The 110577-nt window shown below is 46.7% G+C and carries 129 protein-coding genes and 1 tRNA gene (2 of these 130 cut by a window edge); 87 read left to right on the top strand and 43 right to left on the bottom strand.

Annotation, left to right across the window (positions count from 1 at the left end; genetic code table 11):
- The 7 genes from BUB43_RS11415 to BUB43_RS01985 all read left to right on the top strand — a co-directional run.
- Positions 1 to 309: the 3' portion of an HNH/ENDO VII family nuclease gene (locus tag BUB43_RS11415; RefSeq protein ID WP_260200448.1), read on the top strand. Its footprint begins 99 nt before the window's first position; only the last 309 of its 408 coding nucleotides appear in the window; its start codon lies beyond the left edge, outside the window; its stop codon occupies positions 307 to 309.
- Between the two features lie 17 nt (positions 310 to 326).
- Positions 327 to 752 (top strand): SMI1/KNR4 family protein, encoded by a 426-nt coding sequence (locus BUB43_RS02010; protein WP_073177805.1) that lies wholly within the window; start codon positions 327 to 329, stop codon positions 750 to 752.
- A 31-nt stretch (positions 753 to 783) separates the two neighbouring features.
- A complete protein-coding gene (locus BUB43_RS02005) occupies positions 784 to 1527 on the top strand; it encodes an RHS repeat domain-containing protein (protein WP_317615152.1) in 744 nt (247 codons plus the stop codon).
- 79 nt (positions 1528 to 1606) lie between these two features.
- A complete protein-coding gene (locus BUB43_RS02000; protein ID WP_073177799.1) occupies positions 1607 to 2431 on the top strand; it encodes a hypothetical protein in 825 nt (274 codons plus the stop codon).
- A gap of 201 nt (positions 2432 to 2632) precedes the next feature.
- On the top strand, positions 2633 to 3067 hold the full coding sequence (locus BUB43_RS01995; RefSeq protein ID WP_073177797.1) for a hypothetical protein: 435 nt from the start codon (positions 2633 to 2635) through the stop codon (positions 3065 to 3067).
- 300 nt (positions 3068 to 3367) lie between these two features.
- Positions 3368 to 4174: a M48 family metallopeptidase gene (locus BUB43_RS01990; protein ID WP_073177795.1), complete on the top strand. Its 807-nt coding sequence runs from the start codon at positions 3368 to 3370 to the stop codon at positions 4172 to 4174.
- A gap of 58 nt (positions 4175 to 4232) precedes the next feature.
- Positions 4233 to 4571: a DUF1049 domain-containing protein gene (locus BUB43_RS01985; protein WP_073177793.1), complete on the top strand. Its 339-nt coding sequence runs from the start codon at positions 4233 to 4235 to the stop codon at positions 4569 to 4571.
- A gap of 6 nt (positions 4572 to 4577) precedes the next feature.
- Here the strand turns inward: BUB43_RS01985 and BUB43_RS01980 are convergent, their stop codons facing one another.
- The 11 genes from BUB43_RS01980 to lon form a co-directional block, all read right to left on the bottom strand.
- Positions 4578 to 5228: an outer membrane beta-barrel protein gene (locus BUB43_RS01980; RefSeq protein ID WP_073177791.1), complete on the bottom strand. Its 651-nt coding sequence runs from the start codon at positions 5226 to 5228 to the stop codon at positions 4578 to 4580.
- On the bottom strand, positions 5212 to 6030 hold the full coding sequence (locus tag BUB43_RS01975; protein WP_073177790.1) for an ABC transporter ATP-binding protein: 819 nt from the start codon (positions 6028 to 6030) through the stop codon (positions 5212 to 5214). The genes BUB43_RS01980 and BUB43_RS01975 overlap by 17 nt, the downstream gene beginning before the upstream one ends.
- A complete protein-coding gene (locus BUB43_RS01970) occupies positions 6030 to 6782 on the bottom strand; it encodes an MlaE family ABC transporter permease (protein WP_073177788.1) in 753 nt (250 codons plus the stop codon). The genes BUB43_RS01975 and BUB43_RS01970 overlap by 1 nt, the downstream gene beginning before the upstream one ends.
- Before the next feature lie 68 nt (positions 6783 to 6850).
- Complete coding sequence (locus tag BUB43_RS01965; RefSeq protein ID WP_073177787.1) at positions 6851 to 7474, bottom strand: 7-carboxy-7-deazaguanine synthase QueE; 624 nt, start codon at positions 7472 to 7474, stop codon at positions 6851 to 6853.
- 62 nt (positions 7475 to 7536) lie between these two features.
- Positions 7537 to 8778, bottom strand: coding sequence for an MFS transporter (locus tag BUB43_RS01960; RefSeq protein WP_073177785.1), 1242 nt, complete (start codon positions 8776 to 8778; stop codon positions 7537 to 7539).
- 2 nt (positions 8779 to 8780) lie between these two features.
- On the bottom strand, positions 8781 to 9659 hold the full coding sequence (gene folD, locus BUB43_RS01955) for a bifunctional methylenetetrahydrofolate dehydrogenase/methenyltetrahydrofolate cyclohydrolase FolD (protein ID WP_073177783.1): 879 nt from the start codon (positions 9657 to 9659) through the stop codon (positions 8781 to 8783).
- 13 nt (positions 9660 to 9672) lie between these two features.
- Positions 9673 to 9975: a putative quinol monooxygenase gene (locus tag BUB43_RS01950; protein WP_073177781.1), complete on the bottom strand. Its 303-nt coding sequence runs from the start codon at positions 9973 to 9975 to the stop codon at positions 9673 to 9675.
- Positions 9972 to 10313 carry a HepT-like ribonuclease domain-containing protein gene (locus BUB43_RS01945; protein WP_073177779.1) on the bottom strand — a complete coding sequence of 114 codons (342 nt, stop codon included), beginning with the start codon at positions 10311 to 10313 and terminating at the stop codon, positions 9972 to 9974. The genes BUB43_RS01950 and BUB43_RS01945 overlap by 4 nt, the downstream gene beginning before the upstream one ends.
- The gene (locus BUB43_RS01940; RefSeq protein ID WP_073178004.1) at positions 10303 to 10590 is read right to left on the bottom strand and encodes a nucleotidyltransferase family protein; all 288 of its coding nucleotides are present in this window, start codon (positions 10588 to 10590) and stop codon (positions 10303 to 10305) included. Before BUB43_RS01940 ends, BUB43_RS01945 begins: the two co-directional genes overlap by 11 nt.
- A gap of 18 nt (positions 10591 to 10608) precedes the next feature.
- Entirely contained in the window at positions 10609 to 12249 is a 1641-nt protein-coding gene (gene pgi / locus BUB43_RS01935) for a glucose-6-phosphate isomerase (protein ID WP_073178002.1), read from the bottom strand.
- Between the two features lie 95 nt (positions 12250 to 12344).
- A complete protein-coding gene (lon, locus tag BUB43_RS01930) occupies positions 12345 to 14756 on the bottom strand; it encodes an endopeptidase La (RefSeq protein WP_073177777.1) in 2412 nt (803 codons plus the stop codon).
- Between the two features lie 442 nt (positions 14757 to 15198).
- On the opposite strand from lon, the gene BUB43_RS01925 reads away from it, so the two are divergent.
- From BUB43_RS01925 to BUB43_RS01900, 7 genes are all read left to right on the top strand, one after another.
- The gene (locus BUB43_RS01925) at positions 15199 to 17328 is read left to right on the top strand and encodes a peptidylprolyl isomerase (RefSeq protein ID WP_073177775.1); all 2130 of its coding nucleotides are present in this window, start codon (positions 15199 to 15201) and stop codon (positions 17326 to 17328) included.
- A gap of 111 nt (positions 17329 to 17439) precedes the next feature.
- Positions 17440 to 18387 (top strand): MlaD family protein, encoded by a 948-nt coding sequence (locus tag BUB43_RS01920; RefSeq protein WP_073177774.1) that lies wholly within the window; start codon positions 17440 to 17442, stop codon positions 18385 to 18387.
- A gap of 7 nt (positions 18388 to 18394) precedes the next feature.
- Positions 18395 to 19729, top strand: a complete 1335-nt coding sequence (locus tag BUB43_RS01915) for a 4Fe-4S dicluster domain-containing protein (protein ID WP_073177772.1) — start codon at positions 18395 to 18397, stop codon at positions 19727 to 19729.
- Positions 19730 to 19741: 12 nt separating this feature from the next.
- Positions 19742 to 20527: a (Fe-S)-binding protein gene (locus BUB43_RS01910; RefSeq protein WP_073177771.1), complete on the top strand. Its 786-nt coding sequence runs from the start codon at positions 19742 to 19744 to the stop codon at positions 20525 to 20527.
- Positions 20528 to 20545: 18 nt separating this feature from the next.
- Positions 20546 to 20719 (top strand): hypothetical protein, encoded by a 174-nt coding sequence (locus tag BUB43_RS11340; RefSeq protein ID WP_185113755.1) that lies wholly within the window; start codon positions 20546 to 20548, stop codon positions 20717 to 20719.
- The gene (locus BUB43_RS01905) at positions 20719 to 20997 is read left to right on the top strand and encodes a virulence protein (protein WP_073177769.1); all 279 of its coding nucleotides are present in this window, start codon (positions 20719 to 20721) and stop codon (positions 20995 to 20997) included. Before BUB43_RS11340 ends, BUB43_RS01905 begins: the two co-directional genes overlap by 1 nt.
- A 12-nt stretch (positions 20998 to 21009) precedes the next feature.
- Entirely contained in the window at positions 21010 to 21501 is a 492-nt protein-coding gene (locus BUB43_RS01900; RefSeq protein ID WP_073177768.1) for a hypothetical protein, read from the top strand.
- On the opposite strand, the gene BUB43_RS01895 is transcribed toward BUB43_RS01900, so the two are convergent.
- On the bottom strand, positions 21498 to 22313 hold the full coding sequence (locus tag BUB43_RS01895) for a class I SAM-dependent methyltransferase (protein ID WP_073177766.1): 816 nt from the start codon (positions 22311 to 22313) through the stop codon (positions 21498 to 21500). The two genes, BUB43_RS01900 and BUB43_RS01895, sit on opposite strands and share 4 nt — an antisense overlap.
- 39 nt (positions 22314 to 22352) lie before the next feature.
- Between BUB43_RS01895 and BUB43_RS01890 the strand changes: the two genes are divergently transcribed.
- From BUB43_RS01890 to serS, 4 genes are read left to right on the top strand one after another with little or no spacing between them, the layout of a single operon-like run.
- On the top strand, positions 22353 to 23468 hold the full coding sequence (locus BUB43_RS01890; RefSeq protein WP_073177764.1) for a glycosyltransferase: 1116 nt from the start codon (positions 22353 to 22355) through the stop codon (positions 23466 to 23468).
- Positions 23465 to 24730 (top strand): oligosaccharide flippase family protein, encoded by a 1266-nt coding sequence (locus BUB43_RS01885; RefSeq protein WP_073177763.1) that lies wholly within the window; start codon positions 23465 to 23467, stop codon positions 24728 to 24730. The genes BUB43_RS01890 and BUB43_RS01885 overlap by 4 nt, the downstream gene beginning before the upstream one ends.
- On the top strand, positions 24727 to 25227 hold the full coding sequence (locus BUB43_RS01880) for a hypothetical protein (protein WP_073177761.1): 501 nt from the start codon (positions 24727 to 24729) through the stop codon (positions 25225 to 25227). Before BUB43_RS01885 ends, BUB43_RS01880 begins: the two co-directional genes overlap by 4 nt.
- A 24-nt stretch (positions 25228 to 25251) precedes the next feature.
- Positions 25252 to 26520: a serine--tRNA ligase gene (gene serS / locus BUB43_RS01875; protein ID WP_073177759.1), complete on the top strand. Its 1269-nt coding sequence runs from the start codon at positions 25252 to 25254 to the stop codon at positions 26518 to 26520.
- Between the two features lie 39 nt (positions 26521 to 26559).
- Here serS and BUB43_RS01870 read toward each other — a convergent pair whose 3' ends face one another.
- From BUB43_RS01870 to BUB43_RS01860, 3 genes are all read right to left on the bottom strand, one after another.
- Positions 26560 to 27330, bottom strand: a complete 771-nt coding sequence (locus tag BUB43_RS01870; RefSeq protein WP_073177757.1) for a hypothetical protein — start codon at positions 27328 to 27330, stop codon at positions 26560 to 26562.
- A 65-nt stretch (positions 27331 to 27395) separates the two neighbouring features.
- Positions 27396 to 29525, bottom strand: a complete 2130-nt coding sequence (locus BUB43_RS01865; RefSeq protein ID WP_073177755.1) for a TonB-dependent receptor — start codon at positions 29523 to 29525, stop codon at positions 27396 to 27398.
- Positions 29526 to 29801: 276 nt separating this feature from the next.
- The gene (locus tag BUB43_RS01860) at positions 29802 to 30581 is read right to left on the bottom strand and encodes a WG repeat-containing protein (protein ID WP_073177753.1); all 780 of its coding nucleotides are present in this window, start codon (positions 30579 to 30581) and stop codon (positions 29802 to 29804) included.
- Positions 30582 to 30744: 163 nt separating this feature from the next.
- Between BUB43_RS01860 and BUB43_RS01855 the strand changes: the two genes are divergently transcribed.
- A complete protein-coding gene (locus BUB43_RS01855) occupies positions 30745 to 33024 on the top strand; it encodes an aconitate hydratase (RefSeq protein ID WP_073177751.1) in 2280 nt (759 codons plus the stop codon).
- A gap of 51 nt (positions 33025 to 33075) precedes the next feature.
- On the opposite strand, the gene BUB43_RS01850 is transcribed toward BUB43_RS01855, so the two are convergent.
- Genes BUB43_RS01850 through BUB43_RS01840 form a run of 3 tightly spaced genes read right to left on the bottom strand, consistent with a single transcriptional unit; the run spans position 33076 to position 35338 of the window.
- Positions 33076 to 33762 (bottom strand): RluA family pseudouridine synthase, encoded by a 687-nt coding sequence (locus BUB43_RS01850; RefSeq protein WP_073177750.1) that lies wholly within the window; start codon positions 33760 to 33762, stop codon positions 33076 to 33078.
- A 12-nt stretch (positions 33763 to 33774) separates the two neighbouring features.
- Complete coding sequence (gene panB / locus BUB43_RS01845; RefSeq protein ID WP_073177748.1) at positions 33775 to 34590, bottom strand: 3-methyl-2-oxobutanoate hydroxymethyltransferase; 816 nt, start codon at positions 34588 to 34590, stop codon at positions 33775 to 33777.
- A gap of 37 nt (positions 34591 to 34627) precedes the next feature.
- Positions 34628 to 35338: a Crp/Fnr family transcriptional regulator gene (locus tag BUB43_RS01840; protein WP_073177746.1), complete on the bottom strand. Its 711-nt coding sequence runs from the start codon at positions 35336 to 35338 to the stop codon at positions 34628 to 34630.
- Between the two features lie 75 nt (positions 35339 to 35413).
- Between BUB43_RS01840 and BUB43_RS01835 the strand changes: the two genes are divergently transcribed.
- The 14 genes from BUB43_RS01835 (at position 35414) to BUB43_RS01770 (ending at position 49746) form a co-directional block, all read left to right on the top strand.
- Entirely contained in the window at positions 35414 to 37807 is a 2394-nt protein-coding gene (locus tag BUB43_RS01835; protein ID WP_073177744.1) for a heavy metal translocating P-type ATPase, read from the top strand.
- Between the two features lie 85 nt (positions 37808 to 37892).
- Positions 37893 to 38117: a cbb3-type cytochrome oxidase assembly protein CcoS gene (gene ccoS / locus BUB43_RS01830; protein ID WP_073177742.1), complete on the top strand. Its 225-nt coding sequence runs from the start codon at positions 37893 to 37895 to the stop codon at positions 38115 to 38117.
- Entirely contained in the window at positions 38098 to 40377 is a 2280-nt protein-coding gene (gene ccoN / locus BUB43_RS01825) for a cytochrome-c oxidase, cbb3-type subunit I (protein WP_073177740.1), read from the top strand. The genes ccoS and ccoN overlap by 20 nt, the downstream gene beginning before the upstream one ends.
- A gap of 45 nt (positions 40378 to 40422) precedes the next feature.
- A complete protein-coding gene (locus BUB43_RS01820; RefSeq protein WP_392437316.1) occupies positions 40423 to 40581 on the top strand; it encodes a cbb3-type cytochrome oxidase subunit 3 in 159 nt (52 codons plus the stop codon).
- The gene (locus BUB43_RS01815; protein WP_073177736.1) at positions 40578 to 41462 is read left to right on the top strand and encodes a cbb3-type cytochrome c oxidase N-terminal domain-containing protein; all 885 of its coding nucleotides are present in this window, start codon (positions 40578 to 40580) and stop codon (positions 41460 to 41462) included. Before BUB43_RS01820 ends, BUB43_RS01815 begins: the two co-directional genes overlap by 4 nt.
- A 78-nt stretch (positions 41463 to 41540) precedes the next feature.
- On the top strand, positions 41541 to 42995 hold the full coding sequence (gene ccoG / locus BUB43_RS01810) for a cytochrome c oxidase accessory protein CcoG (RefSeq protein WP_073177735.1): 1455 nt from the start codon (positions 41541 to 41543) through the stop codon (positions 42993 to 42995).
- Positions 42996 to 42997: 2 nt separating this feature from the next.
- Positions 42998 to 43459, top strand: a complete 462-nt coding sequence (locus BUB43_RS01805) for a FixH family protein (protein WP_073177733.1) — start codon at positions 42998 to 43000, stop codon at positions 43457 to 43459.
- Entirely contained in the window at positions 43444 to 44184 is a 741-nt protein-coding gene (locus BUB43_RS01800; RefSeq protein WP_073177731.1) for a sulfite exporter TauE/SafE family protein, read from the top strand. Before BUB43_RS01805 ends, BUB43_RS01800 begins: the two co-directional genes overlap by 16 nt.
- Before the next feature lie 45 nt (positions 44185 to 44229).
- Positions 44230 to 44784, top strand: a complete 555-nt coding sequence (locus tag BUB43_RS01795; RefSeq protein WP_073177730.1) for a hypothetical protein — start codon at positions 44230 to 44232, stop codon at positions 44782 to 44784.
- Between the two features lie 15 nt (positions 44785 to 44799).
- Positions 44800 to 45309 (top strand): acyl-CoA thioesterase, encoded by a 510-nt coding sequence (locus BUB43_RS01790; protein WP_073177728.1) that lies wholly within the window; start codon positions 44800 to 44802, stop codon positions 45307 to 45309.
- A gap of 44 nt (positions 45310 to 45353) precedes the next feature.
- The gene (locus tag BUB43_RS01785; RefSeq protein WP_073177726.1) at positions 45354 to 46310 is read left to right on the top strand and encodes a 2-hydroxyacid dehydrogenase; all 957 of its coding nucleotides are present in this window, start codon (positions 45354 to 45356) and stop codon (positions 46308 to 46310) included.
- Positions 46311 to 46385: 75 nt separating this feature from the next.
- On the top strand, positions 46386 to 47645 hold the full coding sequence (locus tag BUB43_RS01780; protein ID WP_073177724.1) for a serine hydrolase domain-containing protein: 1260 nt from the start codon (positions 46386 to 46388) through the stop codon (positions 47643 to 47645).
- A gap of 24 nt (positions 47646 to 47669) precedes the next feature.
- On the top strand, positions 47670 to 49304 hold the full coding sequence (locus tag BUB43_RS01775; RefSeq protein ID WP_073177723.1) for an Ig-like domain-containing domain: 1635 nt from the start codon (positions 47670 to 47672) through the stop codon (positions 49302 to 49304).
- The gene (locus BUB43_RS01770; protein WP_317615151.1) at positions 49285 to 49746 is read left to right on the top strand and encodes a heme-binding domain-containing protein; all 462 of its coding nucleotides are present in this window, start codon (positions 49285 to 49287) and stop codon (positions 49744 to 49746) included. The genes BUB43_RS01775 and BUB43_RS01770 overlap by 20 nt, the downstream gene beginning before the upstream one ends.
- Here BUB43_RS01770 and BUB43_RS01765 read toward each other — a convergent pair.
- From BUB43_RS01765 to BUB43_RS01745, 5 genes are all read right to left on the bottom strand, one after another.
- Entirely contained in the window at positions 49740 to 50243 is a 504-nt protein-coding gene (locus BUB43_RS01765) for an NUDIX hydrolase (RefSeq protein WP_317615150.1), read from the bottom strand. The genes BUB43_RS01770 and BUB43_RS01765 overlap by 7 nt on opposite strands.
- Positions 50244 to 50248: 5 nt before the next feature.
- Entirely contained in the window at positions 50249 to 51145 is an 897-nt protein-coding gene (gene xerD / locus BUB43_RS01760) for a site-specific tyrosine recombinase XerD (protein WP_073177719.1), read from the bottom strand.
- Entirely contained in the window at positions 51142 to 51573 is a 432-nt protein-coding gene (locus BUB43_RS01755) for a deoxycytidylate deaminase (RefSeq protein ID WP_073177999.1), read from the bottom strand. Before BUB43_RS01755 ends, xerD begins: the two co-directional genes overlap by 4 nt.
- Before the next feature lie 89 nt (positions 51574 to 51662).
- Positions 51663 to 52430, bottom strand: a complete 768-nt coding sequence (locus tag BUB43_RS01750) for an enoyl-CoA hydratase/isomerase family protein (protein ID WP_073177717.1) — start codon at positions 52428 to 52430, stop codon at positions 51663 to 51665.
- Positions 52431 to 52463: 33 nt separating this feature from the next.
- Complete coding sequence (locus BUB43_RS01745) at positions 52464 to 53768, bottom strand: catalase (protein WP_073177716.1); 1305 nt, start codon at positions 53766 to 53768, stop codon at positions 52464 to 52466.
- 386 nt (positions 53769 to 54154) lie between these two features.
- Between BUB43_RS01745 and metK the strand changes: the two genes are divergently transcribed.
- From metK to BUB43_RS01720, 5 genes are all read left to right on the top strand, one after another.
- Positions 54155 to 55432 (top strand): methionine adenosyltransferase, encoded by a 1278-nt coding sequence (gene metK / locus BUB43_RS01735; RefSeq protein ID WP_073177712.1) that lies wholly within the window; start codon positions 54155 to 54157, stop codon positions 55430 to 55432.
- A gap of 98 nt (positions 55433 to 55530) precedes the next feature.
- On the top strand, positions 55531 to 56028 hold the full coding sequence (locus BUB43_RS01730) for a hypothetical protein (protein WP_073177711.1): 498 nt from the start codon (positions 55531 to 55533) through the stop codon (positions 56026 to 56028).
- A 154-nt stretch (positions 56029 to 56182) separates the two neighbouring features.
- A complete protein-coding gene (locus BUB43_RS01725; protein WP_073177709.1) occupies positions 56183 to 56773 on the top strand; it encodes a sigma-70 family RNA polymerase sigma factor in 591 nt (196 codons plus the stop codon).
- A 48-nt stretch (positions 56774 to 56821) separates the two neighbouring features.
- Positions 56822 to 56956 carry a hypothetical protein gene (locus tag BUB43_RS11410; RefSeq protein WP_260200445.1) on the top strand — a complete coding sequence of 45 codons (135 nt, stop codon included), beginning with the start codon at positions 56822 to 56824 and terminating at the stop codon, positions 56954 to 56956.
- Between the two features lie 32 nt (positions 56957 to 56988).
- A complete protein-coding gene (locus BUB43_RS01720; protein ID WP_073177997.1) occupies positions 56989 to 57681 on the top strand; it encodes a YjjG family noncanonical pyrimidine nucleotidase in 693 nt (230 codons plus the stop codon).
- Here BUB43_RS01720 and trpS read toward each other — a convergent pair.
- The 12 genes from trpS to BUB43_RS01660 form a co-directional block, all read right to left on the bottom strand.
- Entirely contained in the window at positions 57678 to 58646 is a 969-nt protein-coding gene (trpS, locus tag BUB43_RS01715; protein WP_073177707.1) for a tryptophan--tRNA ligase, read from the bottom strand. The genes BUB43_RS01720 and trpS overlap by 4 nt on opposite strands.
- A gap of 4 nt (positions 58647 to 58650) precedes the next feature.
- The gene (locus tag BUB43_RS01710; RefSeq protein ID WP_073177705.1) at positions 58651 to 59001 is read right to left on the bottom strand and encodes a HepT-like ribonuclease domain-containing protein; all 351 of its coding nucleotides are present in this window, start codon (positions 58999 to 59001) and stop codon (positions 58651 to 58653) included.
- The gene (locus BUB43_RS01705) at positions 58994 to 59293 is read right to left on the bottom strand and encodes a nucleotidyltransferase family protein (RefSeq protein ID WP_073177704.1); all 300 of its coding nucleotides are present in this window, start codon (positions 59291 to 59293) and stop codon (positions 58994 to 58996) included. Before BUB43_RS01705 ends, BUB43_RS01710 begins: the two co-directional genes overlap by 8 nt.
- 20 nt (positions 59294 to 59313) lie before the next feature.
- A complete protein-coding gene (locus BUB43_RS01700; RefSeq protein WP_073177702.1) occupies positions 59314 to 59934 on the bottom strand; it encodes a lipoprotein signal peptidase in 621 nt (206 codons plus the stop codon).
- 68 nt (positions 59935 to 60002) lie between these two features.
- Entirely contained in the window at positions 60003 to 60383 is a 381-nt protein-coding gene (locus tag BUB43_RS01695; RefSeq protein WP_073177700.1) for a TraR/DksA family transcriptional regulator, read from the bottom strand.
- Between the two features lie 12 nt (positions 60384 to 60395).
- On the bottom strand, positions 60396 to 63905 hold the full coding sequence (gene ileS, locus BUB43_RS01690; RefSeq protein WP_073177698.1) for an isoleucine--tRNA ligase: 3510 nt from the start codon (positions 63903 to 63905) through the stop codon (positions 60396 to 60398).
- Between the two features lie 146 nt (positions 63906 to 64051).
- Positions 64052 to 65449, bottom strand: coding sequence for an aspartate ammonia-lyase (aspA, locus tag BUB43_RS01685; protein WP_073177696.1), 1398 nt, complete (start codon positions 65447 to 65449; stop codon positions 64052 to 64054).
- A gap of 83 nt (positions 65450 to 65532) precedes the next feature.
- The gene (gene ansB / locus BUB43_RS01680) at positions 65533 to 66579 is read right to left on the bottom strand and encodes an L-asparaginase 2 (RefSeq protein WP_073177694.1); all 1047 of its coding nucleotides are present in this window, start codon (positions 66577 to 66579) and stop codon (positions 65533 to 65535) included.
- 9 nt (positions 66580 to 66588) lie between these two features.
- A complete protein-coding gene (locus tag BUB43_RS01675) occupies positions 66589 to 67359 on the bottom strand; it encodes a TrmH family RNA methyltransferase (protein WP_073177693.1) in 771 nt (256 codons plus the stop codon).
- Entirely contained in the window at positions 67356 to 68855 is a 1500-nt protein-coding gene (rmuC, locus tag BUB43_RS01670) for a DNA recombination protein RmuC (RefSeq protein WP_073177691.1), read from the bottom strand. Before rmuC ends, BUB43_RS01675 begins: the two co-directional genes overlap by 4 nt.
- A 29-nt stretch (positions 68856 to 68884) precedes the next feature.
- Entirely contained in the window at positions 68885 to 70057 is a 1173-nt protein-coding gene (gene pncB / locus BUB43_RS01665) for a nicotinate phosphoribosyltransferase (RefSeq protein WP_073177689.1), read from the bottom strand.
- Between the two features lie 41 nt (positions 70058 to 70098).
- A complete protein-coding gene (locus tag BUB43_RS01660) occupies positions 70099 to 71697 on the bottom strand; it encodes a leucine-rich repeat domain-containing protein (RefSeq protein WP_073177688.1) in 1599 nt (532 codons plus the stop codon).
- A gap of 284 nt (positions 71698 to 71981) precedes the next feature.
- Between BUB43_RS01660 and rpsL the strand changes: the two genes are divergently transcribed.
- The 7 genes from rpsL to BUB43_RS01625 all read left to right on the top strand — a co-directional run bounded on the left by rpsL (position 71982) and on the right by BUB43_RS01625 (position 77729).
- The gene (rpsL, locus tag BUB43_RS01655; protein WP_073177686.1) at positions 71982 to 72392 is read left to right on the top strand and encodes a 30S ribosomal protein S12; all 411 of its coding nucleotides are present in this window, start codon (positions 71982 to 71984) and stop codon (positions 72390 to 72392) included.
- 23 nt (positions 72393 to 72415) lie between these two features.
- On the top strand, positions 72416 to 72892 hold the full coding sequence (gene rpsG, locus BUB43_RS01650; protein WP_073177684.1) for a 30S ribosomal protein S7: 477 nt from the start codon (positions 72416 to 72418) through the stop codon (positions 72890 to 72892).
- A gap of 6 nt (positions 72893 to 72898) precedes the next feature.
- Positions 72899 to 75016, top strand: a complete 2118-nt coding sequence (gene fusA / locus BUB43_RS01645) for an elongation factor G (RefSeq protein ID WP_073177683.1) — start codon at positions 72899 to 72901, stop codon at positions 75014 to 75016.
- Positions 75017 to 75115: 99 nt separating this feature from the next.
- The gene (gene rpsJ, locus BUB43_RS01640) at positions 75116 to 75421 is read left to right on the top strand and encodes a 30S ribosomal protein S10 (protein WP_073177681.1); all 306 of its coding nucleotides are present in this window, start codon (positions 75116 to 75118) and stop codon (positions 75419 to 75421) included.
- 188 nt (positions 75422 to 75609) lie between these two features.
- Entirely contained in the window at positions 75610 to 76389 is a 780-nt protein-coding gene (locus tag BUB43_RS01635) for a GLPGLI family protein (RefSeq protein ID WP_073177679.1), read from the top strand.
- A gap of 138 nt (positions 76390 to 76527) precedes the next feature.
- A complete protein-coding gene (locus BUB43_RS01630; RefSeq protein WP_073177677.1) occupies positions 76528 to 76890 on the top strand; it encodes a hypothetical protein in 363 nt (120 codons plus the stop codon).
- Positions 76891 to 76898: 8 nt separating this feature from the next.
- Positions 76899 to 77729, top strand: a complete 831-nt coding sequence (locus BUB43_RS01625) for a GLPGLI family protein (RefSeq protein ID WP_073177676.1) — start codon at positions 76899 to 76901, stop codon at positions 77727 to 77729.
- Between the two features lie 357 nt (positions 77730 to 78086).
- On the opposite strand, the gene BUB43_RS01620 is transcribed toward BUB43_RS01625, so the two are convergent.
- A complete protein-coding gene (locus tag BUB43_RS01620) occupies positions 78087 to 78446 on the bottom strand; it encodes a hypothetical protein (RefSeq protein WP_073177674.1) in 360 nt (119 codons plus the stop codon).
- A 167-nt stretch (positions 78447 to 78613) separates the two neighbouring features.
- On the opposite strand from BUB43_RS01620, the gene BUB43_RS01615 reads away from it, so the two are divergent.
- A complete protein-coding gene (locus BUB43_RS01615; RefSeq protein ID WP_073177672.1) occupies positions 78614 to 79768 on the top strand; it encodes a hypothetical protein in 1155 nt (384 codons plus the stop codon).
- Between the two features lie 28 nt (positions 79769 to 79796).
- Positions 79797 to 80333, top strand: a complete 537-nt coding sequence (locus tag BUB43_RS01610; protein WP_260200444.1) for a hypothetical protein — start codon at positions 79797 to 79799, stop codon at positions 80331 to 80333.
- Here BUB43_RS01610 and BUB43_RS01605 read toward each other — a convergent pair.
- Genes BUB43_RS01605 through BUB43_RS01595 form a run of 3 tightly spaced genes read right to left on the bottom strand, consistent with a single transcriptional unit; the run spans position 80288 to position 82336 of the window.
- A complete protein-coding gene (locus BUB43_RS01605) occupies positions 80288 to 80854 on the bottom strand; it encodes a 5-formyltetrahydrofolate cyclo-ligase (RefSeq protein ID WP_073177668.1) in 567 nt (188 codons plus the stop codon). The genes BUB43_RS01610 and BUB43_RS01605 overlap by 46 nt on opposite strands.
- Complete coding sequence (locus BUB43_RS01600; RefSeq protein WP_073177666.1) at positions 80854 to 81084, bottom strand: ferredoxin; 231 nt, start codon at positions 81082 to 81084, stop codon at positions 80854 to 80856. Before BUB43_RS01600 ends, BUB43_RS01605 begins: the two co-directional genes overlap by 1 nt.
- Before the next feature lie 7 nt (positions 81085 to 81091).
- Positions 81092 to 82336 (bottom strand): peptidase U32 family protein, encoded by a 1245-nt coding sequence (locus tag BUB43_RS01595; protein ID WP_073177995.1) that lies wholly within the window; start codon positions 82334 to 82336, stop codon positions 81092 to 81094.
- A gap of 301 nt (positions 82337 to 82637) precedes the next feature.
- Here BUB43_RS01595 and BUB43_RS01590 point away from each other — a divergent pair, with 301 nt between their 5' ends.
- Positions 82638 to 84155: a trypsin-like peptidase domain-containing protein gene (locus BUB43_RS01590; protein WP_073177993.1), complete on the top strand. Its 1518-nt coding sequence runs from the start codon at positions 82638 to 82640 to the stop codon at positions 84153 to 84155.
- A gap of 45 nt (positions 84156 to 84200) precedes the next feature.
- Here the strand turns inward: BUB43_RS01590 and BUB43_RS01585 are convergent, their stop codons facing one another.
- From BUB43_RS01585 to BUB43_RS01575, 3 genes are read right to left on the bottom strand one after another with little or no spacing between them, the layout of a single operon-like run.
- Positions 84201 to 84650, bottom strand: a complete 450-nt coding sequence (locus BUB43_RS01585; RefSeq protein ID WP_073177664.1) for a hypothetical protein — start codon at positions 84648 to 84650, stop codon at positions 84201 to 84203.
- Complete coding sequence (locus BUB43_RS01580; RefSeq protein WP_073177653.1) at positions 84650 to 85030, bottom strand: RidA family protein; 381 nt, start codon at positions 85028 to 85030, stop codon at positions 84650 to 84652. The genes BUB43_RS01585 and BUB43_RS01580 overlap by 1 nt, the downstream gene beginning before the upstream one ends.
- A gap of 46 nt (positions 85031 to 85076) precedes the next feature.
- Positions 85077 to 87599 (bottom strand): putative LPS assembly protein LptD, encoded by a 2523-nt coding sequence (locus BUB43_RS01575; protein ID WP_260200443.1) that lies wholly within the window; start codon positions 87597 to 87599, stop codon positions 85077 to 85079.
- A 110-nt stretch (positions 87600 to 87709) separates the two neighbouring features.
- On the opposite strand from BUB43_RS01575, the gene BUB43_RS01570 reads away from it, so the two are divergent.
- From BUB43_RS01570 to BUB43_RS01520, 12 genes are all read left to right on the top strand, one after another.
- The gene (locus tag BUB43_RS01570) at positions 87710 to 89005 is read left to right on the top strand and encodes an N-acetylmuramoyl-L-alanine amidase family protein (RefSeq protein WP_073177649.1); all 1296 of its coding nucleotides are present in this window, start codon (positions 87710 to 87712) and stop codon (positions 89003 to 89005) included.
- 34 nt (positions 89006 to 89039) lie between these two features.
- Positions 89040 to 89111 (top strand) — tRNA-Glu (locus BUB43_RS01565).
- A 201-nt stretch (positions 89112 to 89312) separates the two neighbouring features.
- On the top strand, positions 89313 to 90668 hold the full coding sequence (locus tag BUB43_RS01560; protein WP_073177648.1) for a tyrosine-type recombinase/integrase: 1356 nt from the start codon (positions 89313 to 89315) through the stop codon (positions 90666 to 90668).
- Between the two features lie 37 nt (positions 90669 to 90705).
- A complete protein-coding gene (locus BUB43_RS01555; RefSeq protein WP_073177646.1) occupies positions 90706 to 91044 on the top strand; it encodes a type II toxin-antitoxin system RelE/ParE family toxin in 339 nt (112 codons plus the stop codon).
- Positions 91026 to 91340: a helix-turn-helix domain-containing protein gene (locus BUB43_RS01550; protein WP_073177644.1), complete on the top strand. Its 315-nt coding sequence runs from the start codon at positions 91026 to 91028 to the stop codon at positions 91338 to 91340. The genes BUB43_RS01555 and BUB43_RS01550 overlap by 19 nt, the downstream gene beginning before the upstream one ends.
- A gap of 27 nt (positions 91341 to 91367) precedes the next feature.
- The gene (locus BUB43_RS01545) at positions 91368 to 91619 is read left to right on the top strand and encodes a hypothetical protein (protein ID WP_073177643.1); all 252 of its coding nucleotides are present in this window, start codon (positions 91368 to 91370) and stop codon (positions 91617 to 91619) included.
- Positions 91620 to 91688: 69 nt separating this feature from the next.
- Positions 91689 to 92504: a hypothetical protein gene (locus BUB43_RS01540; RefSeq protein ID WP_073177641.1), complete on the top strand. Its 816-nt coding sequence runs from the start codon at positions 91689 to 91691 to the stop codon at positions 92502 to 92504.
- Positions 92505 to 92604: 100 nt separating this feature from the next.
- Entirely contained in the window at positions 92605 to 92880 is a 276-nt protein-coding gene (locus BUB43_RS01535) for a helix-turn-helix domain-containing protein (RefSeq protein WP_073177991.1), read from the top strand.
- A gap of 238 nt (positions 92881 to 93118) precedes the next feature.
- Positions 93119 to 93403 (top strand): helix-turn-helix domain-containing protein, encoded by a 285-nt coding sequence (locus BUB43_RS01530; protein ID WP_073177639.1) that lies wholly within the window; start codon positions 93119 to 93121, stop codon positions 93401 to 93403.
- Entirely contained in the window at positions 93390 to 93563 is a 174-nt protein-coding gene (locus tag BUB43_RS11215) for a hypothetical protein (protein WP_159430214.1), read from the top strand. Before BUB43_RS01530 ends, BUB43_RS11215 begins: the two co-directional genes overlap by 14 nt.
- 17 nt (positions 93564 to 93580) lie before the next feature.
- Positions 93581 to 95092: a hypothetical protein gene (locus tag BUB43_RS01525; RefSeq protein ID WP_073177637.1), complete on the top strand. Its 1512-nt coding sequence runs from the start codon at positions 93581 to 93583 to the stop codon at positions 95090 to 95092.
- Between the two features lie 96 nt (positions 95093 to 95188).
- Positions 95189 to 95380 carry a hypothetical protein gene (locus BUB43_RS01520; RefSeq protein WP_073177635.1) on the top strand — a complete coding sequence of 64 codons (192 nt, stop codon included), beginning with the start codon at positions 95189 to 95191 and terminating at the stop codon, positions 95378 to 95380.
- 161 nt (positions 95381 to 95541) lie between these two features.
- Here the strand turns inward: BUB43_RS01520 and BUB43_RS11210 are convergent, their stop codons facing one another.
- Positions 95542 to 95691 (bottom strand): hypothetical protein, encoded by a 150-nt coding sequence (locus BUB43_RS11210; protein WP_159430213.1) that lies wholly within the window; start codon positions 95689 to 95691, stop codon positions 95542 to 95544.
- A gap of 1171 nt (positions 95692 to 96862) precedes the next feature.
- Between BUB43_RS11210 and BUB43_RS01515 the strand changes: the two genes are divergently transcribed.
- The 27 genes from BUB43_RS01515 to rpsM all read left to right on the top strand — a co-directional run.
- Entirely contained in the window at positions 96863 to 97672 is an 810-nt protein-coding gene (locus tag BUB43_RS01515) for a GLPGLI family protein (protein ID WP_073177633.1), read from the top strand.
- On the top strand, positions 97669 to 97806 hold the full coding sequence (locus BUB43_RS11205; protein ID WP_159430212.1) for a hypothetical protein: 138 nt from the start codon (positions 97669 to 97671) through the stop codon (positions 97804 to 97806). The genes BUB43_RS01515 and BUB43_RS11205 overlap by 4 nt, the downstream gene beginning before the upstream one ends.
- Before the next feature lie 109 nt (positions 97807 to 97915).
- On the top strand, positions 97916 to 99400 hold the full coding sequence (locus tag BUB43_RS01510) for a leucine-rich repeat domain-containing protein (RefSeq protein ID WP_073177631.1): 1485 nt from the start codon (positions 97916 to 97918) through the stop codon (positions 99398 to 99400).
- Between the two features lie 217 nt (positions 99401 to 99617).
- Positions 99618 to 100241 (top strand): 50S ribosomal protein L3, encoded by a 624-nt coding sequence (gene rplC, locus BUB43_RS01505; RefSeq protein ID WP_073177629.1) that lies wholly within the window; start codon positions 99618 to 99620, stop codon positions 100239 to 100241.
- Entirely contained in the window at positions 100232 to 100861 is a 630-nt protein-coding gene (gene rplD, locus BUB43_RS01500; protein ID WP_073177628.1) for a 50S ribosomal protein L4, read from the top strand. The genes rplC and rplD overlap by 10 nt, the downstream gene beginning before the upstream one ends.
- A 6-nt stretch (positions 100862 to 100867) precedes the next feature.
- Positions 100868 to 101155, top strand: a complete 288-nt coding sequence (gene rplW, locus BUB43_RS01495; protein ID WP_073177626.1) for a 50S ribosomal protein L23 — start codon at positions 100868 to 100870, stop codon at positions 101153 to 101155.
- 85 nt (positions 101156 to 101240) lie between these two features.
- A complete protein-coding gene (gene rplB, locus BUB43_RS01490) occupies positions 101241 to 102062 on the top strand; it encodes a 50S ribosomal protein L2 (RefSeq protein WP_073177624.1) in 822 nt (273 codons plus the stop codon).
- Positions 102063 to 102064: 2 nt separating this feature from the next.
- Positions 102065 to 102343, top strand: coding sequence for a 30S ribosomal protein S19 (gene rpsS / locus BUB43_RS01485; protein ID WP_073177622.1), 279 nt, complete (start codon positions 102065 to 102067; stop codon positions 102341 to 102343).
- Positions 102344 to 102348: 5 nt separating this feature from the next.
- Positions 102349 to 102747 carry a 50S ribosomal protein L22 gene (gene rplV, locus BUB43_RS01480; protein WP_073177620.1) on the top strand — a complete coding sequence of 133 codons (399 nt, stop codon included), beginning with the start codon at positions 102349 to 102351 and terminating at the stop codon, positions 102745 to 102747.
- 8 nt (positions 102748 to 102755) lie between these two features.
- Entirely contained in the window at positions 102756 to 103490 is a 735-nt protein-coding gene (gene rpsC / locus BUB43_RS01475; protein WP_073177618.1) for a 30S ribosomal protein S3, read from the top strand.
- Positions 103491 to 103597: 107 nt separating this feature from the next.
- The gene (gene rplP, locus BUB43_RS01470; RefSeq protein WP_073177616.1) at positions 103598 to 104023 is read left to right on the top strand and encodes a 50S ribosomal protein L16; all 426 of its coding nucleotides are present in this window, start codon (positions 103598 to 103600) and stop codon (positions 104021 to 104023) included.
- A gap of 11 nt (positions 104024 to 104034) precedes the next feature.
- On the top strand, positions 104035 to 104223 hold the full coding sequence (gene rpmC, locus BUB43_RS01465; RefSeq protein ID WP_073177615.1) for a 50S ribosomal protein L29: 189 nt from the start codon (positions 104035 to 104037) through the stop codon (positions 104221 to 104223).
- A gap of 14 nt (positions 104224 to 104237) precedes the next feature.
- The gene (rpsQ, locus tag BUB43_RS01460) at positions 104238 to 104492 is read left to right on the top strand and encodes a 30S ribosomal protein S17 (RefSeq protein WP_073177613.1); all 255 of its coding nucleotides are present in this window, start codon (positions 104238 to 104240) and stop codon (positions 104490 to 104492) included.
- Positions 104492 to 104860, top strand: a complete 369-nt coding sequence (gene rplN, locus BUB43_RS01455) for a 50S ribosomal protein L14 (protein ID WP_073177612.1) — start codon at positions 104492 to 104494, stop codon at positions 104858 to 104860. Before rpsQ ends, rplN begins: the two co-directional genes overlap by 1 nt.
- A 20-nt stretch (positions 104861 to 104880) precedes the next feature.
- Positions 104881 to 105198, top strand: a complete 318-nt coding sequence (gene rplX, locus BUB43_RS01450; protein ID WP_073177610.1) for a 50S ribosomal protein L24 — start codon at positions 104881 to 104883, stop codon at positions 105196 to 105198.
- 2 nt (positions 105199 to 105200) lie between these two features.
- The gene (gene rplE / locus BUB43_RS01445; RefSeq protein WP_073177608.1) at positions 105201 to 105752 is read left to right on the top strand and encodes a 50S ribosomal protein L5; all 552 of its coding nucleotides are present in this window, start codon (positions 105201 to 105203) and stop codon (positions 105750 to 105752) included.
- Between the two features lie 2 nt (positions 105753 to 105754).
- Complete coding sequence (gene rpsN, locus BUB43_RS01440) at positions 105755 to 106024, top strand: 30S ribosomal protein S14 (protein ID WP_002661334.1); 270 nt, start codon at positions 105755 to 105757, stop codon at positions 106022 to 106024.
- A gap of 72 nt (positions 106025 to 106096) precedes the next feature.
- Positions 106097 to 106495, top strand: coding sequence for a 30S ribosomal protein S8 (gene rpsH / locus BUB43_RS01435; protein ID WP_073177607.1), 399 nt, complete (start codon positions 106097 to 106099; stop codon positions 106493 to 106495).
- Between the two features lie 21 nt (positions 106496 to 106516).
- The gene (rplF, locus tag BUB43_RS01430) at positions 106517 to 107062 is read left to right on the top strand and encodes a 50S ribosomal protein L6 (RefSeq protein WP_073177605.1); all 546 of its coding nucleotides are present in this window, start codon (positions 106517 to 106519) and stop codon (positions 107060 to 107062) included.
- A 13-nt stretch (positions 107063 to 107075) separates the two neighbouring features.
- Positions 107076 to 107423, top strand: a complete 348-nt coding sequence (rplR, locus tag BUB43_RS01425) for a 50S ribosomal protein L18 (RefSeq protein WP_073177603.1) — start codon at positions 107076 to 107078, stop codon at positions 107421 to 107423.
- A 16-nt stretch (positions 107424 to 107439) separates the two neighbouring features.
- Entirely contained in the window at positions 107440 to 107961 is a 522-nt protein-coding gene (gene rpsE / locus BUB43_RS01420) for a 30S ribosomal protein S5 (RefSeq protein ID WP_073177602.1), read from the top strand.
- A gap of 14 nt (positions 107962 to 107975) precedes the next feature.
- Positions 107976 to 108152, top strand: a complete 177-nt coding sequence (rpmD, locus tag BUB43_RS01415; RefSeq protein ID WP_073177600.1) for a 50S ribosomal protein L30 — start codon at positions 107976 to 107978, stop codon at positions 108150 to 108152.
- A gap of 61 nt (positions 108153 to 108213) precedes the next feature.
- Complete coding sequence (gene rplO, locus BUB43_RS01410) at positions 108214 to 108663, top strand: 50S ribosomal protein L15 (protein ID WP_073177599.1); 450 nt, start codon at positions 108214 to 108216, stop codon at positions 108661 to 108663.
- Between the two features lie 8 nt (positions 108664 to 108671).
- Entirely contained in the window at positions 108672 to 110051 is a 1380-nt protein-coding gene (gene secY, locus BUB43_RS01405) for a preprotein translocase subunit SecY (RefSeq protein ID WP_073177597.1), read from the top strand.
- 5 nt (positions 110052 to 110056) lie between these two features.
- Entirely contained in the window at positions 110057 to 110272 is a 216-nt protein-coding gene (gene infA / locus BUB43_RS01400; protein ID WP_073177595.1) for a translation initiation factor IF-1, read from the top strand.
- A gap of 36 nt (positions 110273 to 110308) precedes the next feature.
- The gene (gene ykgO, locus BUB43_RS01395) at positions 110309 to 110425 is read left to right on the top strand and encodes a type B 50S ribosomal protein L36 (protein ID WP_014203383.1); all 117 of its coding nucleotides are present in this window, start codon (positions 110309 to 110311) and stop codon (positions 110423 to 110425) included.
- Positions 110426 to 110435: 10 nt separating this feature from the next.
- A protein-coding gene (rpsM, locus tag BUB43_RS01390) for a 30S ribosomal protein S13 (RefSeq protein ID WP_073177594.1) crosses the window boundary here: on the top strand, positions 110436 to 110577 show its beginning. Its footprint extends 236 nt past the window's final position; the window shows 142 of its 378 coding nt (coding positions 1-142); the start codon lies at positions 110436 to 110438; the stop codon falls past the right edge of the window.

Raw genomic sequence — 110577 nt, 5'->3', positions numbered from 1 at the left:
TATAGTGATTCAGACTTAAAATCTTTACATTATTTAAATAGTCCTGATAATCCAAGACCTTTTGGCAAATCGCCAGTTGATAGAAAAGGTAACACTATTGTTTTACATCATTACCGCCAGCAAGATATGGGATCAATTATTGGAATGCCAGCTAGACAACACCAATCGAATTCCAAAAACCTTCATCCATTAGGCAATAAAGGTGGAATTTCAAATAGAGAACAGTTCAATAATTGGAAACGAGAGTTTTGGCATAACCAAGCCGCTGAAGAATTAAAAAGACGTGGCATTACTCCTAGTTGTACATAAGGTAAAGGTAAATCTAAATGAAAGTTGAAAATATTGAAAAATTAGAACGTTATTTCATGCTTAATCCTACCTATCATGGTGAACCTAGCAGTGAAATAGCCGTTCAAAATGCGGAAAAAGTATTAAATTTGGAATTTAATTCGAGCTACAAAGAAATACTAGAACGTTTTGGAGGATGCTTTATAGGAATTGATATTCATGGATTATCAAATGCTCCTATTCAGGGAAACGAAACTGTAATTGATTTAACATTAATGTTTAGAAAAAATCTCTCCAATATTAAACAACTTCAAAATTATTTAGTTATTGGTGATGATGGTTCTGGAAATAGTATTCTAGTCTCAAATTGCAATGATAATATTTTTATTTACTATCATGATGAACAAACTCTAGAAATATTATTTAGTTCATTTGATGAAATAGTTGAGAAATATGTAGATTAATTTATCTTATCTATAGTTTCCTTCATACGATATTGCCTACGAGACAAGACGCTTTGTTAGAATTGGTGAATCTGAAGAAACGATTAATCAACGAATACAAGATAAGTCTCAGCCGTTAATCAATATTTATCATTATCATTGTAATCATCTTGGTACTCCGCAGGAATTAAGCGATGATAAAGGCGATATTGTTTGGTTGAGTTATGATAGAGCGTGGGGTGGGTCGTTTGATACGATTTATAAACCGCAGTTTATTGATAACTTTGCCATTACGGAGAATGAGTTACAGCCGATTAAGTTTCAGGGGCAGAGTTTAGATACGGAAACAGGGTTGCATTATAATCGGTTTAGATACTACGATTCAGACGTTGGGATGTTTATTAGCCGTGACCCAATTGAATTATTGGGCGGATATAATGTATTCCAATATGCTCCCAATCCGATTGGGTGGATTGACCCGTGGGGGTTGAGTGCTAAGGGAGGCGGAAGTTATGGTTTGACCAGATCTCAAAGTATTGGAGGAGAAGTAAATCATATGCCTGCCCATAATTCGATAAAATCTGGGGGCTCTGCTATTTCTCATTATAGTGCACCATCAACATGGATGGAAAGGGTCGATCATTTGAAGACAGCTAGTTGGGGTAGTGCAACAACTTCAAAAGGATGGAGAACTGTACAAGCTGATTTAATTTCAAGAGGCAAATTTGGTAAAGCTATGGAAATGGATATTAGAGATGTACAAAGAAAAATGGCTCAAAATATAACTCTGGGATGAAAGAAATGGTTGATTACGCAAAAGATAAGGGGTATATAGATAATAGAGAAGCTAATCGATTGAAGAGGAAATATAGATTATGTCATTAATTATTTTTGATAGTATAGTTAATGGATTTAAATTAGGAGATACATATCCATTTATAGATAAGCAAGATAATCTCTTTTTTGAATTTGATAAAAATAATAGTAATCGACTAATTACTGTTTATTCTAAGGATTTATGCGAGTTCTATTTGAATGATATTAAAATAGACATTGAAAATTTTTGGCAATTTTTAAAAAAAGAACGTAAATCTACTCTAATTGAGGATTTTAAAACTTATAAATCATATATTTTTACCAACTTTAATATAATTGTTAATTTTGATGAAAGTAGAAAATTTTTTTCTCAAATTCTAATTTATGACTCTACCTTAAAAAGCTTTTATGAAGATGGAGTAGAAACTGTTGAAAATTATGAAACTAAGAAAAATTTAACTTTAGATTCAAATTTAACTTTTTTACCATATAAAAGTTTTGGAAAATTTATATTTGGAACGAGTATTAAAGATTTTGAAGAGAAACTATTGTTATCAAGTAACGAAGTTATTTATGATGGTAAGAAAATTTTTGAAATAGATGGTTTAATATTTAAATTCATAGACAATAAACTATCTGAAATTTTTTATGATAAAAAAATCAATAGTAAGATTACAATTTTATTAAATAATAAATCACTATTAGATGATAGTGAAATTCTGGAATTAATGAAAAATAATCATTTTATTCAAAGAAGAGATGGAAGAATAGTTTTTAATGAGTTGGGATTTTCTATAGATTCAAGTCATGAGGAATACTATTTTTTCTCTAATCATCTTACTCCGTATTGGTCAAATATTCATAGACCATTAACAAGTTGGTAAAATTATTTATTACATCACCATGGATACCAATAAAAACAGCATTTGCTAGCCTAAAAAACTAGCAAATGTTTTTGATAAGACAACAATCGGCAAATCCAAGAGTATACCGATGAGCAGATTTTCAGGTAAAGCTGAGAGAAAACGTAGAAGAGCTGCTGCTAAAGGTAAATGTTAATTAATTAATTTTAAAAAGGAACTAATATGCTTGATATTAAATTCATTCAATTTTTAGATAAAAAATTTGATAAAGTTCTACCGAAATATACTGAGGAATACAACTCGAAATTTAATGAATTAGGTTTCAATAAAATTAATAGTGATTTTGTTGAATTTTGGTCTAAATATAATGATGAAATCAAGGGAAAACTTGGTATATTATATCCGTTTGCTTATGAAATTAGGGACTTTGATAAAAGTTTAACAAAGATTTTAAGAAAACAATTAAATCTGCCAATTCAATATTATTCATTATTCAATTTTGAAAATGAAGACTTCCTATTTTATGATAAAGATATAGATAATGTAATTTTTATCAAATCTAATAATATTCAAAAATTTCTTATTGATAATTATTGTGATAAAAAATGGGATACGTTTAAAGATTTCCTAGAATATCACCTTAATTATAAAAAATAGTCTGTTACATTTGCCCCAACCAATCTAATAAAACCTATATAACAAGCATTTGTTAGCCTAAAAACTAGCAAATGACGGTTTATGAGCAAGGTAGTTTTGAGCCTGCTGCTCGAATCGTTCAATTAGCGAGCCATATTGAGCAGAAAAGATTAGGCAGCCATATAAACACAAAGTCGAGGAAATTAAAAGGGGACGAAACATTTTTTCTTTTTGAATCTAAATCACGAAATATGCTTAAGTCTTGAAAAACCTCTTGGAATAGAAATTGATATGCAAAATTGAAATTTTAAGGAAATTATAATGAAAAAAATAAAAGCTATCGCAATGGGGGCTGCTGCATTTGCCACTGTTGCCTGTACCACAAATCCCGTGACAGGGCGCCGCTCCCTGCAGATGGTGAGTAACCAACAGATAAATGCTATGGCTTTCCAGCAGTACCGCCAGACGCTTTCCGAATCTAAGGTAATTACTAACACTGCCGCATCAAAACAGGTAAACAATGTAGGGCTCCGGATAAAAAATGCTGCCGAAAACTACTACCGTAGCATAGGACGCAGCAGCGACCTGCAGGATTACAATTGGGAATTCAACCTCATAGATGAAAACCAGATGAACGCCTGGTGTATGCCTGGCGGAAAAGTAGCGGTATACACCGGGATCTTGCCGGTGACAAAAAATGATACAGGCCTCGCCGTAGTTTTGGGGCACGAAGTATCTCACGCCCTGGCGGGGCACGGAAACGAGAGAATTTCCCAGGCTATGCTGGCGCAGTACGGCGGAGCTATAGCGGGCAGCACGATCTCTAGTGCGGCCTGGCAGCAGGTTTTCCAGGCGGCTTACCCTATCGGTTCGCAGGTCGTACTTCTCCGATACGGCCGCAGCCAAGAGTTGGAGGCAGATCAGATGGGGCTTTACCTAATGTCTATGGCGGGCTATGATCCGCGAGAGGCGGTACCCTTCTGGCAGCGGATGGAGGCAGCATCCGGCGGGCAGCGCGCACCTGAATTCCTCTCCACCCACCCGAATCCTGGCAACCGCGTAAAGGATATAGAGAAAAATCTGCCGCGCGCACTAGAATATTATAAGGCTTCCGGAGGGAAGATTTAATTAATTCCACAAAAACTTCCCAAGTTTCGTAACTTTGGGAAGTTTTTATTTACTGCAAATGAAAGGACTTACCGCTGTAGGCTTCGTACTCCTACTTATTTCAGGATTGCTTTTTTATCTTACAACAGATTTTTCGATAGAGAAATTTCAATTATCCCACATAATGGGCATTATGGGCGGGGTAGGCATAGGGCTCATCATCGGCGGTATTGTAGGATACTCCGCAAAGGGCAGCGCCATAAAGGCCGAGCGCAAGCGCCAGGAACTGGAGAGGCTGCGCCGCGAGAAAGAAGAGCTGGAACGGCGCGCCGCGCAGGCGGAGCGGATGAGCCAGCCCGACTATGACCCACAGGCGGAGGAGCTGAGAAAAGCCGCCCGATTCTTTACCAGGAAATAAGTTTTATTAAAGTTTGTAGCCAATGCCAAGCATCACAAAGGCAGGGCGGTAGTCGTAGGAGATATTGTTGTAACCTCCGCCATCCATTACTTTTTCTACAAATTTCCTCTTTTCTTTGGACAGGGCTGTTTCATATTTTAGGCTTAATACCAGCTTCTTAATTTCGCTCTGGAAGCCAAACTGCCAGCCGACATTGAGGTTTTTTTCAGAATCTTCATAAAAATGCTGGTAGCTGTCATCGCTGATATCCTCACTTTTCGGTGAGAAATTATAGCTCAGCACAGGGCCGGTATGTGTGCTAATCAGGTTGCCCCAGATCTTGTAGCCTACCAGTACGGGGATGTCCAGGCGGTTGCTGCTCGCTTTTATTTTTTCATTGTAAGCGGCTTCCGTGATTTCGTTTTTAAAATGAGTGTAGTAAACCTCCGGCATTACATATAGGGACATCGGCAAATTGATTTTTGAGGAAAGCCCAATGTTGAACCCCGTGCTGTTTTCGCCCTTTCTGCTAATGGTCTCCTTCGCCGCGGCGTAGCCCTGCTTCCAGTCTGCCTTGGCTACCGGCACCAGCAGGTTGGCCTTGGCAGAAAACGATACAAACTGTGCAGAGGCAATACCGCTGCACGCAAGGGCGATGGCGCTAATCAATTCCTTCATTCTTCGGTGGTTTTGTGATGATGTTTTCAATGGAAGTTTTATTGGTTCTTAGCATATAATCCCGCAGCTCTTTGAACATTTCAGAGGAGTAAACGAAATTAATCAGATTTTCATTCGGCGCAGAGATTACATCGTCCTTGGTGCCTTCCCACTCCTTCAGCCCGTCCTTCAGGTACACGATTTTTTCCCCGATGGTAAGCACGGAGTTCATATCGTGGGTGTTGATGATGGTGGTGGTCTGGTACTCCCGGGTAATCTCCAGAATCAGGTCATCAATCACATTGGAGGTAAACGGATCCAGCCCGGAGTTTGGCTCGTCGCAGAAGAGGTATTTCGGGTTGTTCACAATTGCCCTGGCTATTGCCACGCGCTTCTGCATACCTCCGGAGATTTCAGACGGGTATTTTCTCCCTGCCTTTATCAGATGCACCCTGTCCATTACCTCCTGTACCTTTCTCTTCTTCTCCCGGAAGGATAGGTTGGTAAACATATCCAGCGGGAAGCTGATGTTTTCCGCCACCGTCAAAGAGTCGAAAAGCGCGCTGCCCTGAAACACGGTGCCTATTTCCATGCGTATGTTCTGCTTTTCCTCCCTGCCCATCTTAGTGATGTCCCTCCCGTCGAAGAGGATGTTGCCGCTGGTGGGCTCGTGCACATTCAGCAGGCTTTTCAGGAACACGGTTTTTCCGGAGCCGCTTTGCCCGATTACGAGGTTTACATTTCCTGTCTCAAAAGTGGCGGTGATGCCTTTTAAAACTTTATTATCCCCGAACTGTTTCGTTAAATCTTTTACCTCAATCATCAGCTCATCAGCATTTGGGTTAAAAGTAATTCAGAAACGATGATAAAGACCATCGTCCACACCACGGCATCGGTACTTGCGCGGCCCACCTCCAGGGAGCCGCCCTTTACCGTATAGCCGAAATAGGCAGGCACGGAGGCAATAATGAAGGCGAAGACCACCGTCTTGATAAACGCATAGCGGTAGAAGTACGCCGGCATATACATCTGGATCCCGGTGATATAATCGGCAGTCGTCCACTTCCCGGTCATCATCCCTGCCCAGTAGCCTCCCAGGATGCCGAATACCATACTCAGGGCTATCAGCAGCGGGTTGAAAATTACGGCTGCCAGCACCTTTGGAGCGATGAGGAAGTTGGGTGAATTCACCCCCATAATGTCCAGAGCGTCAATTTGCTCGGAAACGCGCATAGTCCCGATGCTGGAGGCTATGTAAGAACCTACCTTGCCCGCCAGCACCAGGCTGATGACCGTGGGGGCAAACTCCAGTACCAGCACGGCCTTGGTAGCGTACCCCACAAAGGTGGTAGGGATCGGGAATGTGGATGCATCAAAATTATTATACATCTGTATGGCGACCACAGCCCCGAAAAATATGGATGTGAAAACCGTTAGTCCAAAAGAATTGACACCTAAGTCGTTGATTTCCCGCATAAAAGCTTTGTAGAACATATTCCACTTCTGCGGGGGGCGGATCGCCTTGCCCAGCAGCAGGAAATATTCACCGATTGCGGTCAGGAATTTTTTTATCATACTGCGAAAGTAAGATTTTTTTAGTTGTCTTCTATGCTTTTCTGTTTCAAAACCAAATGGATAGCTTATCAGGGTATGTTCAGATACTTATGCGTCTGCACGGATGCCCGCCATTTCGGGTTTTCCAATATAAATTTCGTGATCTCCGGGTACAGAATCTCCCGCCTGCCCCACTCGCTCTGCAGCAGCAAATGGCAGCTATCAGAGACCTTTTCCGCCTGGGCTTTTGCAAACTGAAAATCGTGCTGATTGTACACAATGACTTTCAGCTCGTCTGCCCTTTGATAAATTTCCTCCAAAGGCAGGGAGTTTTTCTTCGGCGAAAGCGTTACCCAATCCAGCCTTCCGCTCAAAGGGTGCGCACCCGAGGTTTCTATGTGGATGGCGCAGCCCAGAGATTTCAGATGCTGCGTAAGCGGGTTCAGGTTCCACATAAGCGGCTCCCCGCCAGTTATCACGATGGTTTTGCAGTGTGCCGCCGCAGTTTTTGCCAGTTCTTCCGCGTTCATCAGCGGATGAAGTTCCGCATCCCAGCTTTCCTTCACATCGCACCAGTGGCAGCCCACATCGCAGCCGCCCAGCCTGATGAAGTACGCAGCTCTGCCGCTGTGCATACCCTCGCCCTGCAGCGTGTAGAAATGCTCCATCACGGGAAGTGCCAGCCCGCTTTCCAGATCAGAATTTAAAGTCATCAGTCTGCAAAATTACGCAAAACTTTAGCGAAAACGGACGGGCAGTAAATTTAGCTAAAACCTTACTCCTCTCTCTGGTTGCCGTGGGTTTCCTCTAGGAAGAAGGTGAGGATGAATGCCAGCGCGATGCAGAATACCCAGAACATCAGGCTCCTTTGGAAATGCTCGTGAAGGTCGGTAACCGTGGCAAGCTGGCTGCCAAGGGTTTTTGCAAACAAAGGCCCGATAATGCTGGTGACCCCGAAGGTGATGAAATTCTGTACCCCGGAAGCACTCCCAATTACATTCTTTGGGTTCACTTCCTTAATGATGGAATACGGAACCATAGCCGAGCCGGAGAAAACGCCGAACAGGAACATAGTAAGTTTTGGCGGCAGCAGGTTGGGTGCCAGCATACCTTGAACGATCATCAGTGCCATACCGATCAGCGCGCCGAAGATTACGGGTTTCCTCCTGCCAATCCTGTCGGAGATGAAGCCCATCAGCGGCGCCCCCGCCACCCAGCCGAGGGATGCCATAGCGGCGGTACGCGCTGCCAGCTCTTTGGTAAAGCCGAGATCGGTCACGAAATAGCCTACCGCCCAAGTCATTACAAACACGGTAGTAGGGGCAAACATCAGCCCGGAAATGGCACCCGTAAGCCACGACTGCGGATTGCTGAAGATTATTTTCAGCGGCTCCAGGATGGGCATCTGTTTCCTGCGTGCCGCATCCTCTGGGGTCGGCCTTGGGATGATGAGGAGCATTAAAACCGCAGGGATGAAGCACAGCGCGCTGAGTACCAGCCACACGGTCTTAAACTCTACCCCGAGAGACATTATCAGCGGCATAAAAGACTGCCCAGCAAAGCCGCCGAACATCCCAACGCATTGCGTGATGCCTATAGCCGTTGCCTGTGTTTTCTGAGAAAAACCTCTGGTAGCGAGGAAAATACAGCCCGGGAATGCAAACGCACTCGCCGCCCCCTGAAGCATCCGCCCCGTAACGCCGGTAGCCTCTGAGGCGAGGATAAACAGTGCGCAGCCAATGCCCAGAACAAGGGTGCCCGCAAACATAGACCGCCTAGCCCCGAATTTATCCAGGCAAATGCCCGCCAGCAAAGCGCAGATGGAGTAGGTGTAATAATATGCCCCGAAGATTTCCAGCGCGCGCTGAGGAGCCACTCCGTATAGGTCAGAAAACTGCTGAGTCATTACAGAAGGCGTGGAACGCGTGGCATAGGCAATGAAATAAAAAACGAGCCCTATAGCCCAGGCGGTAATGAACGCGTTTTGCGTGTGTTGGTTTTTAATTTGAGTTGACATAATTATCTAAAATTTTTTTGGTAAGCAATCAGCGTATTTTTCATCAACATTGCCCTTGTCATCGGGCCTACGCCTCCTGGCACAGGCGTTATCCAGGATGCCCTGGGTTCGCAGGAATCGAAATCCACATCGCCTTCCAGATGATAGCCTTTGCTAGAATCATCATCCACCCTGGTGATGCCCACATCCACGATCACGGCGCCGTCCTTTATCATATCGCCCGTCAGAAATTTCGGCCTGCCGAGCGCAACGATCACGATGTCTGCCATTTTGGTAAATTCCGCAATGTTGGGTGTGTGGCTGTGCACGATGGTCACGGTGGAATCTCCGGGATTTCCTTTACTGCTCATCAAGATGCTCATCGGCCTGCCTACTATGCGGCTTCTGCCGATGACTACGCAGTGTCTGCCCTTTGTTTCTACTTGGTTTCTTTCCAGAAGCTGCATTATTCCGAAGGGTGTGGCTGGAAGGAAGGCTTCCATCTCTAGCGCCATTCTCCCGAAGTTTTCCGGGTGAAAGCCGTCCACATCTTTCTTCGGGTCTATGGCCTCGATGATTTTTTCTTGGTCAAAATTTTCCGGCAAAGGCAGCTGCACGATGAAGCCGTCAATTTCCGGATTATCGTTCAGCTTCTGAATTTCAGCGAGGAGCTCGTCTTCCGAAATCGTTTCTGGCAGGCGCAAAAGTGTAGAGCCGAAGCCTACTTCCTTGCAGTCCTTCACCTTGGAATTTACATAGGCCTTGCTTGCGCCGTTTTCTCCCACGAGAATTGCGGCAAGATGCGGCGGCCTTTTTCCGCCCTCGGTGATTTTGGAAACCTCCGCCTTTATTTCATTTTTGATGGTTTGGGACAGGGCCTGTCCGTCGAGAATTTTTGCCATTTTCTTTTTGATTTTAAATTCCGAAACCGCCCAGTAAATTCAGTTCCTGGCCTTTCTCCGGCTGGCCCTCCAGCAAGGGCACCGCCTTTCCGATGAACTCGCGAACTCCAGGGATGCTCAGGGAATTATCGTGGTCTTCCTTGCTGTCCCAGATTTCCGTCACGAAAACTTTATCGGAACCATCGGTGCTGATGACATAGAGTTTGCAGCCTTTCGCCGTGGAAACCAGTTGGGATGCTTCCAGCAGGATTTCCGCCAGTTCGTTTGCTTTTCCGGCCTTCGCAGAAAGCGCGCCGTGCAGTAGGTATTTGTTCATTGGGTTAGGGTTTTGAGAATGTTTTTGATTTGATTTTTAAATATTGGTAAATCTTCTTTCAAAGTAGTCCAAACTTCATCATAATTGACAGAAAAGTATTCGTGAATTAGGTAATTTCTCATTCCTACAGCAGGTTTCCAAGCAACATCAGAGTGTAAATTTTTCAATTCATCAGAAATAGATGCTTCGCCAATAATTTCCATATTTCTGACTATTATATCCTGCTTTTGCCAGTCCTCCAAATATTCACCGTATGAAAGATTTTTAAGTACAAAATCTATCCGCTCTATGCTTTGCAGAATATGTTCCAGCCGCAGAATATCCTGATTAGTTTTCATAAATAATTTTCAAATCTCGGTAAATTTCTTCGCGCAGTAAGGGATGCAGGTATTTCTCAGACACCAGGTCTACAGAAGTTTTTAGATTTTCTTCCAATGCCTCCTGAATTTCAAATTTTTTAAACAGGGAAATAGGCTCCGCAAATTCGTAAAGAATATCCAAATCGCTGCCTTCAAGATTTTCACCGCGCGCAAAAGAACCGAACACACCTATTTTTTTAGGATTATACGGTTTCAGTATCTCTATGATTTTATTGGATTGCGTTTGAGTAATCATAATCATCCCAAAATTTTTCTACTTCTTCGAAAGATAATAATTCATCAGCCCATTCGTGGAAGAATCGTGCGTGGTGACTTCCGTGCCCGTTTTTATTTCCTTTAAAATATTGCCTGCCAGCACTTTGCCAAGCTCCACGCCAAACTGATCGAAACTGAAAATGTTCCAGATGATGCCCTGCACGAAGATTTTGTGCTCGTAAAGTGCGATGAGCTGCCCAAGGGAAAACGGCGTAAGCTCCTCAAACAGGAAGGAATTGGTAGGCGTATCTCCGCTGAAAACCTTGTAATTCAGCAGCTTGCGGATTTCTTCCTCACTCTTCCCGCTGCCTTCCAGTTCGGCTTTCGCCTCGTCTTCGGTTTTCCCGAAAGCCAGGGCTTCAGTCTGCGCAAAGAAATTCGCCAGAAGTTTCTCCTGATGGTCGCCCACTTCGTTCGGCGATTTTACATAGGCTAGAAAATCCGCCGGAATCAGCTCCGTTCCCTGGTGTATCAGCTGGTAAAACGCGTGCTGTCCGTTAGTTCCCGGTTCACCCCAGATGATCGGCCCGGTTTCATACTCCACGAAATCGCCGTTTCTGTCCACAGATTTGCCGTTGCTCTCCATATCGCCCTGCTGCAGATACGCCGCAAAACGGTCGAGGTACTGAGAATAAGGCAGGATGGCGTAGGTTGGCGCACCGTAGAAATTGCGGTACCAGATGCCCAAAAGCCCCATCAGCACAGGGATGTTTTCGCGGAAATCCGCACTGCGGAAATGCTCGTCCGTATCGAAAGCACCGCGCAAAAGCTGCTCAAAATTATCGTAGCCCACGGCAAGCACGATGCTCAACCCAATTGCCGACCACAGCGAATATCTGCCGCCAACCCAATCCCAGAACTCGAACACATTTTCTTCCGCGATGCCGAATTTCTTCACGGCTTCCAGGTTGGTGGAAAGCGCCACGAAATGCTTTGCCACATCGCCTTCGCTGCCGGATTTCAGGAACCAGCCCTTCGCAGATTCCGCATTGGTCATCGTTTCCTGCGTGGTAAAAGTTTTTGAGGCGATGATGAACAGCGTGGTTTCAGGGTTAAGGTTTTTCAGAGTTTCCGCGAGATGATTGCCGTCCACATTGGAAACGAAGTGCACATTCAGCCTTGTTTTAAAATGCTTCAGCGCACTGCAAACCATCACAGGCCCCAAATCCGAACCGCCGATGCCGATATTCACAACATCGGTGATTTCCTTGCCAGAAAATCCTTTGTGTTCACCGGAGATCACCTTTTCCGAAAAGGCCTTCATCTGCCCTAAAACCTTTTGGATCAATGGCTTTACATTTTCACCGTCCACTAAAATTTCGCGGTCAGAAAAATCGCGGAGCGCAGTATGCAGCACGGCGCGGTTTTCCGTCTCGTTAATTTTCTCCCCGGAAAACATCGCATCAATTGCCGTTTTCAGTTGGCATTCCTCGGCAAGGTTCAGCAGCAGCTCCATCGTTTTTTCATCCGCCAGATTTTTGGAATAATCAAAAAGGAAATTCTCCCCCTTCACGGAAAATTCGGCGAAGCGGTTAGGGTTTTCGGCGAACAACTGGCGAAGTTCAAAATCAGAATTCAGGAAATGGTCGTTCAGGTTTAGCCAGGCATCGGTGTTTTCAGGGTTAATTTTCGGAAGCATTGTGTAGGTTTTTATTTTCTTCAAATTTACTCAAATAAAAAATCCCCGGAAAAATTCCTGGGGAAAAATCAGCTATCAATTATCAATCACATCTGCTAATTGTCATCTATCGCCAACTCTATCACTTCGCTCATTGTCTTTACATAGTGCACTGTCAGCGTTTTCAGGTAGTCCTGGTTTATTTCTTCCACATCCTTCCGGTTCGCATCGCACAAGATTACATCCGTAATGCCGGCTCGTGCAGCGGCCAGCAGCTTTTCCTTGATTCCGCCCACAGGAAGCACCTTTCCGCGCAGCGTGATTTCGCCTGTCATTGCCCAGTGCTGCTTTACTTTTTTGTTTTTAAAACTGCTCACCATGGATGTTAGCATCGCAATTCCGGCCGAAGGCCCGTCTTTCGGCGTGGCACCTTCCGGCACATGTATGTGCACATTTTTTTTCGCCATCATCTCTTCCGAAATGCCCAGTTGTTCGTGCTTTGCCTTGATATATTCCAGCGCGATCTGTGCAGATTCCTTCATCACATTGCCCAGGTTTCCCGTCATCGTCAGCTTGCCTTCGCCGTTGCTCAGGATGCTTTCGATGAAGAGGATATCGCCGCCCACCGATGTCCACGCCAGGCCTGTGACTACGCCTGGTGAATCCGTGATTTCCGACAGGGTTTTTGGCCTTGGCACGCCGAGAATCTCGTCAATTTTCCTAATGGAAATCTTTGCGTCATAATCATTGTCCATCGCAGTTTGCAGCGCTGCCCATCTTGCAATGGCAGATATTTTTTGGTTAAGCGCCCTCACGCCGCTTTCCGATGTGTGCGCTTCTATGATGTGCCTCAGCTCCGCATTTCCCAGCTTGAAGGAATCGGCGGGAAGCCCGTTCTCTTCCTGAATTTTTTTGATGAGGTGGCGTTTCGCGATTTCCACCTTTTCCTCCAGTGTGTAGCCAGCAATGCGGATCACTTCCATCCTATCCAGCAGCGGTGTCTGTATTTCGCTTACCGTGTTTGCCGTGGCGATGAACATCACCTTGCTAAGGTCGTAGCCCATTTCCAGGAAATTGTCGTAGAAGCTGCTGTTTTGCTCCGGGTCCAGCACCTCCAGAAGCGCAGCGCTTGGATCGCCGTGTACGCCGCGCCCAATCTTGTCGATTTCGTCTAGAATCATCACCGGATTTCCCGTGCCCGCTTTTTTCAGGCTCTGCAGGATTCGCCCTGCCATGGCACCTATGTAGGTTTTCCTGTGCCCGCGGATTTCGCTTTCGTCGTGCAGGCCGCCTAAAGAAACGCGCACATATTTTCTGCCGAGGGCATCTGCCACGCTTTTCCCGAGCGAAGTTTTACCAACACCAGGCGGACCAACCAGGCAGAGAATCGGCGATTTCATATTGTCTTTCAGTTTCAGCACGGCCATATGCTCCAGGATGCGCTTCTTGATATCGTCCAGGCCAAAGTGCGCTCTGTCCAGCGTCTTGCGCGCCTTCCTGATGTCGAAAATGTCTTTTGAGTAATGCTGCCATGGCAGTTCCAGAAAGAAATCAAGGTAATTCCGCTGAATGTTGTAATCCGGCGAGCTGGGATTTTGGCGCTGAAGCCGCTTCAGTTCCCGCTGAAAGTGCGCCTCGGTTTCCTCGTCCCATTTTTTCGACTTTGCCTTTTCCAGAAGCTCCTCAGCATCGGTATCCGGTCCGCCGCCAAGCTCTTCCTGTATGGTGCGGATTTGCTGATTCAGGTAATATTCCCGCTGGTTTCTGTCGAGTTCCTTATTGGTTTTTTGGTGAATCTGGTTGCGCAGTTCCAGCTTGCGGAAGTCTTCGTGCATCAGCTGGTAGCAAAATTCGGCGCGCTTTTGCAGGCTTTTTTCTTCAAGGAGCCTCTGCTTCTGCGCCGCTTCAAAATTGCCATTGCAACAGATGAAGTTCAGCAGCTCTTCCCGGTTGCCAAGGTTGTTGATGGCGAAAGCTGCACCGTTCGGAATGCTTGGGTCAAGGTTTACGATTTGCAGCGCCAGATCCTTGATGTTGTCCAGAAGGGCGTCCCAGTCTTCCTTTTTCCGCGGCTTGCTGTCGCCCAGCTTCTCAATTTCCGCTCTGAAATACGGCTTTTTCTCGGTATAATTTTTTACTTTAAACCGCTGAATTCCGCGGACGATGGCAGAGATGTTTCCATCGGGCAACTTGATGGTTTTCAGTACTTTAGCCAAAGTTCCCACGCTGAATAGGTCCTCTTGCGCAGGGCTGTCCACATTAGAATTTTTCTGGCAGATGATGCCCACCAGATCACCGGTGCTCAGCGCATCTTCCAGCAGGCGTTTGCTTTGCTCGCGGCCTGCGGTTATCGGCGTAATCACGGTAGGGAACATCACCATATTCCGCACTGGCAAAATCGGGAAACTCTGCTGTTTCTCATTTTCGCCGAGCACCTGCTCCAGATCTTTCAGGCTGATTTCTTCGGTTAAAATTCCGATGCCGTCCGGCAGCACGCTGCCCATATCAATATCTTCAAAATCAATCATAAACTTGGGTGACAAAAAGTCATTTTTTCCACGAAATTTCCTGAGCGAACCATCGCAATGCCCGCAAACCCGCAAAAATTCATCAGGAGCGTTATCTGCTCAATTCCTATGCCACCAGACGATTTGGCAGAAAGATTTCTGAAGTGGCGAGAATTTTAAACCACGGAGCCACAGTGTTTAGTTGATTGAATCTTCAGCAAAACACAGAGACACAGTTTTTTTTAATTGTTAAGTGAAATCCGTGTTCTCCGTGTTTATTCACCCCCCCTCAAGAAAAAAATCCGTGACGCCGTGTTTAAAGTTTAAACCACGGAGCCACAGTGTTTTGTTGATTAGGTTTTCTGTAAAACACCCATCATCTTTTATCAATTATAGCTGCATTTTCTTCTCAAATTAACAAAAATTTCTATCTTCGCAGACCGATAATTTTGTAGAGAGTAAAATGGCAGTTTTAACAGAAATAAGGAATCGCCCGTGGCTCGTAATTGTGATGATTGCGCTGGGGCTATTGGCTTTTTTGGTGAATCCGAGTAGTCTGGATAATATTTTTGGCAAAAACCCAAATGTGCTGGGCAAGGTGAACGGTGAGAAGATCACCGCCGATGAATACCACGATGTGCTGTATGTGCTTCGTGCGCAGGCTCAGCAGCAGGGGCAGCCGTCTCAGGGGTTGGAGGACCAGGCGTGGCAGATGGTGGTGCAGGGGAAGCTCATCCGCCAGCAGTTCGAAAAGATGGGGCTGGAGCTGACGGAGGATTTTTTCTATAACCAGCTTCAGTTTGATCCGCTCTTTGCGCAAAATCAGGAGAATTTTGATGAAAAGGGGAATTTCAGAATTAAGGAAATAAAGAAACAAGTAGAAGACCTGAAAAACTCCGGGAATGCCGAGGCGTATAACGACTGGCTGAAAATGCGGCGGATGATAGAATATCGCATGATGGCGCGCCAGGTTTTCGGTAATGTAACGGCGGGCGTAACCACCAGCAGCAAAGAGGCGGAGGAAATGATGCGCCGGCGCGATGCCGTAGCGGATATAGATTTCGTGAAAATTGATTACGAAAAGTACCTGCAGAAAAATCCGCTGAAAGTTTCCGACAAGGATCTGGAGGATTATATTAAAAAACATCCGTCGTTATTTAAGTCGGAAGCAAGCAGAAACCTCGCAGCAGTACACTTCCCGGCGGTGCCCTCCGCAGCGGATGACGCTGCCGCGCTGGAAGAAATCACCAGGCTTGCCAGTGGCGAGACATCCGAAAACTTTGCCAATACCACGGATGCAAGGGCGTACCTTAATGCCTACTCGGATGTAAAGTTTAACGATAACTACCTGATGCCCAACCAGATGCCGGAAAACATCCGCGCCCAAATGATCTCCGGCGGCAGCGGGACTATGGTAGGGCCGTACAAGCAGGATAATCTGTATGTAGTTTCCAAGCTGATAGATAAGAAGCCCAGCGACTCCACGCTTTCCCGGCATATCCTGATTGCGTACAGCGGCAGCCCCGCGGGGCAGGGCGTGAAGCGGAGCCGGGAAGAGGCGGCGAAACTTGCAGATTCCATCGGTGCCATCGTAAAGGCTAGCCCGGCGAGGTTTTCCGAATTTGTTAATCTTTCCAACGACCCCGGCTCGGCTGCGCAGGGCGGCAGCCTAGGCTGGACTACGCCGCAGACGCCGTTCGTGCCGGAGTTTCAGAAGTTTTTACTTGAAAATTCCAAAGGAGCTACCGGCGTGGTGGAGAGCCAGTTTGGCTATCATATCATCAATATAGAAGACAAAAAAGCAGGCGCGATGACTTACCAGATCGCAAATTTGGTAAAGGAAATAAAGCCGAGTGAGCAAACTGAAGCCGCCGCAGATAGGGATGCCAAGCGGTTCATCCAGCAGGCGCAGGGCAAGTCTTTTAACGATTTTGTAAATCTTGCAAAAAAATCGGGAGGGCAGTTCAGCAATGCAAAATCTGTGAAGAGGTTTTCGGGTTACATCCAGGGACTGGGCACGGACAAGGATGAAGAAATCATCGCCTGGGCATACGACAAGAAAAGAAAGAAGGGAGATACAGAGCTTTTCCAGGTGGAGGGCACGGGCGACAGAATAGTCGTTTATCTCAACGGTAAGCAGGACGCCGGGCTCGCAGATGCAGAGAGTGTGCGCGACCAGATAGAGCCAATAGTGAAAAATGAGCTGGCAGCGAAAAAGATCATCGAAAAACTTGGAAATACCCCATCGATGGATGCCGCAGCAAAAATGTTCGGAGAAATGAAGCAAACCGCGCAGGTGAATATGCTGAACCCGATGGTGAACGGCAGCATAGAGCCTAAGGTTGCCGGTGCGGCCTTCGGCGTTGCGAAAGGAAAAACAAGCAAGCCAGTCGAGGGAATGACGGGTGTCTACCTTCTCGTGAAGAAGAATGAGACCGTGAATAAGCAGCCCGGCCCGGATGCCAAGGAGATCGCCAAAACACTATCCTCCCGGAATGCGCAAGAGTTTGGGCTGGCGCTGATCAACAGCCTGGAGAGGAATGCAGATATAAAGGACTACAGGATCGAAATCCGGAACAGGTCGGAGAGGTAAGCCGTAATTTAGAATTAATATAAAATACTGGCAGGCGGAAGGCCTGCCTTTTTCATCTTTTTCTTCTGAAATTTTATCTATATTTGTCATCTGAAATAACTGCGCACAACTGTGAAATTTTCTAAAGAATTAAAAGCCGGGCTTATTGCTGTACTCGCGATCCTCGGTTTCGTATTTATGTACAGGTTTATGAGCGGGAAGCACATCTTCAGCACGGATGATGTGTACTACGCAAAATTCGACAATGTGGAAGGTCTTTCCCAATCCAGCCCTGTTTCTATTAACGGGATGAAGGTAGGGCAGGTGGAGGAGATTACCCCCATAACAGACAAGGCAAACAGGCTCTTCTTCATCCTGAAATTAAGGATAAATGATGATTTTAAATTCGCCCGAAACTCTACGGTTGAGGTATTTGAGCCCGGGTTTATGACCGGTAAGGAGATGAGAATTAACCTCGGGACGGGCAGCCTCATGGCTAAGGACGGCGACACGCTAGCGGGCCACATCAAGTCGTCTGCACTGAATGACCTTTCTACGCAACTGGAGCCTGTGAAAGACCAATTCCAGGTGGTGATGGCGAACCTGGACTCCTTGCTTATCAGCACCAACCAGGTGGTGGATGCACGGAACCGCGAAGAGATCCGGCAACTGCTTCAAAATATGAACCGCGCCGTGGCTTCCTTTGAGACCGCGGGCTCCGGGGCGAATACGCTTTTTACTAATAATGATCCCCGCCTGCAGCAGGTGCTGGACAATGCGAGCCTCGCCACCCTGAGCGCCCGTACCGCGCTGGACAGGTATTACCGCGTTGCAGATGAAATCGATGTGCAGAAGCTTAACAGAACGATAGACCAGCTCTCCGTGACATCCGAAAAACTGAACAATGTAGTGACCAATATTCAGCAGGGCAACGGATCGCTTGGCAAGCTGGCGTATGATGAGGAGCTTTACCAAAATCTTAACAGAACTTCCAACCATCTGGACAGCCTGATTCTGGATGTAAAGCGTAACCCGAAACGCTATGTGAATTTCTCTGTATTCGGCAAAAACAGTAATTAGAGTCAATATGCAATATCTTGATAATATATTTTTTGCGATCTGCCTAATAGCCGGGCTGGGGTTTTTCTATAAGCACATTAAGGAGATTTACCGGAATATAAAGCTTGGTAAATCCATCGACAGGAGGGACCACCCGAAAGAACGCTGGAACACGATGTTCCGGGTAGCTTTTGGGCAAAGCAAGATGGGGGCGAGGCCTGTCGCAGGCTTTATGCACTTCCTGGTATATTCCGGTTTCATAATCATCAATCTGGAGCTGATAGAGATTTTCATTGACGGTATCTTCGGTACACACCGCTTCCTAGCTGGCATTTTCGGGGATACGCTTTATAGCTACTTTACGGCGCTGCTGGATATTATGGCGCTGCTGGTTACCATAGCCGTGGTGGTGTTTTTTATCCGCAGGAATATCATCCACATCAAAAGGCTGAATATGAAGGAGATGGTAGGATGGCCGATGAAGGATGCCAATTTAATCCTGATCATTGAATTTGCCCTTATGATGGCGTTTTTCAGTATGAATGCCGCAGACAGCATCCTGCAGCAGAGGGGCGTGCTGCCGAAACACGGTTCCTTCCCTATCAGTTCCAACTTGATAGCGCCGTTTTTCGAGGTTTTCAGTTTCAGTGATACTTTCTTGATGTTTATAGAAAGATTCGCGTGGTGGTTTCACTTCCTCGGTGTGATGTTTTTTATGAATTATCTCTACTGGTCTAAACACCTGCACATTCTTTTTGCTTTCCCCAACACCTGGTTTGCAAAACTTCAGCCAAAGGGACAGCTGAACAATCTTCAGTCCGTAACTGATGAGATAAAACTGATGATGGATCCCAATGCTGACCCGTACGCTGCAGCACCGGAACCGGACCCGAACGCAGTACCGGAAAAATTTGGTGCAAATGACATCTTCGATCTCAACCAGGTGCAGCTGCTCAACGCCTATACCTGCACGGAGTGCGGCCGGTGTACCTCCGTTTGTCCTGCAAACCTTACCGGGAAAAAGCTTTCCCCAAGGAAAATAATGATGGATACCCGCAACAGGCTGGAGGAAGTAGGTAGAAATATCAACGCCAACGGAAAGTTCGTGGATGATGGAAAAAAACTGATTGACGACCACATCACGCGGGAGGAGCTGCGTGCCTGCACCACTTGCAATGCCTGCGTACAAGCGTGCCCAATCCTGATAGATCCGCTCTCCATCATTATGGATCTTCGCAGGTATATGATTATGGAGGAAAGTTCCGCACCGCAGGAATGGAACCTGATGATGAGCAATATAGAAAACAATGCCGCGCCCTGGCAGTATAACCAGGCAGACCGCCTGAACTGGGCTAATGATTAATTTTTCAGAAAGATGGATTTCGCTATAAAAACAATGGCAGAATATGCCGCAGAAGGAAAATCTCCCGAAGTACTCTTCTGGGTGGGCTGCGCCGGCAGTTTTGATGACCGAGCCAAAAAGATTACTAGGGCTTTTGCTAAGATTTTAAACAGAATAGGGGTAGAGTTTGCCGTGCTCGGACAGGAAGAATCCTGCACAGGTGATCCTGCGAAGCGCGCCGGAAATGAGTTTGTGTTTCAGATGATGGCGCTCACCAACATCGAAGTGCTGAACGCTTACGAAGTTAAAACCATCGTAACTGCCTGCCCGCACTGCTTTAATACCTTGAAGAACGAATATCCGAGCCTTGGCGGAAAATACGAGGTGCTGCACCACACACAGTTCCTGAAAAAGCTAATGGAAAGCGGCAGGCTGAAAGTGGAAGGCGGAAAATTTGAAGGAAAAAAAATCACCTTCCACGATCCGTGCTATCTTGGCCGTGCAAATGATGAGTACGAAGCGCCTCGCGAACTGCTGCGAAGCCTGGATGCAGAGCTTGTGGAAATGAAACGCTGCCGGCAGAACGGCCTGTGCTGTGGGGCTGGCGGTGCACAGATGTTTAAAGAGCCGGAAAAAGGGAACAAGGATATCAACATCGAGCGGACGGAGGAAGCGCTGCAGGAAAAACCAGCGGTAATCGCCACAGGGTGCCCGTTTTGCAATACGATGATTACCGATGGCGTAAAGCATTTCAATAAAGAGCGGGAGGTTGCAGTGAAAGACATCGCAGAACTTCTGGCTGAAGCGGAAGATTTGTAACTTTGTAAAAAATCCGCGATGAAAATTGGTGATAAAGCAAAGGTGGATCCTGATTTTACAGGGCTTGATGAATGGGTGGAAGGAATTGTGATTGATATTCAGAAAAACCCTTTCAAAGGCATTATTATCGCAATAAAAGATGCGCTCGGCAGAATTTTCTTTGGCGAAGAAAAATTTTTTGTTGCTGCCTGATGTTTGCCATTGCTTTTGATATGACGGTTGGGAAGCTGAGAGAGCATTTCGGCGAGCCATACAATAATGCGTATTTTGAGATTGGGAGAATCCTAAGCCAATACGGCTTCTACAACACACAGGGAAGCGTTTACCTTTCGACGAATGAAGATATGGCAAATCTACTACGCGCTTTAACAGCTTTAAAATCAACAACTTGGTTTGCAAAATCTGTCCGTGATATCAAAGCATTCCGTGTGGAACAGTGGTCGGATTTTACTGAATTTATGAAAGAATAATTTCAAAGCAAAATGAAAATCAACGAGTCTGAAATTATTGAAACGAATGATTACCGGGTGATAATTTATCCGGCGACACGGCCTTTCACCGCAAAGGAAAGCAAGGCGGTTTCAGAGCGGCTGTTCGATTTTCTCTCAAACTGGAAAGCCCACGGAAAGCCGCTCTCTTCATCATTCAAATTTGAGCGTAACCAATTCATAATCATCACGGTAGATGAAGATGCGGAGCCTGCATCAGGCTGCTCGATGGATGCGCTGAACGGTGTAATGCGCGAACTGGACGCCGAATTTCAGCTGGGATTTTTCGACAGGATGAAGGCCAGCTATTTGGAAAACGGCGAAGTGAAAACTATGCCGCTGGCAGATTTTCGCAACGTGGTGAAAAACGGCGAGATTTCCAAAGAAGTGCAGGTGTTCGATTTCTCGAAAAACACCTTCGTAGCCTTTCTCTCAGATTTTCTTTTGCCGCTGGAAAGAAGCTGGGCAGGGCAATACCTGCGTTAATTTCTGAATTCCTTTTCCGTAATTTCCACATCAAAAATAGTTTCCGGCAGGGAAAATTCTTTATACTTTTCTGATGAAATTTCAAATGGAAAGTAAACCGCACACATCGTATTTTTGATGTGATACAGCTTCTTATGCAGGTTCTGCGGCAGTGCATCCAGAATTCCCATAAAAACTTCGTAGCGGATTTTCCGCGGGCTGTAGGCATAATCGTGCCATACAACGATGGATTTCTCGTGAACAAGACTGGCGAAAACTTTCCGAGTGTCGTTTTTCACCATTTCATAAGAGTGATCGCCATCGATGAAAATCAGGTCGAATGTTCTGCCAAGTTTTGAAAAATCAAAAGTTTTCGTGTTCGCTTCGATGTGCTTGATTGCTGGATTCTTTCTCGACAGAATGCCGTGTTGCTCGGCATATCCAGCATTCAGTCCCAAACTCACAATGTCCTTTTTCGAAAGATTCATCGTGGTGCAATCCTCGAGAATTTTCGCCACATTGAAAACGCTTTCGCCGCGCCAAGTCCCGATTTCGAAATAAGAATTCACATCTTTGCGCGAAGCCAGGCCCATCAGCAAGCGTAAATCTGTGAGCATCGAGCCACCGTCAAGAAAAAATGTGGAAACCGGAATTTGCGGAACTTCATCGCACAAATAATTGATAGTCAATTGATTGAGCGCGGAGATATTCGGATATTTTGCCTGGAATTTAGTTTTAAAATTTTCATTGCTGTTCAGCATCAGATTAATCAGGCTGGGCTGCTTCACCAGAATCTTCGCAGCTTCCGCAAGTTTATTAAATTTGTCTTTCATAAATGCCCGGCAATTCCGGCAAAGATAAGATTTCGGATTTTGAAGCGGAAAAACATCCTGTTCATTTCATCGTGGTACCCTTCTGAAGCGGAACCTACGAACGGCAATTTTGTGAAGCGGCACGCTGAAGCGGTAGGGCTTCGCGAAAATGTGGAAGTGCTTCATTCTGTGGGCATTTCGCAGAAAAAAGCTTTCCGGATTGTGGAGGAAGAATTGAACGGCGTGAAAACCGTGATTGTCTATTACCGCAGAAGTTCACTGAAACCGGTGAATTTCTTCCGTAGAATGTGGGCATACAGGATTGGTTTTCAGCGAGTTAAGAGACCGGATGTGATTCACGCAAATGTACTTTACAACAATTTGCTTTTTGCAGTTTGGCTGAAATGGTTTGAAAAAATTCCGTTTGTGGTAACCGAACACTGGACGGCGTTGCAGCGTGAAAATCATCCTAAGTTATCATTTCTCCAGAAGAAACTGTCGCAATTTATTGGAAATCAAGCAAATAAAATAATGCCGGTTTCCGAAAATCTGAAGCAAAGCCTTCAGGAATTGGGCATAAAAACGCCGATGAAAGTTGTGCCAAATGTTGTGAATACGGAAGTTTTTACGCCAAAACCAAAAAATGCAGCGTTTACATTTCTGCATATTTCCAATCTTTCGCCACAAAAAAATGCGGATAAAATTTTAAGAACCGCGCTGAAACTTTTGGACGAAGGTTATGAATTTAAACTGCAAATTGGTGGTGATGGTGATGTTTCGCCTTTGAAAAAAATCGCAGAAAATTCGGGATTTACAGAAAAAATTGAAATTTTTGGAACTTTAACTTCGGAAGTAGTTGCTGCTAAAATGGGCGGTGCCAATTGTTTCATTCTCTTCAGCGATTATGAAAATCAGCCCTGCGTAATTGCCGAAGCCTTTTCCTGCGGAACTCAGGTGATTTCCACAAATGTTGGCGGCATTGCGGAATTTTTCCCTGAATATGCGGGAATTTTGCTCGAAGAAATTTCCACGGAAGCCTTGGAAACTGCAATGCGCAAAATTTTACAGAAAAGCTTTCTGAACGAAAAAGCAACCGCTGAATTTGCCCGGCAAACCTTTTCACCCGAAAAAATCGCGGCGCAGTTTTCGGAAATTTATGAAGAAGTTTTGGGATGAAAAGTCTGTGGCATTTCTTGCGGAGTTTTCTTAGGGGAAACGGGCAGTGGGTATTCCTCGCTTTTGCGGTGGCGAAGCTTACTTCATTTTTCACCAATGTTCTGCTCATCCGTTTTTTGACAAAAGAAGATTTCGGGCTATTGTCTATAGCGCCGGCATTTTTTACGGTTTTTGCACCTTTCGCCGGGTTGGGCTACCCAAACGCGTTGCTGCGCTACGGGCTGCTCGCTGAGTCGGAAGAGGATCAAGGGAGGATCTCCGCAGATTTGTTTCGTCGGGGCTTTTTTTCTCAGGTCATATTATCCGTGCTTTTTTTCCTGTGCTCGCTTTTTTACATTGATAGGTACGAGGGCATTATCCCGATCTTCACAGCGTTTGCGGTACGCCTCCTCGGTTTGTTCGTCTTCACACACATACAGTGCGAGCTAAGGGTGCGCCGCGGCAATGCTGCCTATGCAAGATTTACCCTGACAAATGCGCTTCTGCAGTTCGCCATAGTGGTCGCTGCGGCATATGCGGGCGGGCTCCGCGGCTATCTCATCGCGTTCGCCTTCGCCCCATTTCTAAGTCTGTTCTGGAAGCGTGGCAGGTATTTCAGTTTAATGGAGGCTACAAAAGTGTTCAGCATCAGGGAAATGAGGTCTTTTTCTCTGCATACGGGCATTACCAATGCGCTCTCCGAGCTTCTTTACTCCGCAGATATCCTGATGATCAGTTTCCTGATGAATGAGCAGGCAGTGGCGGAGTACCGCACGGCGATCCTTATACCTTCCAATATCATCTTCCTTGCGCAAAGTTTTCTACAGGCAGATTATCCCGAACTTGTTAAAAAGCATGCCGACAGAGCTTTTGTGCGGAACTACATTCTGCAGTTCTACAAGCTCTTCCTTCCGGTGTCGGCGGTCCTTATCCTCGTGCTCTTTATCTGGGATGAAGAAATTATCCGCATTTTCTTTGGGGAAACCTATACCGGAACAGCCGGCGCATTCCGCGTGCTTACTGTTGCCTTCGCCATCAGTATGCTCATCAAAGTTTTGGCCAATTACCTGCTGGCGGCTTCTGGCTTTGTGCGGGTAAATACGGCTACCGGGGTTCTCTCTGTGCTTGTGCTCGTATGCGCGGGGGCGGTTCTGGTACCGCCATTAGGTATTCTGGGCATGGCTTGGGCAATGCTCATAGCCCTGCTCGTGGCTGGCGCGGTAGGTTTTGCACTGTATTTTTCAAAAATTAATTTCTCACGAAGCCGTATTTTTACAAAATGAAGAATAAATTTCTGAGCTTTGCTGCCGTATCGCTTTTGGCAATGGCAGGCTGCCGAAATGACGGGGATGATGCGCAGATCATCGATCAGGTGGTGCACATTTATTTCCAAAATGCCGAGGGGGAAGATTTGCTTAGCAAAGATGCAAAACCTGGCTTTCGGGAAGTTCATCTGAAAGACCTTGGCGGCATCCGCGACCTTGTTTCTTTGGGAAATGCCAAAATTGCCCGGGATGATGCCGGGAAATATTTCGCGGAATACATCGCTGGCGCAAAAAGAAACCTCACCGATTCCCTAAACCCGGAACAGAAATTCTACCGATCGGAGATGCTATTGGAACTGAAGAAAGATTCCGCAACCGACATCACCCGCGACACAATGATCGTCCTTTATGAATGGACGCCACGGAAATTCAGCGTGAAGAGCATTAGCTATAACAGAAAATGCGTCTTTAAAAAATCCGGGGCGGAGCCGAATGCTTTCACAATCATTAAATAATTTTAAATTTGCTGAAAAGCCAATATGTTACAGGTTAATTTTTTGCGGGAAAATAAAGTTCGGGCGGAAGAAGGCCTGAAGAAGCGGAATTTCAAAGAAATCCATCTGCTGGAGGATGCCATAAAGCTGGATGATGAGCGGAAGGCGCTACAATTTGAGCTCGACCAGAATCTTTCAGAAATGAACCGTATTTCCAAGGAAATCGGTGCACTGATGAAGGAAGGAAAAAAAGATGAAGCGGAAAAAGCGAAATCGCAAACCGCGGAGTTTAAGGAGAAGAGCCAGAGCCTACAGGCCCAGCTGAAGGAGAAGGAAGAGCAGCTTCAGCAGGTGCTTTACCAAATCCCGAACATTCCGGCAGAGATCGTAAAACCGGGAGTTTCTGCAGAGGATAACGAAGTGGTTTTCCAGTCCGGAAATGCGGATGCCTTGGGCGGAAATGCGCTTCCACACTGGGAACTTGCGAAAAAGTATAACCTGATAGATTTCGAGCTCGGCGTGAAAATTGCCGGTGCAGGCTTCCCGGTTTACCTTGGCAAAGGGGCAAGGCTTCAGCGTGCCCTAGTGCAGTATTTTCTGGATAAAAATACCGATGCTGGCTATCTGGAAATCAATCCGCCACATGTGGTGAACGAGGCTTCGGGCTATGGCACAGGGCAACTGCCTGACAAAGAAGGGCAGATGTATTTCGTGAATGAGGACAACCTGTACCTTATTCCTACGGCGGAAGTTCCGGTGACGAACATTTACCGCGATACTTTGCTGGAGGAGAAGGATTTACCGATAAAGAACACGGCGTTTTCCCAATGCTACCGAAGAGAAGCCGGAAGCTACGGTGCTCATGTACGCGGACTGAACCGATTACATCAGTTTGAGAAGGTGGAAATCGTGCGCATCGAGACGCCGGAAAATTCCTATTCTGCGCTGGATGAAATGGTGGAACATGTGAAGGAAATTCTGCAGGATTTGGAATTGCCGTTCAGGATTCTTCGGCTTTGCGGAGGAGATATGGGCTTTACTTCGGCGCTCACTTACGATTTCGAAGTTTGGAGTGCTGCACAGGAGAAATGGCTGGAGGTATCATCCGTGTCCAACTTTGAAACCTTCCAAGCCAACCGTTTGAAATGCCGCTACAAAGCCGACGGCAAAACGCAGCTGGTTCACACTTTGAACGGCTCTGCAATGGCTTTGCCGAGAGTTATGGCCGCTCTTTTGGAAAATAACCAGACGGAAAACGGCATCAGAATTCCTGCGAAAATCGCGGAATATTGCAGGTTTGAGGAGATTGTTTAGAGGACCTAGGACAGAAAAAAGCCTGAATTCAGGCTTTTTTTATTTTGTGGTAATTACGATTTTTTTATCTTTATTTTCCAGTTTTTCGGGATTCAGCAGGTCGTTGGTGCGGAGCGTTACCTTCACGGTTTTATTATCCACTTGCTGAACAAAATCGTGTCTTCCTGCAATATCTTTTATCGGCCTTTGAAATTTTAATGTGGCAGAGATATCGGCATTAAACATTCGCATCATTCCTGCCATCCCCTCTGCCATTTTTCTGCCGTACATCTGCAGGGAATCCCGCTTTGTCTCTGGCTGTTTCCCTGGAAATCTTCCTCTGTCCTCCGCCATAATGCCAAGCATCCCCAAATCGAATTTCTCGGTATCAATGGTAAGCGTTCTGCCGTCCCAGTTGGCAAAATTTTGGAGAGGAAGATTCTTCATCTCGCGGCTTTGGGAAAACATTTTATTAATCTCGTCCTGGCTCATTTTATCATATTTCAGCGAGATGCCTGCCACCTCGTTCTGCTCATTATTCAGCTTTACGAAAACTTTTTTCAGCACCGCTGCAGAGTCTCCATTCAGAATAATCCTGTTATCTTTCTGAATATCATAAAGGCTTTTCCAGTCGTGGGTCAGTCCTTTGGTTTGAGCAGATAAATCGCCCCTGTTGTACATATTCAGCATCTGAATCATCCCCTGATCCATAAGGATCTTGGTCTCCATACTCGTAGTGGCATCTTTGTAAAAGGTAGATTCTGAATTGACTGAGCAGGAAGTAAGCAACAGCAGCAAGGCAGCGCAAGCCAGATAAAGGTATTTTTTCATTATAAAAAGTTTCGAATGACTACCATCAAAACGAATACCAAAAGTGTAACCTCCTCAATATCAGGCTATTTTCTGTTGGTGAATTTTACGGTAACCCCAGCTAGGAAATTCGTTCCCGCCTGGGCGTAGTAGTAAGGTGCGGCATCATAAACATAGCCGTTGGAAACATATTTCTTGTCAAAAATATTATTTACCAAAAGCTTGATGTCGAGATCCACCTTGTTGAGCGGCAGAGTATAGCGCGCGTTGGCATCGGCGAGGAAGAAATCATCCAATTTCAGTGCATCGTTCTGCGTATTGTCCAGGTACTGGCTGCCCACATATTTTCCCTGCATCCCGAAGGAGAGTCCTTTCGCAGGTTTCAGGCTAAAGCCGAGATTCCCGATGAATTTTGGTGAGAAGGAGATGTCCGTATTCCCGAGATTCACCGCGCCGGCATCGGTTTCCACTTTAAAGTCTTTGTTTTTATTCTCGCTCCAGGTAAGGTTTCCGGAGAGGCTCAGCATATCGGAGATGTTTGCCAGCGCACCAATCTCAACGCCGGTTCTGTAGCTTTTCCCGGAATTTTCGCGGATGAAGGCCCCCACATTGTTAATGGCGCCCGTCAGCACCAGCTGGTCGGTATACTGCATATAATACAGGTTGGCAGTGAAAGAGAAATTCCCGAAAGATTTCTCCACCCCGGCTTCGTAGTCGTACAGGCGCTCCGCTTTGGTTTCAGGATTGGCGAGGAGATCTTCGCGGTTCGGCTCGCGGTGCGCCACCGCAGCGGAAAGGAAGGCCTTGCCCGCAGGGAATCTGTAGCTGATGCCGGCTTTCGGGTTGAAGAAAGTCCAGTTTTTATCCATATTTGCCCCATCTTCCGGATGCTCCAGGAGGATCTTCGTATCATAGTCGATATTGCGCAGCTGCAGGTCGCCGAATATCTCGAAATCATCCAACGCGTACACAGCCTTGGCAAAACCGGAGATTTCGTTTTTTACGGAGCGGTTCCTGTAATATTCGTGTTCGAAAATCTGCGGAAGCGCCACGCCGCTAACATTTCCGTAGTGCCTGCCGTAGTACTGGTTGGCCACCAAGCCGAAGTTCAGGTCTAAATTCCCCGTGTTGCCATATAGGGTGGATACGATGCCGTAGAAATCATTGTTCAGCCATTTTTTCCGGATAAAGTCGGCATAGCCCAGCCCAGTAACATCCGCTAGGCCGTAATTGGCAAACTCCTGCCCTTGCATATAATTTTCGAAATAGCCTTTGCCTTTGGTATAATGCAGGGTGGTTTCCAGATTCCACCGGTCAGAGAATTTCTGGCCCCAGAGGAGCTGGTAGTGGTTCTGCTTGTAATCATCAACTTCATTGTCATAAAACCCGACAATTTCCGACCAATCCTCGTTGTAGATTGCCCCGCCGAAGTTAAATTTCGGGTTAGTAAGCCAGGTCTCGCGGTCTATACCGTTCCAGGCCTGGTAGGTAATCTCCTTCCCGCCGAAGGCCATAAAGCGCAGCCTGGTGTCCCCCGCCTCGAAGAGTGCGGTGCCGTTGTAAGAATCAAGGTTGGATGTGGCACGGTCGATGTATCCGTCGCTCTTTATCTTTGTATAGCGCCCCATCAGGCTCAGCTTCCCGTCGAGGAGTTTGCCGGAGTTTATCTCCCCGGCATATTTTTGAGTGTTAAATGAGCCGTAGGAATTGTCGATTTTCGCAGAAAAAACTTCCTCTGGGTCTTTGGAAATTACATTCACGCTGGCACCGAATGCCGATACGCCGTTACTGGAAGTGCCCACGCCGCGCTGGATCACCACCTGCGAGGCGGAACTCATCAGATCCGGAACATCTACGAAGAAGGTGCCCTGGGATTCGGAGTCGTTGTACGGCACGCCGTTCATCATCACATTAATGGCATTGCCGCCCACCCCGCGGATGCGGAATCCCGTGTAGCCCACGCCGTTGCCGGCATCGGAGGTCGTCACTACCGACATCTGGTTGCCCAGCAAAATGGGCAGGTCCTGCCCAAGGTTCTTCACGGCGAGGTCGCGCTCCACACTGATGATTTCCTTCGCGACGGGCAGCCGCCTGATGAGCTGCACCTCCTGTATCTGCTTCTCGCGGATGCTGTCGCTGCTGATTCTTTCCTTCTGCGCCTGTGCGAAGAACACTGCCGGGCTTGCGCAAAGTCCCAAAATAAGAAATCCTTTCATTCTATAAATTTTTTAAAATTATTGAATAAAAGGAGCTTCGCAGTGCAGCGTTTTGAAAAAATATAACGGTTTACCAATTTTTCCAGGCAAGAAATCCCGCCCGAAAATTGTTATATGTTAAATCAGTAAAATGCTACATTCAACCGATTTCCCTAAACGGCATTACCCGTTCCAGGTTCTATGGGTGTAATCTCAGCCGCCTTTGCAGCACCCCTTTATTCAGCGGCAAATTTAGAAAATATTTGTTAAAAAAGTATTAAAATCGTTGAAAGAAAATCACTTTCCCAAGATGCGGTTGCTGGCGTCCACGAAAAAGTAGTTTTTATTATCCTTCGTCACCTCGAATAGCCGCGCGATTTTCCAGCTGTAGTTCCGCTTAATGTCCTCATACTCAAACGGGATTATGATTTTGCCGTGTTTATCTATCACGCCGAAGCGGTCCTTGTACGCGGCTATGATCATCGGGTTCTCAAGATCATCGCCTTCCAGCACATGCAGGTATTGGAATTGTGGGTAGATGCTGTACTGCCGGTAGTCGCTCTCATCCTTGAAAATTTCGTCTTCTATCAGCCCGTAGAACCCCGCTTTTACATAAGCGTGGTACTTTTGTTTTTTAAATTCCGCCGGGCATTTGCCGAGGTCTTCGTCTTTAAATTTATAAACTTTTTTTCCATTCTTGTCGATGCGGTAGTCCCCTGCCGCATCCCGCACGGAGGCATACTCGCCGCTGCCGTACTTCCTTGCCTGCTCCCTCGGGGAGTGCAGCAGGGTGCAGTCTTCATAGAAAAAACCCACATTGGAGTAGGTATTTGGGATAATGATTTTCCCCGACTGGTTTTTAAAGCCCATCTTCCCGTTTTCTTTAAAAGGAAGCAGGGCCGGCACGCTGTCGTTTATTTTTGCTAAATCCTGGGATTTAGCGGTGGGCATTCCCTGTTTTGCAGAAGTTTTCGCTGCAGAGGTTTTGCTCCGAGCACTCGCGGCAGAGGGTTTTTTCGCCTGAGCATTCAGCGAGATGGAGGCGGTAAAACTCAAGAAAAAGATTAAGCGCTTCATTATAGAGGCAAATTTAGGAAATCTTCCACAGCTTTTTTTGGCGTGCCTATCTTTAAGGCAGGCATTATTTATAAAGAATCTAAATGTAATAATTTTTGAATGAGAAAGTTCATATTTTGTATATTTGTTGATAATTTTTGGTAAATAAAAAAACATCATTACTATGACTTTCGATATTGATATGATTAAGAAGGTGTACGAGCGGTATCCGGCAAGGATAGAGGCAGCCCGCAAGGTTGTGAACCGCCCGCTTACGCTTGCTGAGAAGATCCTTTACACCCACCTTTGGCAGGGCGAGGCTACGGAAACTTTCGAGCGTGGAAATTCTTATGTGGATTTCGCGCCGGACCGCGTAGCAATGCAGGATGCCACAGCACAAATGGCGCTACTGCAGTTTATGCAGGCTGGCCGAAAAAAGGTAGCCGTACCTTCCACAGCGCACGCCGATCACCTAATCCAGGCAAGGGTAGGTGCAGAGCAGGATTTGCAGGAAGGCATCAACAAAAACTCGGAGGTTTTCAATTTCCTTAGCTCCGTATGCGATAAATACGGCATCGGCTTCTGGAAGCCAGGTGCAGGGATCATTCATCAGGTGGTCTTAGAAAATTATGCATTCCCTGGCGGTATGATGATAGGCACCGATTCTCACACGGTAAATGCCGGCGGCTTAGGAATGGTGGCCATAGGTGTAGGTGGTGCTGATGCGGTGGATGTAATGGCCGGAATGCCGTGGGAACTGAAGATGCCGAAACTTATCGGCGTGAAACTTACCGGCAGAATGAATGGCTGGACCTCAGCAAAGGATGTCATCCTGAAAGTTTCGGGAATCCTTACCGTAAAAGGTGGTACCGGCTGCATCGTGGAATATTTTGGCGAGGGTGCAAAATCCCTTTCTGCCACCGGAAAAGGCACCATCTGTAATATGGGTGCGGAAATTGGGGCTACAACTTCCACCTTTGGCTACGATGATGCGATGCGCCGCTACCTTGCTGCCACGGGCAGACAGGATGTGGTGGATGCTGCCGATCAAATTGCGGAGCACCTGACTGGTGACCCTGAGGTTTACGAAAATCCGGAGCAATACTTTGACCAATTAATTGAAATTAATCTGGATGAATTGACACCGCACCTGAACGGGCCGTTCACACCGGATCTGGCTACGCCAGTTGCAGAATTCCGCGAGAAGGCGGAAGCGAACGATTGGCCACTGGATGTGGAGTGGGCGCTGATTGGTTCCTGCACAAACTCATCTTACGAAGACCTTTCCCGCGCAGCTTCCATCGTGGAAGATGCCGTGGCAAAAGGCGTGAAGCCTAAAGCAATACTGGGCATCAACCCTGGTTCTGAGCAGGTGAAATTCACCGCAGAAAGAGATGGCTTCCTCAATTCATTCCGCAAATTTGAAAACGCGAGAATCTTCACCAACGCCTGCGGTCCGTGCATCGGGCAATGGGACAGGGAAGGTGCGGAGAAAGGCGAAAAGAACTCCATCATCCATTCTTTTAACAGAAACTTCGCGAAAAGGGCGGACGGCAACCCAAACACGCACGCTTTCGTAGCATCGCCAGAAATGGTGGCTGCCGTGGCAATATCCGGAAGGCTGGATTTTAACCCGATAACTGATACGCTGACGAACGAAGCCGGAGAGCAGGTGAAACTAAACGAGCCGAGCGGCTACGAACTTCCTGAGAAAGGTTTCGATGTGGATGACAACGGCTATCAGGCGCCTTCTGAAGATGGCTCGAATGTTCAGGTAATTGTAGATCCGAATTCTGACCGCCTTCAGTTGCTGGAGCCTTTCCAACCTTGGGACGGGCAGAACATTACCGGTGCGAAAGTTCTGATTAAAGCTTTCGGGAAATGTACTACAGACCATATTTCGATGGCTGGGCCTTGGCTGAAATACCGCGGGCATCTGGATAATATTTCCAACAATATGCTGATTGGCGCGGTGAATGCCTACAATATGGAAACCAATAAAGTGAAAAACCAGCTGACTGGTGAGTACGGCGAAGTGCCTGCGGTTCAGCGGGAATACAAGGCAAACGGCGTTCCGTCCATCGTTGTGGGCGACGAGAACTACGGCGAAGGCTCTTCCAGGGAGCACGCTGCGATGGAGCCGAGACACCTTGGCGTGAAGGCTGTTCTGGTAAAATCTTTTGCGAGAATCCACGAAACGAACTTGAAAAAGCAGGGTATGCTGGCGCTGACTTTTGACAATAAGGACGACTACGATAAAATTCAGGAAGATGATACCGTGAACTTCCTTGACCTGAATCAGTTCGCACCTGGTAAGCCGCTGACTTTGGAATTCATCCACAGCGATGGCACAAAAGATACCGTGATTGCCAACCATACCTACAACGAACAGCAGGTAGGCTGGTTCCGTGCAGGCTCTGCCTTGAACCTTATCGCTGAAGAAGCGAAGAGAAACCTGGCATAATTTCGATTGGTAAAAATTGAAAATCCCGGTGGAAATTCTGTCGGGATGTTTTTATTCCTCTGAATGCTCGGCAACTCTCCATGCCGCATCATTCTGCGGAACAGGGGCAGTGACTTCTATACTCTCCTTCGAGACAGGGTGTACGAATGACAGCTTCCTGGCAAGGAGAGAAATACCCCCATCCGGATTGGAGCGTGGTGCGCCGTATTTTAAATCGCCTTTTATCGGGATGCCAATCTGCGAAAGCTGCGCACGAATCTGGTGGTGCCTTCCGGTTTCCAGATCGATTTCCAGAAGCCGGTAATTATCAAGCGTTTTCAGAATTCTGTAAGTGAGGATGGCTTCCTTCGCGCCTTCGGTAGCGTATGGGAAAACAATTGCTTTATTGTTTTTCTCATTTTTCTTCAGGTAGTGTACCAGCCGCTGCTGCTGCGGCATCGGCTCTTTGCCCACGAGTGCCCAGTAAATTTTCCGGATTTCACGGTTTTTTACCATCTGTGTCAGCCGCGAAAGCGCCTTTGATGTTTTGGCAAAAATCACGAGCCCCGAGGTAGGCCTGTCGATGCGGTGCACCAGCCCCAGGAAAACATTGCCGGGTTTTTCATCGCGGATTTTAATGTGGTTTTTCAGCAAATCCAGCAGAGATTCATCACCGGTTTTATCGCCCTGCACCAGCTGCCCGGCCTTTTTGTTGATGATGAGGAGGTGGTTGTCTTCGTAGATAATCTGTTCCTGCATTAGAAAAACTGATCAGTAACTCTCTTTTTCGTTCGGGAAATTACCGCTTTTCACATCCCCGTCAAATCTGGACACTGCCGCGCTGACTTCATCAAAAAGATTCAGGTACTGTCGCAGGAATTTCGGTTTGAAGCCCTTATTCATCCCAACAAAATCCTGAAAAACCAGCACTTGCCCATCGCAACCTGCGCCTGCCCCGATGCCGATTGTAGGAATGCTTAGGCTTTCGCTCACCTTCCGCGCAAGTTCTGCAGGTATTTTTTCCAAAACAATGGCAAAGCAACCGAGGCTCTCATGCAATTTCGCATCGCGCAGCAGCTTCTCCGCCTCTGCCTCATCTTTTGCGCGCAGCCCGTACCCGCCAAACTGATGTACCGACTGAGGCGTAAGCCCAAGATGCCCTACCACCGGGATCCCTGCTTTTAGGATTCTTTCCAGTGATTCCGAAATCTCGCTCCCGCCTTCCAGTTTCAGCGCCTGCGCACCGCCTTCCTTCATCATCCTTACGGCGGATTCCAGGGCCTTTTCAGGGCTTCCCTGATAGGTGCCGAATGGAAGGTCCGCTACTACGAGTGCCCGTTTTGTGCCGCGGACTACGCACTGCGTGTGGTAGATCATCTGGTCTAGGGTGATAGGCAGCGTAGTCTCAAAACCTGCCATCACATTGGCGGCAGAATCGCCCACGAGTATAGTGTCGATGCCGCCTGCATCCAGGATTTTGGCGGTGGTAAAATCGTAGGCGGTAAGCATGGAGATCTTCTCGCCGCGCCGTTTCATTTCCCGGAAGGTTTCAGTAGTGATTTTTTTTATTTCGGAGTGTACGGACATTTTTCGTGAATGGAAAAATTAAGATTAAAATAAATGCCTACTGAACATGCGCCAGCTTTCTGAGCTTCTCGTGGTTGATGATTTTTATTTTTCTGCCGTCGGTCTGGATCAGTTTATCGGATTTAAATTCAGAAATGAGGCGGATGGCGCTCTCCGTGGCGGTGCCCACCAGGTTGGCGATTTCCTCCCTTGTTAGTGAGATTTTTATGTAGCCCTCCTGGTCAGCCCCAAGTTTGTGCTCCAGAAGCAGCAGCACCTCAGCGAGTCTTTCTCGTACCGTTTTCTGAGCGAGGAAGGTAATGGTTTTGGAAGATTCTCCCAGTTCGTAAGCGATTTTCTGAAGCATTGCGTAGGAGATTTTTGGATCTTCCTCCAGTAATTTCAGAAACACGGCAGCGGGAACGAAGGTCGCGGAAACATCATTCATCGCCTCGGCCCGCGCCTGGAAATCCTCCCCGCTGAGGATGGAGCGGTAGCCTACCAGATCGCCTTCCTTTATGAACCTGAGAATCTGGTCTTTCCCGAAAGTCCCTGATTTAGAGAGCTTTATAGTCCCTTTGGTGATGAAGTAAACGCCTTTCGGAAACTCCCCGTCGTCGAAGATACACTCGCCTTTTTTATAGGTTTTTTCTTTAAGAGAATTGCTGGCAAGGTCGTAGGTTTCCTGATCAAGGCTGGTGCGCAGGCGCTCAAAATCGAAGGCTTCGCGCAGGTTTTTTTCTATAGTTTGCTGTTGCTGGAGTGACATCTCGGTTTTAGATGATAATTGTCACAAATGTAGCCAAATTTTTAAACTCATTCAAATTTAGGCTAATTTTGCAGCGTGGAATCCCGAACAGTTGCAGAGGAAAAATGCTACCATTGTGGTTTGGAAATAGGCCGAGAGCGGATACTTTTCGATGAGAAAACATTTTGCTGCCAGGGCTGCAAATCGGTATACGAAATTCTAAACCTGAACAATCTTGAGAATTTTTACTCGCTGAACAGGCACTCCGGGGTGCGCCCGGATACCAACCTCTCCCAATTTGATTACCTGGATACCCCGGAAGTTTTCGAAAAGCTTATCGACTTCTCAGACGGCGGCACGGCGATAGTGACCTTCAAAATCCCCGTAATCCACTGCACATCCTGCATCTGGCTGCTGGAAAGCCTGCCGAGCATCCATCCGGATATTAAGTTTACCCAGGTAAATTTTACAAAAAAAACCTTGCAGGTTTCCTTCAATCAGGAGAAAATGAACCTGAGCGATGTGGCAAAATACCTCGCAAGCCTCGGCTACAAGCCTGCGATCTCGCTGGAATCCTCCGAGAAAAAACCGGAGAAAATAGACCGCAGCCTGATCATAAAATTCGGCGTGGCTGCCTTCGCCTTCGGCAATGCGATGTTCTTCAGCATCCCGGAATATGTGCAGGACGGGGAGTTCTGGATCAGCCGCTACAAAAATCTCTTCCGCCTGGCGGGCTTCCTGCTGGCCACGCCGGTGGTGTTTTACAGCGCTTCGGGCTATTTTAAATCCGCCTGGTATGGCTTGAAAAATAAGGTGGTAAACATCGATGTGCCTATATCTCTCGGCATTGCGGTTCTCTACCTGCGCAGCATCTACGAAGTGCTCGCCGACTATGGCCCGGGCTATTTCGATACGCTCTGCGGGCTGCTCTTCTTTATGCTTTTAGGCAAAATATTCCAGCAGAGGACTTACAGCGCCCTGACTTACGACCGCGATTACAAATCCTTTTACCCTATCGCCGTTACGAAAATCGCTAATGGCTCACAGCAGAATGTGCTGCTCTCGGATCTGCAGGTGGGCGACAGGATCTTGGTAAGGAATCAGGAAATCATCCCCGTAGATGCGGTGCTCATTAATGGCGAGGCAAATATAGACAACAGTTTCATCACTGGAGAGAGCGCTGCCGTCCCGAAGAATCCCGGGGATAAAATCTATGCCGGCGGCAAGCAGCTGGGCGCGGTGCTGGAGCTGGAGGTGGTAAAGAATGTGGACCAGAGCTACCTCACACAGCTATGGAACAAGGACGCCTTCCGGAAGAAGGAAACCGGGCTGGATACGGTGATCAACCGCATCAGCAAGTATTTTACTTTTGTGATTCTCGGCATCACTGCGCTTGCGGCGCTGTATTGGTTCAGGATCGATGCCGGCCGGGCGTGGCAGGTAGTTTCTGCAATCCTCATCGTGGCGTGCCCGTGCGCCCTCGCCCTCGCGGCGCCATTCACGCTGGGCCATGTGATGCGCATCCTCGGCAGGCACCGTTTTTATGTAAAAGATACCCACACGATAGAAAAACTCTCCGGGGTGGATACGCTGGTTTTCGACAAGACGGGGACCATCACCCACAGTAAGAAATCGGAAATCCAGTATGCAGGCAAAGAGCTGCCGAAGGAAACTCTTGAGGATTTAAAATCATTGCTTAAGAATTCCACGCACCCATTGTCCAAGGCGCTATACGAGCATCTGGCAGTGGAAGATCCGTACCTCCCGGCAGAAAATTTTGCGGAAATCCCCGGCAAGGGCTACTCGGCGGAGGTGCGCGGGAACGCCTACACGGTGGGCTCCGCGTCGCTAAGCGGCCAGCAGGCGGAGCATCTGGAAACAGCGGTCTACATCAGCCGCGGTGGAATTTTCCTTGGTAAATTTGTCTTTAAAAATGAATACCGCCCGGGGCTGGAAGATCTTTTCTCAAGATTGAAAAATTACAAAATCCACATCCTTAGCGGAGATAACGAGGCCGAGCGGCAGAACCTTGAAAATATAGTGCCCCGTGGCTCTAAGATGGCCTTCGACCAAAGCCCTGAGGATAAGCTGGATTATATTCAGAATATTCAGAACCAGGGAGATAGGGTGGCGATGTTTGGCGACGGGCTGAACGACGCCGGCGCGCTGAAGCAGAGCGATGTGGGTATAGCGATTGCGGAAGACACCAACACCTTTACGCCGTCGTCGGATGTAATTATGCATGGCGGCGCGCTGGTGTGGGCGGATAAATTCCTGAAGATGTCCAAAGATGCAATGCGCATTGTGAAAATCACGGTGGGCATAAGCTTCCTCTACAACATCATCGGGCTGAGTTTTGCAGTCTCCGGGCATCTGTCCCCGCTGGTGGCGGCCATCCTGATGCCGGCAAGCTCCATCACGGTGGTGGTTTTTACCTCCCTTGCCTCCTGGGCTGCATCCGTAAGGAATTTTGGAGGGCGCAATATTTAGAAGCGTTATAAATTATCCGCTATGAGGAATATCATCAAATTTTATTTAATTTTGATGCCTAAAACAATATACCTTTGTTAGCCAGATGGATATACTTTACCTAATGATTATCTGCAGCGTTTCGCTTGCCGCAGTTTTTCTGGTAATATTCATCGTCAGTGCCAGGAAGGGTCAGTTTGAGGATGATGAATCGCCTGCGGTGCGCATCCTCCTGGATGATGAGGCGAAAAAGACAAAAGAGCCTGCGGCGGCGGATGCAGGAGACGGACGAAAAAACGATATAAATATAAATGGAAACACAAAAGTTTAGGTATGACAACACCATCGTGCGAGCCTTCCTCTGGGCTACGATTGTGTTTGGCCTTGTAGGCTTCCTGCTGGGGCTTACGGCTGCTTTGATGCTATTTTATCCCGAGCTGCCGGAATTTCTTTTCGGTACGGATGACCCGACGATTAAAAGTCTTGCGGCCGGAAACCTGCAAGGGCTTATTAACACCCAGGGGGCATTCGGCTTCGGGCGTATCCGGATGCTGCACACCAGCGCGGTGATTTTTGCATTCGTGGGTAATACCATATTTGCCGGCGTTTATTACTCGATGCCGCGCCTTCTCAAGACCAGGATGTACAGCGATGTGCTCTCGTGGGTGCATTTCTGGGGATGGCAGCTGATGATTGTATCGGTGGTCATTACCTTCTTCCTTGGTATTAACACTTCAAAGGAATACGCAGAGCACGAGTGGCCAATAGATATCCTGATCACTATCGTTTGGGTGATTTTCGGTATCAATATGATTGGTACCATCGCCAAGCGCCGCGTGCGCCATCTATATGTGGCTATCTGGTTCTATATGGGTACCTGGGTGGCGGTGGCGATGCTGCATATTTTTAACAACCTGGAAGTTCCGCTGACATTCACGGGGTGGAAATCTTACTCCGCATATGCCGGCGTAAAAGATGCCCTAGTGCAGTGGTGGTACGGGCACAATGCCGTGGCGTTCTTCCTTACTACGCCCGTGCTTGGCCTGATGTATTACTTCCTGCCAAAGGCTGCGGATCGTCCGGTGTTCTCTTATAAGCTATCCATTATCCACTTCTGGTCGCTTATCTTTGTCTACATTTGGGCAGGGCCGCACCACCTTCAGTACACCTCGCTCCCGGCATGGGCGCAGGCTCTCGGTACAGCATTCTCTATCATGCTGATTGCGCCGTCTTGGGGTGGTATGCTGAACGGTCTTCTTACGCTGCGCGGTGCCTGGGATAAGGTACGCGAAAACCCAGTGCTGAAATTCTTCGTGGTGGCGGTAACCTGCTACGGTATGGCAACTTTTGAAGGACCGCTTTTGGCGACTAAAACCCTTAACAAAATTGGACACTATACCGACTGGGTAATTGGGCACGTTCACTTAGGTGCTCTCGGATGGAACGGCTTTATAGCGTTCGGTATGATTTATTATCTGGTTCCTATCCTTTGGAGAACTAAGCTTTGGTCTACAAAAATGGCCAACTGGCACTTCTGGCTCGGTACGCTGGGTATTATTTTCTATGCCGTGCCGCTCTACATCGCAGGATTTACTCAGGGACTGATGTGGAAGCAGTTTAACCCGGACGGAACTCTGGTTTGGAAAAACTGGCTGGATACCGTAACTGCTATCATCCCATATTTCCAGATGAGATTCGTCGGCGGTCTGCTATACTTCATCGGTGCGGTGCTTATGACCATAAATGTGATAAAAACCGCTCAGCAAGGCTCATTCCAAAGAGAAGTTGAGGCTGAAGCACCTGCTCTGGCGAACATTACCAGCAAAAGAAAAGAGGGGGAAGGCTTCCACCTATGGCTGGAAAGAACACCTTGGTTGCTCACAACTTTAGGCTTTATCACAGTGGCCATCGGTGGTCTGGTAGAAATTGTACCTACGCTTACTATAAAAGAAAATGTACCTACAATCGCTGCTGTGAAGCCTTACTCCCCACTGGAGCTGGAAGGCAGGGATCTTTATATCAGAGAGGGATGTAATGCCTGCCACTCTCAGATGATCCGCCCGTTCCGCGATGAGGTTGTAAGATTTAACGGGAAAAACGGACAATACTCAAAGGCTGGGGAGTTCGTTTATGACAGGCCATTCCTCTGGGGCTCTAAGCGAACTGGCCCAGATTTGCACAGGCAAGGCGGTAAGAACCCGAGCTCCTGGCACTTTAAGCATATGTACAACCCGAGATCTACTTCGGCAGGTTCCATTATGCCGCGCTATCCTTGGCTAATTGCCAACACGCTGGACAGGTCTCAGATGGTAGACAAGCTTAACCTTATGAAGGATGTATTTGATGTGCCTTACTCAAAAGCAGAAATTGATTCTGCCAATGCCTGGGCAGACAATCAGGCTGCGGCAATCGTACGGGACATTTATGCGGAAGCTGCCGATGTGAAAAAATCATTTGATGAACAGAAGGCGCAGCAGGGCGGAAACTTTGTGCCGCTAGAGAAGCGAGAAATCACTGCCCTTATTGCTTATCTGCAAAGGTTGGGTACGGACATTAAAACTACTGAAGTACAGACTGCAAGCAATAATTAATTTATTTAAGATTTAAAGGTGATTCCGCAGAGCTTTAAAGATATTTTGAGTAACGGCCAAAGCCTTTACCAGATTATAGCGCTCCTTATTTTCTTCTCTTTCTTTATCGCACTGCTGTGGTATGTTTTCAGCAAGCCGAAAAAGTACTATGAAGACCAGGCGGAATTGCCTTTAGATGACGACGAAAAAAACCAACAATTATGAAACAGAGAACACCGCTTGCGGTTACAATTCTAACGCTATTCGTACTGCTCATCATTTTCTTTTATATGTTTGTGCAGAGCTCGGCATTCCTCTCATCACCGTTCTTCTGGGGTATGGTGCTGATAACTGTAATCGTTGCAATGATAAACCAGGCGCTGGGCGATCTTATAGAAAACGAACAGTTTAAAAAGCTGGATGATGAGGAAAAAAGAGAATACCTGGCTGTAAAAAACACCCCGTATTTTCAAAGACTATACAAGGCAGCTTTTAAGAAACAAACAGCCAGCGAGGAGAAGGATATCCTTATCGACCACGGCTTCGACGGGATTATGGAACTGGATAACCAGCTCCCGAAGTGGTGGCTTGGTTTATTTTACTTCGGCGTGGCGTACTGCGTTATCTACCTTATCTCGTTCTTCCTTACAGATTTTGCTAATCCGATAAAGGAATACGAAGATGAATATAAGATGCAGATAGCCGCAGTGGATGAATATATGAAAACCGTGCCTCAGGCAACGCTGGAAACAGCCGAATACAGCGCTGATAACATTGAAGAAGGTAAAGAACTCTTCCAGACGAACTGCGTTTCCTGCCATAGTGACGGCGGGCGTGGCGGTATTGGCCCCAATCTGACAGATAATTACTGGATAAACCAGGTGGAACCATCTTTGTATAAAAACATTTTCCACATTGTATGGGACGGGTCTCCAAACAACCCTTCGATGAGGGGCTTTGGTAAAAATGGGGAGCTTACCGGAAACGATATAGAAAAGATTGCAGCATATGTATATCATATTAACCAGGAGCAGGCGCCAATTACACCGGCAGAGGGTGGTGCTGCGCCTCAAGGAACCGAGGCTAACTGGGAGAAGCAGCAATAATTTTTACAAAATATAAAATCTATAAGCATAACCCGCCGCCTTGCATAGGTGGAGGGTTATGTTTCTTTGTTTTAAAATATGGCAAATCAAATCAACGAAAACCTGCGTGGCGGGCAGGGACAGGTGCTCGATCCGGAAACCTTCCGCGATTCCGTGGGTACTATGGAACAATCCGGAAAACGAAAATGGGTTTTCCCAAGGAAACCAAAGGGAAAATATACTAATTACAGGACGATTGTCGCATACTTTCTACTGGCGGTATTTTTTATTCTGCCATTTCTGAAAATCAACGGTAATCCTGTACTTATGTTCAACATATTAGACAGGGAATTCTATATTTTCGGGATGCCCTTCTACCCACAGGATTTCTCCATCCTTGCGCTCGGGGCCATTGCTTCTATAGTATTCATCATCCTGTTCACCGTAGTGTACGGCAGGATTTTCTGCGGCTGGATCTGCCCACAGACTATTTTCCTTGAAATGGTTTTCAGAAAAATAGAGTACGCCATAGAGGGCGACAGAAATAAGCAGATGAAGCTCGCCAAACAGCCTTGGAACGCTGAGAAAATCTGGAAACGCTCCCTAAAATGGGGTATCTACATCATTATATCCCTCATAGTTACACACTTCATGTTTATGTACATAGTCGGCAAGGAGGAGGTTTTAAAAATTATGAAGGAAGGGCCGCTCGCGCATCCTACCAATTTTCTGGTAATGATATTCTTTACCGCTGCGTTCTACTTCGTTTTCACCTGGTTCCGCGAGCAGGTCTGCACGCTGGTATGCCCTTATGGCAGGCTCCAGGGAGTCCTTATCGACAAGCAGACCATCAATGTTTACTACGATTATAAACGGGGAGAAAACCGAGCGAAATGGAAAAAAGGAGAGGACAGAAAGGCAGCCGGTAAGGGCGACTGTATAGACTGCCATCAGTGCGTGGTGGTATGCCCTACAGGTATCGATATCCGGAACGGGCAGCAGCTGGAGTGCGTAAACTGTACCGCGTGCATCGATGCCTGCGACGAGGTAATGACGAAAGTAGGCCTGCCGCCGGGGCTCATCCGATACGCAACAGAAGAAGAGATAGAGGAAGAAAAGCCGTTTAAATTCACCGGGAAAATGAAGGCCTACACCGCGGTGCTCGTTGGCCTGTGGGTTGCGCTCGGCGTGCTGCTGTACAACCGTGGCAGCATGGAGGCAAAATTCATAAAACCCGCCGGTTCCACATTCGTAATAAGGGACGGCAGAATCAGCAACACCTACAACTACACGCTTTTGAATAAATCGAACGAAAAAGTGGAGGTTACATTTAAAATTGAAGAGCCGGAAGGCGGGGTAATAAGCTACAGCGGCAAAAATAAAATACTGGTAGAGGGGGATAAAATCACGAAAGGCACCATAAATGTAAGCTTCCCGGAATCCCTTATAAAACTCTCCAAGCAGAACATCACCATCGGTGTGTACGACCAGAAGGGCAAAAAGATTGACGAGTATCAAACATATTTTGAAGGCCCGTTCAAAATGCAATTTTAAGTATGTTTAAAAGATTCCACTGGGGGCACGGCATCATCGCCGCCCTGGCGTCCTTCATTATTTTTATACTGGGTATGATCTTTCTCTTCCCCATAGGGAAGCAGAATGCAGAAATGGTTTCTGATAATTACTACGAGGAAGAACTCGTGTATCAGAATGTAATAGATGCAAAAAACCGCGCCGACGGACTCGCGGAGAAGCCCGAGTACAGCCAGGACAAAAGCGGCATTACCATCCGCTTCCCGGAGAGCATCAATAATTCCAACTCGAAATTCTCCTTCAACCTCTTCCGTACGGATGACCGCCGCTATGATGTAAATGCCAAAATAAAGCTGGACAAGAACAATTCAGTCTACCTTCCGGCAAAAATCCTCAAGCCTGGCAGCTACACGCTGAAAATGCTCTGGACGAAGGACGCGCTAGATTATCAGATTGATTACGATGTACTATGGATGCCCCGTTAATTTTCTCCGCTCTGGCGCTCGGCTTTGCCTCGGGATTCCACTGCATCGGTATGTGCGGGCCCATCGCGCTATCCCTCGGGCTTTCCGGGGCGAAAGCAGGGCGGCTTGTTTTAAAAAATCTGGCGTACCAGCTGGGAAGAATTTTTACCTACGCGCTGTTTGGCGCCCTGCTCGGGATCCTCGGGAAAGGGTTTGAGCTGGCCGGCCTGCAAAGCTACCTAACCATCTTCAGTGGGGCAGTTCTTATCCTTATGGCTGCTCTCTCATTCGGCGGCCAAGATTTTGTGACAAAAATTCCCCAAGTATCGGGCGTTTTGGTAAAGGTGAAAATAGCCCTTGGGAGGCAGCTGCAGAAAACAGGCTACTCCTCCAGATTCCTCACCGGCGTGCTGAATGGCCTGCTGCCCTGCGGCATGGTCTATATGGCGCTTACCGCATCGCTAGCGGCTGGTGGCATCGCAGGCGGCGCGCTCTATATGCTCCTCTTCGGGCTCGGCACGCTGCCCTTTATGTTTGCCGTAGCGCTCGCAGGCGGAATGATTTCCAAAAATTTCCGTACAGCGGTGCTGAAAATCATCCCAGTGATAATGTTCCTCCTGGGCGGGCTGTTTATACTGCGCGGGCTCGAGCTCGGGATTCCTTACATCTCCCCAAAGCCAGAGGCGCTGCAGGTTCAGCACGATCGCGATGAAGCGGGCAAAACGCAGGGCCACAGCTGTCATTAGCAGCCTATTTTGAAGGCTAACAAAATTCAGCTATTTTTGCCATCAATGAATTTGCCAGAAGATATTTTTGAATTTTTAAACGCAAACGGCCGCTGTGCTGTGCCGCGCTTCGGTACCTTTGTTTCAAGGCAAAACCCAGCAACCCTGCTGGAGGAAGATCAGGTGCTGAAACCTCCCGCTACTATCATTTCTTTTGAGGAAGGCGGGGATGCTTCAGCCGAATTCCTTCATTTTTTTGCTCAAAAAAATCATCTGGATATCACTGAAGCAGAAAGATTTCTGGCAAATGAAATCAATGCCTGGCTTTCTGCACTCGAAATGAACTCTCAACTGGATCTTGCGCCACTTGGCTCTTTCGCCGGGAGCTCTACGCCAGCCGCGGAAAACTTTCAGCCCTATCCCGCGGATAATTTTTTCGGGCTGGAGGAAATTCATCTTCCGAAAATAAACCCAAACTCAATCCCAAAAATACAAGGACCACCCGCCAGAATTCAAAAAAAACTCGGCTGGATGTGGTGGCTACTGATTGTTTTGTTGGTTTTAATTAATGCCTATTTTATCGGCTGCGAATATTTTGCATTAAGCCCTTTTTGGGAATAACTTACTTTTGAAGCCATGAATCCAAAAAAACCTTCTGAATCCCTTACGGTAATGACCAACATTGTACTGCCAAACGAAACCAATTCGTTTCACAACCTGTTTGGTGGTGAACTTCTGGCGCGTATGGACCGCTGCGCATCCATTTCTGCAACGCGCCACTGCAACAAAAATGTCGTGACCGCCTCGGTAAATCATGTCTCCTTTCACAAGCCGATCCCCCTTGGGGGCATCGTAATTGTGGAGTCCAAGGTCACGCGTGCGTTCTCCACCTCCATGGAGATTTATGTGGATGTCTGGCTGGACGATCCCATTCGCGGTGAACGGATTCACACCAATGAGGGCATCTATACCTTCGTGGCAATAGACGAGGACAAAAAACCTGCGCCGGTACCGCCCATAGAGCCCGAGAGCGAGCAGGAAAAAGAGCGGTACGAATCTGCCCAGCGCCGCAAAGAGCTGTCGCTCGTGCTTTCCGGGCGTATGAAGCCGGAAGATTCTGCCGAGCTGAGGAAGATTTTTGAGTAATTACCAATGCCAAGAAGTCAGCTAAAATCAGAAAAAAATAATTGATGAACTCCGGGAAAATTCTGCAGCTGGACAGGAATCATCCACTGATTGCCGAAGAGCTTTCGGCTCGGGGCTTTCAAATTTATGATGACTTTTCTTCAAACTATGACGAGGTTTTAAAAAAAATAAACGATTTTGACGGAATCATCATCCGCAGCAGAATTCCTCTGGATGAAAATTTTCTGGAAAATGCTCCCCACCTAAAATTCATCGCAAGGGTAGGTGCGGGGATGGAAAACATCGATACAGGTGCGGCAGGGCGGCTCGGCATCGCACTCCTGAACGCGCCCGAGGGCAACCGCGATGCCCTTGCCGAGCATGTCCTCGGTATGTTGCTCACGCTGATGAACAGGCTGATTATTTCCTCCAGCGAAGTAAAAAACGGCATCTGGCTACGGGAGGAAAACCGCGGCGAGGAGCTTTTGGGGAAAACTTTCGGAATCATAGGCTACGGAAATATGGGGAAGGCTACCGCGAAGCGGCTCTCGGGCTTTGGCTGCGAGGTGATTTTCCACGATATAGTTTCTGGGCTTGGAGATAGATTTGCCAAGCAGGTATCTCTGGAAGAGCTTCAGAATCAGGCGGATATCCTGAGCCTGCATATTCCGCTGAGTGCCGAGACGCGCTACCTGATAAATGAGGAATTTATACGAAAAATGCAGAAGCCTTTTTACTTCATCAATACTGCGAGGGGGGAGAATGTAAATACTGCAGACCTGGCATCCGGCATACAATCGGGAAAAATAAAGGGTGCCGCGCTCGATGTGCTGGAGTATGAAAAATCCTCCTTTGAAAACCTGAAAGCCGCGGACGAGAACCTCCAATTTCTCCTTGATTCCAAGAAAGTTATCATCACGCCGCACATCGCCGGCTGGACGCGCGAGAGCAAGGAAAAACTGGCAAAAGTCATAGTCGAAAAAATACTAAAACTCTATTCCGGCACCCTGGCAGGAGATTAATTTTAAGAAAATTTTAAAAGAATACAGTTTCGCCATTGCGACATTTTCCAGTAAATTGCTACCTTTTATTTCTGAATGAGAATCCGAAAGTTTCATTGGGTAATATTGATTTTTATAAGCCTGCTTTCCTGCAAAAAAAAAGAAGAACTGAGGAAAGAGCCGGTCAGCGCGGTGCCGGAGTACGGCGATTTCAGCGAGGTGGATTTCAGCAAAATTTTCTCGGAAAGAGACCGACAAATGCCCGACCGCCAGGCAAAGGTAGCGGAGCTGCAGGATTATTATAAATCCGTGTGGGAGGCGGGCGATCTTTGGGGAGGTATTCTGGTGGCGAAGGCAGATGTTGTTTTGCTGGAAGAGTACCGCGGCCACCGCTACGGGCCTAATACCGAGCCGATAGATGCCGAAACGCCGATGCACATAGCCTCCGTGAGCAAGCCGATGACAGCGGTGGTAGCGCTGAAACTGGTAGAAACCGGCAAACTCAGCCTGGAGGACAAGGTCACGAAATTCTTCCCAGAATTTCCGTATCCCGAAGTCACAGTTTTCACGCTGCTCAGCCAGCGGAGCGGCTTGCCGAAATACGAATATTTCATCGAAAAACTAAAGCCTGCGCCGGAGGAGCTCAGCAAAAAATTCCTTACCAACAGGGACATCCTGAATCTCCTCATCCGATACCAGCCGCCCCTGGCGCGGCCTACCGGCACGGGCTTTATGTACTGCAATACCAACTATGCGATGCTGGCGCTCATCATTGAAAAAATTACGAAAAAGCCTTTCCCAGAGGCTATGCAGATCATGCTATTCCAGCCGCTGAAAATGTCGCGCAGCTTCATTTTTATGGAAAAAGATTCCGCTACCGCCACACCGTCCTTCTACCCGAAAGGGCCGAAGCAGTTTGCGCTAGACCGGCTAGACCTTGTGTACGGAGATAAAAATGTCTATTCCACGCCGCGGGATCTGCTGCGGTTTTCCCAGGCAATGTTTTCCGAAAAATTTCTTAGGAAGGATCTGATGGATAGGATTTTCCAGCCGTACAGCACCGAAAAACCGGGGGTGAACAATTATGGGCTTGGCTTCCGCATGAAGATTTTTGATAATGGCGAAAAACTCACCTACCACAACGGCTGGTGGCACGGCAGCAACGCGGTGTTCGCGCATTTGCCGAAGAGCAAAGCCACCATCGTTGCCATTGGGAATAAATATTCCAGGAGGGTGTATTCTGCGCTGGCGATTTCCTCGATGTTTGAAGATTTTCCGCCGGAAGCAGACCGGCTGAGAAAAGAGCTGCACGCGAATCCCCAGCAGGCAGACAGTGCCGAAGTTTACTCCGAATAGCCTATTTTTGTGTAAATTTCTCAAATGAAGCGCTGGCTTTCTCTCATATTTTTCGCCCTGGTCCTCGGCAGTTGCGCCCGAGTGGGTTCGCCCGTGGGCGGTGCGAGGGATACCATAGCCCCGAAGTTTGTAAAGGCAAATATAGACTCCACACGAATAAATGTGCCTACCGATTTGCGCGAGCTGAGGCTGGAGTTTAATGAGCTCATCACGCTAAGGGACATTAGCCGAAACCTTACCATTACCCCGGAGATAAGGCACATTAAAAGGATACTGCCCAGCAACCTTGGCAACAGGTACATCCTAATCCGGTGGGAGGAGGATCTGCAGCCAAACACTACCTACAGTTTCAATTTTGGGAACGCCATTGCAGACCTGAACGAGGGGAACGCTCTACCGTATTTCAATTTTGCCTTTTCCACGGGGCCTGAGATTGATAACCTCTACATCAGCGGCGAGGTTTCCGACGCGATGAAGGGCAGCGGAGCCGAGCAGCGGGACCCGAAGAGCAATATTGTGGTGGGGCTTTACCCTGAAACGGCAGGCCGGGCAGATTTTACCAAAAAACCTTACTACATCACCAGGGCCGACCCAGACGGGTATTTCGAATTGTCTTACCTTGCGGAGGGGCGGTACCGAATTTTGGCTTTCAATGATGAAAATCAGAATTCCGCTTACGATGCCGGCAAGGAATCGGTGGCATTTCTGAAAAGCGGTTTTGATTTAAATGAAAATATTTCAGGGATGAAACTGAGCCTGATGCCCGTAAAAAAAAGGCTGAGGTTCTCCGAAGCGCGGGAGGTGCCTGGCGGTATCCTGATGCTTTTCGAGGGCGGGCCGGAGCAGGTGGAAATTTCCCCGGAAGATGAAAGGCTCACGGAATACAAAACCACGCACAGAACGAGATCCGACAGCGTGCGTATCTGGTTCGATGCGCAGGCACAGAACCTTGGGCAGGGCAAAAGTGAAAACATGAAATTCCGCTACAGGGCGGATACCCTTAGCGGCACGGCTTCCATTTTCTATCGGATGAGCCCTAAAAATGAGATGACGCTGCAGAGCTACAGCGGCGGCTCCATTCATCCGGAAAACAGTTTTGAAATCGTTTCCAATTATGAAATCCACGCCATTGATACCCAGAAATGGACGCTGAAAACAGACAGTATAAACCAGCAATTTACCGCCGAAATTTCTTCGGACAACCCCTTTAAAATTCTGGTAAAATCTCAGTTTGAGCCCTCTAGGCGGTGGCAGCTGGATATCCCGAAAGGAAGCGTGAGAAGCTATTACGAAAGCCCCGCCAGTTCTTATCGCTTTGAGTTTGAAACCGCCCGCCGCGAAGATTTCGGCACCATCACATTTCAACTGAAAAATGCGCCGGATTCGAAATTTTGGTTCCAGCTGCTGGATGAAAGATTTGAGCCAGTTTACTCCCAATTTACACAGGGAGGCTTGATAAAATTTTCCGCGCTGAAACCGGGGCGGTACACCGCGAGGATTTTGGTGGATAATGACGGTAACGGAGTGTACGATTATGCTGATTTTCAGTCGGGGACGCCTGCAGAAGATGTGTACATTTACAAAAAGCCAATTGAAATCCGCGCGCTTTGGGAAATGGTAGAAACCTGGGATTTGAGAAATGATGAAAAAACTTCTTGACATACTCTACTGGTCGCTGATTGTTTTTGCGCTCATTCAGTTCATCCCGGTAGACAGAACCAATAAGCCGGTGAAAAAAAGTGAAAATTTCATAGACCTGATGCAGACTCCGCCGGAAATCGCCGAGCTGCTGAAAAATTCCTGCTACGACTGCCACTCTAACGAGACCGTTTACCCCGACTATGCTTATGTAGCGCCAATTTCCTGGTCATTAAAAAATCACATCAATTCCGGCCGCCGCCACCTAAATTTTTCCGAGTGGGGCACTTACAATGATTACCTGAAGCAAAATATGCTTCAGAATTCCTCGGCAGACATTATCGAGAAGCGGATGCCGCTGCCGGGCTATGTGGCTCAGCATCCCGATGCGCGGCTCAGCGAGGCACAGAGCAAGCTGCTGGTCAGCTATTTCGACGGGCTGCTGAAGAGCGGCAACTACTGAGCAAGATATTCCCGGAAGAATTTTTTCTGGGATTCAAAGGCGATTTCTTCCGGCTTTATTTCAGATTTCTTTAGCCAGAGTACTTCTCCGATTTCTTCTTCGGCAAGGGTGAGATCCGGTTTCTCCGCGAGATTCAGCTCAAAGAAAATATCAAGCGTATTGTAGTCGATGCCTTTGTAATGATACACATTGTGCATAGTGCAGAGGATTTTAAAATCCCCCGGCGCGGCTTCTAGTTTCAGTTCCTCCCGCAGCTCCCTGGCGCAGGTTTCCTCAGCCGATTCCCCGGGGTCGGAGAAGCCCCCAGCCAGATCCAGCTTCCCCTTGCAGGGCTCCTGGTTTCTACGCGTCAGCAATATTTCCTCGCCGCACTTCACTACCACGGCCACTGCCGCCGCACAGTTGTGAAACAGAACAAAATCGCAATCCGGGCAGTCCCATTTTTTCTCGCCATCCCAGCGGAGGCTTTTTTTGCCGCATTGCGGACAGAATCTCATTTGCTTCATATTTTTTTATTTCTTGGGTGGCAGTTCAGGATCGCATCGCGCAGCTCCCTGGTCTGCAGGTGTGTGTAAATTTCTGTGGTGGTAATGCTGCTGTGGCCTAGCATTTCTTGGATAAACCGGAGGTCTGCGCCGTTCTGCAGCAGGTGCGTGGCGTAGGAGTGGCGGAAGGTGTGTGGCGAAATGTTCTTGCGGATGCCCGCCTGCGCGGCGAGATTTTTTATGATGATGAAAACCATATTTCTGGTGAGCGGTCGCCCGTTTCTGTTCAGGAAAAGGAAGTCTTCAAAATTTGCCTGAATGATGCCCGCTGCCCGTGCGCCGGTTTTGTAAGCGGTAATGACTTCTGCCGTGAAATCGGCAAGCGGCACCAGCCGGATTTTGGAACCCTTGCCCAGCACGCGGATGTAGTTTTCTTTAAAATTGATGTCTGAAATTTTCAGATTTACCAGCTCGGAGACGCGCAATCCGCAGCCGTAGAGTACCTCCACTATGCAGCGGTTCCGCTCGCCAGTGGGCTCGCTCCGGTCTATGGCGGCGATCATTTTTTCTATTTCGTTAAAGCTGAGCGTATCGGGCAGATACTTGCCGAGCTTAGGCGTTTCCAGCAGGGCGGAGGGATTGTCACTGCGGAAATCCTCCTCCAGCATCCATTTAAAAAAGGTTTTCACCGAGGAAATCCAGCGTGCCTGCGTCCTCTCGCCGAGGCCCTCCCGGCTGAGCCTGTACAGTATCTCCTGCAGCTGCTCGTAGCTGAGGGTTTCGGGCGAGGTGTCTTCAGCGAGATTTTTCAGTTTAACGACATCGCGGCGGTAGGCGGCGACGGTGTTTTGAGAAAGATTTCGCTCGAACTTCAGGTAGTTTTCAAAATCAGAAATACTATCATCCCACCTCATATTTCGTCGCTCATCAGTTGTATTTGCGGGATTTGCAATACCTCCACGCCCCGATCTTTCAGGAAGGCAATACCGCTGCAATCCGAGTAATCATCGATGTAGACAAGCCTTCGGATGCCCGCCTGCAGCACGAGTTTGCTGCACTCTCGGCACGGCGAAAGAGTGAGGTAGAGAGTGGCACCTTCTGCAGACTGTGTGGACTTAGCCAGTTTCAGGATCGCGTTGGCTTCAGCGTGAAGCACATACCAATGGGTATTTCCGCTTTCATCCTCGCACTCATTTTCGAAGCCTGAAGGCGTCCCGTTGTACCCATCGGAGATGATCATCCTATCTTTCACGATGAGCGCGCCTACTTTTTTCCTCTGGCAATAGGAAAGTTTCGCCCATTCCTGAGCCATTTTCAGATATGCTTTGTCGAATTTTGTAATGGTCAATTTTTAATATTTACTTCGGGATTTCGCCCAGGAGCAGATTGCCCAGAAAAGCCTCTCCTGAAGAATGAGTTCTTCGTCCATTACTAAAATTCCGGCTTCCTTTTTTCCAAAAATGCAGCCACGCCCTCTTTCTTGTCATCCATTTCGAAAAGTTCGCCAAAGGATTTTATTTCCCGTTCAAAACCTTCTGGGCCGTCCGAAAGGTTTACGGCTTCGATGGCTTTGGCAATAGCCATCGGTGAATTTTTCGTGATGGTTTCCGCGAGTTCTTTGGCTTTTGGCAGAAGATCCTCCGCAGAAAATACTTCATTTACCAGGCCAATTTCCTTCGCTCTTTCGGCAGAAATCATTTTCGCGGAAAAAATCATTTCGTTTGCAAGCCCTTTGCCCACCAGCCTCGGCAGCCTTTGCGTGCCGCCATAGCCAGGAATTAACCCAAGGGTAACTTCTGGCAGGCCGAGTTTCGCATTCTGCGAAGCGTAGCGGATGTGGCAGCTCATCGCCAGTTCCAGCCCGCCGCCCAGCGCGAAACCGTTTACCGCCGCAATCACTGGTTTTTTCAGATTTTCGATTTTGTTAAAAAGGCTTTCGTGCCCTTTTCTGGAAAGTTCGGTGGCCTTTTCTTCGCCAAAATCACTGAATTCCTTGATGTCCGCTCCCGCGACGAAGGATTTTTCTCCCGCCCCTGTCAGGATGATGGCGCGCACATCCGCATCATTTCCAAGTTCCTCAAATGCTTCGCTGAGTTCCCGGATGGTCGCGGCATTCAGTGCATTCAGTGCCTGCGGCCGGGTGATGGTGACTGTGGCGATTCTTCCATCTTTTTCTGTGATGATATTTTCGAAATTCATTTTTTTTGAAATTTAATGTTTGATAAAATTAAGCTAAAAACCCGCGTGGCTCATCATATTCATATCAATATTGATACCCAGCCCGGTTGAAATCTTCATCCCGAGCTCCACATTTGCGCGGAAAAAGTGGCACAGTTGCCGGAAAATAATATCATTTTTACGCGGGGAGGAGATTTCTATCATACTTTTCACAATGTTCTCGGCAAGCCTGCTGCGTTCCTCATCCGTTTTCAGGGCCTTGGTATAGAATAAGCCGCACTGGGTGTAGGGATCTTGCGGATAGGAAACCGTTTCGTACTGCGAGAAATCTCCGAGGATATGGGGGTTGCTGCTCTGTGGCTGCGCAGCCTGCGTGCCCAGCCTGTAGCGCTGCGCGTCTCGGTAGGCAAAGAGGCGCGCCTGAAGATTTCTGTCCGGGGAGATCCCGATACCGTCGATGAGATTGGTAGGGGAGAATGCGGCTTTCTCCACTTCCTCGAAATAATTTTTTGGCAGGCTGCTCAGTTCCAGTTCGCCAAGCTCGGCAAGCGGGAAATCCCCGTGCGGCCATACCCTTGTCGGGTCAAAAGGGTTCCAGTCCAGCGCGTGTGCCTGCTCTGGCGTCATTATTTGCGCATACATTTTCCACTTCGGGAAATTCCCCGAGGATACATCATCCACCAGCGACTGCGCAAAATTCAGCCTGCCGGGATTTTCCTCTTCGGAATTCCTTATGCCCTGCCGGGTTTTCAGGTGAAATTTCACCCAGAAAATTTCCTCATTTTCATTAACGAAGGAAAAAGTATTCACCCCGAAGCCATCCATATTGCCATATCCCGCCGGGATCCCCCGCCCGGAAAAAAGCATCAGCAGCAGGTGCAGCGTCTCCGGATTCTGCGAAAAAAACTCCCAGGCCGCGGCGCGGTTCTCCGTATTCGTTTCGGGATTCTTCTTCAGCACATGCACCAGGGTTTTAAACTTCCCCGGATCTTCCACGAAGCTCACAGGGAAATTCTGCCCCGCAAGATCCCACACGCCGCCCTCCGGCATAAATTTCACTGCGAATCCACGCACATCCCGCACCCCGTCCGGCGTGCCTTTCTCATTGAAAAAAGAAGAAAATCTCGCGAAAATCCGGCAGCTGTTCCCAGCTTTGGAAAAAAGTTCCGCCCTTGTGTAGCGAGACAGGTCCGCCGAGGTGATGAATGTGCCGTACGCCCCCGCCCCCCCGGCGAATACCACGCGCTCCGGGATGCGCTCCCGTACGAAGCCCGCAAGCTCCTCCTGCAGCAGGAAATCGCTCATTACCGGTTTTGGCTGCTCCGTGCGCGCCTTGTTCCGTATATTATTACCCTCCATGGCGGTATTTTTTAGTTTCAGAAATCAAATTTACTTTAAAATTTTTACAACTTCGATGGGCATCCCCGCGTTCGGCAATAATTTGGGCGCCATTTCCGGCTATCCGCTCCTACTCCTCGTATCGCCGCTCCGCTTCGCTCCGCGGCTCCCTGCGGGGTATCCGCTGCTATCCGGGGCGCGCGCATCGGCCCACACCTGCCAAAAATCATAAAGGAGACTTTTCAGATTAAAAAAAAGAAACTACCTTTGCCGCTATAAAACCCCGAGGAAAAATTTGACTGCTTGCAACCTCGCAAAAAAATGCTAAAACAGATTCTCTATTTTAGTTTCTTTTGTAGTTGCGCAGTTAAATCCACGCGGGGCAAATTTTAAAAACAAAAGAAATTATGTCCTACCTATTCACATCAGAATCCGTATCCGAAGGGCATCCGGACAAAGTAGCAGACCAGATCTCCGACGCGCTGATTGACAACTTCCTGGCCTTCGACCCGCAGTCCAAAGTGGCTTGCGAAACCCTCGTCACCACCGGGCAGGTAGTGCTCGCCGGCGAAGTAAAGTCCGAAACCTACCTGGATGTGCAGTCCATCGCACGCAAAGTCATTAATGATATTGGCTACACCAAGGGCGAATATATGTTCAGCGGCGATTCCTGCGGCATCATCTCCGCCATCCACGAGCAGTCCGGAGACATCAATCAGGGCGTGGACCGCGCCTCCGAGGACGATGATTTTGAAACCAAGGCCGAGAAGCAGGGCGCCGGCGACCAGGGGATGATGTTCGGCTACGCTACTAGCGAGACGGAAAACTATCTGCCCCTTGCGCTGGACCTAGCCCACGAGTTGATGTACGAACTCGCCAACCTTCGCAAAAACGGCACCATACCTTACCTCCGCCCGGATGCCAAGGCGCAGGTGACCATAGAGTATTCCGATGATCATAAACCGCAGCGCATCGATACCATCGTGGTATCCACGCAGCACGACGAGTTCGCCAGCGAGGGCGCAATGCTGGAAAAAATTAAAAGTGACATTATCAACATTCTCATCCCTGCGGTGCGCGCTCGCCAGAAGCCGGAAATCGCCAGGCTTTTTACAAACGAAATCACTTACCACATCAACCCGACCGGCAAGTTTGTAATTGGCGGCCCGCATGGGGACACGGGGCTCACTGGTCGTAAAATCATTGTGGATACCTACGGCGGTAAGGGGGCGCACGGCGGAGGTGCATTCTCCGGAAAAGACCCCTCCAAGGTGGACAGGAGTGCGGCATACGCCATGCGCCACATCGCGAAAAACCTGGTAGCCGCAGGCGTGGCAGATGAGGTGCTGGTGCAAGTGTCTTATGCCATCGGGGTTTCGCAGCCGTGCGGCCTCTTTGTGGATACCTACGGCACCGCCAAAGTAGAGCTTACCGACGGGGAGATTGCGGAGAAAATCAATGCGCTTTTCGACCTTCGGCCTTATGCTATCGAGCAAAATCTGAAGCTTCGCAACCCAATCTATCAGGTGACGGCGGCGTACGGCCACATGGGGCGCGAGCATAAGGTGGAGACCAAAACCTTCACCAAGCCGGACGGGACATCCAGAACTATTGAAAATCTGGAATTTTTCACATGGGAGAAGCTGGACAGGGTGGATGATATTAAAAAGGCCTTCGGAATTTAATAGAATTCCTTGGTATAGGTATAGGTTGAAAACCGTTTCTCTGGAGGCGGTTTTTTATTTTAAGATAAGTTTTAAATTTACGCCCAGATTTTAAATAGATGAAAAAGCTGATTGCCGTATTTTTTTTCCTTATCAATTTTTCCTTGTATGCCCAGGTTCGTTCGCGGGAGCCGCTTACGATGCATAAATTTGTGCATATCGGCTATGTGTATCAGAACAGCGGGTTCGGCGAGGTAGGGGGGCGCATTCTGTTGCTGCGCCATGATGATGTTGCATTCCGTGTGGGGGCGGCAGCGCTTATGGGGTCTTCCAATTCGGAATTCGCCATTATGCCGAAGGCGCAGGCAGATGTGCTGTTTAACTTCCGGAGGAATGTGGATTTCTACCATTCCTGGTATTTCCTCGCAGGCGCGGAGGCTACGGATAAATATATCGCGCCGAAGGCGGGCTTCAATATTGCCGGTATGCTGGACATCACCGGCGGGTATGGCTTTGCCTATAAAAATCAGACCCTGAAGGGCAAGAAACTGGAGGGCCTGAACATCGGCCTTACGCTGAATATGCCGATACCTTTGCTGGTGGATTTGTTTAAATAATTGGGGAATGTTGTTTAATAAATTTCAACAGTTCCTGGAAAATTTTATATTTGCACCGAAACCTTTACTAAAAGAAAACATATTCAGTAAAACTACAGATTAACCCGTGCGCTTATGGCAGTTGCAGAATTGCTGCACGATAATTCTGTGTTTTATGATTTCAGATCCCGACAGTCAGCTGATCCTGCAGTATCAGGCTGGCAGTGAAGTAGCGCTCGCCAGCCTCATATGCCGCCATAAAGACGAACTTTTCAGCTTTATATTAAAAAAAGTGAGAGATGAGGAGCTGGCAAATGACCTGTTTCAGGATACCTTTGTGAAAATCATCATTACCCTGAAAGAAGGCAGATACCGCGAGGAGGGGAAATTTATCATCTGGGCGAAGCGCGTGGCGTACAACCTGATTATCGACCATTACAGGCTGAAAACCAAGCAGCAACACATTTCCGAAACCACCTATGAAAATGAGGATTTCTCGATTTTCGATCTGCTGAAAGAGCCTTCCGAAAGCATCGAAGAAATTTTGGTGAAGCAGCAGATTAATGAAGATTTGCATAAAATAATTGCCTATCTTCCTGAAAATCAGAGGGAAGTAATTAGGCTGCGGTTTTTCGACGGGTTGAGCTTCAAGGAAATCGCCGAGCAAACCGACGCAAGCATCAACACAACTTTGGGCAGGGTGCGCTACGCACTGATGAACCTGCGGAAAATAATGAAAGAGCATTCCGTGACGCTCACGAAATAATATTCCTCGGTTTTCTTCGTTTTAGGTTTAAACCTAAATATCTCGCGAATGAAGAAAATCGACGCTTTAAGTGTGAAGGCTGCAATGCCGAAGCCTGAAACCATCCGATTTTTACTGAATTATTCCCAAAGCCTTGCGGCGATTAAAACTGCGAAAGGTAGGGTGGTAGTCTGTAAAAATTGAAGCCTGAAAACGGAATTGCTTACATTTGTGCTGTGGAAATTCAGCACATTTTTTTTGACCTTGATAATACTTTGTGGGATTATCGCCGAAATGCCTATCTTGCTTTAAATCAGATATTTACACGGGAAAGGATTCAGGATTTGTACGGGATTTCGTTTGAAGAATTTCATCGGGAATATTACACCGTGAACGAAAATCTTTGGGCGAAAATCCGTGATAAGGAAATTGACAAGGCGTACCTTCGGAAGCACCGTTTCTACGATACTTTCCTGTTTTTCGGGATTGACGATTTAGGCTTGTCTCAGTTTTTCGAAAATACCTTTCTCTCAGAAATTCTGAATTTCAACGAATTGGTAGAAGGTGCGGCAGAAATTTTGGAATACCTGATGAATAAAGGCTTCACGATGCATATCCTGTCCAACGGCTTTGGTGAAGAAACGCTGAGAAAGTGCGAGAATTCTGGCATTGGTAAATTTTTCAGCACGATAACTTCTGCCGATGATATTGGCATCAGGAAACCGCAGCCTGAAATTTATGCCCACGCTTTAAACAAGGCTAATGCATTGAAAACCAATTCGATAATGATAGGTGATGATTGGATTGCCGATATTGAAGGTGCACTGGCCTTTGGAATTCGCGCAATTTTCTTCGACCGTTTTAATGATGATTTCGATTCGGATATTCCGACTATCAAAAAATTGGAAGAGCTGAAAAATTTCTTCTAAACCCCCAATCTTTCCCGAACCCTTGCCAAAGTTTCCTGTGCGATTGGCCGCGTTTTTTCGGCACCGTGCTTTAGTTTTTCTTCAAGCTCGGCAGGATTTTCGATGAAATAATTGAATGTTTCGCGCTCTTTGGAAAATTTATCCAAAATCAAATTCAGCAGCTCGGTTTTTGCGTGGCCGTAGCCAAAGTTTCCTGCAAGATATTTTTTGCGCAAAACCTCAGTCTGTATTTCATCAGCAACCAAGGAATAAATCGAGAAAACTTTGCAGGTGTCCGGATTTTTCGGTTCTTCCAGCGGTGTAGAATCCGTCTCTATGGACATTATCTGCTTCTTCAGCTGCTTTTCTGGCAGGAAAATATTGATGATGTTGCCGCGCGATTTCGACATTTTTTGTCCGTCAGTTCCCGGCACATATTTCGTGCTTTCTTCCAGCTCAGCCTTTGGCAGCACGAAGGTCTCGCCCATCTGATGATTGAATCTTCCGCCCATATCCCTTGCCATTTCCAGATGCTGCAGCTGATCTTTTCCCACTGGAACAATTTCCGCATCGTACAGCAGGATGTCTGCCGCCATCAAAACTGGATAGCTGAAAAGCCCGGCGTTCACATCATCCAGCCTGTCGGCTTTGTCTTTGAAAGAATGAGCCAGCGTGAGCCTTTGGTACGGGAAAAAGCAGGAGAGATACCAGTACAGCTCGCAAACTTCCGGGATGTCGCTTTGCCGGTAGAAGTGCGTTTTTTCCGTATCCAGTCCGAAAGCCAGCCAGGCAGCCGCAATTTGTTGCGTATTTTGGCGAAGTTCATCCGCGTTTTTGATTTGCGTGAGGGTATGCAGGTTGGCAATGAACAGGAAGGATTCGTTGTCTGGGTTTTTGGAAAGCTCGATGGCAGGGATGATTGCGCCGAGCAAATTCCCGAGATGCGGTGTGCCTGTTGCCTGAATTCCGGTGAGAATGCGTGCCATTTTTTTATTGGTGATGGTTAATGAGTTGTTCTACTTCGCCCTGTAATTTAGGCAAATGATGAGTTATTACGGACCAGATAATTTCGTCTGAAATACTGTCGTAAGCGTGGATTACCAAGTTTCTCAAGCTGATTATCGAACGAGATTCCGGGATTTGCTCAGTGACAGAACAGTCTTTTTTCAAAATCCTGTTCATTGCTTCACCTATAATTTCCAAATCCCTTTCCACCGCCCTTTTCAGCATTGTATTTTGCTGATATTCAAAGAAATCCTTTGGCCTGTTTTCAAAATAAGAATTAATTTCCAGAATGGAATTTTGGATGTCGTGAAGATATTTCAGCACAGCTTCATCCATAAATTTTTACTTTTGAGCGGTCAATATTTTTGCGGAAAATAGGGTTTTTTATGCTCTGCTCTTCTACCAAATCCACAGCTCTGCCGGAAATGTTTTCAAGATTTTCCTTTAGCGAAAGATAATTCCGGAAATAATGCTGCAAATCAATAGGCAGAAATTTTACCAGAAAATCTATGTCGCTTTCATCATTAAAATTATCATTGAGCGCCGAGCCAAAAAGGTAGAGTGCTTCCACATTGTGATCTCGGCAAAGCGTACGGATTTGTTTTTCTGTTAAATTCAGCCCTTCCATCGTTTCAAAGGTAAGGAATTCTAAAAATCCAGTCCGTTTGGAAAGGCTTTCTTCCTGAAAATCAGCAGCAAAGCAACGCCGATGGTTATCGCAGAATCCGCCACATTAAAGATGTATTTGAAAAATTCGATGCGCGTATTGCCGATTTGCGTATCTACCAGTGGAAAATGCAGCATATCCACCACGCAGCCTTTCATAAATGCCGAATAGCCTTTGCCAAAAGGCACAAGGTTCGAAATACCGCCGTAATCGATCCAGCGGCCGAGCTCTTCATCGTACACGGTGCCGCTGTCGAAAATCATACCGTAGAACATCCCGTCAATCAGGTTGCCAATGGCTCCGGCGAAAATCATCGCCATCGGTATCAGCAGGAAATTCGTGGTGCGGCCTTCCTTCAGCCATTTTCTGAAAAGGTAAACCATTCCACCAATCAGGAAAATGCGGATGATTACCAGCAGGTATTTGCCAAGTAGGCCGCCGAAATGAAAGCCGTACGCCATACCAGGATTTTCTACGAAAGTGAGCTTGAAGCCCGGGAAAACATCCACGCTTTCGCCAAGGTAGAAATGCGTTTTCACATAGATTTTCGATGCCTGATCTATCAGCAGAATCAACAGCGTAATGAGTGTGATTTTCTTCAAGGTTCTTCTTAAATTTTTAAAAATTCCCGCTTACGAAGCGGAAGTTTCACGGCATTTTCGGTTAAAAACTAGCGCTGCATATTTTTCGCCTCGATGCTTAGCGTAGCGTGCGGAACAGCGCGCAGCCTTTCCTTCGGGATCAGTTTGCCCGTCACTCTGCAAATGCCGTAGGTCTTGTTTTCGATGCGGATTAAGGCGTGCTTCAAATCACGGATGAATTTTTCCTGCCGCCCTGCCAAAATTGCATTCTGCTCTTTGCTCAGCGTTTCCGCACCTTCTTCAAACGCCTTGAAAGTCGGCGAAGTATCATCGGTGCCGTTGTTCTGGTCGTTGATGAAACTTTCATTAATCCGCGCCAAATCCTTCTCTGCCTTTTCGATTTTTGCCTGAATCAGCTCACGGAATTCCTTCAGATCCTTATCGCTGTATCTCGCTCTTTCTTCCGTCATTTTTCGTATTTTTTAAATTTTACTAATTTTTATTGTGAATTTCTCATCGTCAATTTCCAGATTTTCACCATCTAAAATTTCTGGGATGAAGTTCATTTTTTCTGCCAGAACTTCACCGGAAATATAGCCTTCGTTCAATTCCAGTTCCTTGCGGAAATGCATATTTTCTTCCAGGGAAATCTCAATCCTATCCGTTACCTCAAAGCCTTTGTCCTTGCGTAAATTCTGGATTCTGTTGATGAATTCCCGTGCAATTCCTTCGGCTTTCAGTTCATCGGTAATGGTCAAATCCAGAGCTACGGTCACTCTTCCTTCGCTGGTAACAGTCCAGCCAGGAATGTCTTTCGTGGTGATTTCCACATCATCCAAACCAATCTCATAACCGCCGATTTCCATCGTTCCTGATTTTTCGAATTCCGTAATTTTTTGAGAATTTAATGAAGAAATCTCATTTGCCACGGTTTTCATATCCTTGCCCAGTCTTGCACCTAGAGCTTTGAAGTTCGGCTTAATTTGTTTAACAATCAAATTCGCCGCTTCATCACCGTCGATCAGCTGGATTTCCTTCACATTCACTTCCTGTTTAATGAGTTCTGCCACGGCCAGAATCTGCGCTTCCGTAATTTTGTCCAAAACAGGAATCATCACCTTTTGCAATGGCTGCCGAACCTTGATGTTTTCCTTTTTCCTTAATGAAAACACCATAGATGTGATCTGCTGTGCAAGCCGTGTTTTTTCCACCAAATTTTGATCGATAAGTGCCTCATTTATAGCAGGGAAGTCCGTAAGGTGCACGGATTCTGCCGCATCTTTTTTGGTGATGGAATTCAAATCCTGATAGAGCGTATCCATAAAAAACGGTGCAACTGGGGCAGAGAGTTTTGCCACGGTTTCCAGGCAGGTGTAGAGCGTTTGGTACGCGGAAATTTTGTCCTCGGAATAATCGCCCTTCCAGAATCTGCGCCTGCAAAGCCTTACATACCAGTTACTTAGGTTGTCGTTCACAAAGGTGGAAATCGCCCTCGTTGCTTTTGTAGGCTCGTAATCTTCGTAAAATTCCTTCACATCACGCGCCAAAATATTCAGCTCGGAAAGGATCCACCTGTCAATTTCAGGGCGGTTTTCGATGTCTTTTTCTTCATATTTAAAGCCGTCAACATTGGCATAGAGCGCAAAGAACGAGTAGGTGTTGTAAAGCGTGCCGAAGAATTTGCGGCGCACCTCATCTATGCCTTCCAGGTCGAATTTCAGGTTTTCCCAAGGGTTGGCGTTGGAAATCATATACCACCTCGTAGCATCCGGCCCAAATTTTTCCAGCGTTTCAAAAGGGTCAATGGCGTTGCCCAAGCGCTTGGACATCTTCTGTCCGTTTTTGTCGAGCACTAATCCGTTGGAAACCACATTTTTATAAGCCACCGAATCGAAAACCGCAGTTGCGATGGCGTGCAGCGTGTAAAACCAGCCCCTCGTCTGATCCACACCTTCGGCTATAAAATCCGCAGGGTAGGCTTTTCTTTCGTCTATAAGTTCCTGATTTTCAAAAGGATAGTGAAGCTGTGCATACGGCATCGCACCGGAATCAAACCACACATCTATCAAATCGCTTTCCCGCTTCATCGGCTCTCCGGAATCGGAAACCAGCGTAATTTCGTCCACGATGTTTTTATGCAAATCGATTTTTGCATAATTCTCATCGGACATATTTCCCGGCTCAAAACCTCTGAACGGATTTTCCGCCATAAAGCCTGCCGCCACAGATTTCTCGATTTCCTGGTAAAGTTCTTCTGCAGAGCCTATCACTTTTTCTTCCTGCTTTTTCCCGGATGAAGCGTCCGTTCTCCAGACAGGCAGCGGAATTCCCCAGTATCTTGAGCGTGAGAGATTCCAGTCGTTCACATTCTCCAGCCAGTTTCCGAAGCGGCCTTCCCCGGTAGATTTCGGCTTCCAGTTGATTTCTTTGTTAAGCTCTACTAGCCTGTCTTTCACGGCGGTCATCTTCACAAACCACGAATCCAAAGGGTAGTAAAGTACCGGCTTATCCGTCCTCCAGCAGTGCGGATAGGAGTGCGAATATTTCTCAACTTTGAAGGCCTTGTTCTGCTCCTTTAGCAAAATCGCAAGCCGAACATCCCAGGATTTTTCCGGTGCTTCGCCTTCGTCGTAATATTCGTTTTTAATGTATTTTCCAGCAAATTCTTCGGGAACATTTTCACCCTCGATGAACCTGCCCTGCAAATCAACCAACGGAACCAGGTTGCCATGCTCATCTTTCACGAGCATCGGTGGAATGCCGTTTTCCTTGGCAACCCTTGCGTCATCCGCACCGAAAGTAGGCGCAATGTGCACGATGCCTGTACCATCATCCGTAGTCACGAAATCTCCGGTAATTACGCGGAAAGCCTTTTCTGCACCTTCATCCGGCGCAAACCAAGGAATCAGTTGCTCATAAGTTGTGCCCTCCAAATCGCTGCCTTTGAATTCGGCGAGAATTTGATAAGGGATGCTTTTGTCTTCCGCCTTGAATTGGATAAAGGCTTCGTTGTTTTCAGCTTCGTGATATTTTTTGCCGAAATTTTTCTGGAGAAGAACCTTCGCCAAAATGAGGTTTACCGGCTCAAAAGTATATTGGTTGAAAGTTTTAACCAGTACATAATCAATATCTTTCCCGACGGCAAGTGCCGTGTTGGAAGGCAAAGTCCAAGGCGTTGTCGTCCACGCTAAAATGTGGATGTCTTGTGTCTCGTATCCTGTATCTTGGCTCTCGTTATCAAACTCTTCCCAATGCAAAGCACCGCCACAAGTTGCTCCTGAAATTTCCTGAGAATCAAAGCTTCCAGCATCCAGCTTCTTGCGCAAAGCATCCGACATTTCACGGATTTTAAACTGCGCCACAACGGTCGTATCGCTTACATCTCGGTAAGTTCCCGGCTGATTGAGCTCGTGCGAAGAAAGTCCTGTGCCAGCCTTCGGTGAATACGGCTGAATCGTGTAACCTTTGTAAAGCAGCCCCTTTTGGTAGAGCTGCTTCAGAAGCCACCACACCGATTCCATATACTTCGGCTCATAGGTGATGTACGGATTTTCCAAATCCACCCAATAGCCGATTTTCCGTGTCAAATCGTTCCAGACATCGGTGTAGCGCATCACGGCGTTGCGGCAGGCATCGTTGTAATCTGCCACAGAAATTTTTTTGCCGATGTCTTCCTTCGTGATGCCAAGCTCCTTTTCCACGCCAAGCTCCACGGGCAAACCGTGCGTGTCCCAGCCTGCTTTCCGGAAAACCTGCTTTCCATTCTGAGTTTGGAAGCGGCAGAAAATATCCTTTATCGAGCGTGCCATCACATGGTGAATTCCAGGAAGGCCATTGGCAGAAGGCGGCCCTTCGTAGAACACGAATTCCTGCTTTCCCGCACGGTTTTCCACCGATTTTTTGAAGGTATCGTTCTTATCCCAGAACTTGGCGATGCGGCTTGCTACCGCATTCAGGTCCAGGCTTTTATACTCTGCAAACTTCGTCTCCATCCTGCAAATCTTGCGAAAATTAAAGTTTGCGAATATAATGAAAATTTGTCTTAAAACGACACTTGTAAAGGAACTTGCTCCGTGCTTTTTTAAATAAAAATCCCAGCCGTTCGGCAGGGATTGGTAAAAAAACGAGTCGCCTGTGATTACACATGCGGCACCAGCATATTAGCCGGGTCAAGGATTTCATCGAGTTTTGCCTGAGGAATCAGGTCATACTTCAGCACGAGGTCATAAACGGAAGCCCCTGTTTCCAATGCTTCTTTAGCGATTTTCGTGCTGTTTTTGTAGCCGATATGCGGATTGAGCGCCGTCACGATGCCGATGCTATTTTTCACCATATTATAGCATACCTCGCGGTTGGCGGTGATTCCGTCGATGCATTTTTCCTTCAAAGTGTCCATTGCGCGGGTTAAGAAAGTGATATTTTCCACGATTGACTGGCACATCACGGGTTCCATCACATTCAGCTGAAGCTGGCCCGCTTCTGAGGCAAAAGTGACGGTGAGATCATTCCCAATCACCTTAAAGCATACCTGGTTCACGACTTCCGGAATCACCGGATTTACCTTGCCGGGCATAATGGAGGATCCCGGCTGCATCGGCGGCAGATTAATTTCATTCAGCCCGGCGCGCGGCCCGGAGGAGAGAAGCCTCAGGTCGTTACAAATTTTCGAGAGTTTTACTGCGAGCCTCTTCAGCGCAGAGGAGTAGATGACATAAGCGCCTGTATCCGGCGTGGCTTCCACCAGGTTCGGTGCGGAGAAAAACTCCCAACCCGTGATTTTTGCTAAATTCTCGGCGCATTGGCGCGCATATCTCGGGTGCGCATTCAGCCCGGTGCCTATGGCGGTACCGCCCATATTGATTTCCAGGAAGAGGTGGGCATTGTTGTTTAGGCGCATGATTTCTTCTTCAAGCGTAGCAGCAAATGCTTCAAACTCCTGCCCCAGAGTCATCGGCACGGCATCCTGCAGCTGGGTGCGCCCCATCTTTATCACATCTGAAAACTCCTTGCCTTTTGCGCGGAATGCCTGTATCAGCAGGTCGAGATGCTTTACCAGCTCTTTGTTCATATTGAGCATTGCCAGGCGGAAGGTGGTAGGGTAGGCATCGTTGGTAGATTGCGATAGGTTCACATGATCGTTGGGGGAGCAGTACTGGTACTCACCTTTGCTGTGGCCAAGGATCTCCAGCGCGCGGTTGGCGATTACCTCGTTGGCATTCATATTTACAGAAGTTCCCGCGCCGCCCTGTATCATATCCACAGGGAACTGGTCGTGCATCTTACCGCTGATGATTTCTTCGCAAGCCGCGGAGATTGCCCCTGTGAGCTCGTCGCTTAGGAGCCCCAGCTCGTTATTGGTTTTTGCTGCGGCAAGTTTTACAAAGGCTATGGCGTTCACGAAGTCTTTATAGTCGCCCATCTTGGTCCCGGAAATACGGAAATTTTCTAGGGCGCGCTGCGTCTGTACGCCGTAGTACGCGCTGGAAGGGACTTTCAATTCACCCAGAAGGTCAGATTCTATTCTGAAACTATCCATTATGCTTTATGATTTAGTTTAGCAAAGATATTCCATTTTTCCATAGGAATTTCGGTAGGAGAGACCGGCAGGAAAGCAATGCATTAGTATTCATTAAAATACCTTTGGATCGCCTGCCAGTCTTTGGTCCTGGTAAGGGCGAGCATTAGCAGCACCCGCGCTTTCTGCGGGTTGAGGTTTTGCGCAGCCACGAAGTGGTATTTGGCATCGTCCACCTCGGCTTCAAGCGTCGTTGCGCCGGTAGGTACGCGGGAAGAGCGCACAATCTGTATGCCCTTCTGCTGTGCTTCCGCGGCGAGTTCAAAGTTGGTGCGGTAAAGATTCCCGTTGCCCACCCCCGCAAGCAAAATCCCGTCGAATTTTGCGTCGATGAACGCCCTCATTGGCAGCTCGGAAGCGTTGGAATAGCCGTAAACGATGCCAACCCTCGGGAGTTTTTTTAAATTTTCCACATTAAATCCCGACTGCCAGGTGTGCCTGTTCTCCACATTTCTGCCATAGTACGGGATGCCGTTGCGGATGTGTGCCAGCGGCCCGAAATTCGCCCCCTGAAAGGTCTCTACCGCCACGGTGCTTGTTTTTATCACATCCTTGGCATCCAGCACCAGGTCGTTCATTACCACTAAAACTCCGCGCCCCTGCGAGGCTCCGTTCCCTGCCACGCTTACGGCATTGTAGAGGTTCCTCGGGCCGTCTGCGCTCATCGCTGTGGAAGGCCTCATTGCGCCTACCATCACCACCGGTTTTTTGCTGTGCACGGTCAGGTTCAGGAAGTAGGCAGTCTCCTCCATAGTGTCGGTGCCGTGGGTGATCACTACGCCATCGTAGCCCTCCTTGTTGAGGAGTTCGTTGCAGCGTTTCGCGAGGCTTAGCCAAACCTCATCATTCATATCCTGAGAGCCGATGTTCGCGATTTGTTCACCGCTGACATCAGCAATATTTTTTAGCTCCGGCACCGCCTGGAGGAGGGTGTAAATGCCGAGCTCACCGGCCTTGTAGCTGGTCTCCGTAGCCGATTTGCTCACCCCGGCGATGGTGCCCCCCGTGGCGAGGATGCGGATTTTCGGCTTCTGCCCGAAAACAAGGACGGAAAACACCGCTGTGATGATGAAAAAAATAAGTTTTTTCATTAAGGATGTTTATTTCGTAATTTTTTGCCGTAAAATTTCATAATTCGTAATTGCAACGGCATTGCTTAGATTTAAAGAATCGATAGTTCCTGCCATAGGTATTAAAACATTCTCAGCCTTGCCTTTCCAGAAATCCGAAATTCCGGAATGCTCGGTTCCGAAAATCACCGCTGATTTTTTCGTGAGATTTTTCCGCTGAATTTCTTCTGCCGTTTCATCCATATAGGTTGAGAAAATGTTGAAATTGTTTTTGTTCAAAAATTCAAAAACCGCTGAACTTTCTGCCGAGAAAAAATTCATCCCAAACAAACAGCCAACGCTTGAACGAATCACATTTGGGTTGTAAAAATCCGATTTTGTATCAGTTACAATTAATGCATCTATTCCAAAAGCTTCACAACTTCTGAGAATAGCACCCAGGTTTCCAGGTTTTTCCGCGCCTTCTACAATTATGATGGCTGAGTTTTCTTCCGGCTGAAAGTCTTCCAGTAGATTTTCTTTTTCATTGTAAATTCCAATGATGCCTTCCGAGCTTCCGCGGTAAGCGATTTTCTCATATACCTTTTCGGAAACGAAATTTATTTTTCCTTCCGGAATTTTTCCATCAAAAATTTTTTCACAAATGAAAAACTCTACAGGTTGAAAATCAAACCGCAAAGCGCGCTCGTTTTCCTGCCTGCCCTCTACCACGAAAGTTCCCGATTTCTTGCGAAAACGATTGTCCGAGGAAAGCCGCACCAAATGCTTCACCTTCTCATTCTGAAGACTTTCGATCGTCATACTTCGCCGCTGTTTTCAGGGAATAAATTGTCCCCGTTTTCTGGAAGTTCCAGATTGGCCCTTTCCACAATGGCTTCCGGCAGATTCTTTTTCGCCGACGCACCCAGCGATTTTACTCTTTGTGCAGAAGTCACGAGGTTGCCTCTTCCGGTGGAAAGTTTCTTCATCGCCGTTTCGTAATCGCTTTTCGTCTCATCCAGCCTTCGCCCGATTTTCAGCAAATCCTGCACGAAACCTTCGAATTTATCGTACATTGCGCCGGCAACTCTCGCAATTTCTTCGGCATTATCCTTCTGGTCAGAGCGTTTCCAAACATCGGAAATTAGCTTCAGGTAAGCGATTAAATTCGTAGGGCTCAGCAGGATGATGTGCTTTTGGTAGGCGTAGTTCCAAAGGTTCGTATCGTGCTGCACCGCCGAAAGAAACGCCGGCTCAATCGGGATGAACATTATCGTGAAATCCAGCGATTGCTTCAGGTTGTCGTAGCGCTTTGTGGCCAGCGTATCGATGTGCCTTTTCACCGCAGCGGTATGCAGCGCCAGGTTTTGCAGCCGCTGTTCCTCATTTTCCGCGGAACACATCCGTTCATAAGCATTCAGCGAAACTTTGGAATCGATGACTACAATTTGCTCGCCGGGAAGTTTCAGGATGAAATCCGGGCGCTGCGTTTCGCCGTCCTCATTCGTAATGGTGTGCTGCGCGAAATATTCCCTGCCCTTTGTCAGCCCGGAATCTTCCAGAATTCGCTCCAGAATCATTTCGCCCCAGTCACCCTGCGTTTTCGTTTGGCCTTTCAGCGCGGCGGCCAGGTTGTTCGCTTCCTGAGAAACTTTGTTCGTCTGCTCCATCATCAGCTTGATGGTGTTGTTCAGCGAAAATCTTTCGCGGGATTCATTTTTGTAAACCTCATCCACCTGCTTTTTAAAGTTCTCGATGTTCTCGCCAAGCGGCTTCAGCAGGATATCCAGGTTTTGTTTATTGCTTTCCGTGAAGCGTTTCGTTTTCTCCTCCAGAATTTCGTTCGCAAGGTTTTTAAACTCATTTTTCGCCGCCTCGTGGATTTTCTTCAGCTCCTCTTTCTGCTCGGCAAGGCTGCGTTCCAGATTTTTGTTAATGGCCTCCAGCTCAGAGTTTTTCGCGTGATAATCCTGCCCGCTTTTTTGCAGCGACGCAATTTCCTCGCTCTGTTTTGTGTTAAGATTTTTCTGCTCAGAAAGTTGAGAATTCAGAGAGGAATGCTCCGCAGAAATTCGTGCGAAATCATTTTTCAGCTGGGAAAGAATTTCGGTCTGTTCGCGGTTTGTTTTCCGCTCATTATCAATCAGTTGGCTCAGTTCATCATTTTTCTTGCAGGAATTATCAAAATCCGACTGGCTTTTGATAAAATTAGCATTCAGTTCCTCGTGCACCTTCCTTGAAACCGACTGAGATTTCCCGATGAAATACGCCAAAACCGCACCCACCAAAAACGCCAAAGCGATATACAAAATTTCCATATTTCAAAAATAGGAAAAAGGCTTCAATTTCAGATTCTCAGAAACTCTTTTGCTAGCTCTATCATTTTCGGGTCTCCGGTATATTTGCCTTTCTCGTCACTCAGTTTTACAGTCGGTATCCAGTCGCCGTTTTGCGCCATCACGCCGGTGAGCTTCATTACAATGTTCATCGGCTTCAGGCCCACATCATTGGTGAGGTTGGTGCCGATGCCGAAGGAGATCCCGATTTTCCCACTGCAGTAATTGGTGATTTCCTCCACCTTTTCCAGATTCAGCCCGTCTGAAAAAATGATGTATTTGTACAAAGGATTGATGCCGAGCTTCTCATAGTGTGCGATGGTTTTGTCCGCAAATTCCAGTGGATCTCCGCTGTCGTGCCGAACGCCGTCGAAAAGTTTCGCAAATTTCTTGTCGAACTGCCGGAAGAAAACATCCGTGGTATAGGTGTCCGAGAGTGCCACGCCCAGATCGCCGCGGTACACATCTACCCAGTGCTCCAGCGAGAGGGCGTTTGCCATTTTAAAGCCGAACTGCGCCGCGTGAAACATAAACCACTCGTGCGCGTGGGTGCCTATGGGTTTTATGCCGTACTTCATCGCCAGGTGCACATTGGAGCTGCCGATGAATTTAGAATTATGGCTTTTGATGAGGGAGTCCACCACCAAGTCGTGCACCTTGTAGGAGTGCCTGCGTCGCGTACCAAATTCCGCGAAGGACACCCCGAGCTCGTTCAGCTTTTCGGCTTTCCTCATGGTGGTCTGCACCACGGATTCATTGGAGTCCCTCTCCAGGTGGTTCATCTCATAATGCAGCTCCGAAATAAGCGAAAGCAGCGGTACCTCCCATAGGATGGTGCGGTACCACAGGCCCTCTACGGATACCTCCAGCTCTGCCCCGTTCTGCGTGATTTTCACCTCATCCGGGTCGTATCGGTAGCCCTCCAGAAAGTCGATGTACGGCAGCTTGATGTACGGGCAGGTGCGCTGCAGCCACGCCTTCTCCTCGCGGGTGAGGCCCAGCCCCGCCATAGCCTCCACGATCTTGCGGAGCTCATCGGCGAAGCCATCCGGGAAGCTGTGGCGCCCGCGGTTGATAAAGGAATACTTCACCCGCTCGCTCGGGAACATCTGCACCACGGCGCACTGCATCGTGATTTTGTAAAAATCGTTATCAAGTATCGAATTCAGAGGAATGCTTGACATATATTTATAAGGATAGTTTTAAAACCAGGCCCCGCCACAGCTTATTTTTTTATAAATTTAAAACTCCGGACGGTTCCTTCGGTTTTAATTAATATGGTATAAACCCCCGCCGGCAGGGCGGCTACAGAGACGGAAATGCTGTCTGTTTTGATGATTGCTCTGCCGCTCTGGTCAAAAATTACCGCAGATTCCAGCCTTTCGCCGCCGCAGCGGATGTGGAGGTAATCGCTCGCCGGGTTGGGATAAACGGCAAAGCTTGCATCAGCTTCCTCCGTGCCCAGCGCGCCGTCGGCAAGTGTCACGGGCTCGCGGAAGAGGGAGAGCTCGAAATACCCCCCGCCGGAAGTCTCCAGGTAATACGCCTCCGCAGTATAGTCTGCAAAATCGGTTTTTTTAATGGAGCCGAGCTGAAAGTTTTTGGTGCTCACGCCTGTGTACTCATCCAGGTTTTTCAGCCAGGAGATTTTGTAGACATCCGTGGGCAGGCTCTGTTTCAGCGTGGCTTCCCCGCCCTCTCTGGCGGCTACCGTTTCTGTTTCGTCATACCTCTGCGGAGAGTAGGCTATATCGGTAAACGAACGCCTGGCGGAATGGAAGTTTTTAATCTCATTAAGGCTGTAGCGGTTGTTCTGCAGCTGCACGATATCCGGAAGATTTTGCGGAATTTCCCCGCTGAGTTGGTTCCCGATCAGCGAGAGATACTGCAGCCTCGGGAGCTCTGCCACTTCAGCAGGTATGGCGCTAAGTTCATTCCGGTCGAGGTTCAGGAGCTGCAGATTTTTCAGGCGGCCGAGGATTTGAAAATTTTCCAAACGATTCCCGCTCATATCCAGGTGCGCCAGATCTTTCAGCGCCCCGAGCTCTGCAGGCGCTGCTTTCAATTCATTTTCTGCAAGGGAAAGCCATTGCAGACCGGAGAGCGAATGGAGCGCAGAGAAGTCCGTGATTTTATTTTGGGAAAGATTCAGAATTTCCAGAGATTTCAGGGCAGAAGCCTCGTTAGGAACTTTTGCCAGCTGATTTCCGGAAAGATCTAATTCTTTCAGGGAGCTCAGCTTAGCCAGAGCTGAAAAATCCCGGATCTCATTGCCCGAGAGATTAAGAATTTCCAGGGAAGAGAGGCGGCCTAGTGGCTCAGGAATTTCCTTTAGCCCGAATCCGGAGAGATCGAGTGAAGCCATCAGGGGAGAATTTTGCAGAAATGAAAAACTGCTGGCAGAGAGCGCGTTTCCTCCTAAGTTCAGCTCCGTAAGGTTGGTAAGCGAGCCGGCGACCAGGGAAATATCTCCGGTAAAAGAATTCTCGCGGATGTCCAGCGCCCTCAGCGTCGGAGGCAGCTGCGGCAGATCCCCGCCGAGGTTGTTGGCATTCAGGTAGAGGGTTTTCAGCTTCGTTAATGCTGCAAGTGATGGTAGCCTGCCTTTCAGGTTGTTGGAGTTGAGCTTTATCTCCGTCACATGCCCGTCTTCCGTGGTGATGCCGTACCACTCGCTCGGCTCCGCATCCGTATCCCAGGGGATTGCCCATCCCTCGCCGCCGGCATCGTTGTATAGCCTGATAAGTGCCGCCTTTTCCTCCGGCAGAACGCTTTGTGCGCTGCAGCATACAGAAATCAGCAGAAAGAGTAAAAATTTTTTCAAGAGAGTAGTTTTGGCAAAGGTAGATTTTTCCGCAAAATTTGCAGAGGAGATTTTTTTAATGTGCAGATATCTTCGAGATTCAGTCCAGGTTTGTTCCGGTCCCGTTCGGAAAAATGCTGCTCTTTGAAAGGCAGACCGGGAGAAGACCGAAGCAAAAGGGGGCGAAACCCCGGGATGCTCCGTTTTTTCTAAGATTTTTTTTATCCCTGCGAGCTAATTATTTGTAACTGCTTGCGGTTTCGGAATTTATCCTTATTTTTGCAGCCTAAAAATAAAGCATTTAGATGCCTACTATTCAACAGTTAGTAAGAAAAGGAAGAGCCACGCTTGCCAAGAAGAGCAAATCGGCTGCCCTTGATTCCTGTCCGCAAAGACGCGGTGTATGCACCCGTGTGTACACTACCACGCCGAAGAAACCGAACTCTGCCCTTAGGAAAGTGGCGAGGGTAAGGCTTTCTAACGGTAAGGAGGTCAACGCTTATATCCCGGGCGAAGGACACAATCTTCAAGAGCACTCGATAGTATTGGTAAGAGGCGGAAGGGTGAAAGACCTACCGGGAGTGAGATACCACATCGTGCGCGGTGCGCTGGATACCGCGGGCGTGAACGGAAGAACGCAGCGCAGATCGAAGTACGGCGCGAAACGCCCTAAACCGGGGCAGGCACCGGCAGATGCTAAAGGAAAGAAAAAGTAATCATTAAATAAGGTAAAAGTACAATGAGAAAGACGAAAGCGAAAAAAAGACCGTTGCTGCCGGATCCGAAATTTAATGATCAGCTGGTGACAAGATTTGTGAACAACCTGATGCTAGACGGCAAGAAGTCCATCGCATTCAGGATATTTTACGATTCACTCGATATTGTAGAAAAGAAAAAAGGCGAAACTGAGAAAGACGCCCTTGAAATCTGGAAAGATGCCCTCACCAATGTGATGCCGCATGTAGAGGTGCGCTCAAGAAGGGTAGGCGGAGCGAACTTCCAGATCCCGATGCCAATTCGTGCCGACAGGAAAATCTCTATGGCGATGAAGTGGCTCATCAAATATTCCAAGGCAAGAAACGATAAGTCTATGGCGCAGAAGCTTGCGGCAGAGATCTTGGCAGCGTCCCGCGAAGAGGGTGCGGCCTTTAAAAAGAAAACCGATACGCACAAAATGGCGGAAGCTAATAAAGCATTCTCACACTTTAAATTCTAACCTGAAATGGCAAGAGATCTTACACTTACAAGAAATATCGGTATTGCCGCCCACATCGACGCGGGTAAGACCACTACCACGGAGCGTATCCTTTTCTACTCCGGGAAAAACCATAAGCTGGGCGAAACCCACGAAGGTTCTGCCACCACCGACTGGATGGAGCAGGAGGCGGAGAGAGGTATCACGATTACTTCTGCAGCCGTAACAGTAAACTGGACATTCCCGACAGAGCAGGGCAAGCCGCTTCCGGATGCAAAGCAGTATCATTTCAACATTATCGATACCCCGGGGCACGTGGACTTTACCGTGGAGGTAAACCGCTCACTTCGCGTTCTCGATGGTCTGGTGTTCTTATTTTCAGCAGTGGACGGCGTAGAGCCGCAGTCTGAAACCAACTGGCGCCTTGCAGATAATTACAAAGTACCGAGAATGGGCTTTGTGAATAAAATGGACCGCCAGGGAGCTGACTTCCTCGCAGTATGTAATCAGGTAAGGGAAATGCTTGGCTCTAACGCGGTACCAATTGTACTGCCTATCGGAGATGAAGCAGATTTCAAAGGTGTGGTAGACCTTGTGAAAAACCGCGCCATCATTTGGCACGATGAAAACCACGGCTCTACCTTTGATGTTGTGGACATCCCTGCAGAGATGGAAGCCGATGTAAAAGAATACAGAGGAAAACTTATCGAAGAAATCGCTGCCTATGACGAGAATCTTCTAGAAAAATATATGGAGGATGAAGAATCCATCACAGAAGAGGAAATCCATACGGCACTAAGAGCGGCTACGCTGGATATGAGCATCATCCCGATGACCTGCGGTTCTTCTTTCAAGAATAAGGGTGTACAGTTTATGCTGGATGCTGTTTGTCGCTACCTTCCATCCCCAATGGACAAGGAGGCGATTGACGGTACCGATCCAAAAACTGACGAGCCGGTAAGCAGAAAGCCATCCGTAAGTGAGCCATTTGCTGCGCTTGCATTTAAAATTGCTACAGACCCGTTCGTAGGTCGCCTCGCATTTTTCCGCGCTTATTCCGGACGATTGGATGCCGGTTCCTATGTGCTAAACACAAGGTCGGACAGCCGCGAGAGGATTTCCCGTATCTTCCAGATGCACGCCAATAAGCAGGAGCCAATAGAGTACATCGAGGCTGGAGACATCGGTGCTGCGGTAGGTTTTAAAGACATTAAAACTGGAGATACACTTTGCGACGAGAAAAACCCTATCGTGCTAGAATCTATGGTATTCCCGGATCCAGTAATCGGTATCGCGGTGGAGCCGAAGACCAAGGCAGACCAGGATAAAATGGGTAATGCCCTAGCGAAGCTTGCCGAGGAAGACCCAACCTTCCAAGTTAAAACTGACGAGGCTTCCGGACAGACGATTATTTCTGGTATGGGTGAGCTTCACCTTGACATTATTGTAGACAGAATGCGCCGCGAGTTTAAGGTGGAAGTAAACCAGGGCGAGCCTCAGGTGGAGTACAAAGAAGCGCTTACCAAAAACGCAAACCACAGAGAGGTTTATAAAAAACAATCCGGTGGTCGTGGTAAATTTGCGGACATCGTGTTCGAAATCGGGCCTGCCGATGAGGGTAAAAGCGGCCTTGAATTCGTGAATGAGATCAAGGGTGGTAACATCCCGAAGGAATTCATCCCTTCCGTAGAGAAAGGTTTCAAGGAAGCGATGAAGAACGGGCCTTTGGCAGGTTTCGAAGTAGATTCTATGAAGGTAACACTGAAGGATGGTTCTTTCCACGCGGTGGACTCTGACCAGCTTTCTTTCGAGCTTGCTGCAAAACTTGGTTTCAAGGAATCCGGAAAAGCTGCGAAAGCGGTAATTATGGAGCCGATTATGAAACTGGAGGTGGTAACGCCGGAGGAATATATGGGTGACATTGTGGGCGACCTGAACAGAAGGAGGGGCACCGTGAACGGTATGGATGACAGGAACAACGCGAAAGTTATCAAGGCATTTGTGCCGCTTTCCGAAATGTTCGGGTATGTAACGGCGCTGAGAACGCTTTCTTCCGGGCGTGCAACATCCACAATGGAATTTGAGAAGTACGAGGCTGCACCGCAGAACATCGCCGAAGAAGTAATTGCAAAGGCGAAAGGGTAAAACGCAATAAGCTTTAGGCAGTAGGCTTTACGCCAGTTGCCTGAAGTTTTAATTTTCGCAGAAAGCTTACTGCTTACTGCATAAAGCAAAAAGCATAATATGGCACAACGAATCAGAATAAAATTAAAATCCTACGATTATAACTTGGTGGATAAATCTGCTGAGAAAATCGTAAAGACGGTAAAATCTACCGGAGCTGTAGTGAACGGGCCGATTCCGCTCCCTACGAACAAGAGAATCTTCACGGTGCTTCGTTCGCCGCACGTGAACAAGAAGGCAAGGGAGCAGTTCCAGCTTTCTTCTCACAAAAGGCTGATGGACATCTACTCATCATCTTCCAAAACTGTGGATGCCCTGATGAAGCTGGAGCTTCCTTCCGGTGTGGATGTAGAAATTAAAGTGTGATAACTAGCTGAAGGCATCTGACCTGATGCCGAAAGTTTGTATGAATAATTCCCGCTTTGAAAATGGCGGGATTTTTTTTGTTTGGAATGATTACAAATTTAATATGAAATATGATTTTTGTCATATTAAATTCATTTGAAACTTCTTTTAATTTTACTTAAAGTAAACTCTCCTCAGCTTTTGGTTTAATGAAAATATTTACAATCTTATTCATTTTCTTTTTTCAACTATTATCCTCTCAGTTTACAGTAGAATACAGGGTGCATCACCGAATTGATTCAGCTGTAGCAGAAAATGATGTTATTCCCTATGGTGCCAAATTATTCATAGATGGGTACCATACCCTGTATGCGTCTGATGCTCGCATCCAATCTGATTCCCTGAGGTTACGATTTAAAGCAAGTATGGATTTTGGCGTCCTTTCTGTGCCTAGAAAGCGAGGAAATAAGACAGAGTATATCACAGGTGATTTAAAAAATATGACTATTACCCAGCATATTCGTATTGATGATACAGGATTTAAATTCACCAGTAAAATTGGGAATGTATGGAATTTATCCAGAGAAACCCGGCAAATCGGGCCTTATAAAGCCAACAAAGCCGTTGGCAATTTATCGGGAAGGAAATATACTTTGTGGTACACACCGGAAATTCCTATTCCAGCTGGCCCTTTTAAATTGTACGGTCTTCCTGGCTTAGTCCTTGAAGCTTTTGATGAAACTGGTGATATAAGATTTGAAATGATTTCGATTGCCAGATACGAACAGGGTTTAGACGACATCGTTATAAAGGGCGAGAATGAAAAAAATATTTCGTCCTATCAAGAATATTTAAAAGTTTTTAAAGCATCGATGCATGCCAGGCCTTCGCAGAATCTTTATAATTTTGCTGATGCTGAAAGTAAAAAACGATTGGAAGAAAATTATGAAGAGAGACTGAGGCGCTATAATAATTTTATTGAAAAGTAATCCTGCTACTGCCCATTCTCAAAAGTCAGCGGAGCCGATACCTGGCTTCCTCAAAATTTCCTCATTAATTTAAGCAAATTCCAGCTTTGAAAATGGCGGGATTTTTTGTTTGGAATGATTACAAATTTAATATGAAATATGAGTTTTGTCTTATTAGATTTGCATAGTTTTAGTTTTAGTTTTAGTTTTGAAGCTCTAATTAAAAATATTGGTATGAAGAAACTGTTTTTATCCGTAGCATTTAGCTTCGCAGGATTATTGAGCGCTAAAACTGAGAAAATAATTTCTCCCATCAAATCTCAAAACATTAACTTATCTTGTTCTCTATCTATTTGGAAGCCAATAATTCATGATTGGGTGAGTGTTACAACTGGATGTGGGAAAGTTTTTTATTTAGATGGGAATGATTATAAAGATTGTTATGAATGCCTGCAAGAAGACGCTAGACAATTTACTGATGCCCAATGTGGAGAAGGATACGGTTTTGATCTTCCTTATTGAATATTTAAATGAAAAACTTTCTTTTTTTATTTTTATTCTGTCAATTTTCCATTTTCTCTGGACAGGAATTTTCTATGATTCAAAGATTTACTGCGCCAAAATTTCGAAGTGATATAAAAGAAAAGTCAGATTTTGTAGTCTTATATGAAATTACTTTTTCTGACGGCAAAGGAAAAAGTTCTATTGCAAAAACCTTATTGCAAAGTGGGTATAATTACTCTAAATTTTTAGATGTAAACACCATTGGCAGAGATTCTTTAATACAGGCACATAGTAAATTAGAGTCTGTAGGCGCAAAGGAATTAAACGAATTAGGCCAATTTAATGTTGCATATAAGAAAAGTGTTTTAAAAGATTATCTTTCAAATTCTATTCTTTATCAGGAAAGACTATTTAAGAATACCTATCAATATTCAGAACCAATTCCGAAAATAAAATGGATATTGGGCAACTCGGAAAAAACATTGTTGGGTTATAAATGCAAATCAGCATCAACGGATTTTAGAGGTCGAAAATATAATGCTTGGTATACCGAAGAAATTCCAAAAAGCGATGGGCCTTATATTTTTCAGGGTTTGCCTGGTCTTATTCTACAAATTACAGATGAAGTTGGCACTTATGATTTTACCGCTGTAGCAATTGAAAAAAAGAAGATGAATATTTATTGGAGAAATGAAGAAAATATTGTCCCGGTAACAAGAGAGAATTTTCGTAAGATGCAACAAAACTATTTCGAGAATCCAGGTATTTTTATGAGCGGTAAAGCATATGACCAATACGGAAAAGAAATTTCACTACAAAATAAGAAGCGCTTATATTTACCTTTAGAATTAGAATAATTTCCTCCAAAGTGGGTCCCTTAGAGAAGGAAAATCGATAAGGATTGGAAGCGAGGAAATAACTTCCACGAGCCGACTTGACGCAAGGAGGAGAAGCTATCAAGAGACTATAAAGAAGTATTACAACCCTATAGAGCGGGACAAGCTCATCAACTATCCTTCGAAATAAAAATCTTGAAAATACATCCTGTTTCTTAATAAATCAATACCCGCTGTGAAGATGGCGGGATTTTTTGTTTTGGAAGGATTACAGCTGTAGATTCTGAGAAACATTATATTTTACAAACTGGCGAGCAACACTCAAAGAAAAAGAGTCCGATTTATACCGGACTCTTTTTCAAAACCTTTTACTGTAAATTATTTTACAGTAGTTGCAGCGTTTCCAACAGCGTCCTTCACAGCTTTGTTAGCTTCAGCAGCGGCATCAGCAGATTTGTCAGCAGCAGCCTGAGCAGCATCGCCGGCAGCGTTTGCTTTATCTTTGGCAGCATCTACACCAGCCTGAGTTGTTGCAGCAGCAGCATCCTTAGCAGCGTCAGAAACTACGCGAGCAGCAGAGTCTACTGTAGCGGCAGCGTCCTCAGCAGCAGCTTGAGCAGAGTCAGAAGCCAGAACAGCGTCAGTCTCAGCAGCATTGTTGGTTTCTACAGTTTCAGTTTTCTTGCAAGCAGCAAGCGAAAGAGCAGCAACAGCCGCTACGAACAATGATTTTTTCATAATGAAAATATTAAAGGGTTAAAATTTTTTCTTTCGTTCACTTTTGAACAGGGCAAATGTAGGGCAGCCAAAAAAAAATCCAATAGAAAATTAATTGTAATATCTTTGTAAAGTGATTTACAATTTAACTTAATTGAAAATCAGTGTTTTATAATATTTAAGCAATTTTGGACGATATAGATTTACTGCATTTTGAACAGCTGAAAAAGGAGATTCAGGATAAGTATCTGGAAAATCACAGCCCTTCTGATAAAGAAATTTCTAAATGGAAAGGGATTGATATCATCTACTTTCAGGAAGAACTGCGCCGTATTGCCAAGGGAAGTATTTCCGAAAAATCTTTTTACACCTACTTCAAAACATCGCCGGTCAGCAAGCTGCCAAGGATTGATTTGCTGAATATCCTCAGCATTTATGCGGGTTACGCTTCGTGGTACGATTTCAAGAAGCAACATCTTTTTGCTGATGAAATCCTGAAAGAAAATGATGAAGGCATTTCTACCGAAGAGCTTGAAAAGGAAATTGCTGCTGCGGAAAGTGAAGAAGAACTTTTAAGTAAATCCACCGAAAAAATTTCTGCGGAAAAATATGAAACAACGGATGAAAAACCTGATTTACAATTAAACTATACTGAAAATCAGGTTTTTGTAAAACATAATGAGAATCAAAGCGAGATAAAAATAAAACATAAAAAATCATTCAAAGATCATCTTTGGTGGATTTCTACGATTCTCGCGGCAGTTTTGCTTGGGATTTTAATTTTTCAGGATGAGATTTTCAGAAAAAAATACACCTATAGATTTATCGACGCCGATAGAAACAGCCTGATAGCCGACATTGTAGAAGTAAAAATCCTGCGGCCAAATGACGAAAGCCCAATATTAGTAAAGCTACAGCCAAAGCAGGAATTCACTTACAACACAAAGGCAAAGGAACTGAAAATGGTGGTTTCATCGACATTTTACAAGGAAAAGGAAATTTACCGAAACCTTGAAAATGCGCCAAGAGACGAAACCATCGAGCTTCAGCCGAATGATTATGCACAAATGCTTTACTATTATTCGCGATCTATAAAGGATTTGAAGAAAAAAAGACAAGAGCTGGAACGCTTGATTGCAGATAATGCGCTGATTTACCAGGTGTTCGACAGCGAGCAATACGGCGTAGAAACAATGGACAAACAGCGGTACATCAGCCTAGTAACTTTGCCGACAACCTCGCTGGAAAATCTAGATGTGATAAGCACACAAACCGATGCCAAAGGCAAAATTAATATGATTAAATTTCGAATATTGAAAACCGATGAAAAACCTGCTGAATAATTTTATTTTATCCATAATTTTCTTAAATTTGTTATTTTCCTGTAATAAAAATACAGAAAATATCAGCGATAACGAAAGTTGGCGAGATAATCAAAACGAGAAAACCTACCCTGTTGCAAAGCTGGACAGCGCACAGGCAATAGCGCAAATTACCACTCAAAAAACGCAGGAACTGTTGGATTTGGCGGCGCTTTACCGCTCAGGAAACGGTGATTCTGAAATAGATTCAGTGATTTTTGCGCAAATGCAAACCTATTTTGAAAAACCAGATTCGCTTATTTTAAAAAAACTTTTTCGCGAAATCGACAGCCTGAATGCGAAAAATGCGAAGGTTTCCAACTTGAATGTTCACAAGGAAATCATCGGGAAAGACACCGTGAATTTTGCAACTTTCGATGTGGAATATTTTAACCAGGATAACCGTGCTGTAGGGACTTTGCCGAGAACTGCGCGCTTTACGATGAAGCTGAAGCCAGTGCAGTTTAAAAAGGAATTTAAATTTTTCTTTGAAGATTTAGACTACAAAGTTCCGAATGAAAAAACTTCATCCGGCGTCACCAGATAATCGAGCGGAACATCGTGTTTATCGGCATTTTCAATAATTTCATCTGGCGGGAAAAAATTCACACCGACCTTCAAAGAATTTTCAACCTGGGTAAAAAGCCTGTCGTAAAAGCCTTTGCCGTAGCCTACCCTGTTGCCAAATTCATCGCAATACAATAAAGGTGTGATGATATAATCAAAAAATTTCTCGCCGGAATCAGCATTAGTTCTTGGCTCAGAAATTCCAAAACTGTTGATTTCCAATTCTGTTTCAGGAAAAATTTCCACAGAAATCAAACTATCTCCCATCATTTTCGGAACAAAAACCCTGATGTTTCGCTGAAAACAATAGTCAATAAAACTTTTTGTTTTTACTTCCCTCAATTTTGAAACCGATAAAAATATGTGGATTTTTTGCGAATCTTTTAAATCAAAACAATTTATAAAATTCTCAAAAATCCTTTCTGAAAATTGAGATATTTCATTCAGGCTCAGCGCCTTTCTCTTTTCTCTGTAAATTTTGCGCAGCGCAGTCTTTGTCATCAGATTTCTTTTACAGTGATGATGTTTACAGGGCAGGCTTTCGCTGCCTTTTCACAGGGCTCAAAAGCGTGATGTAGCGGCGTTTTCAGTGTGTGGAAGCCTTTTTTTTCAGTGGATTTTAGCAGTACGGATTTCCCGTCTTTTTTGGACATACGGAAAAATTCCGGCGCAAACTCCGCACAGTAATTGCAGCCGATGCATTTTTCGCGTTGAAGAGTGACGATTACCATCAGACTTTTAAGCCGGTACCACCTTATACAGCTTATCGCTTGGTCTTACGCGGAAATTCGTCCTGAAAGTTATCACATCAGATTTCGTCGCTTTTTCCGCAATGCCTTTCTCATCCACCATCATTTCTTCCACCACCATCTCCTGCGAGCCGGTTGTCGGCCCTTGAATCAGCACCTTATCGCCCACGCTCAAATCATAGGCTTCAATCAGGAATTCCGCAATATTCGATTTTGGATAAAAATGCCGGCCTTTCCCAATGTAAACCTTCTTCTGCGTAGCATTTGATCCAGGATTTGGAGACCACTCACCCAATTCCTGACCAAGATAATAGCCCGCCCAGAAACCGCGGTTGTAAACCGTTTCCAGCCTTTGCATCCAGCCTGCCACTTTGTCAGCATCAAAGTTTCCGTCCGCAATGGCATCTATCGCTTCGCGGTAGCATTTCACCACGGTGGCCACATATTCTGGCGCTCTTCCGCGGCCTTCAATCTTCAGAACTTTCACACCGGCATCCACGATTTCATCGAGGAAATCAATCGTGCAAAGATCTTTTGGCGACATCATATATTCATTATCCAGCTCGATTTCAAAGCCGGATTCCTGGTCTATCACCGTATATTTCTTGCGGCAGTTCTGCTTGCAGGCCCCACGGTTTGCCGATGAATTGTGCGAGTGCAAGCTCAGGTAGCATTTGCCAGAAACTGCCATACACAGCGCACCGTGCCCGAAGATTTCCACCTCCACCAGATTTCCGGAAGGACCGCGAACGTTTTCCTTTTCAATTTGCTGACAAATTTTCCGAATTTGGTTTAATGAAAGTTCGCGGCTCATCACCATTGTATCGGCAAACATCGCGTAAAACTTTACCGTTTCAATGTTGGTTATGTTGATTTGCGTGGAAATATGCACCTCCATCCCGATTTGGCGGGCGTAAGCAATCACCGCCTGATCCATCGCAATCACGGCGGTCAGGTTCGCTTCCTTCGCTTTATTGAGAAGGGTTTTGATGATGGAAAGGTCGTGATCGTAGATGATGGTGTTGAGCGTGAGATAAGTGCGCACGCCTTTTTCGGCGCAGCGCCGCGAAATTTCCGGTAGGTCATCCAGCGTGAAATTCACCGTAGAGCGCGCCCTCATATTGAGCTGCTCCACACCGAAATACACGGAATCTGCGCCGTTATCAATCGCTGCCTGAAGCGATGCAAAATCGCCTGCAGGTGCCATCAGTTCTATTTTTCCGCTTTTCGTCATTAATTTTAGTTCCTGAAAAATTTTTGCAAAGATAAGGATTTGCAGAAGTTTGGATTTCAGAGTCAAGAACCGAGATTTGAGAAACAAGATTTTACGCAAAAAGTTAATAGCACGCAAATACGCAAAGCTTTACCGATTTTTTTCAATTTTTAAATCTTAAAAAACGCTTCAAAAGGCTCAGCGCGAAAGGTTTCACAAGCCATATTTTACTTTTTACTTGTGCCTTTTTACTTTGCTCAACAGGGTTTAGCATTAAATTTGTAATGAATTGCGAAAATTCACAAATAAAAAATTGAAAATGATGAAGGATAGATTGAAAAAACTTGTGCCGTATGCGTTGGTTGGCGTAATGTCCGGCGCTACAACTTTCGGCGCCATCCATTATTTTGGGAATGGCGGCGCTTCCAATGATACGGGCTATTTCCAGACGGCGGAAAATGTTTCCTTTGCCGGCCTGAATTCCGCGGCAATCGGTGATGATTTCGTGAAAGCCTCCAAAACCACGGTGCCTGCGGTGGTTACCATCAGAAATTACAGCAACCGCTCCGCCGGAAGAATTACCGAGCAGGATATTTTTGAACGCTTTTTCGGAGATCCTTTCGGAAGGCAGCAGCGCCAGCAGCGAATGCCGGACAATATGCCGACGAGTATGGGTTCTGGCGTGATAATTTCGCCGGACGGCTACATTATTTCCAACAACCATGTGGTGGCGGGTGCCAATAAAATCGATGTGGTGCTGAGCAACAAAAAGGTGTATTCTGCAACGCTTGTGGGCACCGATCCAAACACGGATATTTCCCTCCTTAAAATTGAGGAGAAAGGTTTGCCGTACCTGAATTTCGCCAATTCTGATGCGGTGGAAGTGGGGCAGTGGGTGTTGGCGGTGGGAAATCCGCTCGGTCTGAACTCTACGGTCACGGCGGGCATTGTTTCCGCAAAAGGTCGCGGCATCGGGATTCTTTCGCAAAGCGGCACGGCCACCAACCCTATCGAAAGCTTCATCCAGACGGATGCGGCAATTAACCAAGGAAATTCCGGCGGCGCTTTGGTGGATACCAATGGAAACCTAATAGGCATTAATTCCGCCATCGCTTCGCCGAGCGGTTATTACGCGGGCTACGGCTTTGCGGTGCCATCCAATCTTGCCAGGAAAGTGGTGGAGGATCTTAAAAAATACGGCCTAGTTCAGCGTGGGTTCCTCGGTGTGCAGTCGCTGGACCTCTCCGATGATCAGTCGGTGGCAAGGTACAACCAACAGTACCGCACCAGCCTGAAGCCGGGTAACGGTATGTATGTCATCAGCGTTCAGGACAATAGCGGTGCAGAGTCCGCAGGACTGCGCAAGGGTGACATTATTACAAAAATCGATAATGTGCCGGTGAGCAGTTTCAGCGACCTTTCCGTACTGGTGGGTAGCAGAAGGCCAGGGGATAAAGTAAATGTGAGCTACCTGCGCAATGGTCGGGAAACTACCGTGCCTGTTACCCTGCACGATCAGAAAGGCGGCACTTCTGCCAGAAGCCGGGCAGACCTGACTGTTAGTGAAAAAATCGGAGCGGAATTTGAGCCGCTGAGCGATAGCTTCAAAACAAGATACGGCCTGTACAGCGGAGTGATTGCGAAGAATGTAATTCAGGGAGGAGAGCTTTCGAAGATTGGCATTGGTGATAACTACATCATTACCGAAATCAACGGAAAAGGCGTAAACTCACAGAAAGATGTGGAAAACATCCTGAAAAATCATAGGGGCAATGTTTCCGTAAAATTTGTGGATGGCTACGGAAGAATTTACACCCAAGGCTTCCGAATGCCGGAGTAAATGTTAACAAAAAGAAAAGAGGCTGCAACCAACTGCAGCCTTTTTTTATAGATTGAGCTTCCTCGAAAGCCGCCTTTTCTCCGCCCTGTCAAGGATGTATTCCACAATCTTCCCGCCCAGCCAGGCGCACGGAAAGTAGATGAAGATGACGGCAATCTTGTAAAACCACGGGTGATACGGGAAAATCAGGATATCCAAAACGGCAAGGCTCAGCAGCAGCAAGCCGGTAAGCATTGCGTACGCCACCTTAGCATATTTTACAACAAGGGCAGTCGCCACGCCGCCCAGAATGGATGCCACGCCGATTGTTGGGATTAGAAACCAGAAGAAGCCCTTCTCCTGGCTTACAGATTCCAAGAACTTTGCCCAGTGCTGGAAGGGCAGAAATTTGTCATAGGTCACCCACTCAGGATTGATGCGGATGGCAAGCCCGATGATGAGCGCCGAAACCGCGAGCCCCAGCAGCACGCCCAGGGTATTGCGAAGGAAATTCATCAGCCCTTGTATGCGATCATTGAAATTTCCACATCCACCCCGCGCGGCAGCCGGGAGACCTGCACGCATTCCCTCGCAGGGTAGGAACCCTCGGCCAGGTAGGAGGCATACACATCATTCACCACCTGGAAATCATCCAGATTGGTAAGGAATATCGTAGCCTTTACCGCATTTTCAAAATTCAGCCCCGCTTCGGTAAGGATGGCTTTCAGGTTCTCCATTACCTGCGCTGCCTGCTCTGCCACGCCTTCGGGCACGCTTCCGTTTTCTGGGTTTACGGGCACCTGCCCGGAGATGTAGAGAAAGCCTCCCGCCAGCACGGCGTGGGAGTACGGCCCTATCGCTGCAGGCGCCATTTCTGAGTTGATAATCTTTTTCATAGTGGCAAAGATAATCCGATATATTTACCCTTGAAAATATTCTTCATCAGAACGGCGCGTTTGCATCATTAAAACTTCTCTGCTTGTACTTCACTGCGTCGCGGAGGATGTTTGCTTTAATGCCGATAAAGAAGTCATAAACCTTGTATGCGCCAAAAGGCACCCAGTTGAAAGTAATAAGGAAGCTGCGCTGGTCCCTGTTGAAGCCAAGCCTGGTATAGCCTATTTTCCCGCTTGCGAGGTCGTAGTTCGTGCTGTAGTTTATATTCCAATACGGGGTAAGCTTCACGCTGCCGTCCAGCCCTACGGAGGCTACCTCGTTTCCGAAGCGCGTAGAGCTGCGGTAGTAGGCGTAGTTGGCATTGATGTTCAGCGTCCAAGGCTGGCTGAAGCGCGCATAATTTTCCTCATCAAAGAAATAATTTTCATTGCGGATGGCGCCCCTGGTCTGGTACTTGCTTTCCGGTTTTTCCCTTTCGCCGAAAATGGCATCGCTCAGCGGCACGGACATCTGCACATTGAAGCCCTGAATTCCGAAACCGCCGAACCTGGTAGTGCGGGTACCTATGCCGTATTCATCATAGTTGGTTTTGTAAGGATCTACCACCAGGCTGGTGTTCACGCTTAGTCTGCTGTCGAAAAGCGAGGTCTGCCCGCTTACATTAATCATCGACCATTTATAATCCTTTGCAGCGAAATTGTAGCCGCCGGAAATATTCAGGCTTTCAAAAATCTTCACCTTTTTCACCCCGGCGGAGTCGGATTTCGAGCGTACCTTCATCTCGATGTTATTGCCGATATTGAAGCCTAAACTCTGCACCAGGCCGCTGGCAGGCGCTCCATACACGCCGCCCTCGAAGATGGAATAGGGTGTCATCGCGCCGCTCGCGTCGTAGTAGTGCCGATAATAGCCCCAGGATGGCGAGCCGAAATCTGGCGAGTAGGTAAAGCCGATGCTCGGCGTCATCATATGGCGAATCGCCTGTACCGCACTGTTTTTTTTGAAATTCAGCAGGCCGTAGAGCGTGGTCTGCAAACTTGCCGATGTGGAAAAGGTAGAAAATCCGGCAATCTTATTCCGGTAATCATTTACTATTTCGTTTTTTACCGGGTCATACGCTCGGCTTAAAGTCTTGGTACTCAGTACATTATTAGCATTTGCGCTGAGGCTCAGGGTGAAGTACCTTGCCAGGGTGGTATTGGTGGAAAGCGCGAGATTATTCTGCGCCCCGGTCTGCATCTTGTCCCACATTCCTTTGGTAAACATCTCCTGAGACTGGGCATTCACATAGTTGGAGAAATTCAGCCCTGTGTTTACGGTAAGGTTTTCCAGCAGGCCCTCCCTCGCGCCGCCGTTTTTGGGTTTAAAAAGATAAAACTGATTCACCGCTACCGTAAGCTGCGGCAGCCTGAGATTTACAAAATTCGTCGCAAAATTCTGGCTGTAGGATGCGCTCCCCGTGATGTACAGCGGTAGGGTAAGGAACCTTTTAGTAATGCTCACCGAGGAGTTCTGCTGCGTGTTCAGCGCATTCTGGTTGAAGAAATAATTGTTGTTTACGGTGTTGTTGTAAAATTTCTGGCTTACGATATCCACGGATGCCGAAAAATTCAGGTAAGGGTTGGCCTTGGGGTCCTGCTGGTGCCGCCAGCCGATGCGGTAGGTGCCGCTCTTGTTGTAATCCGCCAGGCCGCGGATGCCGCGGACGGTGGTGCCCGCCTCTGCGGAGAAGTTGCCGGAGTAGCGGTAATTTTTTTTGTAATTCACCTCCGGGCGGAGGTTCCAGCTGCCCTTGGTATACAGGTCGGCAAGTAGCTTTACATCAAAATGATCGCCCAGCGGCTGGTAGTAGCCCAGCCCGTTCAGGAAGAAGCCCATATCCTGCCGCTCCCCGAAGCTTGGGATGAGGATGCCCGCGGAGCGTTTGTCGGTAATCGGGAGAATCGCAAATGGCATTATCAGTGGCGTAGGCACCTGCTCTATGTACATCTGCACGGGGCCGGTGATCACCTGTGACGCATTCTTCCCGCGTATCAGTTTTATGTCCGGCGCGAGCAGGTGGTAGTCCGCCACGGAGTCCTTCTTTTTAATGAAATATTCATCGGTGGTGTACATTCCGCGGCGCATAAAGTATACGGAATCATTTACTTTCTTCGTTTTCTGCGCCACTATCACCCCCTCGCTTTCCTCCGTTCGCGCATTGTAGGCAATGGCCTGCATTGTTTTAAAATTGAAGCTGAACTGGTCGGTTTCGTACTTTTTCCCGCCCTGCATTGTCACCACCGGTTCCTGCAGCCTGCCTTCGGCATCGGTTTTTCCGCGGGCGAAGATGTTCCCCGTATTCCAGTCGATAGAGATGTAATCTGCCTCTACCTGCATATCGCGGTAGGTCACAGCAGCCTTAGTGGTAAGGAAAGACATCTTGCGCGGTATGTCGTTTCGGATGTTTTCCGCCCTGGAATGCACCACCGCATCCAGCGGCTCTTTCTTTTTCAGGCTGTCCTGCCCTTTGGCTGAGCCAACGGCTTGCTGGTTTTTAACATCGTCCCGGCTTTGTGCATTTGCCAAAAAAATGTTAAAAATTAGGATAATCGGGATATGTATTTTATTTTTGATGCCTTGCGGAAATTTAGCTGGCGCGTATTGCCGGCGTCAAAATTATAACAATTTTATATGTGATGAAGATTCTGCTAAAAAATTTCTACAAAATCTCCCTGCTTCTCGTACTTTTTCTTGCCTGCGTGCCTGCCTTGGCGCAGAAGAAGTTCACCATAGTTCTGGATGCCGGCCACGGCGGGCAGGATGCCGGCGCTACCAAATATTACGGAGAATTAGGAACGCTGCGGGAGAAGGATATTACCCTGGATATCACCCTCGCCGTGGGGCGTATGCTGGAAAAAAACAAGGAATACAAAGTAATCTACACCCGCAAGGTGGATGAGTATCCATCCCTTACCGAGCGTACGAATCTTGCCAACCGGAGCAAGGCGGATCTCTTCGTCTCCATCCATGTGAATTCCGCGGGCAACACCTCGGCGTACGGTACGGAGACCTTCGTGCAGGGTCCCAACCAGAATAAGATGAACCTGGAAGTAGCCAAGGCGGAAAACTCCGTAATCTGGCTGGACGAGAAGGATAAGGAAACCTTTGGCTCTTACGACGCCTCCTCGCCGGAGTCGCTCATCGCGCTGAGGATCCAGCAGGAGAAGTATCTTCAGAAAAGCCTGTTGATGGGCGGTTTCGTGGAGGATAATTTTTCTAAGAAAGACGGCAGGTTCTCCCGCGGCGTAAAGCAGCAGAACCTCCATGTGCTCCGCCTGAATGCCATGCCCTCGGTTTTGATTGAAATTGGCTTCGTAAGCAACTTTGGCGATGCGCAATACATCTCCTCAGCTGCCGGGCAGAAGGCTATTTCCCAGAGCATTTACGATGCCGTGGAAAGCTATCGAGCGGTTATCAACCGCCGCGGCGGCCGTATGGCATCTGCGCCTGCAGAGCCGGAAAAGCCGAAGGAGCAGCCCCTGAAAAGCAACTTCCGAATACTGCTGATGAGCTCGCCCGTAAAATACAACATCGGCGATCCCGCCCTGAAAGGATTAAGCGACATCCTCACTATCAAGGAAAACGGGAATTATTTCTATTACTTTGCCTCTACTAATTTCGCCAGCACCCGGGATGCTAATTTTAAAATTGCCAAAGATGCCGGTTTCAGGAATGCTTCCATCACCTCCTTTATGCCTAATCAGGCGCTTACCAACGGCTACTACACAATTGAGCTCGCGGCAAGTAAGGAGAAGCTTGCAGACAGCTCGCTGGTAATGAGGAACTTGAAAAATGTTCAGCGCAATAAGGTGAGGGGCACATTCTACTATACCTACGGCCAAGTGCGTACGCTGGAGGAAGCCATAAAACTCCAGCAGGAGCTTGCTGCAATGGGGATAAACTATACCGCGATCCAAAAAGTAACGAAGTAATAAATAATAATCTCTAATTTTGCACGCTTCGGATGGCCTATTCGTCTAGTGGTTAGGACTCAAGATTTTCATTCTTGCAACAGGGGTTCGATTCCCCTATAGGCTACAATTCCTTAATCCGCTTAAATCAGGCGGATTTTTTTATTGCCTATTTTTCAGCTATAAACCCTTTATTAATAGGCAATTGCAGATGTTTGGATGTTTTCCTAAGGTAAGGCGAGATAAGATATGTTTAAATTATTTCGGGGAAAACGGGGGAAAATTCGGGGAAAGATTTTTACCTTTGTTCCGTTCAAACAAATCAATTATGACAGCATCATTTCGCATCAGGAAGGGAAAGGGTAATTCCGCGACAATCTACCTGCGTGTTACGGCAGACAATCAAAGGCTGGAAAAGAAAACGAGGGAAACCGTAAACCCTATTTTCTGGAACGGGAAGGACAGCACCGTGAAAAACCCTAACAGAGTAAGTGCGACGACCGATGAGAAGGAGCGGCTGGTGGAGCTGAAGAAAACACTGAACGGACTTTCAACCTACATTGCCGACCAATACCGAAACAGGAAGGACACGGAGATAATCAACGGGCAGTGGCTGGATGAAGTGATTGAGGCTTACTATAACGGGGGCAGGCGCACGGAGCTGCTGGATAATCTGAACAATTTCCTCAATTACTTTATAGAAAAGATTTTGCCGCACAAGAGCGCTGAAAATTCCGGCAAGGTATTGAGCACGAGGACGCAGGATAAATACAGGAAAATCATTGAGCATTTAAAAAATTTTCAGACGAAGGAAAATCTAAACCTGAAGGTTTCCGACTACGATAAACATATCAGCGACCGTTTCCAAGATTATTTGAAAAATGATTTGAAACATTCGGCGGTGTCCATCGGGAGAGAGATTACGATACCGAAGGCAATCCTGAAGGATGCGAGGCGTATGGGGATTCAGGTAAACGAGCTGGTATTTACCGAAGTGAAGGGCAGCAAGCCTGAAACACCGTGCCCCATCCTCATCATTGACAAGAAGAGAGGCATTGACGAACTGCAGCAGCTAAAGGACTTCGTCACGATTGACCCAAGATTAAAATTATGCAGGGACTGGATGATTATCGGCATCCACACGGGACAAAGGGTATCGGATTTGTTCAGTCTATCTCCAAACCAAATCACCACGATAGAGGGCAAACAATACATCGTGCACAGGCAGCAAAAAACCGGGGCGAAAGTGGAGATACCGATGCACCGTGATGTGCTGGAGATATTGGAAAAACGCGGGGGTAACTTCCCTGAGAAGTTTTCGGACAAACCCGACAGCAATACGACCATCTTCCTGAAACTAATAAAAAGACTATGCAAACGGGCGGGACTTGACCGGCTGGAATACGGCAAGAAATATGACGAGGAGAACAAGAGATATACCTACGGGCACTACCCCCTCTACGAAGTTTTCAACGCACACTCGCTGCGGAGAACTTTCGCCACGATGTATTATGGGGAATTCCCTACTTCCGTTATAAAGTCGGTTACGGGGCATTCCACAGAGCAGCAGCTGTTGAATTACATCGGGAAGAAGGATGACCCCCTTGCTCGCAAATTCCACGAAGTTTGGAAGAGGCAGCGTGAAGAGGCAAAGGCTGCGGAGGATATTCGGAAGGCGAACTGATATTGTTACGAATTTATTACATTTGCATAAGATTTGTATGAGGACAATCCTATACAGCGATGAGGTAAGGGCGTTTCTGGAGGAGGCGGATAAGGGCGTGCTGATAAAGTTTGATTATGTGCTGAGCATCTTGCAGAGCCAACCGGTCGTCAATGCCAAGACTGCGAAGAAACTAACGGGCACACCGCTGCACGAGCTGCGGATACAGGTGGGGAACGAATACAGGATATTGTGTTTCGCGATTGACCACGACAACATCACACAGGCACGGAACATACTGCTGCTGAACGCATTTATGAAGAAGGCGACGAAGGATTACGACAAACAGATAAAAAGGGCATTAAAAATTTTGGAGCAATGGACAGACCGAAGATAGACTGGGAGAAGGCGAAGGCGGAGTGCCACGATGCCGGCGAATGGCTGGAGAGCAGGCACGGAAAGGAAGGGACACCGGAACGGGAGAAATTCCACGCTGATGCGCTATCCTATTACTACGGGGAGCTGATACGGGAAACACGGAAGGAGCAGAAACTTACCCAACAGCAGCTGGCGGACAGGGTAGGCAAAGAGAGGGCGTACATCGCGCGTATTGAGCAGGGCAAGACGGACTTGCAGATGAGCAACTTCGTGCAGATTATCAACGCGCTGGGGCTGCGGATGCAGATATTGTAAAGGTTAAACACAAAATACATTTCAGATATGAACACAGCACTAAAGGACAACCGCTTGGAATTCTTCACAGCGAGGGATAATGCAGCTGATGCATTGCAGAAGATTGAAACCATCATCAGCATATTATCCAAAGTAAACGAGTATAATGCCAACAACGACAGCACGGGGGCATTCCATCATTACGAAACTGAATATTTCTATATTGAGGATGCACTAAAAGAGCATACGGACAAACTTCAGGATGCATTGAATAGCTTGAAAACGCATTCAAACTTATAAGTAAAATCTATCCTTCTCATCAGGGCGCACGATGATGCGCCATTTTTAATTTTAAAGGCGTTCAAACTTATGATTTATCAGGGATTCAGAAATTTGGAGGATTTTCAGAATGGATTCACAGAGCATTACGAAAGGTTTAAAAGTATGTATCCCGATGCGGAGTTAATAGACTATCTGTACGAACTAAAAAAACATTATCAAAATTTTCATAGAGATACTTTTGCAATAAATTGCCGATACGACGACAGTGACGAAGGAAAATTAGAAGAATGGAGTTTTGAGAAATTACTTGAAATACGAAAAAAATCCACAACTCAATGTGGCACGACGTCGTTTGCTGATTTAATGGAACATTATCTGATTGAAGGCCTTGAATGGAACTTCCCTTTTGACCAACCCAATTTCGTTTATTTAGATTTTATTTTAGAGGAAACTTCAAACAGAGGAGTGCCAACTTACAGGTTTGATTATACAGCATTTGATAATTATAAAAAATTTGGCCTCGCAAAAATTCAAAGGGATATTCAGAGAAGGATAGACGAAATAGAAAAACCGGCAGCTGAAATAGAGAGTGCAGAGCCTATTGATGATTATTCCAGAGAGAACAACCAGAAACCCAAAATAAAATTAATTCTGCTGGACAAGCTGGGCGTGATAGATGCGATTGCGGCAAGCCTGATTGATGAGGGCAATGTAACCCATTTGGCGCAAGTTATTAGCGCAATAACAGGAGAGAATGCCAAGACCCTGCGCTCTTACATTAATCCCCTACGCAGCTATACCAATGCCGCACACAATAGTCCCTACAACAGCGGAAAAACCGTGCAAGAGGCGGAACGATTATGGGACAAGCTGAAATTGAAGAATAAGGACACTGGCAAATAGTCAGTGTTTTTTTTATTTCGGGTAAAAAAGAGTATTACCCAGCAATTACCCACTTAATCTTTGTAGCGTGAAAATTAAAACAAATAAAAACGCTACGATTATGAATACAATTAAATTATCCGTGCCGGAGGAGAACATCCAGCAGATTGCCGACACCGTGAAGAGCCAGCTGATGGAGGAGCTGAAACAGCAATTCATACCGAAACAACCTGCCGAATACATTTCTGCGGAGGAACTTTGCAAGAGGCTCAGCATTACCAAGCCCACCGTGCACGAATGGAGGAAGAGGGGCATCATCCAAGCCTACAAGATTGGCGCGCGAGTTTACTACAAGTGGGACGAGGTGGAAAAGGCGATGCAGCTGCAAGCCTGCTGAACGGGGACGAAGAAAGGGGACTGGAAGATGTCCCCTTAAGGCGTTCAAACCTACAATCTTTTATGACTGCGCTGCGAAATTACAGATAAATTCCCACACGGCACAATACCCGAGTGCTATTTCCAATGTATGCATCCCAACGGGCTAAATGCCTGATGCAGCAGCGTTTACCACTGAACATAATTAAGCAAAACCGTTCACGGCAGCACCACGATTTACCTTTGACAAAAACGAAGGTATGATACAGGAAAAAGGCGCAAGCCAAGTGCAGAGTATGCTGGAGCAGATACTAACCGAACTGCGAGAGCTAAAGGGCGGACAGGCGGCTGGAGAGCACACGGAGTATATGACACAGCAGCAGGCGGCAGCATACACCGGGATGTGCCGCACGAGCCTATACAAACTACGGAAGGCAGGAGTGCTGAAGAGATACGGCACAGGTAGAAAGGTAATGTATCTGCGAGGAGAGCTGAATGGGATAATGCAGGAAACGGAAAAACATACTGGGCGTGAAAAATCTTGACAGGGAGAAAATCAATATCTGCGATGCCATTGAGGAGGCGGCAGGAAGATGCGACTTGGAATTTGCCGATGTGTTTTCCGCGTGCGAGGATTACGGCTTGGTGGATGAAGAGGGGAACTTAACGGAAGAAATACAAGAGGAATACGCTGCGGCTGAATAAAAAACGAGAGAATAAGGATGCTGGATTTCTTGAAGATAAGGTGCGACTTGCAGGAAATTGTGGAAAAGGTGCGGAGAAATATACCGGCAACCTACGGGAAGAGCTATACCAACAATGGCGGAAAACGGGAGGCGGTATATAAATCCCCCTGCAGCAACATACGGCTAAAATTCGGGACACAATTCTACAACAACGGACAGGCTGCACGGCGATATGTGCAGATAGAATTTTCCGCTCACAAGCTGAAGAACAGAGGGCTGCATAATGCCGACCGCTGCACGATGAACGAGGCGAGAGCCATAATGGTAAACACGCTGAATATGTTCGGAATTGAGCGGGCGGACTATCACCTGTTCCGGATAATCCACTTGGAATTAGGCGTAAACTTCAATATGATGCGATGCGGCTACGAAATACTGAACACCGCGATAAAGAACGGCAAAACCTACTACTTCCATATTCCGGATAAGGGCAAGCCACACTACACGGTGGCAGGCAGGGAGGGCAAGAACTTTAAGGGCGGCAGGCTGATAAAATTCTACATAAAGGCGGAGCAGAAAGACGATGCCAGCGGAAAGACTTATGCGGAGATGGGCTACTGCGAGGCGGACACGATGAGGTATGAGGTAAAGATTTTGGACACGAAACAGCACAAGGCATTTGGCTGGCACAATTTGGAAAACCTATTCACAGCGGATGGAGAGAGAAGGCTGCGGAACATCCTAATGAAACAGGTGGGGGAAACATTTTTCTACGACCATAAGAGCATAGACAAAAGGAAATTGACCAACATCCAGCTGAAACATTATTATCAATGGCAGACTTCAAAAGACTACTTCAGGAACTTGAGAGGGGAATTTTACAGCAGGGAAAGAAAGATTTACGAAGGAATGCCAAAGTTATATGACTTCCAAGAGCAGATAACAAATGCCATAGCGAACGAAGTAAATAGGGCAAATCCGACAGATTTCAATTGGGATAGTGTAACCCACGAGAAAGAAAAAACACGACGAAATAGTCCGACAATCTTAAAAGAAGGAAACAAAAAAACACGACGAAATAGTCCGACAACTACTTGCAAAAAACACGACGAAATAGTCCGACACCAAAACGGCATATTAAACAGCGAAAACCACGATGAACAAAGGGATGAGATGAGGTTTACCCTACCCTTTCAATCTATTGATGCACCATTTGGGGAACTTTTTTACAACGATGAGAACCTACGAAATTCCACACAAGACGACAGGTGTTGTATAGTAACGAAATTACCAATCGGTATGCAGAAGAAAGGCAGCAGGTTTCTGAACACTACGGGACTTAACTTTTACCGCGCCCATCATCCCGACGCATATGCGGAACTTGAGAGGATGTTTCTAAGGGACAGCAACGCAAGCACTATTGAGGAGCTGAACTACAACATAGCTCACAACATACGCAACACCCATACTAACTACCACCGTGACCGCAAGAAGTTTGAGGAAAGGTATTACCCTAAGGGACAACTGCAGTTTGCGTTCGTGTATTGATGCAAAGAAAAAAAACAGTGTCGGTTGTAAGTGTAGCGATAGCGGAGCGCACAATCGTCCCCCCTTTTGATAAAGGGGGATAGGGGGATAGACTTTATGAACGCTTACCAAGTAATTATTTCTGAAGTGAAAGTGATAGACGAGGCGGTGCGGAGGAGCTATAAAAACCCGGTGGCGTTATTCATCAGCGGCAGCATCAGGTACTATATTCACGGCAAAGAGATACCGCTACATCAGTTTAAGATGCGAGTGAAGAGGATGGTGCCGATAGTAACGATGAGTGCGTGAGGCAATTCTAAACACATCGGTATTGGGGTATTTAGGATGCGCGGAATTACAGGTAGGTTACTATCAGCGACGAAAGAAATTAATAGCATCAGCACTTGCGGAAACGATGCGAAACCTAATGCGCGATGCCCTGAAGGATTGCGTCCGCACAAAATCGGCAATCAAATCAGGATTTCCGTTTGGCATTCAGGGATGCCCACCACGATGCCCCCTATGTGAAAACCGCGTTTTTTTTCTGCGCCAAATGCTACTATATTGAACTTGCGCTGGAATACGAAAGAGATTTTTTGTTCGCCAAATTTGACGAGCAAACATTTACATAAAAATTGAAACCTACGAGAACGGCATCGGGGGATTATCGGTTTGTCAGCAAAGCGAATTGTATATTTAGAAAAGGGAATGCGGGAAATTCTCAGCAGGACTGCCGCGGGAGGCGCACGGCAAGGAAAATTATCTGCAAAAACCAACGGGAATGAAAAACAAGTATAATAACCTGCAAAATAATTGACACAGACTTGACAAATAGGATTTGAATTTTAGGGGGAAAGAATTTTGACGATGACGAAAAAGAATAAATTTGAAGGCTGAAAACGAGTGTGGAAATTCAATCAACAGCAGCTGGAAAAATAATGCGGAAAAAAAGATAATTTCAATAATCGGGGAAAAAATGGGGAAAGTTTTTCCTAACCAATTGATAATCAGATATTATTGCAGTCCCCTATAGGCTACAAACAACGCTTAGAATCAGTACTTTACAAGTGTTAGGGACTAAAACAGGGACTATTTAGTCCCTGTTTTTTTATCATCATTCTTCCTTTTCGCTTTGGTCATATTTTATTTGACGAATTACCATTTTTGAAATGAAGGGCGGTAACTTTCTTTTAGAAAATTAGGTAATCTGATGAGGTACGGTGTTGATGTAGAAATTAAAGTGTGATAAATGCCGGAAGATGGAAGTCGAAAGACTAAAGTTTTCAGCAACCAAAAATAATGTTTCCGTACGCTGAGCAAAACCGAAGCGTACCATGATAGAAAATCCGCTCCCCAAAAGAGGGCGGATTTTTTGTTTGGAATCATTCTAAATTTCTTTAAAACATGTTTTTTGTCATAGAAAATTTGCATAGTTTTAGTTTTGGTTTTAGTTTAGCTGCACTAACAAACAAAATTTTAGTGTTAGGAAAAAGTTATTAATTGTTGCAGCACTTGGTGTCGTAGGTTTGATGAGTGCGAAAGGCGGCGTAGAAGAACAAAAAAAGAACAGGCACCTAAAAAAATGTTGAGTATTCCAATAAGAATAAAAAAGTTCCAGAAGGCTGCTTCCCATTCACTTTGTCGTGCGGAGTACAAGGAACCGCTTGTGGCGACAATACTGCAGAATTAGCTTTTCTGATATGGGAAGTTGATAAAGCAATTTGTGGTAAGTAATTTCTAAATATATTAAAGCATTATCCCTCTTCATAAGGAGGGCTTTTTGATTGAAAGATGAATAAAATTATTTTTATTATTGCTATATTAATTAGTTGTGTATTCAAGTCTCAAGATGTTGTAATAGACAGCTTAAAATATCATGCAGATTATATTTTGACATATCAAAGCGATTCTACAGATCTAAATAGTAGGAAGCAGGAAAATTTTATATTGTTTATTGGAAGAAAGAAATCGCTATTCGTTTCAGAAAATACTTTTAAAAGAGACTCTATAAGAAACGAGGTAGTGAAAAGCAATAACCTTTCAGGATTAAATTTAGCGAATGTGCCAAAATCTGCATTTTCTTATCGGATTGTAAAAGATATTCCGGAAAAAACAGTTTCATTTTATGATTTGCTTTTTAGAACAGCAATAAACTATACCGAAAAAATGCTTCTTGATTGGGTAATAACCTCTCAAAAAGAAAACATTGAGAATATGGAATGCGGTATAGCGTATTTAAATTATGGGGGCAGAAAATATAAAACCTGGTATTCGTTAGATATAGCTATACCAGAAGGTCCGTATAAGTTCTCCGGATTACCCGGGCTTATTCTTAAAATGGAGGATGAAAAGGGTTACTACAAATTTGAATTGTCAAATTTTAAAGATGTTTCAAAACAAAGAAGTTTAATCGCCATGGAAAGCAGGCTATTCAATGGTACTTCAGCCACTAAGCAACAATATTTATCTGCTAAAAATAATTATATTGATAACATGGGAGAGGAGTTAAGGCGCTCCGGAATCATAATTGGGAATGATGCCTTAAAAAACGCACAGAATCGTGAGAGGAAAAAAAATAATCCTATCGAACTTAAACCATGATAGAAATCCGCTCTCCAAAAGAGAGCGGTTTTTTTATTTCTGCAGAAAATTCTGCGCAATGGCCAAATTTGAAAAAAATGCCAACAGCAAGCGCTAAAGCGCAAAGCTTTTCATCAGAAAAAAGTCCTTATTAAATTTTCGCTAGCGGTGAAGAATATATTTTACAATTGTATTATTCATCCGTTAATTTTACTTTTATCTGTATAAAATTTTCTATATTTGAGAATTCAAAAATCAATTACTATGGGAAATTTTTACCAAAAGTCTATTTTTACAGCGGCTGCTGTAGTGGCCGCCAATGTTTTCGTACTGGCACAATCGTTCACCATAAATAAGGTAAGGTATGATGTGGTTTCTGCGGCCGATAAAACTGTGAAAGTTGGCGTAAGTGCTACTGCTACCGGAGAAATCACAATTCCTGAAACGGTGCAGAACAACGGCACGGATTACCGCGTGATTGCCATTGGTGAAAATGCCTTCTACAACAATGAGAAAATTACCGGTGTGGAACTTCCTTCCTCGGTGAAGAAAATTGATGCCAATGCATTTATGAACGCATCGGAGCTTTCGTCCATCACGCTGAACGAAGGCCTGGAATCCATTGCAACCGGCGCTTTCTACTCCTGCCCTTCATTAAAAAGGGTGGATATTCCGGCAAGCGTAAGCACCATTGGTGACAATGCCTTCACGGATTCCTGGTTTATCGCCGCTTTCAAAGTAAATGAGGCCAGCCAGCATTTCAAAAGCGTGGAAGGCGTGTTGTACAGCAAGGATGGAAGCGTGCTCGTGAAGTACCCTGCCGGAAAACAGGGCGATTCCTTCAGCGTTCCCAATACGGTGAAAAAGCTGGGCACCGCTGCTATGGAAGGTTCCAGGCTTTACTATATCAATCTGCCAAATTCGCTGGAAACCATTTCTGAAGCGGCCTTCGTGAACTGCCTGAGGCTGATGGAAATTAAAATTCCGAACGGTGTGAAGTCCATCGGTGTGAATGCTTTTCTCAGCTGCATTTCCCTGCAGGTTATCGAGATCTCGGAAAGCGTGGAAACCATCGGACAGCAGGCCTTCCTGAACTGCCCGAAACTTGACATCATCTATGTGGCGGAAAACAATCCTAAATTCACCTCTGAAGGTGGCGTGCTTTTCGACAAGGCAAAGAAAGTGCTAATCAATTTCCCGGTGATGATTGGCACGGATTACAAAATGCCTGCTACGGTAGAAGAAATCGGGCGCTACTCAATGAGTAACGCTCTGGCTCTGAATGTTCTGCGCCTGCCTGCCAGCCTGAAGAAAATTTCGCGCTACGCACTTTTCGGCTCTAAAAACCTGAAAACTATTTACTGTGCAGCTACTATTCCGCCAGCTTTGGAAGTTGCTGCGCTGGACCAGATGCCGAGAGCTAACATCGTGCTGAAAGTGCCTGTTGGTGCTGGCGATGCATACAAAGCTACGGCGATCTGGAAGGAATTTAAAATTGAGGAAGATGCAGCGATGGCCACTTCCGAAAATGCGAAAACTTCAGTGAAGATCTATCCTACGCAAACTTCCGGCAGCCTTTTCATCGAACAGGAAAATCCCGCTGAGCTTGCCATATATAATATGAGTGGCCAATTGATAAAAAGCTACAAACTGAGCGCTGGTAAAAACACGGTGGATATCAGCAGGGAAGCTGCCGGCATATACCTCTTGAAAATAGGCGGCGAAACTTACAAGGTTTTGAAGAGGTAGAATTAACCACATAAAGTATCAAGGGCCAATCTTTATCGATTGGCTTTTTTCGTGCTGGTTTTCAAAATTTTAGAAATAATTTGCAAAATGTTTTTGCAGGTTCAGGAATTATTCCTAAATTTGCACTCTCATTTTGAGCGAAAAGTGTGCCTATATCAGAAATAGAAATCACTGAAACTCAGGTGGAAACGAGGATAACTTTATATTTTATATAACAATGTCAGGTATTATTGGTAAGAAAATCGGGATGACTTCCCTGTTTGACGAGAACGGAAAGAATGTTCCGTGCACCGTCATCCAGGCGGGGCCTTGCTCGGTTTTGCAGGTCAGAACCGTAGAGAATGACGGCTATGTAGGCTATCAGCTCGGTTTCGATGACAAAAAGGAGAAGAATGTCTCCAAGGCGATGCTAGGCCACTTCAAGAAAGCAGGCTCCTCGCCGAAGGCGAAACTTGTGGAATTCCACCACGGTTTCGATCATTTGAAAGTTGGCGACGAGGTGACCGTGAAGCTGTTCTCCGAAGGAGAATTTGTGGATGTTACGGGAACTTCCAAGGGTAAAGGCTTCCAGGGCGTGGTGAAAAGGCACGGCTTCGGCGGTGTAATGCAGGCTACGCACGGGCAGCACAACAGGCTCCGGGCTCCGGGTTCCATTGGTGCCGGATCCGACCCTTCAAGAGTTTTCAAAGGGATGAAAATGGCCGGAAGAATGGGAGGCGAGCAGGTAACTGTGCAGAACCTCCAGGTGTTGAAAGTAGATGAGGAGCAAAACCTTCTGATTGTAAAAGGTGCGGTTCCGGGAGCTAAAAATTCTTATGTAGTTATCAGAAGATGGAACTAACAGTATTTAACATAAAAGGCGAAGATACGGGCAAAAAAGTGCAGCTGGATGATTCTGTATTCGGGATCGAGCCAAATCAGCACGCTGTGTATCTGGAAGTGAAACAATACCTTGCCGCGCAGCGCCAGGGCACGCATAAATCCAAAGAGAGAAGCGAGATTACGGCTTCTACCAAGAAGCTGAAAAAGCAAAAGGGCTCCGGCTCGGCGCGCTATGGCGATATCAAATCGCCAACTTTCAAGGGTGGTGGCCGCGTATTCGGCCCTAAGCCGAGAGATTACAGGTTTAAGCTGAACAAGGCTGTAAAGCGTTTGGCGAAAAAGTCTGTACTGTCTCAGAAGATGAGGGATAACTCCATCAAAGTTGTGGAGTCTTTCAGCTTTGAAACGCCTAAGACTAAGGAGTTTATCACGATCAATAACGCGCTTGGCTTCGAGGGTAAGAAATCTCTTTACATTCTTCCGGAAGCCAATCAGAATGTGTACCTGTCTTCCCGCAACCTTCCGAAAACGAAGGTGCTGACTTATAACGAGATCAGCTCCTACGATCTGATGAATGCAGGTGATATCGTGTTCATAGACAGCGCAGTAGAGAAGTTCACTGAAATTTTAAAGAAATAAATCATTATGTCAGTTATCATAAAACCGGTAATTTCAGAAAAGGCAAGCTACCTGACTGATTTGAGAGGTGTTTATTCCTTCCTGGTGGATCCGGCTGCGAATAAAATCCAGATCAAGGATGCGGTAGAGCAAACTTATGGTGTAAAGGTATCCGATGTGAATACGATGATTTATGCACCTAAAGTTTCCAGAAGGTATACGAAGAGAGGACTGCAGGTAGGCAAGACCAACAAGCTGAAAAAAGCTGTGGTGAAGCTTGCAGAAGGAGAAGTTATTGATATTTTCTCTGTTTAAAATGGAAAGTAAGCTTTTGGCAGTAGGCGGCAAGCTTTCTGCCAAAAGCTTAGAGCATAAAGCAATAATCATTTAACAATTAGTAATGTCTGTTAGAAAATTAAAACCTATCACCCCGGGACAGAGATTCAGAGTTGTGAACAACTTTGAGGAAATTACTACCAACAGGCCTGAGAAGTCTCTCACAGTCGGTATTAAGAAGTCTGGTGGGCGTAACAACACTGGTAAGATGACCATGCGTTACACCGGAGGTGGACACAAGCGGAAATACAGAATTATTGACTTCAAGCGAAACAAATTCGATGTAGAGGCTGAAGTAAAATCTGTAGAGTACGACCCGAACAGGACAGCCTTCATCGCCCTGGTAGAATATACCGATGGAGAGAAGAGGTACATCATCGCACCGAATGGCATCAAGGTGGGGCAGAAAATCGTGTCTGGGGAGAATGTGGAACCGAACATCGGTAATGCAATGAAGCTCAGGAACATCCCGCTTGGTACGGTGATTTCCTGCATCGAGATGAGGCCCGGGCAGGGCGCTATTATGGCGAGATCCGCAGGATCTTCCGCACAGCTGACCTCCCGCGACGGGAAGTATGCGATCATTAAACTCCCTTCCGGTGAGTCCAGAATGATCCTTGTGGAATGTATGGCAACCATCGGTTCCGTATCCAACTCCGATCACCAGCTTACCGTTTCCGGTAAGGCAGGCCGCAGCAGATGGCTTGGAAGAAGGCCAAGGACAAGAGCCGTGGTAATGAACCCTGTAGACCACCCGATGGGTGGTGGTGAAGGTAGATCTTCCGGCGGCCACCCAAGATCTCGCAAAGGTATGCCGGCTAAGGGATACAAAACCAGAAAGAAAAATAAAACTTCGAACCGCTATATCGTATCTAAAAGGAAATAATTATGGCTAGATCACTTAAAAAAGGGCCTTTTATCGCACATCATTTAGATAAGAAGGTTCAGGCAAATATAGAATCAGGAAAGAAAACTGTAATAAAAACTTGGTCCAGAGCTTCCATGATCTCTCCGGACTTTGTAGGCCAGACCATCGCAGTACATAACGGCAAAACTTTCGTGCCTGTGTATGTCACTGAAAACATGGTAGGGCACAAGCTTGGCGAATTTTCTCCGACAAGATCCTTCCGAGGACACGCGGGTAACAAAAATAAAGGCAGCAGATAATCATTATGGGATCAAGAAAACAGGACAGCGCACTTGCGCGCAAAGAAATGAACAGGGATGTGGTAAAGGCACGCCTGAATGACTGCCCGTCCTCTCCCCGCAAGATGAGACTCGTTGCTGATATCATCCGCGGAGAGAGTGTTGATAAGGCTCTCTACATCCTTAAATATTCCAAAAAAGAAGCATCGAACAAGCTGGAAAAACTCCTGCTTTCCGCAATGGCGAACTGGCAGGTGAAGAACGAGGGTGCGGACATAGAGGAGGCAAACCTTATCGTTAAAGAAATCTATGTGGATAGCGCACGCCAGCTGAAAAGGCTACGCCCGGCACCGCAGGGCAGGGGGCACAGAATCCGCAAGAGAAGCAACCATGTGACAATCATTTTAGGCAATAAAGAAATCTAATTCAAGGTATGGGACAGAAGACAAATCCAATTGGCAACAGGTTAGGCATCATCAGAGGATGGGACTCTAACTGGTATGGCGGGAACGACTATGGCGACCGTATCAAGGAAGATTATCAGATCAGAAAATACCTTGGAGCAAGACTTTCTAAGGCCAGCGTTTCCAGAATTTATATCGAAAGAACGCTTAAGCTTGTTACCGTTACCATCACCACTGCGCGCCCCGGGCTAATTATCGGCAAAGGCGGACAGGAAGTGGATAAGCTGAAAGAGGAGCTCAAAAAGCTTACCGGCAAGGATGTTCAGATCAACATCTTTGAAATCAAAAGACCGGAGCTGGATGCGGTACTTGTTTCTGAAAGCATTGCCAAGCAGATCGAAAACCGTATCTCTTACAGAAGGGCGGTAAAGATGGCGATGGCTTCCACGATGAGGATGGGAGCAGAAGGTATTAAAGTTATGATTTCCGGCCGTCTGAACGGAGCGGAGATGGCAAGGAGCGAATCCTTCAAGGAGGGTCGCATCCCGCTTTCTACTTTCCGTGCGGATATCGATTACAACTGGGCAGAGGCGCACACCGCTTACGGCAGGCTTGGCGTAAAAGTCTGGATCATGAAGGGAGAAGTGTACGGCAAGCGCGAGCTTACTCCGCTGGTAGGTCAGCAGAAGAAGGCATCTGCAGGAAGAGGAGACCGCCCGGAGCGCGGTGAGAGAGAGCGCCGCCCAAGAAGAAACAATAATTAATTAGGGTTAGAAGTAGGAAATTAGAAATTAGAACTTCCGTTACAAGCGCTGATTGAAAATTATCTAACATCTAACATCTATTATCTAACATCTAATATTCAAATAAAATGTTACAACCAAAAAGAGTAAAATTCCGTCGTGTTCATAAGATGAAGATGAAGGGAAATGCGCAGCGGGGTAGCCAGCTTGCGTATGGAACTTTCGGCATCAAGGCGGTGGAAGGAGCTTGGATTACTGCAAGGCAGATAGAGTCAGCCCGTATTGCAGCGACGAGATATATGAAAAGGGAGGGGCAGCTTTGGATTAAAATCTTCCCGGATAAGCCGATTACCAAGAAACCTGCGGAAGTTCGTATGGGTAAGGGTAAGGGTGCTGTAGAATATTGGGTAGCGGTAGTAAAGCCTGGTAAGATTATGTTTGAAGTCGGCGGGGTACCTTACGAGACTGCAAAGGAGGCATTGCGCCTCGCGGCTCAGAAGCTGCCGATCGTTACCAAGTTTGTAGTAGCTAATGATTTTGTAAAACCTGAATAAATCTTACCGAAATGAAACAAGCTGAAATTAAAAACTTAAGCGCTGAAGATTTGCAGGCACAGCTGGCTCAGACTACTGCGGAGTACCAAAGGATCAAGCTGGCGCACAAGATCAGCCCGGTAGAGAATCCGATGCAGATTAAGAATATGCGCAGAACCATCGCGAGACTGAATACAGAAATATCATCTAGACAACAATAAGTCCCTTTTTGAAAATGGAAAGAAATTTAAGAAAAGAAAGAATCGGAGTGGTTTCCAGCAACAAAATGGATAAGACGATTGTTGTAAGCGAGACTGCGAGAATGAAACACCCGATGTATGGTAAGTTTGTACTAAAGACGAAGAAATACCATGCACACGATGAGAAGAACGAGTGCCAGGAAGGCGATACAGTATTAATCCAGGAGACGCGCCCGCTCAGCAAGAGCAAAAGATGGAGACTGGTGAGAATCATTGAAAAAGCGAAGTAATGTTACAGACAGAATCAAGATTAAAAGTTGCTGATAACACCGGTGCGAAGGAGGTGCTGGTAATCAGAGTGCTGGGCGGTACCAGAAGAAGATATGCTTCCGTAGGTGATAGAATCGTCGTGACTATCAAAGATTCTACCCCATCTGGGAATGCGAAGAAAGGCCAGGTTTCCAAAGCTGTAGTGGTGCGCACGAAGAAGGCTGTAAGGAGGAAGGACGGCTCTTATATCAAGTTTGATGATAATGCCTGCGTGCTTCTGAACGCGGCAGGGGAGATGAGGGGGACCCGCGTGTTCGGCCCTGTGGCAAGAGAATTGAGAGATAAAGAATATATGAAGGTGATTTCCCTTGCGCCTGAAGTACTTTAACCCTTTAAACTATTCTGATAATGACTAAAGTTAAAATAAGAAGAGGTGATAATGTGATCGTTACCACCGGCAGAAATAAAGGTCTTAAAGGTGAGGTACTGGAAGTGATCCGCAAGGGCAAAGACCCGCGCGTGGTGGTTGCCGGCGTAAATGTTGTGAAAAGACACACAAAACCTTCAGCCGCCAATCCGCAGGGAGGTATTGTAGAGAAAGAAGCGCCGCTCCACATCTCCAATGTATCCCTCATGGATGAAACCGGGAAACCAACGAAAGTCGCTTACAGAATCGATGGCGACAGAAAAGTGAGAATCGCTAAAACAACCGGTAAAGAAATCTGATCATGGAATATATCGCAAGACCAAAACAAAAATACAAATCCGAAATCATCCCGGCGATGATGGAGGAGTTCGGATATAAGAGCGTAATGCAGGTGCCAAAACTTGAAAAGATCGTAATCTCTCAGGGGCTTGGCGATGCTACAGCTGATAAGAAAATCATCGATTATGCAGTGGAGGAACTTACCGCAATCGCAGGTCAGAAGGCTGTAGGTACCATATCCAAAAAAGATGAGGCTGCATTTAAACTCAGAAAAGGGATGCCCGTAGGAGCGAAGGTGACCCTCCGCGCAGACAGAATGTATGAGTTTCTGGACAGACTTACTTCCTCAGCGCTGCCGCGCATCCGCGACTTTAACGGAATTAAGGCAGATGGCTTCGACGGAAGAGGCAATTATAACTTAGGTATTACCGAGCAGATCATCTTCCCGGAAATCGTTATCGACAAAGTGAAGAAGATCCAGGGTATGGACATCACATTTGTGACTACTGCGAAGACGGACAAAGAGGCGAAGTCTTTGCTTACCCACTTCGGTCTACCATTTAAAAAGAAATAAGAATGGCAAAAGAATCAATGAAAGCGCGCGAGCGCAAAAGAGAAGCTATGGTAGCGAAATATGCAGAGAAGCGCAAGGCTCTGAAAGAAGCCGGAGACTACGAGGCACTGCAGAAACTACCGAAAAACGCTTCGCCGGTAAGGCTGCACAACCGCTGCAAGCTTACAGGTAGGCCAAGGGGCTACATGAGGACATTTGGCATCTCCAGAGTTACCTTCCGCGAGATGGCAAACCAAGGCCTCATCCCTGGCGTGAAAAAAGCAAGTTGGTAACGAGTTTTTACATCAGGACAGGTAAGTTTAATAGTTTAAATACTGCCTGTCATTAACCAATAATTAAATTAAATGTTAACAGATCCAATTTCAGATTTCCTGACAAGAGTAAGGAACGCACAAAGCGCAGGCCACAAAGTGGTGGAAATTCCTGCATCGAAAATCAAAAAGGAGATTACCAAGATTCTGTTTGATCAGGGTTATATCGCAAACTATAAGTTTGAGGATAATGCTGTTCAGGGGAATATCAAGATCGCCTTGAAGTATGATAAAAAAACCGGTAAGCCGGCCATTAAGTCAATCCAGCGGGCGTCCCGTCCGGGTCTGCGTTATTACGCAGGTGCCGACGAATTGCCAAGGGTGCTTAACGGTCTGGGCATCGCGGTGATTTCTACTTCCAAAGGCGTGATGACTGGCAAGCAGGCTAAGAACGAGCATGTGGGCGGCGAGGTAATCTGCTATGTTTATTAATATTTTTAAAGAAAAAGGAAAATGTCAAGAATTGGTAACGCAATTATAAATATCCCTGCAGGAGTTACGGTATCCCAAAATGGGGAAACTGTAACTGTGAAAGGCCCGAAGGGAGAGCTTTCCCAAGAGCTTAGCGAGGGTATTTCTATAGAGCAGAATGACGGGGTGCTTACAGTAACGCGCCCGTCTGACTCCAAGCAGCACAAGGCACTGCACGGCCTGTACCGCGCACTCATCAACAATATGGTTGTCGGTACCTCCGAAGGGTTCACCAAGCAGCTGGAGCTTGTAGGTGTGGGCTACAGAGCCTCCCACTCCGGACAGAAACTGGAGCTCGCGCTCGGCTTCTCCCACGGTATCGTGGTAGAACTGCCTGCGGAAGTAAAAGTGGATACTCAGACGGAAAAGGGTAAAAACCCGATCATCACTCTCAGCTCGCACGACAAGCAACTGCTGGGTATGGTAACGGCAAAGATCCGATCCTTCCGTAAGCCTGAGCCTTACAAAGGAAAAGGGATCCGCTTTGTTGGTGAAGAAGTTAGAAGAAAAGCTGGTAAATCTGCTTAATAAATTTTAAGAAATGGCACTTACGAAAGAACAAAAAAGACAAAGGATAAAAAGAAGAGTAAGAGGGAAAATCACCGGCTCTTCCGAAAGACCGAGACTGTCCGTTTATAAAAGCAACAAAGAGATTTACGCACAGCTTATCGATGATAAAGAGGGCCGCACACTGGCGGCAGCTTCTTCCCGCGCACTGAATGTTTCTGGTACTAAAACAGAAATCTCCACGGAGGTTGGCAAGGCAATCGCCGAGAAAGCAAAAGCCGCCGGTATTGAAAATGTAGTGTTTGACAGAAACGGCTTCGTGTACCATGGCAGAGTAAAAGCTCTGGCAGATGGGGCAAGAGAAGGCGGTCTTAAATTCTAATCTAAATTTCGGAAAAATGTTAGGAATAGATAATGTAGAAAAAGTAAAGCCGGGAGGATTAGAGCTTAAAGATCGTCTCGTAGCTGTAAACAGAGTAACAAAAGTGACCAAAGGGGGGCGTGCGTTCGGCTTTTCCGCTATCGTTGTGGTAGGGGATGAGGCCGGGGTAATTGGTTTCGGACTCGGCAAGGCAAAAGAGGTAGCTACCGCCATCGCAAAAGCTGTGGAGGATGCCAAGAAAAACCTAGTACGCGTACCTGTGACGCATGCCACGATCCCGCACGAAACCACGGCACGCTTCGGCGGCGCTGATATATTTCTTCGCCCAGCGGCAGAAGGTACGGGCCTTATTGCAGGTGGTGCGGTTCGTGCCGTACTAGAATCTGCAGGTGTTAGGGATATCCTTTCAAAATCCAAAGGCTCTTCCAACCCGCATAATGTGGTTAAAGCAACATTCCGCGCCCTCCTCGATATGAGAACGCCGGAAGAAATTGCAAGGATGAGGGGTATTACACTGGATAAAGTTTTTAAACACTAAATAACTTCAGGACAATGGCGACTATAAAAGTTAAACAGGTGCGCAGCGCAATCGGCCGCACCAAGAACCAGAAAAGAACACTTGAAGCTTTAGGATTCAGGAAACTTCACCAGGTGGTAGAACACGAGGACAACCCTACAATCCAGGGAATGATCCGTACCGTAAGCCATTTAGTGGAAGTTCAAAAATAAATTCGGGATGGATGCTGGCTTTTGCCGGTCTTCATCCATTTAATTTAAATCAAAAAAGAAAATGAATCTAAGTAATCTAAAGCCGGCTGCAGGATCTACGCACAATTCCAAAAGAATTGGCCGGGGACAGGGCAGCGGGAAAGGCGGCACCTCCACAAAAGGTCACAAAGGACAGAAGTCCAGAGCCGGATATTCACAGAAAATAGGCTTCGAAGGTGGGCAGATGCCGCTTCAGAGAAGGCTTCCGAAGTTCGGTTTTAATAATATTAACCGCAAGGAGTACCGTGGAATCAACCTGGATACTATCCAGACACTTATCGACACTAAAAATCTCTCTGGAGATATTACAAGGGAGGTTTTGATAGAGCATGGTTTGCTTGCGAAGAATGAATTGGTAAAAATATTGGGCAGAGGTGAGCTGAAGTCCGGCGTAAATATCTCTGCTGATAAGTTTACAAAATCAGCAGCGGATCTAATAGAGAAAGCTGGCGGGAAAGCTGTTACACTTTAATACTTGTAATGAAAGAATTTATACAGACATTAAAAAACATCTGGAGCGTAAATGAGTTGAGAGAAAAAATTCTCTTCACTCTTGGGATGATTCTTGTGTATAGATTCGCGACGCACATTTCACTTCCTGCCATCAACCTCGCAGAAGTCGGCAACCTGCTCGATCATTACAGAAAGCAGGGCGGTAATAATCAGGGGGCAGGGCTTTTGGGGCTGTTGTCCTCTTTTACCGGTGGTGCTTTTGCCAATGCTTCCATCCTGGCGCTGGGGATTATGCCCTATATTTCTGCTTCCATCATCGTACAGTTGATGGGTATGGCGATTCCATATCTCCAGAAGCTGCAGAAGGACGGGGAGTCCGGAAGGAATACATTGAACCAGATTACCCGCTGGCTTACGATAGGGGTTTGCCTTGTGCAGGCACCTTTCTATCTTGGTACCATCACAGGTGTATTCCTACCGTATGAGCAGTTTCGTACGGCGTATTTCGTAGAACCGGGATCTATCTGGTTCTGGCTGCCGTCGGTGGTGCTCCTTGTTGCTGGCGCAGTTTTCGCGATGTGGCTTGGGGAAAAAATTACCGACAAAGGTATCGGCAACGGTATTTCGATTCTCATAATGGTGGGAATTTTATCCAGACTGCCGGAGGCTTTTGCGCAGGAGGTCGCTACCCAAACAGGAAAGGGCGGTGCAGGAACCATAATGGTTTTAATTGAAGTTCTGTTCTGGATGCTTGTGGTAGTACTGGCTATAATGCTTTCGGTGGCTGTACGCAAGATCCCGATTCAGTATGTAAGCAGGGCTCAAGCGCGAGGCGGCGTCAACCGGAACCTGATGCAGGGTGCGCGGCAGTATATACCGCTGAAGGTTAATGCTTCAGGCGTGATGCCAATCATTTTTGCCCAAGCGCTTATGTTCATCCCTGGCCTTTTGACTCAGGTGGATGAAAGTAATACATTCCTTGCAGGGTTCAAAAATGTCTTTAGCTGGCAGTATAATGTTTTGTTTGCAATACTGATAATTGTTTTTTCATTTTTTTACACTGCGATCACCATTCCTGTAAACCAGATGGCAGATGATTTAAAACGAAATGGCGGCCTAATTCCTAAAGTTCGCCCGGGTAAGGAAACTGCAGATTACCTTGACGATATTCTGTCAAAAATCACCTTGCCGGGTTCAATTTTTTTAGCTATCTTTGCAGTCCTTCCCGCGATAGTACATGGAACTATCGTGCAGACAGATGCTTTCGCACTGTTCTTCGGAGGAACTTCGCTGCTCATCATGGTTGGCGTTATCCTGGATACGGTGCAGCAAATTAACACTTATCTGCTGAATCATCATTATGATGGGCTGATGCAAAGTAAACTTTCCAGAACTTCAGGGTTGTAATTATTATGGCGAAACAAAAACATATCGAGCAGGATGGCGTGATTACTGAAGCATTGTCCAATGCGCAGTTCCGCGTAGAGCTGGAGAACGGTCATATGTTGATTGCCCATATTTCGGGCAAGATGCGTATGCACTATATAAAACTGCTCCCAGGAGACAAGGTACGACTTGAGATGTCGCCTTACGATCTTTCAAAAGGGAGGATCACTTTCAGGTATTGACCTGATTGCATTTTAAATTTAGCATAAAGCAAAGCAATGAAAGTAAGAGCATCGATCAAAAAAAGAAGCGCTGATTGCAAAATTGTACGCCGTAAGGGAGTACTCTATGTGATCAACAAAAAGAATCCGAAATTTAAACAAAGACAAGGCTAAGTAAAAATTTATGGCAAGAATTTCCGGTATAGATTTACCTAAAAACAAAAGAGGTGTTATCGGCTTGACTTATATCTACGGCATCGGAAGAAGCACCGCTTCGGAGATCCTTAAGTCCGCCGGTATCAGCGAAGACAAAAAAGTCGGAGATT

This window comes from Cruoricaptor ignavus (genome assembly GCF_900141665.1).
Classification (GTDB): Bacteria; Bacteroidota; Bacteroidia; order Flavobacteriales; family Weeksellaceae; genus Cruoricaptor; species Cruoricaptor ignavus.
Note: the sequence above shows the minus strand (reverse complement) of the source record. Positions and strands in the feature narration are given on the sequence as shown.

What these genes read in the sequence shown, in the direction of transcription:
- serS (WP_073177759.1), top strand. Translation starts at nt 25,252, where the DNA reads ATGTTACAGGTTAATTTTTTGCGGGAAAATAAAGTTCGGGCGGAAGAA.
- BUB43_RS01730 (WP_073177711.1), top strand. Translation starts at nt 55,531, where the DNA reads ATGAAAAAGCTGATTGCCGTATTTTTTTTCCTTATCAATTTTTCCTTG.
- BUB43_RS11340 (WP_185113755.1), top strand. Translation starts at nt 20,546, where the DNA reads ATGAAAATTGGTGATAAAGCAAAGGTGGATCCTGATTTTACAGGGCTT.
- BUB43_RS01555 (WP_073177646.1), top strand. Translation starts at nt 90,706, where the DNA reads ATGAGGACAATCCTATACAGCGATGAGGTAAGGGCGTTTCTGGAGGAG.
- BUB43_RS01675 (WP_073177693.1), bottom strand. Translation starts at nt 67,359, where the DNA reads ATGACGATCGAAAGTCTTCAGAATGAGAAGGTGAAGCATTTGGTGCGG.
- rplO (WP_073177599.1), top strand. Translation starts at nt 108,214, where the DNA reads ATGAATCTAAGTAATCTAAAGCCGGCTGCAGGATCTACGCACAATTCC.
- BUB43_RS01965 (WP_073177787.1), bottom strand. Translation starts at nt 7,474, where the DNA reads ATGACTTTAAATTCTGATCTGGAAAGCGGGCTGGCACTTCCCGTGATG.
- BUB43_RS01985 (WP_073177793.1), top strand. Translation starts at nt 4,233, where the DNA reads ATGAAAGGACTTACCGCTGTAGGCTTCGTACTCCTACTTATTTCAGGA.
- rpsG (WP_073177684.1), top strand. Translation starts at nt 72,416, where the DNA reads ATGAGAAAGACGAAAGCGAAAAAAAGACCGTTGCTGCCGGATCCGAAA.
- BUB43_RS01705 (WP_073177704.1), bottom strand. Translation starts at nt 59,293, where the DNA reads ATGGAAGGGCTGAATTTAACAGAAAAACAAATCCGTACGCTTTGCCGA.
- BUB43_RS01980 (WP_073177791.1), bottom strand. Translation starts at nt 5,228, where the DNA reads ATGAAGGAATTGATTAGCGCCATCGCCCTTGCGTGCAGCGGTATTGCC.
- BUB43_RS01960 (WP_073177785.1), bottom strand. Translation starts at nt 8,778, where the DNA reads ATGTCAACTCAAATTAAAAACCAACACACGCAAAACGCGTTCATTACC.
- BUB43_RS01750 (WP_073177717.1), bottom strand. Translation starts at nt 52,430, where the DNA reads ATGAATTTCGAAAATATCATCACAGAAAAAGATGGAAGAATCGCCACA.
- rpsC (WP_073177618.1), top strand. Translation starts at nt 102,756, where the DNA reads ATGGGACAGAAGACAAATCCAATTGGCAACAGGTTAGGCATCATCAGA.
- BUB43_RS01915 (WP_073177772.1), top strand. Translation starts at nt 18,395, where the DNA reads ATGCAATATCTTGATAATATATTTTTTGCGATCTGCCTAATAGCCGGG.
- ccoS (WP_073177742.1), top strand. Translation starts at nt 37,893, where the DNA reads ATGGATATACTTTACCTAATGATTATCTGCAGCGTTTCGCTTGCCGCA.
- BUB43_RS01970 (WP_073177788.1), bottom strand. Translation starts at nt 6,782, where the DNA reads ATGATAAAAAAATTCCTGACCGCAATCGGTGAATATTTCCTGCTGCTG.
- BUB43_RS01765 (WP_317615150.1), bottom strand. Translation starts at nt 50,243, where the DNA reads ATGAGATTCTGTCCGCAATGCGGCAAAAAAAGCCTCCGCTGGGATGGC.
- BUB43_RS01535 (WP_073177991.1), top strand. Translation starts at nt 92,605, where the DNA reads ATGAATACAATTAAATTATCCGTGCCGGAGGAGAACATCCAGCAGATT.
- BUB43_RS01580 (WP_073177653.1), bottom strand. Translation starts at nt 85,030, where the DNA reads ATGAAAAAGATTATCAACTCAGAAATGGCGCCTGCAGCGATAGGGCCG.
- secY (WP_073177597.1), top strand. Translation starts at nt 108,672, where the DNA reads ATGAAAGAATTTATACAGACATTAAAAAACATCTGGAGCGTAAATGAG.
- fusA (WP_073177683.1), top strand. Translation starts at nt 72,899, where the DNA reads ATGGCAAGAGATCTTACACTTACAAGAAATATCGGTATTGCCGCCCAC.
- BUB43_RS01510 (WP_073177631.1), top strand. Translation starts at nt 97,916, where the DNA reads ATGGGAAATTTTTACCAAAAGTCTATTTTTACAGCGGCTGCTGTAGTG.
- BUB43_RS01840 (WP_073177746.1), bottom strand. Translation starts at nt 35,338, where the DNA reads ATGTCACTCCAGCAACAGCAAACTATAGAAAAAAACCTGCGCGAAGCC.
- infA (WP_073177595.1), top strand. Translation starts at nt 110,057, where the DNA reads ATGGCGAAACAAAAACATATCGAGCAGGATGGCGTGATTACTGAAGCA.
- BUB43_RS01790 (WP_073177728.1), top strand. Translation starts at nt 44,800, where the DNA reads ATGAATCCAAAAAAACCTTCTGAATCCCTTACGGTAATGACCAACATT.
- BUB43_RS01990 (WP_073177795.1), top strand. Translation starts at nt 3,368, where the DNA reads ATGAAAAAAATAAAAGCTATCGCAATGGGGGCTGCTGCATTTGCCACT.
- rpsL (WP_073177686.1), top strand. Translation starts at nt 71,982, where the DNA reads ATGCCTACTATTCAACAGTTAGTAAGAAAAGGAAGAGCCACGCTTGCC.
- BUB43_RS01540 (WP_073177641.1), top strand. Translation starts at nt 91,689, where the DNA reads ATGATTTATCAGGGATTCAGAAATTTGGAGGATTTTCAGAATGGATTC.
- BUB43_RS01885 (WP_073177763.1), top strand. Translation starts at nt 23,465, where the DNA reads ATGAAAAGTCTGTGGCATTTCTTGCGGAGTTTTCTTAGGGGAAACGGG.
- pgi (WP_073178002.1), bottom strand. Translation starts at nt 12,249, where the DNA reads ATGCTTCCGAAAATTAACCCTGAAAACACCGATGCCTGGCTAAACCTG.
- BUB43_RS01725 (WP_073177709.1), top strand. Translation starts at nt 56,183, where the DNA reads ATGATTTCAGATCCCGACAGTCAGCTGATCCTGCAGTATCAGGCTGGC.
- BUB43_RS01630 (WP_073177677.1), top strand. Translation starts at nt 76,528, where the DNA reads ATGAGTTTTGTCTTATTAGATTTGCATAGTTTTAGTTTTAGTTTTAGT.
- BUB43_RS01560 (WP_073177648.1), top strand. Translation starts at nt 89,313, where the DNA reads ATGACAGCATCATTTCGCATCAGGAAGGGAAAGGGTAATTCCGCGACA.
- BUB43_RS01625 (WP_073177676.1), top strand. Translation starts at nt 76,899, where the DNA reads ATGAAAAACTTTCTTTTTTTATTTTTATTCTGTCAATTTTCCATTTTC.
- rplB (WP_073177624.1), top strand. Translation starts at nt 101,241, where the DNA reads ATGTCTGTTAGAAAATTAAAACCTATCACCCCGGGACAGAGATTCAGA.
- rplP (WP_073177616.1), top strand. Translation starts at nt 103,598, where the DNA reads ATGTTACAACCAAAAAGAGTAAAATTCCGTCGTGTTCATAAGATGAAG.
- BUB43_RS01635 (WP_073177679.1), top strand. Translation starts at nt 75,610, where the DNA reads ATGAAAATATTTACAATCTTATTCATTTTCTTTTTTCAACTATTATCC.
- BUB43_RS01600 (WP_073177666.1), bottom strand. Translation starts at nt 81,084, where the DNA reads ATGGTAATCGTCACTCTTCAACGCGAAAAATGCATCGGCTGCAATTAC.
- BUB43_RS01975 (WP_073177790.1), bottom strand. Translation starts at nt 6,030, where the DNA reads ATGATTGAGGTAAAAGATTTAACGAAACAGTTCGGGGATAATAAAGTT.
- pncB (WP_073177689.1), bottom strand. Translation starts at nt 70,057, where the DNA reads ATGTCAAGCATTCCTCTGAATTCGATACTTGATAACGATTTTTACAAA.
- aspA (WP_073177696.1), bottom strand. Translation starts at nt 65,449, where the DNA reads ATGGATAGTTTCAGAATAGAATCTGACCTTCTGGGTGAATTGAAAGTC.
- rplC (WP_073177629.1), top strand. Translation starts at nt 99,618, where the DNA reads ATGTCAGGTATTATTGGTAAGAAAATCGGGATGACTTCCCTGTTTGAC.
- ccoN (WP_073177740.1), top strand. Translation starts at nt 38,098, where the DNA reads ATGGAAACACAAAAGTTTAGGTATGACAACACCATCGTGCGAGCCTTC.
- rplX (WP_073177610.1), top strand. Translation starts at nt 104,881, where the DNA reads ATGACTAAAGTTAAAATAAGAAGAGGTGATAATGTGATCGTTACCACC.
- BUB43_RS01795 (WP_073177730.1), top strand. Translation starts at nt 44,230, where the DNA reads ATGAATTTGCCAGAAGATATTTTTGAATTTTTAAACGCAAACGGCCGC.
- BUB43_RS01525 (WP_073177637.1), top strand. Translation starts at nt 93,581, where the DNA reads ATGCTGGATTTCTTGAAGATAAGGTGCGACTTGCAGGAAATTGTGGAA.
- BUB43_RS01900 (WP_073177768.1), top strand. Translation starts at nt 21,010, where the DNA reads ATGAAAATCAACGAGTCTGAAATTATTGAAACGAATGATTACCGGGTG.
- BUB43_RS01925 (WP_073177775.1), top strand. Translation starts at nt 15,199, where the DNA reads ATGGCAGTTTTAACAGAAATAAGGAATCGCCCGTGGCTCGTAATTGTG.
- BUB43_RS01880 (WP_073177761.1), top strand. Translation starts at nt 24,727, where the DNA reads ATGAAGAATAAATTTCTGAGCTTTGCTGCCGTATCGCTTTTGGCAATG.
- BUB43_RS01995 (WP_073177797.1), top strand. Translation starts at nt 2,633, where the DNA reads ATGCTTGATATTAAATTCATTCAATTTTTAGATAAAAAATTTGATAAA.
- BUB43_RS02010 (WP_073177805.1), top strand. Translation starts at nt 327, where the DNA reads ATGAAAGTTGAAAATATTGAAAAATTAGAACGTTATTTCATGCTTAAT.
- trpS (WP_073177707.1), bottom strand. Translation starts at nt 58,646, where the DNA reads ATGGCACGCATTCTCACCGGAATTCAGGCAACAGGCACACCGCATCTC.
- rplF (WP_073177605.1), top strand. Translation starts at nt 106,517, where the DNA reads ATGTCAAGAATTGGTAACGCAATTATAAATATCCCTGCAGGAGTTACG.
- BUB43_RS01800 (WP_073177731.1), top strand. Translation starts at nt 43,444, where the DNA reads ATGGATGCCCCGTTAATTTTCTCCGCTCTGGCGCTCGGCTTTGCCTCG.
- rplD (WP_073177628.1), top strand. Translation starts at nt 100,232, where the DNA reads ATGGAACTAACAGTATTTAACATAAAAGGCGAAGATACGGGCAAAAAA.
- BUB43_RS01785 (WP_073177726.1), top strand. Translation starts at nt 45,354, where the DNA reads ATGAACTCCGGGAAAATTCTGCAGCTGGACAGGAATCATCCACTGATT.
- BUB43_RS01515 (WP_073177633.1), top strand. Translation starts at nt 96,863, where the DNA reads ATGAATAAAATTATTTTTATTATTGCTATATTAATTAGTTGTGTATTC.
- BUB43_RS01945 (WP_073177779.1), bottom strand. Translation starts at nt 10,313, where the DNA reads ATGAAAACTAATCAGGATATTCTGCGGCTGGAACATATTCTGCAAAGC.
- BUB43_RS01870 (WP_073177757.1), bottom strand. Translation starts at nt 27,330, where the DNA reads ATGAAAAAATACCTTTATCTGGCTTGCGCTGCCTTGCTGCTGTTGCTT.
- panB (WP_073177748.1), bottom strand. Translation starts at nt 34,590, where the DNA reads ATGTCCGTACACTCCGAAATAAAAAAAATCACTACTGAAACCTTCCGG.
- BUB43_RS01520 (WP_073177635.1), top strand. Translation starts at nt 95,189, where the DNA reads ATGAACGCTTACCAAGTAATTATTTCTGAAGTGAAAGTGATAGACGAG.
- BUB43_RS01590 (WP_073177993.1), top strand. Translation starts at nt 82,638, where the DNA reads ATGAAGGATAGATTGAAAAAACTTGTGCCGTATGCGTTGGTTGGCGTA.
- rpsQ (WP_073177613.1), top strand. Translation starts at nt 104,238, where the DNA reads ATGGAAAGAAATTTAAGAAAAGAAAGAATCGGAGTGGTTTCCAGCAAC.
- ileS (WP_073177698.1), bottom strand. Translation starts at nt 63,905, where the DNA reads ATGGAGACGAAGTTTGCAGAGTATAAAAGCCTGGACCTGAATGCGGTA.
- rpsJ (WP_073177681.1), top strand. Translation starts at nt 75,116, where the DNA reads ATGGCACAACGAATCAGAATAAAATTAAAATCCTACGATTATAACTTG.
- ansB (WP_073177694.1), bottom strand. Translation starts at nt 66,579, where the DNA reads ATGAAAAAACTTATTTTTTTCATCATCACAGCGGTGTTTTCCGTCCTT.
- rpmD (WP_073177600.1), top strand. Translation starts at nt 107,976, where the DNA reads ATGGCGACTATAAAAGTTAAACAGGTGCGCAGCGCAATCGGCCGCACC.
- BUB43_RS01605 (WP_073177668.1), bottom strand. Translation starts at nt 80,854, where the DNA reads ATGACAAAGACTGCGCTGCGCAAAATTTACAGAGAAAAGAGAAAGGCG.
- folD (WP_073177783.1), bottom strand. Translation starts at nt 9,659, where the DNA reads ATGGCAAAAATTCTCGACGGACAGGCCCTGTCCCAAACCATCAAAAAT.
- rpsE (WP_073177602.1), top strand. Translation starts at nt 107,440, where the DNA reads ATGTTAGGAATAGATAATGTAGAAAAAGTAAAGCCGGGAGGATTAGAG.
- BUB43_RS01570 (WP_073177649.1), top strand. Translation starts at nt 87,710, where the DNA reads ATGAAGATTCTGCTAAAAAATTTCTACAAAATCTCCCTGCTTCTCGTA.
- lon (WP_073177777.1), bottom strand. Translation starts at nt 14,756, where the DNA reads ATGATTGATTTTGAAGATATTGATATGGGCAGCGTGCTGCCGGACGGC.
- xerD (WP_073177719.1), bottom strand. Translation starts at nt 51,145, where the DNA reads ATGAGGTGGGATGATAGTATTTCTGATTTTGAAAACTACCTGAAGTTC.
- BUB43_RS01745 (WP_073177716.1), bottom strand. Translation starts at nt 53,768, where the DNA reads ATGGAGGGTAATAATATACGGAACAAGGCGCGCACGGAGCAGCCAAAA.
- BUB43_RS01770 (WP_317615151.1), top strand. Translation starts at nt 49,285, where the DNA reads ATGATGAAAAAACTTCTTGACATACTCTACTGGTCGCTGATTGTTTTT.
- BUB43_RS01595 (WP_073177995.1), bottom strand. Translation starts at nt 82,336, where the DNA reads ATGACGAAAAGCGGAAAAATAGAACTGATGGCACCTGCAGGCGATTTT.
- rpsS (WP_073177622.1), top strand. Translation starts at nt 102,065, where the DNA reads ATGGCTAGATCACTTAAAAAAGGGCCTTTTATCGCACATCATTTAGAT.
- rplW (WP_073177626.1), top strand. Translation starts at nt 100,868, where the DNA reads ATGTCAGTTATCATAAAACCGGTAATTTCAGAAAAGGCAAGCTACCTG.
- BUB43_RS01585 (WP_073177664.1), bottom strand. Translation starts at nt 84,650, where the DNA reads ATGAATTTCCTTCGCAATACCCTGGGCGTGCTGCTGGGGCTCGCGGTT.
- rpmC (WP_073177615.1), top strand. Translation starts at nt 104,035, where the DNA reads ATGAAACAAGCTGAAATTAAAAACTTAAGCGCTGAAGATTTGCAGGCA.
- BUB43_RS11205 (WP_159430212.1), top strand. Translation starts at nt 97,669, where the DNA reads ATGATAGAAATCCGCTCTCCAAAAGAGAGCGGTTTTTTTATTTCTGCA.
- rplE (WP_073177608.1), top strand. Translation starts at nt 105,201, where the DNA reads ATGGAATATATCGCAAGACCAAAACAAAAATACAAATCCGAAATCATC.
- BUB43_RS01530 (WP_073177639.1), top strand. Translation starts at nt 93,119, where the DNA reads ATGATACAGGAAAAAGGCGCAAGCCAAGTGCAGAGTATGCTGGAGCAG.
- BUB43_RS01775 (WP_073177723.1), top strand. Translation starts at nt 47,670, where the DNA reads ATGAAGCGCTGGCTTTCTCTCATATTTTTCGCCCTGGTCCTCGGCAGT.
- BUB43_RS01860 (WP_073177753.1), bottom strand. Translation starts at nt 30,581, where the DNA reads ATGAAGCGCTTAATCTTTTTCTTGAGTTTTACCGCCTCCATCTCGCTG.
- BUB43_RS01550 (WP_073177644.1), top strand. Translation starts at nt 91,026, where the DNA reads ATGGACAGACCGAAGATAGACTGGGAGAAGGCGAAGGCGGAGTGCCAC.
- BUB43_RS01895 (WP_073177766.1), bottom strand. Translation starts at nt 22,313, where the DNA reads ATGAAAGACAAATTTAATAAACTTGCGGAAGCTGCGAAGATTCTGGTG.
- BUB43_RS01855 (WP_073177751.1), top strand. Translation starts at nt 30,745, where the DNA reads ATGACTTTCGATATTGATATGATTAAGAAGGTGTACGAGCGGTATCCG.
- rplV (WP_073177620.1), top strand. Translation starts at nt 102,349, where the DNA reads ATGGGATCAAGAAAACAGGACAGCGCACTTGCGCGCAAAGAAATGAAC.
- BUB43_RS01620 (WP_073177674.1), bottom strand. Translation starts at nt 78,446, where the DNA reads ATGAAAAAATCATTGTTCGTAGCGGCTGTTGCTGCTCTTTCGCTTGCT.
- BUB43_RS01940 (WP_073178004.1), bottom strand. Translation starts at nt 10,590, where the DNA reads ATGATTACTCAAACGCAATCCAATAAAATCATAGAGATACTGAAACCG.
- BUB43_RS01910 (WP_073177771.1), top strand. Translation starts at nt 19,742, where the DNA reads ATGGATTTCGCTATAAAAACAATGGCAGAATATGCCGCAGAAGGAAAA.
- rplN (WP_073177612.1), top strand. Translation starts at nt 104,492, where the DNA reads ATGTTACAGACAGAATCAAGATTAAAAGTTGCTGATAACACCGGTGCG.
- BUB43_RS01710 (WP_073177705.1), bottom strand. Translation starts at nt 59,001, where the DNA reads ATGGATGAAGCTGTGCTGAAATATCTTCACGACATCCAAAATTCCATT.
- metK (WP_073177712.1), top strand. Translation starts at nt 54,155, where the DNA reads ATGTCCTACCTATTCACATCAGAATCCGTATCCGAAGGGCATCCGGAC.
- ccoG (WP_073177735.1), top strand. Translation starts at nt 41,541, where the DNA reads ATGGCAAATCAAATCAACGAAAACCTGCGTGGCGGGCAGGGACAGGTG.
- BUB43_RS01780 (WP_073177724.1), top strand. Translation starts at nt 46,386, where the DNA reads ATGAGAATCCGAAAGTTTCATTGGGTAATATTGATTTTTATAAGCCTG.
- BUB43_RS01905 (WP_073177769.1), top strand. Translation starts at nt 20,719, where the DNA reads ATGTTTGCCATTGCTTTTGATATGACGGTTGGGAAGCTGAGAGAGCAT.
- rmuC (WP_073177691.1), bottom strand. Translation starts at nt 68,855, where the DNA reads ATGGAAATTTTGTATATCGCTTTGGCGTTTTTGGTGGGTGCGGTTTTG.
- BUB43_RS02000 (WP_073177799.1), top strand. Translation starts at nt 1,607, where the DNA reads ATGTCATTAATTATTTTTGATAGTATAGTTAATGGATTTAAATTAGGA.
- BUB43_RS01805 (WP_073177733.1), top strand. Translation starts at nt 42,998, where the DNA reads ATGTTTAAAAGATTCCACTGGGGGCACGGCATCATCGCCGCCCTGGCG.
- BUB43_RS01695 (WP_073177700.1), bottom strand. Translation starts at nt 60,383, where the DNA reads ATGACGGAAGAAAGAGCGAGATACAGCGATAAGGATCTGAAGGAATTC.
- BUB43_RS01865 (WP_073177755.1), bottom strand. Translation starts at nt 29,525, where the DNA reads ATGAAAGGATTTCTTATTTTGGGACTTTGCGCAAGCCCGGCAGTGTTC.
- BUB43_RS01850 (WP_073177750.1), bottom strand. Translation starts at nt 33,762, where the DNA reads ATGCAGGAACAGATTATCTACGAAGACAACCACCTCCTCATCATCAAC.
- rpsN (WP_002661334.1), top strand. Translation starts at nt 105,755, where the DNA reads ATGGCAAAAGAATCAATGAAAGCGCGCGAGCGCAAAAGAGAAGCTATG.
- rpsH (WP_073177607.1), top strand. Translation starts at nt 106,097, where the DNA reads ATGTTAACAGATCCAATTTCAGATTTCCTGACAAGAGTAAGGAACGCA.
- ykgO (WP_014203383.1), top strand. Translation starts at nt 110,309, where the DNA reads ATGAAAGTAAGAGCATCGATCAAAAAAAGAAGCGCTGATTGCAAAATT.
- rplR (WP_073177603.1), top strand. Translation starts at nt 107,076, where the DNA reads ATGGCACTTACGAAAGAACAAAAAAGACAAAGGATAAAAAGAAGAGTA.
- BUB43_RS01950 (WP_073177781.1), bottom strand. Translation starts at nt 9,975, where the DNA reads ATGAACAAATACCTACTGCACGGCGCGCTTTCTGCGAAGGCCGGAAAA.
- BUB43_RS01815 (WP_073177736.1), top strand. Translation starts at nt 40,578, where the DNA reads ATGAAACAGAGAACACCGCTTGCGGTTACAATTCTAACGCTATTCGTA.
- BUB43_RS01545 (WP_073177643.1), top strand. Translation starts at nt 91,368, where the DNA reads ATGAACACAGCACTAAAGGACAACCGCTTGGAATTCTTCACAGCGAGG.
- BUB43_RS11410 (WP_260200445.1), top strand. Translation starts at nt 56,822, where the DNA reads ATGAAGAAAATCGACGCTTTAAGTGTGAAGGCTGCAATGCCGAAGCCT.